This is a genomic window from Actinomadura sp. NTSP31 (genome assembly GCF_041951385.1).
GTDB classification, from domain to species: domain Bacteria; phylum Actinomycetota; class Actinomycetes; order Streptosporangiales; family Streptosporangiaceae; genus Spirillospora; species Spirillospora napierensis.
Map to the genome: position 1 here is coordinate 1 of NZ_JBGNUT010000035.1, position 112964 is coordinate 112964.

General features: G+C 74.1%; 107 protein-coding genes, 1 pseudogene and 1 riboswitch (1 of these 109 running past the window's edge). Of the genes and pseudogenes, 43 read left to right on the top strand and 65 right to left on the bottom strand.

Going from position 1 to position 112964, the window contains the following annotated elements:
• Window positions 1–50 precede the first annotated feature (50 nt).
• The 7 genes from tal (at window position 51) to ACA514_RS40180 (ending at window position 9610) form a co-directional block, all read left to right on the top strand.
• Window positions 51–1160: a transaldolase gene (gene tal, locus ACA514_RS40150; protein WP_375046550.1), complete on the top strand. Its 1110-nt coding sequence runs from the start codon at window positions 51–53 to the stop codon at window positions 1158–1160.
• Complete coding sequence (locus tag ACA514_RS40155) at window positions 1157–2839, top strand: glucose-6-phosphate isomerase (RefSeq protein WP_375046551.1); 1683 nt, start codon at window positions 1157–1159, stop codon at window positions 2837–2839. Before tal ends, ACA514_RS40155 begins: the two co-directional genes overlap by 4 nt.
• Before the next feature lie 94 nt (window positions 2840–2933).
• Window positions 2934–4619, top strand: coding sequence for a phosphoheptose isomerase (locus ACA514_RS40160; RefSeq protein WP_375046552.1), 1686 nt, complete (start codon window positions 2934–2936; stop codon window positions 4617–4619).
• A 201-nt stretch (window positions 4620–4820) separates the two neighbouring features.
• Window positions 4821–6350, top strand: coding sequence for a glucose-6-phosphate dehydrogenase (gene zwf / locus ACA514_RS40165; RefSeq protein WP_375046553.1), 1530 nt, complete (start codon window positions 4821–4823; stop codon window positions 6348–6350).
• Window positions 6350–7441, top strand: a complete 1092-nt coding sequence (locus tag ACA514_RS40170) for a glucose-6-phosphate dehydrogenase assembly protein OpcA (RefSeq protein WP_375046554.1) — start codon at window positions 6350–6352, stop codon at window positions 7439–7441. The genes zwf and ACA514_RS40170 overlap by 1 nt, the downstream gene beginning before the upstream one ends.
• Window positions 7438–8217, top strand: coding sequence for a 6-phosphogluconolactonase (gene pgl, locus ACA514_RS40175; RefSeq protein ID WP_375046555.1), 780 nt, complete (start codon window positions 7438–7440; stop codon window positions 8215–8217). The genes ACA514_RS40170 and pgl overlap by 4 nt, the downstream gene beginning before the upstream one ends.
• A 187-nt stretch (window positions 8218–8404) precedes the next feature.
• Entirely contained in the window at window positions 8405–9610 is a 1206-nt protein-coding gene (locus ACA514_RS40180) for an Ig-like domain-containing protein (protein WP_375046556.1), read from the top strand.
• A 16-nt stretch (window positions 9611–9626) separates the two neighbouring features.
• On the opposite strand, the gene ACA514_RS40185 is transcribed toward ACA514_RS40180, so the two are convergent.
• Window positions 9627–10061: a hypothetical protein gene (locus ACA514_RS40185; RefSeq protein WP_375046557.1), complete on the bottom strand. Its 435-nt coding sequence runs from the start codon at window positions 10059–10061 to the stop codon at window positions 9627–9629.
• A 51-nt stretch (window positions 10062–10112) separates the two neighbouring features.
• Entirely contained in the window at window positions 10113–10745 is a 633-nt protein-coding gene (locus ACA514_RS40190) for a helix-turn-helix transcriptional regulator (protein WP_375046558.1), read from the bottom strand.
• Window positions 10746–10867: 122 nt separating this feature from the next.
• Here ACA514_RS40190 and ACA514_RS40195 point away from each other — a divergent pair, with 122 nt between their 5' ends.
• From ACA514_RS40195 to ACA514_RS40215, 5 genes are all read left to right on the top strand, one after another.
• A complete protein-coding gene (locus ACA514_RS40195; RefSeq protein WP_375046559.1) occupies window positions 10868–11401 on the top strand; it encodes a TetR/AcrR family transcriptional regulator in 534 nt (177 codons plus the stop codon).
• 95 nt (window positions 11402–11496) lie between these two features.
• Window positions 11497–13017, top strand: a complete 1521-nt coding sequence (locus ACA514_RS40200) for a DHA2 family efflux MFS transporter permease subunit (protein WP_375046560.1) — start codon at window positions 11497–11499, stop codon at window positions 13015–13017.
• An 83-nt stretch (window positions 13018–13100) separates the two neighbouring features.
• Window positions 13101–14291, top strand: a complete 1191-nt coding sequence (locus ACA514_RS40205) for a sensor histidine kinase (protein WP_375046561.1) — start codon at window positions 13101–13103, stop codon at window positions 14289–14291.
• Between the two features lie 60 nt (window positions 14292–14351).
• Complete coding sequence (locus ACA514_RS40210) at window positions 14352–14777, top strand: pyridoxamine 5'-phosphate oxidase family protein (RefSeq protein ID WP_375046562.1); 426 nt, start codon at window positions 14352–14354, stop codon at window positions 14775–14777.
• A gap of 29 nt (window positions 14778–14806) precedes the next feature.
• Window positions 14807–15472 carry a response regulator gene (locus tag ACA514_RS40215; RefSeq protein WP_375046563.1) on the top strand — a complete coding sequence of 222 codons (666 nt, stop codon included), beginning with the start codon at window positions 14807–14809 and terminating at the stop codon, window positions 15470–15472.
• A 22-nt stretch (window positions 15473–15494) separates the two neighbouring features.
• On the opposite strand, the gene ACA514_RS40220 is transcribed toward ACA514_RS40215, so the two are convergent.
• Complete coding sequence (locus ACA514_RS40220; protein ID WP_375046564.1) at window positions 15495–16997, bottom strand: MDR family MFS transporter; 1503 nt, start codon at window positions 16995–16997, stop codon at window positions 15495–15497.
• Window positions 16998–17083: 86 nt separating this feature from the next.
• Here ACA514_RS40220 and ACA514_RS40225 point away from each other — a divergent pair, with 86 nt between their 5' ends.
• Complete coding sequence (locus ACA514_RS40225; protein ID WP_375046565.1) at window positions 17084–17539, top strand: MarR family winged helix-turn-helix transcriptional regulator; 456 nt, start codon at window positions 17084–17086, stop codon at window positions 17537–17539.
• A gap of 75 nt (window positions 17540–17614) precedes the next feature.
• A complete protein-coding gene (locus ACA514_RS40230; protein ID WP_375046566.1) occupies window positions 17615–18256 on the top strand; it encodes a TetR/AcrR family transcriptional regulator in 642 nt (213 codons plus the stop codon).
• A gap of 2 nt (window positions 18257–18258) precedes the next feature.
• Here the strand turns inward: ACA514_RS40230 and ACA514_RS40235 are convergent, their stop codons facing one another.
• The 3 genes from ACA514_RS40235 to ACA514_RS40245 form a co-directional block, all read right to left on the bottom strand.
• Window positions 18259–19029, bottom strand: a complete 771-nt coding sequence (locus ACA514_RS40235; protein ID WP_375046567.1) for an SGNH/GDSL hydrolase family protein — start codon at window positions 19027–19029, stop codon at window positions 18259–18261.
• Window positions 19029–19583: a PadR family transcriptional regulator gene (locus tag ACA514_RS40240; protein WP_375046568.1), complete on the bottom strand. Its 555-nt coding sequence runs from the start codon at window positions 19581–19583 to the stop codon at window positions 19029–19031. The genes ACA514_RS40235 and ACA514_RS40240 overlap by 1 nt, the downstream gene beginning before the upstream one ends.
• Before the next feature lie 81 nt (window positions 19584–19664).
• The gene (locus ACA514_RS40245; protein WP_375046569.1) at window positions 19665–20480 is read right to left on the bottom strand and encodes a class I SAM-dependent methyltransferase; all 816 of its coding nucleotides are present in this window, start codon (window positions 20478–20480) and stop codon (window positions 19665–19667) included.
• 63 nt (window positions 20481–20543) lie between these two features.
• Between ACA514_RS40245 and ACA514_RS40250 the strand changes: the two genes are divergently transcribed.
• Window positions 20544–21143 carry a TetR/AcrR family transcriptional regulator gene (locus ACA514_RS40250; RefSeq protein ID WP_375046570.1) on the top strand — a complete coding sequence of 200 codons (600 nt, stop codon included), beginning with the start codon at window positions 20544–20546 and terminating at the stop codon, window positions 21141–21143.
• A 5-nt stretch (window positions 21144–21148) separates the two neighbouring features.
• Here ACA514_RS40250 and ACA514_RS40255 read toward each other — a convergent pair whose 3' ends face one another.
• From ACA514_RS40255 to ACA514_RS40265, 3 genes are read right to left on the bottom strand one after another with little or no spacing between them, the layout of a single operon-like run.
• Window positions 21149–21355 carry a DUF397 domain-containing protein gene (locus ACA514_RS40255; RefSeq protein ID WP_375046571.1) on the bottom strand — a complete coding sequence of 69 codons (207 nt, stop codon included), beginning with the start codon at window positions 21353–21355 and terminating at the stop codon, window positions 21149–21151.
• Window positions 21352–21558, bottom strand: a complete 207-nt coding sequence (locus ACA514_RS40260) for a DUF397 domain-containing protein (protein WP_375046572.1) — start codon at window positions 21556–21558, stop codon at window positions 21352–21354. The genes ACA514_RS40255 and ACA514_RS40260 overlap by 4 nt, the downstream gene beginning before the upstream one ends.
• Entirely contained in the window at window positions 21555–22409 is an 855-nt protein-coding gene (locus ACA514_RS40265) for a Scr1 family TA system antitoxin-like transcriptional regulator (protein WP_375046573.1), read from the bottom strand. Before ACA514_RS40265 ends, ACA514_RS40260 begins: the two co-directional genes overlap by 4 nt.
• A 147-nt stretch (window positions 22410–22556) precedes the next feature.
• Between ACA514_RS40265 and ACA514_RS40270 the strand changes: the two genes are divergently transcribed.
• The gene (locus ACA514_RS40270; protein WP_375046574.1) at window positions 22557–23057 is read left to right on the top strand and encodes an ATP-binding protein; all 501 of its coding nucleotides are present in this window, start codon (window positions 22557–22559) and stop codon (window positions 23055–23057) included.
• 16 nt (window positions 23058–23073) lie between these two features.
• Here ACA514_RS40270 and ACA514_RS40275 read toward each other — a convergent pair whose 3' ends face one another.
• Window positions 23074–24054 (bottom strand): aminoglycoside phosphotransferase family protein, encoded by a 981-nt coding sequence (locus ACA514_RS40275; RefSeq protein ID WP_375046575.1) that lies wholly within the window; start codon window positions 24052–24054, stop codon window positions 23074–23076.
• Between the two features lie 159 nt (window positions 24055–24213).
• Here ACA514_RS40275 and ACA514_RS40280 point away from each other — a divergent pair, with 159 nt between their 5' ends.
• Window positions 24214–25776: a GMC oxidoreductase gene (locus ACA514_RS40280; protein ID WP_375046576.1), complete on the top strand. Its 1563-nt coding sequence runs from the start codon at window positions 24214–24216 to the stop codon at window positions 25774–25776.
• A gap of 55 nt (window positions 25777–25831) precedes the next feature.
• On the opposite strand, the gene bioB is transcribed toward ACA514_RS40280, so the two are convergent.
• From bioB to ACA514_RS40335, 11 genes are all read right to left on the bottom strand, one after another.
• On the bottom strand, window positions 25832–26893 hold the full coding sequence (gene bioB / locus ACA514_RS40285) for a biotin synthase BioB (RefSeq protein ID WP_375046577.1): 1062 nt from the start codon (window positions 26891–26893) through the stop codon (window positions 25832–25834).
• A gap of 100 nt (window positions 26894–26993) precedes the next feature.
• Window positions 26994–27770, bottom strand: coding sequence for an IclR family transcriptional regulator (locus ACA514_RS40290; RefSeq protein WP_375046578.1), 777 nt, complete (start codon window positions 27768–27770; stop codon window positions 26994–26996).
• 19 nt (window positions 27771–27789) lie between these two features.
• The gene (locus tag ACA514_RS40295; protein WP_375046579.1) at window positions 27790–29259 is read right to left on the bottom strand and encodes a dihydroorotase family protein; all 1470 of its coding nucleotides are present in this window, start codon (window positions 29257–29259) and stop codon (window positions 27790–27792) included.
• Between the two features lie 26 nt (window positions 29260–29285).
• Entirely contained in the window at window positions 29286–30653 is a 1368-nt protein-coding gene (locus ACA514_RS40300; protein ID WP_375046580.1) for an FAD-binding protein, read from the bottom strand.
• Window positions 30650–31285, bottom strand: coding sequence for an aspartate/glutamate racemase family protein (locus tag ACA514_RS40305; protein WP_375046581.1), 636 nt, complete (start codon window positions 31283–31285; stop codon window positions 30650–30652). The genes ACA514_RS40300 and ACA514_RS40305 overlap by 4 nt, the downstream gene beginning before the upstream one ends.
• Window positions 31285–32646, bottom strand: a complete 1362-nt coding sequence (locus tag ACA514_RS40310) for an MmgE/PrpD family protein (protein ID WP_375046582.1) — start codon at window positions 32644–32646, stop codon at window positions 31285–31287. The genes ACA514_RS40305 and ACA514_RS40310 overlap by 1 nt, the downstream gene beginning before the upstream one ends.
• Window positions 32643–33344 (bottom strand): ABC transporter ATP-binding protein, encoded by a 702-nt coding sequence (locus tag ACA514_RS40315; protein WP_375046583.1) that lies wholly within the window; start codon window positions 33342–33344, stop codon window positions 32643–32645. The genes ACA514_RS40310 and ACA514_RS40315 overlap by 4 nt, the downstream gene beginning before the upstream one ends.
• The gene (locus ACA514_RS40320) at window positions 33331–34065 is read right to left on the bottom strand and encodes an ABC transporter ATP-binding protein (RefSeq protein WP_375046584.1); all 735 of its coding nucleotides are present in this window, start codon (window positions 34063–34065) and stop codon (window positions 33331–33333) included. Before ACA514_RS40320 ends, ACA514_RS40315 begins: the two co-directional genes overlap by 14 nt.
• Window positions 34062–35120, bottom strand: a complete 1059-nt coding sequence (locus ACA514_RS40325) for a branched-chain amino acid ABC transporter permease (protein ID WP_375046585.1) — start codon at window positions 35118–35120, stop codon at window positions 34062–34064. Before ACA514_RS40325 ends, ACA514_RS40320 begins: the two co-directional genes overlap by 4 nt.
• The gene (locus ACA514_RS40330) at window positions 35117–36100 is read right to left on the bottom strand and encodes a branched-chain amino acid ABC transporter permease (RefSeq protein ID WP_375046586.1); all 984 of its coding nucleotides are present in this window, start codon (window positions 36098–36100) and stop codon (window positions 35117–35119) included. Before ACA514_RS40330 ends, ACA514_RS40325 begins: the two co-directional genes overlap by 4 nt.
• Entirely contained in the window at window positions 36097–37350 is a 1254-nt protein-coding gene (locus tag ACA514_RS40335) for an ABC transporter substrate-binding protein (protein ID WP_375046587.1), read from the bottom strand. The genes ACA514_RS40330 and ACA514_RS40335 overlap by 4 nt, the downstream gene beginning before the upstream one ends.
• Before the next feature lie 238 nt (window positions 37351–37588).
• On the opposite strand from ACA514_RS40335, the gene ACA514_RS40340 reads away from it, so the two are divergent.
• Genes ACA514_RS40340 through ACA514_RS40355 form a run of 4 tightly spaced genes read left to right on the top strand, consistent with a single transcriptional unit; the run spans window position 37589 to window position 41857 of the window.
• Entirely contained in the window at window positions 37589–38776 is a 1188-nt protein-coding gene (locus tag ACA514_RS40340; RefSeq protein ID WP_375046588.1) for a CaiB/BaiF CoA transferase family protein, read from the top strand.
• Window positions 38773–39642 carry an HpcH/HpaI aldolase/citrate lyase family protein gene (locus tag ACA514_RS40345; protein ID WP_375046589.1) on the top strand — a complete coding sequence of 290 codons (870 nt, stop codon included), beginning with the start codon at window positions 38773–38775 and terminating at the stop codon, window positions 39640–39642. The genes ACA514_RS40340 and ACA514_RS40345 overlap by 4 nt, the downstream gene beginning before the upstream one ends.
• Window positions 39639–40457, top strand: coding sequence for a cyclase family protein (locus ACA514_RS40350; RefSeq protein WP_375046590.1), 819 nt, complete (start codon window positions 39639–39641; stop codon window positions 40455–40457). Before ACA514_RS40345 ends, ACA514_RS40350 begins: the two co-directional genes overlap by 4 nt.
• On the top strand, window positions 40454–41857 hold the full coding sequence (locus tag ACA514_RS40355) for an MmgE/PrpD family protein (protein WP_375046591.1): 1404 nt from the start codon (window positions 40454–40456) through the stop codon (window positions 41855–41857). The genes ACA514_RS40350 and ACA514_RS40355 overlap by 4 nt, the downstream gene beginning before the upstream one ends.
• 63 nt (window positions 41858–41920) lie before the next feature.
• Here the strand turns inward: ACA514_RS40355 and ACA514_RS40360 are convergent, their stop codons facing one another.
• The gene (locus ACA514_RS40360) at window positions 41921–42475 is read right to left on the bottom strand and encodes a helix-turn-helix domain-containing protein (RefSeq protein ID WP_375046592.1); all 555 of its coding nucleotides are present in this window, start codon (window positions 42473–42475) and stop codon (window positions 41921–41923) included.
• Between the two features lie 98 nt (window positions 42476–42573).
• On the opposite strand from ACA514_RS40360, the gene ACA514_RS40365 reads away from it, so the two are divergent.
• The 3 genes from ACA514_RS40365 (at window position 42574) to ACA514_RS40375 (ending at window position 45049) form a co-directional block, all read left to right on the top strand.
• Complete coding sequence (locus tag ACA514_RS40365; protein ID WP_375046593.1) at window positions 42574–43305, top strand: aspartate/glutamate racemase family protein; 732 nt, start codon at window positions 42574–42576, stop codon at window positions 43303–43305.
• 119 nt (window positions 43306–43424) lie between these two features.
• Window positions 43425–44270 (top strand): cytochrome P450, encoded by an 846-nt coding sequence (locus ACA514_RS40370; RefSeq protein ID WP_375046594.1) that lies wholly within the window; start codon window positions 43425–43427, stop codon window positions 44268–44270.
• On the top strand, window positions 44267–45049 hold the full coding sequence (locus ACA514_RS40375; RefSeq protein WP_375046595.1) for an isocitrate lyase/phosphoenolpyruvate mutase family protein: 783 nt from the start codon (window positions 44267–44269) through the stop codon (window positions 45047–45049). Before ACA514_RS40370 ends, ACA514_RS40375 begins: the two co-directional genes overlap by 4 nt.
• A gap of 3 nt (window positions 45050–45052) precedes the next feature.
• On the opposite strand, the gene ACA514_RS40380 is transcribed toward ACA514_RS40375, so the two are convergent.
• Genes ACA514_RS40380 through ACA514_RS40390 form a run of 3 tightly spaced genes read right to left on the bottom strand, consistent with a single transcriptional unit; the run spans window position 45053 to window position 47249 of the window.
• Window positions 45053–46489 (bottom strand): NAD(P)/FAD-dependent oxidoreductase, encoded by a 1437-nt coding sequence (locus tag ACA514_RS40380; RefSeq protein ID WP_375046596.1) that lies wholly within the window; start codon window positions 46487–46489, stop codon window positions 45053–45055.
• Window positions 46490–46539: 50 nt separating this feature from the next.
• Window positions 46540–47127 (bottom strand): GNAT family N-acetyltransferase, encoded by a 588-nt coding sequence (locus ACA514_RS40385; RefSeq protein ID WP_375046597.1) that lies wholly within the window; start codon window positions 47125–47127, stop codon window positions 46540–46542.
• Complete coding sequence (locus ACA514_RS40390) at window positions 47124–47249, bottom strand: hypothetical protein (protein ID WP_375046598.1); 126 nt, start codon at window positions 47247–47249, stop codon at window positions 47124–47126. The genes ACA514_RS40385 and ACA514_RS40390 overlap by 4 nt, the downstream gene beginning before the upstream one ends.
• A gap of 183 nt (window positions 47250–47432) precedes the next feature.
• On the opposite strand from ACA514_RS40390, the gene ACA514_RS40395 reads away from it, so the two are divergent.
• Window positions 47433–48500: a GNAT family N-acetyltransferase gene (locus tag ACA514_RS40395; RefSeq protein ID WP_375046599.1), complete on the top strand. Its 1068-nt coding sequence runs from the start codon at window positions 47433–47435 to the stop codon at window positions 48498–48500.
• The gene (locus ACA514_RS40400) at window positions 48484–49326 is read left to right on the top strand and encodes a class I SAM-dependent methyltransferase (RefSeq protein ID WP_375046600.1); all 843 of its coding nucleotides are present in this window, start codon (window positions 48484–48486) and stop codon (window positions 49324–49326) included. Before ACA514_RS40395 ends, ACA514_RS40400 begins: the two co-directional genes overlap by 17 nt.
• Here the strand turns inward: ACA514_RS40400 and glyA are convergent.
• The 3 genes and pseudogenes from glyA to ACA514_RS40415 all read right to left on the bottom strand — a co-directional run bounded on the left by glyA (window position 49293) and on the right by ACA514_RS40415 (window position 52246).
• Complete coding sequence (glyA, locus tag ACA514_RS40405) at window positions 49293–50564, bottom strand: serine hydroxymethyltransferase (protein ID WP_375046601.1); 1272 nt, start codon at window positions 50562–50564, stop codon at window positions 49293–49295. The genes ACA514_RS40400 and glyA overlap by 34 nt on opposite strands.
• Before the next feature lie 56 nt (window positions 50565–50620).
• Window positions 50621–50700, bottom strand: a riboswitch (ZMP/ZTP riboswitch).
• A gap of 126 nt (window positions 50701–50826) precedes the next feature.
• Window positions 50827–51645: pseudogene (locus ACA514_RS40410) on the bottom strand (DMT family transporter); the annotation flags it as partial.
• 109 nt (window positions 51646–51754) lie between these two features.
• On the bottom strand, window positions 51755–52246 hold the full coding sequence (locus tag ACA514_RS40415) for an Lrp/AsnC family transcriptional regulator (protein ID WP_375046602.1): 492 nt from the start codon (window positions 52244–52246) through the stop codon (window positions 51755–51757).
• A gap of 222 nt (window positions 52247–52468) precedes the next feature.
• Here ACA514_RS40415 and ACA514_RS40420 point away from each other — a divergent pair, with 222 nt between their 5' ends.
• Window positions 52469–54145 carry a substrate-binding and VWA domain-containing protein gene (locus tag ACA514_RS40420; RefSeq protein ID WP_375046603.1) on the top strand — a complete coding sequence of 559 codons (1677 nt, stop codon included), beginning with the start codon at window positions 52469–52471 and terminating at the stop codon, window positions 54143–54145.
• A gap of 105 nt (window positions 54146–54250) precedes the next feature.
• Here ACA514_RS40420 and ACA514_RS40425 read toward each other — a convergent pair whose 3' ends face one another.
• From ACA514_RS40425 to gap, 5 genes are all read right to left on the bottom strand, one after another.
• Window positions 54251–54625, bottom strand: coding sequence for an RNA polymerase-binding protein RbpA (locus ACA514_RS40425; protein WP_190856304.1), 375 nt, complete (start codon window positions 54623–54625; stop codon window positions 54251–54253).
• An 82-nt stretch (window positions 54626–54707) separates the two neighbouring features.
• Window positions 54708–54950, bottom strand: a complete 243-nt coding sequence (gene secG / locus ACA514_RS40430) for a preprotein translocase subunit SecG (RefSeq protein WP_151542679.1) — start codon at window positions 54948–54950, stop codon at window positions 54708–54710.
• A gap of 163 nt (window positions 54951–55113) precedes the next feature.
• Complete coding sequence (tpiA, locus tag ACA514_RS40435; protein WP_375046604.1) at window positions 55114–55923, bottom strand: triose-phosphate isomerase; 810 nt, start codon at window positions 55921–55923, stop codon at window positions 55114–55116.
• A 3-nt stretch (window positions 55924–55926) separates the two neighbouring features.
• A complete protein-coding gene (locus ACA514_RS40440) occupies window positions 55927–57114 on the bottom strand; it encodes a phosphoglycerate kinase (RefSeq protein WP_375046605.1) in 1188 nt (395 codons plus the stop codon).
• Between the two features lie 144 nt (window positions 57115–57258).
• Window positions 57259–58266, bottom strand: coding sequence for a type I glyceraldehyde-3-phosphate dehydrogenase (gene gap, locus ACA514_RS40445; RefSeq protein WP_375046606.1), 1008 nt, complete (start codon window positions 58264–58266; stop codon window positions 57259–57261).
• A gap of 206 nt (window positions 58267–58472) precedes the next feature.
• Between gap and ACA514_RS40450 the strand changes: the two genes are divergently transcribed.
• Genes ACA514_RS40450 through ACA514_RS40460 form a run of 3 tightly spaced genes read left to right on the top strand, consistent with a single transcriptional unit; the run spans window position 58473 to window position 61766 of the window.
• A complete protein-coding gene (locus ACA514_RS40450; protein ID WP_375046607.1) occupies window positions 58473–59252 on the top strand; it encodes a hypothetical protein in 780 nt (259 codons plus the stop codon).
• Window positions 59249–60562 carry a hypothetical protein gene (locus ACA514_RS40455; protein WP_375046608.1) on the top strand — a complete coding sequence of 438 codons (1314 nt, stop codon included), beginning with the start codon at window positions 59249–59251 and terminating at the stop codon, window positions 60560–60562. The genes ACA514_RS40450 and ACA514_RS40455 overlap by 4 nt, the downstream gene beginning before the upstream one ends.
• Window positions 60552–61766 (top strand): hypothetical protein, encoded by a 1215-nt coding sequence (locus ACA514_RS40460; protein WP_375046609.1) that lies wholly within the window; start codon window positions 60552–60554, stop codon window positions 61764–61766. Before ACA514_RS40455 ends, ACA514_RS40460 begins: the two co-directional genes overlap by 11 nt.
• A gap of 194 nt (window positions 61767–61960) precedes the next feature.
• On the opposite strand, the gene whiA is transcribed toward ACA514_RS40460, so the two are convergent.
• Genes whiA through uvrC form a run of 4 tightly spaced genes read right to left on the bottom strand, consistent with a single transcriptional unit; the run spans window position 61961 to window position 66982 of the window.
• Entirely contained in the window at window positions 61961–62941 is a 981-nt protein-coding gene (whiA, locus tag ACA514_RS40465) for a DNA-binding protein WhiA (protein WP_375046610.1), read from the bottom strand.
• Between the two features lie 60 nt (window positions 62942–63001).
• The gene (gene yvcK / locus ACA514_RS40470) at window positions 63002–63982 is read right to left on the bottom strand and encodes a uridine diphosphate-N-acetylglucosamine-binding protein YvcK (RefSeq protein WP_375046611.1); all 981 of its coding nucleotides are present in this window, start codon (window positions 63980–63982) and stop codon (window positions 63002–63004) included.
• 46 nt (window positions 63983–64028) lie between these two features.
• On the bottom strand, window positions 64029–64907 hold the full coding sequence (gene rapZ, locus ACA514_RS40475; RefSeq protein WP_344277587.1) for an RNase adapter RapZ: 879 nt from the start codon (window positions 64905–64907) through the stop codon (window positions 64029–64031).
• A complete protein-coding gene (gene uvrC, locus ACA514_RS40480) occupies window positions 64904–66982 on the bottom strand; it encodes an excinuclease ABC subunit UvrC (RefSeq protein ID WP_375046612.1) in 2079 nt (692 codons plus the stop codon). Before uvrC ends, rapZ begins: the two co-directional genes overlap by 4 nt.
• Before the next feature lie 157 nt (window positions 66983–67139).
• Here uvrC and ACA514_RS40485 point away from each other — a divergent pair, with 157 nt between their 5' ends.
• Entirely contained in the window at window positions 67140–68357 is a 1218-nt protein-coding gene (locus tag ACA514_RS40485; RefSeq protein ID WP_375046613.1) for a mechanosensitive ion channel family protein, read from the top strand.
• Here the strand turns inward: ACA514_RS40485 and ACA514_RS40490 are convergent.
• The 4 genes from ACA514_RS40490 to ACA514_RS40505 all read right to left on the bottom strand — a co-directional run bounded on the left by ACA514_RS40490 (window position 68344) and on the right by ACA514_RS40505 (window position 73621).
• Complete coding sequence (locus tag ACA514_RS40490) at window positions 68344–68874, bottom strand: Rieske (2Fe-2S) protein (protein ID WP_375046614.1); 531 nt, start codon at window positions 68872–68874, stop codon at window positions 68344–68346. The genes ACA514_RS40485 and ACA514_RS40490 overlap by 14 nt on opposite strands.
• 109 nt (window positions 68875–68983) lie before the next feature.
• Window positions 68984–69436, bottom strand: a complete 453-nt coding sequence (locus ACA514_RS40495; protein ID WP_375046615.1) for a Rieske (2Fe-2S) protein — start codon at window positions 69434–69436, stop codon at window positions 68984–68986.
• Window positions 69437–69706: 270 nt separating this feature from the next.
• Complete coding sequence (gene uvrA, locus ACA514_RS40500) at window positions 69707–72544, bottom strand: excinuclease ABC subunit UvrA (RefSeq protein ID WP_375046616.1); 2838 nt, start codon at window positions 72542–72544, stop codon at window positions 69707–69709.
• Window positions 72545–72826: 282 nt separating this feature from the next.
• Window positions 72827–73621, bottom strand: a complete 795-nt coding sequence (locus ACA514_RS40505) for an MBL fold metallo-hydrolase (RefSeq protein WP_375046617.1) — start codon at window positions 73619–73621, stop codon at window positions 72827–72829.
• Between the two features lie 207 nt (window positions 73622–73828).
• Between ACA514_RS40505 and ACA514_RS40510 the strand changes: the two genes are divergently transcribed.
• The gene (locus tag ACA514_RS40510; protein ID WP_375046618.1) at window positions 73829–74548 is read left to right on the top strand and encodes a maleylpyruvate isomerase family mycothiol-dependent enzyme; all 720 of its coding nucleotides are present in this window, start codon (window positions 73829–73831) and stop codon (window positions 74546–74548) included.
• 7 nt (window positions 74549–74555) lie between these two features.
• Here the strand turns inward: ACA514_RS40510 and ACA514_RS40515 are convergent, their stop codons facing one another.
• From ACA514_RS40515 to ACA514_RS40525, 3 genes are all read right to left on the bottom strand, one after another.
• Window positions 74556–75248 (bottom strand): Crp/Fnr family transcriptional regulator, encoded by a 693-nt coding sequence (locus tag ACA514_RS40515; protein WP_375046619.1) that lies wholly within the window; start codon window positions 75246–75248, stop codon window positions 74556–74558.
• A gap of 108 nt (window positions 75249–75356) precedes the next feature.
• The gene (locus ACA514_RS40520) at window positions 75357–79292 is read right to left on the bottom strand and encodes a tetratricopeptide repeat protein (RefSeq protein ID WP_375046620.1); all 3936 of its coding nucleotides are present in this window, start codon (window positions 79290–79292) and stop codon (window positions 75357–75359) included.
• 4 nt (window positions 79293–79296) lie between these two features.
• Complete coding sequence (locus tag ACA514_RS40525; RefSeq protein WP_375046621.1) at window positions 79297–79788, bottom strand: hypothetical protein; 492 nt, start codon at window positions 79786–79788, stop codon at window positions 79297–79299.
• Between the two features lie 234 nt (window positions 79789–80022).
• On the opposite strand from ACA514_RS40525, the gene ACA514_RS40530 reads away from it, so the two are divergent.
• Together ACA514_RS40530 and ACA514_RS40535 are read left to right on the top strand one after the other, a co-directional pair.
• Complete coding sequence (locus ACA514_RS40530) at window positions 80023–80688, top strand: MBL fold metallo-hydrolase (protein ID WP_375046622.1); 666 nt, start codon at window positions 80023–80025, stop codon at window positions 80686–80688.
• A gap of 86 nt (window positions 80689–80774) precedes the next feature.
• A complete protein-coding gene (locus ACA514_RS40535; protein ID WP_375046623.1) occupies window positions 80775–81413 on the top strand; it encodes an ATP-binding protein in 639 nt (212 codons plus the stop codon).
• A 43-nt stretch (window positions 81414–81456) separates the two neighbouring features.
• Here ACA514_RS40535 and ACA514_RS40540 read toward each other — a convergent pair whose 3' ends face one another.
• Window positions 81457–82710, bottom strand: coding sequence for an alpha/beta hydrolase family protein (locus ACA514_RS40540; protein WP_375046624.1), 1254 nt, complete (start codon window positions 82708–82710; stop codon window positions 81457–81459).
• Between the two features lie 223 nt (window positions 82711–82933).
• Here ACA514_RS40540 and ACA514_RS40545 point away from each other — a divergent pair, with 223 nt between their 5' ends.
• From ACA514_RS40545 to ACA514_RS40555, 3 genes are all read left to right on the top strand, one after another.
• Window positions 82934–84019: an S-(hydroxymethyl)mycothiol dehydrogenase gene (locus ACA514_RS40545; protein WP_375046625.1), complete on the top strand. Its 1086-nt coding sequence runs from the start codon at window positions 82934–82936 to the stop codon at window positions 84017–84019.
• Window positions 84016–84648, top strand: coding sequence for an MBL fold metallo-hydrolase (locus tag ACA514_RS40550; RefSeq protein WP_375046653.1), 633 nt, complete (start codon window positions 84016–84018; stop codon window positions 84646–84648). Before ACA514_RS40545 ends, ACA514_RS40550 begins: the two co-directional genes overlap by 4 nt.
• A gap of 209 nt (window positions 84649–84857) precedes the next feature.
• Complete coding sequence (locus ACA514_RS40555; protein WP_375046626.1) at window positions 84858–85574, top strand: hypothetical protein; 717 nt, start codon at window positions 84858–84860, stop codon at window positions 85572–85574.
• Here ACA514_RS40555 and ACA514_RS40560 read toward each other — a convergent pair.
• Window positions 85571–87163, bottom strand: coding sequence for an adenylate/guanylate cyclase domain-containing protein (locus ACA514_RS40560; RefSeq protein WP_375046627.1), 1593 nt, complete (start codon window positions 87161–87163; stop codon window positions 85571–85573). The two genes, ACA514_RS40555 and ACA514_RS40560, sit on opposite strands and share 4 nt — an antisense overlap.
• A gap of 102 nt (window positions 87164–87265) precedes the next feature.
• Entirely contained in the window at window positions 87266–87760 is a 495-nt protein-coding gene (locus tag ACA514_RS40565) for a winged helix-turn-helix transcriptional regulator (protein ID WP_375046628.1), read from the bottom strand.
• A 98-nt stretch (window positions 87761–87858) separates the two neighbouring features.
• Between ACA514_RS40565 and ACA514_RS40570 the strand changes: the two genes are divergently transcribed.
• Entirely contained in the window at window positions 87859–89241 is a 1383-nt protein-coding gene (locus ACA514_RS40570; protein WP_375046629.1) for an MFS transporter, read from the top strand.
• Here ACA514_RS40570 and ACA514_RS40575 read toward each other — a convergent pair.
• The 3 genes from ACA514_RS40575 to ACA514_RS40585 are packed head-to-tail and all read right to left on the bottom strand — an operon-like array spanning window position 89238 to window position 92006.
• On the bottom strand, window positions 89238–90635 hold the full coding sequence (locus ACA514_RS40575; protein ID WP_375046630.1) for a VWA domain-containing protein: 1398 nt from the start codon (window positions 90633–90635) through the stop codon (window positions 89238–89240). The genes ACA514_RS40570 and ACA514_RS40575 overlap by 4 nt on opposite strands.
• A gap of 4 nt (window positions 90636–90639) precedes the next feature.
• Window positions 90640–91548, bottom strand: a complete 909-nt coding sequence (locus ACA514_RS40580; protein ID WP_375046631.1) for an AAA family ATPase — start codon at window positions 91546–91548, stop codon at window positions 90640–90642.
• Entirely contained in the window at window positions 91545–92006 is a 462-nt protein-coding gene (locus tag ACA514_RS40585) for a hypothetical protein (RefSeq protein ID WP_375046632.1), read from the bottom strand. Before ACA514_RS40585 ends, ACA514_RS40580 begins: the two co-directional genes overlap by 4 nt.
• Window positions 92007–92146: 140 nt before the next feature.
• Between ACA514_RS40585 and ACA514_RS40590 the strand changes: the two genes are divergently transcribed.
• A complete protein-coding gene (locus ACA514_RS40590) occupies window positions 92147–92494 on the top strand; it encodes a hypothetical protein (RefSeq protein WP_375046633.1) in 348 nt (115 codons plus the stop codon).
• A 58-nt stretch (window positions 92495–92552) separates the two neighbouring features.
• Here the strand turns inward: ACA514_RS40590 and ACA514_RS40595 are convergent, their stop codons facing one another.
• The 11 genes from ACA514_RS40595 to ACA514_RS40645 all read right to left on the bottom strand — a co-directional run bounded on the left by ACA514_RS40595 (window position 92553) and on the right by ACA514_RS40645 (window position 106660).
• The gene (locus tag ACA514_RS40595; protein WP_375046634.1) at window positions 92553–94748 is read right to left on the bottom strand and encodes an acyl-CoA dehydrogenase; all 2196 of its coding nucleotides are present in this window, start codon (window positions 94746–94748) and stop codon (window positions 92553–92555) included.
• 80 nt (window positions 94749–94828) lie between these two features.
• A complete protein-coding gene (locus ACA514_RS40600; RefSeq protein WP_375046635.1) occupies window positions 94829–95845 on the bottom strand; it encodes a TerC family protein in 1017 nt (338 codons plus the stop codon).
• A gap of 234 nt (window positions 95846–96079) precedes the next feature.
• On the bottom strand, window positions 96080–97255 hold the full coding sequence (locus ACA514_RS40605) for a glycosyltransferase family 4 protein (protein WP_375046654.1): 1176 nt from the start codon (window positions 97253–97255) through the stop codon (window positions 96080–96082).
• Between the two features lie 73 nt (window positions 97256–97328).
• Entirely contained in the window at window positions 97329–99086 is a 1758-nt protein-coding gene (gene murJ, locus ACA514_RS40610; protein WP_375046636.1) for a murein biosynthesis integral membrane protein MurJ, read from the bottom strand.
• Between the two features lie 55 nt (window positions 99087–99141).
• Window positions 99142–100128 carry a hypothetical protein gene (locus ACA514_RS40615; protein WP_375046637.1) on the bottom strand — a complete coding sequence of 329 codons (987 nt, stop codon included), beginning with the start codon at window positions 100126–100128 and terminating at the stop codon, window positions 99142–99144.
• A 4-nt stretch (window positions 100129–100132) separates the two neighbouring features.
• The gene (locus tag ACA514_RS40620) at window positions 100133–101089 is read right to left on the bottom strand and encodes a copper transporter (protein ID WP_375046638.1); all 957 of its coding nucleotides are present in this window, start codon (window positions 101087–101089) and stop codon (window positions 100133–100135) included.
• Complete coding sequence (gene steA, locus ACA514_RS40625; RefSeq protein WP_375046639.1) at window positions 101086–102330, bottom strand: putative cytokinetic ring protein SteA; 1245 nt, start codon at window positions 102328–102330, stop codon at window positions 101086–101088. Before steA ends, ACA514_RS40620 begins: the two co-directional genes overlap by 4 nt.
• Before the next feature lie 115 nt (window positions 102331–102445).
• A complete protein-coding gene (gene recN, locus ACA514_RS40630) occupies window positions 102446–104152 on the bottom strand; it encodes a DNA repair protein RecN (RefSeq protein ID WP_375046640.1) in 1707 nt (568 codons plus the stop codon).
• A 58-nt stretch (window positions 104153–104210) separates the two neighbouring features.
• Window positions 104211–105239, bottom strand: coding sequence for an NAD kinase (locus tag ACA514_RS40635; protein WP_375046641.1), 1029 nt, complete (start codon window positions 105237–105239; stop codon window positions 104211–104213).
• 163 nt (window positions 105240–105402) lie between these two features.
• Window positions 105403–106200, bottom strand: a complete 798-nt coding sequence (locus ACA514_RS40640; protein WP_375046642.1) for a TlyA family RNA methyltransferase — start codon at window positions 106198–106200, stop codon at window positions 105403–105405.
• 91 nt (window positions 106201–106291) lie between these two features.
• Window positions 106292–106660: a hypothetical protein gene (locus ACA514_RS40645; protein ID WP_375046643.1), complete on the bottom strand. Its 369-nt coding sequence runs from the start codon at window positions 106658–106660 to the stop codon at window positions 106292–106294.
• A 113-nt stretch (window positions 106661–106773) separates the two neighbouring features.
• On the opposite strand from ACA514_RS40645, the gene ACA514_RS40650 reads away from it, so the two are divergent.
• Window positions 106774–107115 carry an SCP2 sterol-binding domain-containing protein gene (locus ACA514_RS40650; RefSeq protein ID WP_375046644.1) on the top strand — a complete coding sequence of 114 codons (342 nt, stop codon included), beginning with the start codon at window positions 106774–106776 and terminating at the stop codon, window positions 107113–107115.
• A 25-nt stretch (window positions 107116–107140) separates the two neighbouring features.
• Here the strand turns inward: ACA514_RS40650 and ACA514_RS40655 are convergent, their stop codons facing one another.
• Together ACA514_RS40655 and ACA514_RS40660 are read right to left on the bottom strand one after the other, a co-directional pair.
• Window positions 107141–108154, bottom strand: a complete 1014-nt coding sequence (locus ACA514_RS40655; RefSeq protein WP_375046645.1) for an HAD-IIA family hydrolase — start codon at window positions 108152–108154, stop codon at window positions 107141–107143.
• A 69-nt stretch (window positions 108155–108223) separates the two neighbouring features.
• The gene (locus tag ACA514_RS40660) at window positions 108224–108667 is read right to left on the bottom strand and encodes a tetratricopeptide repeat protein (RefSeq protein WP_375046646.1); all 444 of its coding nucleotides are present in this window, start codon (window positions 108665–108667) and stop codon (window positions 108224–108226) included.
• A gap of 72 nt (window positions 108668–108739) precedes the next feature.
• Here ACA514_RS40660 and ACA514_RS40665 point away from each other — a divergent pair, with 72 nt between their 5' ends.
• The 3 genes from ACA514_RS40665 to ACA514_RS40675 are packed head-to-tail and all read left to right on the top strand — an operon-like array spanning window position 108740 to window position 111479.
• Entirely contained in the window at window positions 108740–110083 is a 1344-nt protein-coding gene (locus ACA514_RS40665; protein WP_375046647.1) for a DUF1015 family protein, read from the top strand.
• Entirely contained in the window at window positions 110080–110487 is a 408-nt protein-coding gene (locus tag ACA514_RS40670) for an NUDIX domain-containing protein (protein ID WP_375046648.1), read from the top strand. The genes ACA514_RS40665 and ACA514_RS40670 overlap by 4 nt, the downstream gene beginning before the upstream one ends.
• A gap of 56 nt (window positions 110488–110543) precedes the next feature.
• Window positions 110544–111479, top strand: coding sequence for an MBL fold metallo-hydrolase (locus tag ACA514_RS40675; RefSeq protein ID WP_375046649.1), 936 nt, complete (start codon window positions 110544–110546; stop codon window positions 111477–111479).
• Window positions 111480–111617: 138 nt separating this feature from the next.
• On the opposite strand, the gene ACA514_RS40680 is transcribed toward ACA514_RS40675, so the two are convergent.
• The gene (locus ACA514_RS40680; protein WP_375046650.1) at window positions 111618–112418 is read right to left on the bottom strand and encodes an SAM-dependent methyltransferase; all 801 of its coding nucleotides are present in this window, start codon (window positions 112416–112418) and stop codon (window positions 111618–111620) included.
• Window positions 112419–112551: 133 nt separating this feature from the next.
• Window positions 112552–112964 carry the final stretch of a hypothetical protein gene (locus ACA514_RS40685; RefSeq protein WP_375046651.1) on the bottom strand. It continues 589 nt past the right edge of the window, so 413 of the gene's 1002 nt are visible here — the last part of the coding sequence; its start codon lies beyond the right edge, outside the window; its stop codon occupies window positions 112552–112554.

Sequence of the window (112964 nt, forward strand, 5' to 3'; positions counted from 1 at the left end):
GCGCCCGGCCCGGCCGGCCCCCCCGGAACACAGGCGACGAGGAGAAAGCGATGACTGAGATCCTGAAGGCCCTCTCGGACGAGGGCGTGTCGATCTGGCTGGACGACATCAGCAGGGAGCGGCTGCGCAGCGGGAACCTGGAGCAGCTGGTCAAGGACAAGCACGTCGTCGGCGTCACCTCCAACCCGACGATCTTCGCCAAGGCGCTGAGCAAGGGCGACGCCTACGACGACCAGGTCCGCGACCTGGCCGTGCGCGGCGTGGACGTCGAGGAGGCGTCCCGGGCGATCACCACCTACGACATCCGCTGGGGCTGCGACGTGCTGCGACCGGTCTACGAGCGGACCGACGGGCTGGACGGCCGGGTGTCGATCGAGGTCGACCCGCGGCTGGCCCGGGAGACCGAGAAGACGGTCGCCGAGGCGCGGGCGCTGTGGTGGATGGTGGACCGGCCCAACCTGTTCATCAAGATCCCGGCGACCGAGGAGGGCCTGCCCGCGATCACGGCGGCGCTGGCGGAGGGCATCAGCGTGAACGTGACGCTGATCTTCTCGCTGGAGCGCTACGGCAAGGTCATCGACGCGTTCTTCGAGGGCATGGAGAAGGCCCGCGCGAACGGGCACGACCTGTCGAGGATGGCGTCGGTGGCGTCGTTCTTCGTCAGCCGGGTCGACACCGAGATCGACAAGCGGCTCGACAAGATCGGCACGGAGGACGCCAAGAAGCTGCGGTCCAAGGCGGGCCTGGCGAACGCGCGGCTGGCGTACGCGCTGTACGAGGAGAAGTTCGGCACCGACCGGTGGAAGGCGCTGAAGGACGCGGGCGCCCGCCCGCAGCGTCCGCTGTGGGCCTCGACCGGCGTGAAGGACCCGAACCTCGCCGACACCCTGTACGTGGACGAGCTGGTCGCGCCCGGCACGGTCAACACCATGCCGGAGGCGACGCTGGTGGCGGAGGCCGACCACGGGCAGCTGCGCGGCGACACCGTCCGGGGCGCCTATGACGACGCCCGCGCGCACATGGCGGCGCTGAAGGACGCGGGCGTCGACTACGACGACGTCGTGCGGGTCCTGGAGGAGGAGGGCGTCGAGAAGTTCGAGGCGTCCTGGAAGGAGATGCTCGGCTCCATCAGCGGCGAGCTGAAGGACAAGGGCGCGTGACGTCGGTGGTGACCGCCGGGGGGATCTCGGTCACCATCCGCGGCGCCGTCGTCGACGAGAGCGAGACGGTCCTGGACCGTCTCGCCTCCGACGGCGTGCCGAGCTCGCTGGCGTCCCGCAACGCCAAGCTGTGGGGCCCGGACGCGGCCCCGCTGGCCGCGCGCCGGCTCGGCTGGCTCGGCCTGCCGGAGACGTCCCGCTCGCTGCCGGCCCGGCTCGCCGGCCCGGCGGAGCAGTTCCGCGACGCCGGCCTGGACCGGATCGTGCTCGCGGGCGCGGGCGGTTCCGTCGTCGCCGCGGAGGCGATCCACCGCACCTTCGCCGAGGACGCGGCCCGCACCGGGCCGGGCGCCGAGCTGGTCGTCCTCGACACCACCGATCCGCACGAGGTCTCGGGGGTGCTCGCGGGCGACCTCGGCCGGACGCTGGTGGTCGTCGTCGGCGACGACATCGAGGCGCAGGCGCTGCGCCGCGTCTTCGGGCGGGCGTTCGCCGAGGCGGGGCTCGACCGCGCGGAGCTGGCCCGCCGCTTCGTGGTCGTGGCCGAGCCCGGATCGGCGCCCGAGCGCGCCGCCCGCGAGGTCGGCCACCACTTCGTGGAGGCCGAGACCGACGTCGACGGCCGCTACGGGGCGCTCGGCACGGCCGCGCTGGTGCCCGCCGCGCTCGCCGGGGTGGACGTGCTGGCGCTGCTGGACGACGCGAACCGGCTGGCCGGGGTGCTGCGGCAGCCCTACGACAACCCGGCGCTGGCGTTCGGCGCCGCGCTCGGCTCGTCGGCGCTCGGCGGCCGCGACAAGCTCGTCGTCGCCGACCACGGCTCCGGCCTTCACGGCTTCGCCGGCTGGGCGGAGCAGCTGGTGGCGGGCGCGCTCGGCAAGGACGGCCGGGGCCTGCTGCCGGTCGTGGTGGAGGGCGTGGAGTCCCCCGGGTTCGAGCTGACCGGCGACCTGCGCCGGGTGATCCTCGGCCGCCGCCCGGACGAGCCCGGCCCGGGCCGCGAGGCGGGGGTGAGCGTGACGGGCCCGCTCGGCGCGCAGTTCCTGCTGTGGGAGTACGCGACGGCGGTGGCGGCCCGCGTCATGGGCGTCGACCCGTTCGCCGAGCCGGACGTCGGCGAGTCGCGGGAGAGCACGGCCGCGCTGCTGCGCTCGGAGGAGGGCGCCGCCCCGACGGTGGTGCGCCGCCCGCCCGCGCTGGTGTCGGACGCGGTGGAGGTGCACGCGCCGGAGGAGGCGCTGCGCGGCGCCAAGACGCTGACCGAGGCGCTGGAGGCGGTCGTGGAGGACGTCCCGGACGGCGGTTACCTGGCCGTCCTGGCCTATCTGGACCGCTCGGGGGACGCGTCCGCCGCCGGCCTGCGCCCGCTGCTGGCGGCGCGGAGCGCGAAGCTGCGCAGGCATCCGGCGCCGGTCACCTTCGGCTGGGGGCCGAGGTGCCTGCACGCGACCGGCCAGTATCACAAGGGCGGCCCGCGCAACGGCACGTTCCTGCAGGTCACGGGCGCCGTCACGGCGGACGTCCCGGTGCCCGGACGGCCCTACACGCTCGGCGAGCTGCAGCTGGCGCAGGCGTTCGGGGACCAGCGGGTGCTGCGCTCGCTCGGCCGTCCCGCGTTCCGGCTGCACCTGCGCGACCGCGCCGAAGGCCTCGCTCAACTCGCCGAGGCGCTCGCTTAATCCGCGTCCGGTTCGGCAACGGAACGCAGAAGATCGATGGAGATGGTCGCGGATGCCCTTTCTCTCCTGAAACGATGGGGGGCAGGAGGGAAGCGTGTCCGGATTCGACGTACTGACGCGCGGCGACGTGCTGGACTCGGCGCTGCAGGCGAGGGACTACCTCGTCGGCTGCGGCGTTCCGGGGGCGCTCGCCGCGAAGGACCCTCGGCTGTGGGGACGGCGCGCGGTCGACCACAGCAGGCTGGGCTGGCTCGACCTGCCGTTCGCCTCGCGCGGGCTGCTGCGGCAGATCGACGGGCTGGTCGCCGAGGCGCGCTACTCCGGCCTCGACCACATCGTGCTGATCGGCGTGGGGGCGGAGAGCCTGGCCGCGCAGGCGATCATGGAGGCGCACGCGCCGGCGCTGGCCGGCGGGGGCGGCGCGTCCGGCGGCCCGGCGGCCGGGCTCACCGTGCTGGACGGCAGCGACACCGCCGCGCTGGCGTTCGCGCTGGAGCGGCTCGACCGGACGCTGGTGGTGCTGGCCAGCAAGGCGGGCGTGTCGCTGGAGGGCGACGCCTACCGGCGGATCTTCGCGGGCGCGTTCCGCGAGCGGGGCCTGTCGGAGCGGGAGATCGCGGGCCGGTTCCTGGTGATCACCGACCACGGCAGCCCCCTGCACGACTTCGCCCGCCAGTGCGGGTACCGGATCGGGCTCACCGATCCGTACCTGCCGGGGCATTTCGGCGCGCTGTCCGCGTACGGCCTGGTCCCGTCGGTGCTGGCGGGGGCCGACGCGGAGCGGCTGCTGGAGGAGGCGGCGTCGCTGGCGCCGTCGCTGGCCAAGGACGAGGACAACCCGGGGCTGCTGCTCGGCGCGGTCCTCGGCGGCTGCGCGCAGCAGGGATCGGCCGGCATCACCCGCGACAAGGTGATGATCCGCGAGCCGGGCGGCTCCGGCGCGCTCACCGCCTGGATCTCCCAGCTGCTGGCGGTCGGCACCGGCAAGCGCGGCCGGGGCGTGCTGGCGCTGGAGCCGCCGGGCGGCAAGGGCGGCTTCCCCGACCTGCACGGGATCGCGATCAATCCGCGGTCGGCGGCGCAGGAGGAGGCCGACACCTCGGTGTGGGCGCCGCTCGGCGCGCAGTTCCTGCTGTGGGAGTACGCGACGGCGGTGGCCGGGTGGCTGCTCGGCGTGAACCCTTTCGAGCAGGGCAGCACGGCGGTGCAGGAGGCCGAGGACGACGCGGCGACGCTGCTGCGCTCGGCCGGCGCCGGGCCGCTGCCCGCGGGGCGGCCGGTGTACGTCGAGGACGACATCGAGGTGCACGCCGACTTCGCGTGGCCGCCGGGCGCCGACCTCGGGACGGTGCTGGGCGGCCTGATCGCCTCGGTGCCCGCCGACGGCTACCTGGCGGTGCTGACGTACCTGTCGGGCGACTTCTCGGGCCGCTACCTGGCGCCGTCGCTGTCGCGCGCGGCGGGGCGGCCGGTCGTGTACGGGCCGGGCCCGGCCTATCCGCACGCCACGGGGCCGATCCACAAGGACGGGGCGGGCAACGGCGCGTTCCTGGTGATCACGGGTGATCCGGCGCCGGGCGACGCGCTGGCGGCGCATCCGGTGCCGGGGCGGCCCTACGGGCTGGCGAAGCTGCAGCTGGCGCGGGCGCTCGGGGAGGTCCGGGCGCTGCGGCAGCGCCGGCTGCCGGTGGTGCGGCTGCATCTGCGCAACCCGGTGGAGGGCGCGGGCCGGCTGATCGAGGCGGTGCGGGCGGTGGCGGGAGCCGGACCACGGCCGTGATCATGATTCGATCGTGATCATCATCACCGTCCCGGCGGGCGCCGCCGGGACGGATTCACGATGAAACGGCGTTTTCGGGGAAGCGGCTCTTGAGGAAGGCGACACTGTCATTACACGGGGTCGATGCACACAGGATGCGTGGTCTGATCGGATGCGAGTACAAGTGAGGGTAGGCAAGGTGCGAGAAGAGGGGGCAGCAACGTGACCGACGCAGCCAATCCGCTCCGGGATCCGCGCGACAAGCGCCTGCCGCGGGTGGCGGGGCCGTGCGTGCTCGTGCTGTTCGGCGTCACCGGGGACCTGTCGCGCAAGAAGCTGCTCCCGGCGATCTACGACCTGGCGAACCGGGGGCTGCTGCCGCCGGGCTTCTCGCTGGTCGGTTTCGCCCGCCGCGACTGGGAGAACGAGGACTTCCGCCAGATCGCCTACGAGTCGGTCAAGGCGCACGCGCGGACCCCGTTCCGCGAGGACGTGTGGACGCACCTGTCGGAGGGCATGCACTTCGTCCCCGGCGAGTTCAGCGACCCGGGCGCGTTCGACGCGCTGGCGATGGCGGTCAAGGAGCTGGACGAGAGCCGCGGCACCGGCGGCAACTACGCGTTCTACCTGTCGATCCCGCCGAAGTTCTTCCCGCAGGTCGTCGAGCAGCTGCAGCGCAGCGGGCTGGCGGACGACCGCAAGGAGGGCGCCTGGCGGCGGGTGGTGATCGAGAAGCCGTTCGGCCGGGACCTGAAGACGGCGCTGGAGCTGAACGACACGGTGCACCGCGTCTTCCCCGAGGAGTCGATCTTCCGGATCGACCACTACCTCGGCAAGGAGACGGTGCAGAACATCCTGGCGATGCGGTTCGCCAACACGATGTTCGAGCCGATCTGGAACCGCTCCTACGTCGACCACGTGCAGATCACGATGGCCGAGGACATCGGCATCGGCGGCCGGGCCGGCTACTACGACGGGATCGGCGCTGCCCGCGACGTCATCCAGAACCACCTGCTGCAGCTGCTGGCGCTGACGGCGATGGAGGAGCCGACGTCCTTCAGCGCCCAGTCCGTCCGCACCGAGAAGGCGAAGATCCTGTCGTCGGTGCGGGTGCCGGGCGACCTGACGGTCTCCACCGCGCGCGGCCAGTACGCGGCGGGCTGGCAGGGCGGCGTGAGCGTCAAGGGGTACCTGGAGGAGGAGGGCATCCCGGCCGACTCGCGCACCGAGACCTACGCGGCGGTCAAGCTGGAGATCGACAACCGCCGCTGGGCGGGCGTGCCGTTCTACCTGCGCACCGGCAAGCGGCTCAGCCGCCGGGTGACGGAGGTGGCGATGGTGTTCCAGCAGGCGCCGCACCTGCCGTTCTCGCACACCGACACCGAGGAGCTGGGGCAGAACGCGCTGGTGATGCGGGTGCAGCCGGACGAGGGCATCACGGTCCGGTTCGGCTCGAAGGTGCCCGGCACCTCGATGGAGATCCGGGACGTGAACATGGACTTCGCCTACGGCGAGTCGTTCACCGAGGCGTCGCCGGAGGCCTACGAGCGGCTGCTGCTGGACGTGCTGATCGGCGACCCGCCGCTGTTCCCGCGGCAGGAGGAGGTCGAGCTGTCCTGGCGGATCCTCGACCCGATCGAGGAGTACTGGGCGAGCCGCGGCGGCCTCGACCAGTACACGTCCGGCGGCTACGGGCCCGACAGCGCCGACGAGCTGATGGCGCGCGACGGCCGCGCCTGGAGGAGGCTCTGATGAACATCGACCTCACCGGCACCACCACCCGCAAGATCCAGGACGCGCTGACCCAGTCGCGGCACCTGATGGGCGGGCCCGCCGTCGGCATGGTGCTGACCCTGATCATCGTGACGGACGAGTCGGCGCAGTACGACGCGGTCCGCGCGGCGACGGAGGCGGCCCGCGAGCACCCGTGCCGGGTGCTGACGGTGATCTCCCGCGACCCGCGCGGCAACTCCTCGCGGCTGGACGCCGAGATCCGGATGGGCGAGACCGGCCCGGGCGAGACGGTGCTGCTGCGGATGTACGGGCCGCTGGCCGAGCACGCCGACTCGGTCGTGGTGCCGCTGCTGATGCCCGACACGCCGGTGGTGATCTGGTGGCCGGGCGGCAAGGTGCCGAAGTCGCCGTCCAAGAGCGGGCTCGGCAAGCTCGCGACGCGGCGGATCACCGACGCCTACGCGGCCCGCGACCGGCTCGGCACGCTCGCCCAGCTGGCCGGGAACTACAGCCCGGGCGACACCGACTTCGCCTGGACCCGGCTGACGTCGTGGCGGTCGCTGCTGGCCGCCTCGCTCGACCAGGACCACGAGGAGATCGTCTCCGGCGAGGTGATGGCGGAGCCGGACAGCCCGAGCGCGGAGCTGCTGGCGGCGTGGCTGTCGATCCGGCTCGGCGTCGCGGTGGGGCGGACGGTGTCGGAGGGCCCCGGCATCACCGGCGTCCGGCTGACGACGACCGGCGGCGACATCGTGATCGACCGGCCGGACGGCCGGGTCGCGACGCTGTGCCGTCCCGGCCAGCCGGACCGGCAGGTGGCGCTGATGCGCCGTCCGATGTCGGAGCTGCTCGCCGAGGAGCTGCGCCGGCTGGACCCCGACGAGGTGTACCGGGAGGCCGCGGCGCGCTTCGCCAAGGACCTGGCCGGCGGCGCCTCGGACGAGGGCGTGGCCAGCGAGCCGCTGTCGGGCACGCAGGAGGCCGCCGCGACGGAGAAGGCCGAGAAGGAGGCCGCGAAGGAGGGGCTGCCCGAGGCGCCGGCCTCCTCGGCGGCGAAGCCGTCCGGCGGGAAGCGGTCGTCGCGCGGCAAGTCGTCGGGGGGCGCGTGACTCCCCCGACGGTCCTGGTCCACCGCGATCAGGACCTGCTGGCGAAGGCGGCCGCGGCGCGGCTGGTGACGCGGATCGTGGACGTGCAGGCCGCGCGGGGCTCGGCGTCGGTGGTGCTGACCGGCGGCGGCGTCGGCACGGCGGTGCTGGCGGAGCTGGCCGCGACGGGCGCCCGCGACGCGATCGACTGGCGCCGGCTGGACGTGTGGTGGGGAGACGAGCGGTTCCTGCCGACCGGCGACCCGGAGCGCAACGAGACCGGTGCCCGCGCGGCGCTGCTGGACCACGTGGACCTCGACCCGGCGCGGGTGCATCCGATGCCGGCCTCGGACGGCCCGGACGGTGACGACGTGGAGGCCGCCGCCGAGCGGTACGCCGCCGAGCTGCGCGCGGCCGCCCGTCCCGAGGACCACGGCCCGGTCCCCTCGTTCGACGTGCTGATGCTCGGCGTCGGACCGGACGCGCACGTCGCGTCGCTGTTCCCGGAGATGCCGGCCGTGCGCGACGAGCGGCCGGTGGTGGCGGTGCACGGCGCTCCGAAGCCGCCGCCGACGCGGATCTCGCTGACGTTCCCGTCGCTGTGCGCCGCGCGTGAGGTGTGGGTGCTGGCGTCCGGGGAGTCGAAGGCGAAGGCGGTGCGGCTGGGGCTGTCGAAGGCCGGGCCGGTGCAGGTGCCGTGCGCGGGGGCGCGCGGCCGGCAGAGCACGCTGTTCCTGCTGGACCGTTCCGCGGCTGCGGAGCTTCCGCCCGGGATCGGGCGGATCGCCTCCCCCTGAGGCGTCGATCACGTCGTGGCCGGTGCCGCGCGGTGGGGTTCGCCGCGCGGCACCGGCCTTTCGCGGTTTCCCGGACGTTGCCCTACCTGGGGGAACCCTGTGCAAATCCCCGCATCCGCATACCGGGCCGTCGGCTGCGCATAACCTGACCATGAGGTACCGCTTGTCGAGGGTGAGGAGATCGGTGATGCGCAAGGGGCGTGCCGCTACGGCGGGGACGGCGATCATCGGGGCTTTGGCGATCTCCGTCGCCGGGTGCTCGTCCGGCGGCGGGGGCGACAAGGGCGGTGGTTCCGGTGGCGGCGGTGCCGGGGACGCCGCGAAGCTGGCCATCACCCCGGCGACCGGCACCAAGCAGGTGGCGCCCGACCAGCCCGTCATGGTGAAGGCCGACACCGGCAAGCTGACCGGCGTGACCCTGACCTACGGCAAGAACCAGAAGGCCGACGGCAAGCTGGCTCCGGACGGCAAGTCCTGGAGGTCGGCGTGGAATCTGCGTCCGTCCACCACGTACACGGTCACCGCGCACGGCACCGGCAAGGACGGCAAGCAGGTCACCACGACGTCCACCTTCACCACCCTGACGCCCGCCAAGAAGCTGGAGACCGGCATGTCGCCGCTGGACGGCGAGACGGTCGGTGTGGGGATGCCGGTGCAGCTGCTGCTGTCCAAGGCGGTGAGCACGAAGGCCGGCAAGCAGGCCGTGGAGAAGGCGCTGGAGGTCCGGATGTCCACGCCCGTGCAGGGCGCCTGGTACTGGATCAGCGACCGGGAGGTCGACTTCCGGCCCCGCGACTACTGGCCGTCCGGCGAGAAGGTGAAGGTCGTCGCGCACCTCGCCGGGCTGAAGGCCGGCGAGGGCATGTACGGCATGAAGGACCGCACGCTGAGCTTCACCGTGGGCCCCAAGCACATCACCACGGTCAGCGACGACACCCACCGCGCCAAGGTCACCGAGAACGGCAGGCTGGTGCGGACGATGAAGGTCAGCCTCGGCAAACCGGGGCACGACAGCTACAGCGGCACGATGATCGCGCAGGAGAAGGCGGCGCACATCGTCATGGACTCGGCGACGACCGGCGACCCGGGCGAGTACCGGATCCCGACGAGCTGGAACGTGCGGCTGACCTACAGCGGGACGTTCGTGCACTCCGCGCCGTGGTCGACGGGCGACCAGGGCGTCTCCGACGTCAGCCACGGATGCGTGAACGCCTCCCCCACCGACGCCAAGTGGTTCTACAACTTCACCAACCGGGGCGACGTCGTCAAGGTGACGGGGACGTCGCGGCAGTTGCAGTTCGGCAACGGCCCGACGCCCTGGGTGAAGTCGTGGAACGAGTGGCTGAAGGGCAGCGCGCTCGGCGCCCCGGTCACCGGCGCCCCGATGAGCTGATCCGGCGACCTCCGGGTCAGGCGGCCGCGAGGACGGCGATGCCGAGGGCGACCAGCAGGGCGACCTTCACGCCCTCCAGCGCCACGTAGTAGAGGTGCCCGCGGGAGCGGGGCAGGTCGGTCTCGCCCGCCAGCACCCGGTCCGAGCGCTTGTTCAGGCGGGGCCGGACGGCGCCGAGCTGCACGGCGAGCAGCACGGCCACGACGGCGGTGAGCACGACGATCGCCGCCGGGGGGCTCCCGGCGGCGACGGCCGCGGCGACCGCCACGGCCAGCGCGGTCTCGGCGAGGTTGAGCGCGCGGAAGACGATGCGGCCGATGCCGAGCCCGATCGGGATCGTCACGCCCGGCGCGCGGAACTTCAGGGGCGCCTCGAGGAACGAGATCCCGAGCACCATCCCGAGCCACAGGAAGGTCAGTGCGCCTGCCGTGGCGGCCGCGGTCGAGTTCATGGTCGTCATTCGCCTTTCGCAGGGGGCCGGCCGTCGGCCCGGAGGGGTGGATCAGGTGCGCCGGAGGCGGGCCAGGCAGGCGGCGGGCTCGGCGAACGGTTCGAGCGCCTCGGCCTCGACCGGCGCGTCCAGTTCGGCCAGCGCGCCGCGCATCAGGCCGAGGTGGACGTCGCAGACCAGGGGGCCGTACTCCTCGGCCAGTTCCAGGAACGGGCAGTGCCGCAGCCTGATGACGTCGCCGGCGAGGTCGGGGGCGAAGTCCAGGTCGGCGAGCAGGGCGGTGAGCCGCCCGGCGGCGTCGCCGGCGCTGACCCGCCCGAACGGCGGGGGCCGCTCGACCAGGTAGCGGCCCCACTCGCGGACGGCGCGCTCGGCCTCGCCGCGCGCCTCCGGCCCGGCCGCCGCGAGCCGGCTGAGCAGGATCTGCGCCAGCAGCCGGTAGCCGCGCGAGCCGCCGCGATCCATGCCGGGCCGGGCCGTGTAGACGGTGCGGGGCCGTCCGGGGCCGGCGGGGCGTTGGAGGGTCCGCTCGGCCGCGCCGTCCTCGACCAGGGCGTCCAGGTGGAAGCGCGCGGTGTTGGGGTGGACGCCGAGCCGCTCGGCGACGCCGGCGACGCCGAGCGGGGCGCCCGCCTCGCGCAGGGCGTCCAGGACCTCGCGGCGGCGGGGGCGTTCGGGGGCCACGGCCCTCCTTCCGGAGTTTTTCCAAATAGTACATGTAGTAATCGGCTCGCCCTCCCGCCGCCTGACGGCCCCTGCCGGGGAAGGGGTTGACATATTCTGATTGGCGTATCAATAATGAGGGCATGGCAACGAACCGGACGGGACGCAGGCCCACCGCCGAGGAGCGCCGCGAGCAGGTGCTCGAGGCGGGGATCAGCGTGTTCGCCGAGTTCGGCTACCACGCCGCGAAGACCTCCGACATCGCCAAGCGGGCCGGCATCTCCCAGCCCTACATCTACGCGCTGTTCGAGGACAAGAAGGCGCTCTTCCTCGCCTGCCTCGAGCGCGTCCGCCACCAGATGCGGGACGCGTTCGGCCGGGCCTGGCGGCCGAGCGCCACCCCCGAGGAGTCACTGGCCGCGATGGGCCGCAACTACCGGGCGTTCCTCGCCAACCCCGACTCCCCGCGCTGCCAGCTCCAGGGCTATGCCGCCTCCGCCGACCCCGAGATCCGCGACTTCATGCGCAAGGGCTTCATCGAGTCCGCCGACATGATCACGAAACTGTCCGGGGCCGACCGGGCGGCGGTGGTGCGGTTCATGGCCAGCGGCCATCTGCTCATCATCGGCACCGTCCTGGACCTCCCCGACCCCTACGTCCGGTCCTCGGCCGGCTGATCCCTCCGCGCGTCCCGCGTCCGCCCCGCCCGGGGCGGCCCTCGTCGGCCCACTTATTTATAGGTGTATCAATCAATGACCTGAAGGAGCCCGCAATGCCGTCCCCCCAGACCGCCGCCCCGCGCGGCACCACCGCACCCCCGTCCGCAGCCCCCGCCCCGTACCCGCGCCGCTGGTACACGCTCGGCGTGCTGTGCCTGTCGCTGCTCGTCATCGTCGTCGACACCACGATCGTCAACGTCGCCATCCCGACCCTCGCCTCCGCGCTCGGCGCCGGATCCGGCGCGCTGGCCTGGATCGTCGACTCCTACACCCTGGTCTTCGCGGCCCTGCTGCTGCCCGCCGGCGGCCTCGGCGACCGGTACGGGCGGCACCGCGCCCTCACCGCCGGGATGCTGGTCTTCGGCGCCGGGTCGCTCGGCGCGGCGCTGTCCTCCACCGCCGGGCAGCTGATCGCGGCCCGCGCCGTGATGGGCGTCGGCGCGGCCTTCATCATGCCCGCCACGCTGGCGCTGCTCACCGCCGTCTTCACCGACCCCCGCGAGCGCGCCAAGGCGATCGGCCTGTGGTCGGCCGTCAGCGGGCTCGGCGTCGCGATCGGCCCGACCGCCGGCGGCTGGCTGCTGCAGCGCTTCTCCTGGAGCGCGATCTTCGCGGTGAACGTGCCGATCGTCGCCGTCGCGCTGGTCGCGGGCCTGATCCTCGTCCCCGCCTCGGCCGCCCCGCACCGGCCCAGGATCGACGTGACCGGGGCCGTCCTCGCCGCCGCCGGGCTGGGCTCGCTCACCTACGCGGTCATCCAGGCCGGGGAGAGCGGCTGGGCCTCGTCCGGGACGCTGCTGCGGTTCGCCGCCGCCACCGTCCTGCTGGCCGCCTTCGGAGTCTCCCAGGTCCGCGGCGCGCACCCGATGCTCGACCTGGGCCTGTTCCGGGACGCCCGGTTCACCGCCGCCGCGCTGTCGGTGATGGTGCTGTTCTTCGGGCTGGCCGGCGTCACGTTCGTGCTCACCCAGATCTACCAGTTCGTCCTCGGCTACTCGCCGCTGGAGGCCGGGATCCGGTCGCTGCCCGGCGCGCTCGCGCTGACCGTCGCGTCCCCGCTCGGCACCCGGCTCGCCGCCCGCCACGGCATCCGCACGGCGATCACCGCCGGGATGCTGGCCGCCGCGGCGGGGCTCGCCTTCTTCGCCACCGCGTCCGGCGGCACCGGCTACCCGCACTACATGGCCGCGTCCGTCCTGGTGTGCGCGGGGATCGGGCTGACGATGTCGCCCGCCACCCAGTCGGTCATGTCGGCGCTGCCGCCCGCCAAGACCGGGATCGGCTCGGCGGTCAGCAACACCACCCGCAACCTCGGCACCGTCCTCGGCGTCGCGCTCGTCGGCAGCATCGCCGCGACCGTCTACACCGGCCGGATGCCGGACGGCCCGGCGGGCGAGTCGATCGGCGCCGCCGCCGGCACCGCCCGGCACCTGCCGGCCCCCGCCGCCGCGTCGCTGCGCGACACCGCCGCCGCCGCGTTCGTGCACGGCGCCGACATCGGCGTCCTCGCCACCGCCGCCGTCGTGCTGGTCACCGCCGCGCTGGCCGTCCGGCACCTGCCGGGCCGCCGGTGACCGTCCGCCCGTCGACCAAAGTCGATGCCCGCGCCGACCCTGGGCCACTCCGGGGCCGGCGCGGGCTCGCTAGCGTTGGCGGCATGGATCCCGGCCCCGCCCTCCTCCGCCTCGCGGGCCGGCTCGACCTGCGGCGCTCGCGGCGGGAGTGGCTCGGCGACCTCGGCGTCACCGCGGGGGCGGCGGCGCTGGGCCTGCTGCTCCTTCAGGGGACGATGGACGATCCCACGCCCGGCCAGCGGATCGTGGTCCCGCTGGACCTGTCGATGGGCGCGGCGTCCCTGGTGTTCCTCCTGCTGTTCCGGCGCCGCTTCCCGGTGGCCGTCGCGGTCACGATGATGTTCGTGCAGTGGACGGCCACGTCCACGCTGGGCACGGCCGCCGTCGCCATGTACTCGCTGGCGATGCTGCGCCCCTGGCGGACGCTCCTGCCGATCGCCGGCGCGAACACGGCGCTGATCGTGGGGCTCTTCTGGATCACCTCGCCCGGCGACCAGTTCCGCGCGGGCATCGTCATCTTCGGCCTGATCTACGCGGTGCTGATCACGACCGGGATGCTGGTGCGGTCCCGGCGGCAGCTCATCGCGTCGATGGAGGACCGGGCGCGCGCCGCCGAGGAGGGGCAGCGGCTGCGGGTGGAGGAGGCGCGGCTGCTGGAGCGCGAGCGGATCGCCCGGGAGATGCACGACGTCCTCGCGCACCGCATCTCGCTGCTGGCGGTGCACGCCGGGGCGCTGGAGTTCCGCCCGGACGCGCCCGCCGACCAGCGCGCCGCCGCCGGGATCATCCGGCAGAGCGCCTACGAGGCGATGGAGGACCTGCGCGAGGTGATCGGGGTGCTGCGCGGCGACCCCGGCGGCGCGGAGGCCGACCGCCCGCAGCCCGCGCTCGCCGACGTGCCGGACCTGGTGCGCGAGTCGTCCGCCGCCGGGGCCCGGGTGGACCTGGACGACCGGGTCCCCGACCCGGCGCAGGTCCCGGTCCGGGTCGGCCGGCACGCCTACCGGATCGTCCAGGAGGGGCTGACCAACGCCCGCAAGCACGCGCCCGGCGCGCGGGTCCGGGTGACGCTCGACGCGCCGGGCGGGACGGAGCTCATCATCGAGGTCGTCAACCCGGTCCCGCCGGGCCCGACGGTCCCGGTGCTGCCGGGCGCCGGAGCGGGCCTGGTGGGCCTGGGCGAGCGGGTCGCGCTCCTCGGCGGCACGCTGGAGCACGGCCGGACCGGGGACGGCGGGTTCCGGTTGCGCGCCCGGTTGCCGCTTCCCGGCTGACCTGCCGGGAGGCGTCCCGGCGGGACGCATGGCGGCGGGACTTGCGGGCATGGCCGAGACATGGCATCTGACTCCGCACACCCCGTCCTGGAAGAGCTCGACCGGGAAGAATGCCTGCGGCTCATCGCCCCCGGCGGCATCGGCAGGATCGCCTTCGACGACGGCGAGGGGCCGACGGTCGTCCCGGTGAACTACACCGTCGACGGCGGGTCGGTGGTGTTCCGCACCTCGCTGGAGGGCCGGCTGACCCGCAGCCTGCTGACGGCCGTCCCGGGCGGGCAGGTCCGGGCCGCGTTCGAGGTCGACCGGATCGAGGAGCGCACCCAGGAGGGCTGGAGCGTGCTGCTGCGCGGCGGCGCCCATCCGATGGAGGACGAGGAGAAGGCGAACGCCGCGCGGGTCGATCCGTGGCCCGGCGGGGAGCGGGACGCGTGGTTCAGCCTGACGGCCCAGGAGGTCAGCGGACGCCGCGTCCGGCGGCGGTGACCGGCCGCCGGCGGCTCTAGGGTTGGGGGATGGACTCACCGCCCATCCGCGTGCTGATCGTGGACGATGACGCGCTCGTCCGGTCGGGGTTGTCGATGATGCTGGCGGGCGCCGGCGACCTGCGGGTGGTCGGGGACGTCGCGGACGGCGCCGAGGCGGTGCCCGCGGTCAACGAGCACCGGCCGGACGTGGTGCTGATGGACATCCGGATGCCGCGGATGGACGGGCTGGCCGCGACCGAGCTGCTGCGCGCGCGCCGCGACCCGCCGGAGATCATCCTGCTGACCACGTTCGACACCGACGACCACATCCTGCGCGCGATGCGGGCGGGCGCGAGCGGGTTCCTGCTCAAGCACACCCCGCCGCCGGAGATCATCCAGGCGATCCGGCAGGTCGCGGCCGGGGAGCCGATGCTGTCGCCGGCGGTGCTGCGCAAGATGATGTCGCTGGTCGCCGACGCCGGCGCGGACCCGCGCAAGGCCCGCGCGCGGGAGCTGCTGGAGCGGCTCAGCGAGGGCGAGCGGGCCGTCGCGGTCCGGGTCGGGCAGGGCAAGACCAACAGCGAGATCGGCCGGGAGCTGTCGCTCAGCGTGGCGACGGTGAAGGCGTACGTGTCGCGGCTGCTGGCGAAGCTGGAGCTGAACAACCGGGTGCAGGTCGCGCTGCTGGTCAGCGACGCCGACCTCGGCGGGTAGCCGCCGGGCGCGGGCGGGGCGGTCACTCGCGCGGGCCCAGCGGGACGTGCTTCAGCAGCACCGCCGCCGCCAGGCCGGCCGCGAGCAGCGGCAGCCCGGCGAGGAACAGGTCGGAGAACGCCTGCGCGAACGCCTCGGCGACGCCGCGGCGGACCGGCCCGGGGAGGGTGCCGAGCACCTCGGGCCGGACGGCGTCGCCGAACGCGGGGACCTCTCCCGCCGGGACGCGCCGTCCGATCTCCTCGGCGAACCGGTTGGAGACGATGGCGCCGAACACCGCCATGCCGGCGGCGGTGCCGAGCATCCGGGACGCGAACACCCCGGAGCTGGCCGCGCCGAGGTCGCGGCGGGGCGCGGCGTTCTGCGCGATCAGCATCACGACCTGCTGCGACAGCCCGGCGCCGAAGCCGAGGACGGCCATGTAGGCACCGGCGGTGACGAGGCCGGTGCCCGCGTCCATGGTGGCGAGCAGGGCGACCCCGGCCGCGCTGACCGCCATGCTCGCGGCGGGCAGCCGGTGGTAGCGGCCGGTGCGCGCGATGTGCCGCCCGGCGCCCGTCGACGCCACCAGCAGGCCGATCATCATCGGCAGGAGGAGCAGTCCCGACTCGGTGGCCCCCACTCCCCCGACGACCTGGAAGAACATCGGCAGGTAGGTGGCGAGGCCGAAGCCGGTCGCGCCGCCCACGGCCGCGACCGCGCACGCCACCGCGAACGACCGGTCGCGGAACAGCCGGGGCGGGATGATCGCCTCGGCGGCGCGGCGCTCGGCGAGCACCCAGGCGGCGAGCAGCACCGCCGCCCCGGCCGCGAGCGCGAGGATCTCGGCCGAGTCCCACGCGTACCGGGTCCCGGCCCAGCTGGTGAGCAGGGTGAAGCAGGTGACCGCGGCGCCGAGCAGCACGATGCCGGCGTAGTCGATCCGCGGCCGCCGGTCCGGCTTCGGCAGCCGCAGGAACGCCGCGGTCGTCGCGGTGGCGGCCAGCCCCAGCGGCAGGTTGACGTAGAACACCCAGCGCCAGGACGCGTGGTCGGTGAGGAACCCGCCGGCCAGCGGCCCGGCGATGCTGGACACGGCGAAGACCAGCGCCGAGTAGCCCTGGTAGCGCGCCCGCTCGCGGGGCTCGAACAGGTCCCCGGTCAGCGCGAACATCGAGCTCATCAGGCAGCCGGCCGCCGCGCCCTGGACGACCCGGAACGCGATCAGCGCGTCCATCGACGGCGCCGCCCCGCACGCCGCAGATCCCGCCAGGAACCCGATCAGCCCGGTCAGCAGGACCGGCCTGCGGCCGAACAGGTCGCCGAGCCGTCCCGACAGCGGGACGGTGACGCTGGTCGCCAGCACGTAGGCGGTGGAGACCCAGGCGAGCCGGTCCAGGCCGCCGAGGTCGCCGACGATCGTCGGCAGCGCGGTGCCGAGCACCGTCGCGTCCAGCGAGGACATCAGGCCGGCGAGCATCAGCCCGCCGAACACCAGGACCCGGTGCCGGTGGCTCATGCCCGCCGGCTCCGCTGGGGGGATCATCATGTGCACCTCACATCTATATGCTGAAAGCATTTAAATGCTAAGCACACGTATGTGAGAGTCGCAACCCAACTAGACTGGACGGCATGACCGACGAGGCACTGGACGCCGTCGAGCGGAACATGGTCAAGCTGCGCCGCGGCATGGCCCGGCAGCGGCTCGGCAGGGCGGCGATCCGGGACCACAACCTCCCCGTCGACGTGCAGATCCTGCACGTCGTGGACGTCGTCGACGAGGGCCCCGACGGCCCGGGCCAGGAGATGAGCGTCGGGCTCGTCGCCGCCCGCCTCGGCGTCGACGCCTCGCGCGGCAGCCGCGTCGTCGCCGAGGCCGTCAAGTCCGGGTACGTGCGCCGCGTCGCGTCGCAGGAGGACGGCCGCCGCATCCACCTGGAGCTGACCCCGGCGGGCCGGTCGGTCGTCGAGGCGACCCGCCGCACCCGGCAGGAGCACTTCGCCAAGGCCATGCGCGACTGGACCGACGCCGAGCGCGCCGAGTTCGCCCGCCTCCTCGGCCGGTTCGTCCACGCCTACGAGGGCTGAGCGCGGTGCCCGATTTGGCGCGTCCATGACCTATCCGGACACGGTTCGCTACCCTGCGTGGCTAATGTCGGGAGTATGAGCGCCGACGCCGACGACCTGGACCGGATCATCGACGCCGCCACCCGGCTGTTCGCCGAGCTGGGGTTCGACGGGACCTCGCCGCGGCTGATCGCCGACGCGGCCGGCGTCGACGCCGGTACCGTCAGCCGCCTCACCGGCGGCAGGACCGACCTGTACCGCGAGGTGATGCGGCGGGCCAGCGACGCCGAGAAGGCGGCCGTCGGCGGCGCGGCCGGCGGTTTCACGCCCACCCGGCAGGGCGTCGAGCGGCTGCTGGACGAGTACCTCGACTTCTACGCCGCGCACCCCGAGTACCTCGGGCTGTGGCTGCACCGCCGGACCGGCGACGCCGCCGACACCGCCGACCTGGAGGAGCAGTACGTCCGCCCCCGGCTCGCCGGGATCGTCGAGGCGCTGCGCGCGGCGGTCCCCGCCGACGTCGACCTCGACCTGACGATCTGGACGATCCCCTGGATGATCTCCGGCTTCCTCAGCCAGCGCGCCCTCGGCGCCCGCCGCGAGGAGTTCGCCGACGAGACGGCCGAGACCGACGGGCCCTACCGCAAGATCTCACCGGCCGAGCTGGAGCGCTTCCGCACCTACCTGCACACGCTCCTCGAACGGATGCTCCGCCTGCCCGACGGCCCGGACGGCTGACCTCACGGCCGGACGACCGGCCCGAGCCGCGGCCGCTTCGCGGTGCGGCCGTCCCCCGACGAGCGTCCCCGCAGGCGGCGCACGGCCCACGGCCCCATGAACCCGACCGCCCACACCGCCTCCGCCCCGGCCCGGCGCCACGTCGGGACGGGCGACAGCGGCGGGAGCGGGTCCGTCCAGGACGCGTCGGCGCCGGGCAGGCCGAGCGCATGGGCGGCGGCCGCCGCGATGCGCGCGTGCCCGAGCGGGCTCGCGTGGATGCGGTCGGCGCTCCACAGCCGCGGATCGGTCGTCACGGGATGCGGGAAGGAGTCCACCACGACGGCGCCGTGGCGGCCGGCGACCTCGCGGATGCGCCGGTTGAAGTCGATCACCTTCGGCCGCAGATGCCGCACCAGCGGCGCGATCCGCGCGACGTCGGGGAAGGTGAAGGTGAGCACCCGCGCGCCGGACGCGGTGAACGCCGACAGCATCGCCTCCAGCTCCGCGGTCACGGCGGCCGCGTCGAATCCCGGCCGGACCAGGTCGTTCATGCCGGCCATGACCGTCACCAGGTCCGGTTCGAGGGCGAGCGCGGCCTCGGTCTGCTCCGCCCGCACCCCCGCGGCGATCCGCCCGCGCACCGCGAGGTTGGCGTAGCGGAAGTCCGGCTCCGCCGCCGCGAGCAGCTCGGCCAGGCGGTCGGCCCACCCCCGGTAGCCGCGCAGCTCGTCGCCGTCGTTCAGTCCCTCGGTCTGGCTGTCCCCCACCGCGACGTACCGGAGATATCCCATCAGCCGACCCTCTCCCTCAAGACGGCCAGGACCCGTTCGCCCCACCGCTCGTTCTCGCGCTCGAATTCCAGGCCCCGCAACAGCGTCAGGTAGGGGCCGACGCGGTCGGCGTGCGCGAGGAACTCGTCCTCGGTGCGGCCGTCCAGCAGCCTCGCCTGCAGCCGCTCGAACCGGGCGATCTTCGCCCGCGCCCACTCGACCCGCTCCTCGACCGCGGCCCGCACGCCCTCCGCGTCCCCCGCGTCGACGGCCTGGACCATGACCATCATCTCGTCGCGGATCGCGCCCGGACGCGGCGGTCTCGCGGTGAACTTCCGCAGTTCCCGGCGGCCCGCCTCGGTCAGCGAGAACAGCCGCTTGTTCGGCCGCCGCTCCTGCTGGACGACCCGCGCCTCGACCAGGCCGGCCTCGCGCATCCGGTCGAGCTCCCGGTACAGCTGCTGCGGGGTGGCCATCCAGAAGTTGGCCACCGACGCGTCGAACCCCTTGGCCAGGTCGTATCCGGACGCCTCGCCCTCCAGCAGCGCGGCCATCACCGCGTGACGCAACGACATGATCCGAAGATAGCGCCGACCTCCTACTCAAACTCTTGACTAACCACCGATGTGACTATCACCACGCCCGCCGCGAGGCGTTCATCCGGGCGGGCGGCGGGTGGCGGCGAGGGCGACGGTGGTGTAGGGCATGGTGAACGAACCGCCCAGCGCGTCGATCGCGGACCCGACACCGTCCAGCACCTCCGCCACCTGCTCCGGCGGCAGCCAGGTGAGGGAGCCCTGTGTGGGCATCTGGTCGAGCCACTCGTCGCGGGTGTAGGTGCGCTCCCATTCGAATCGCCAGCGGTCGGGGGCGGTGAAGGCGCCGGTCTCCTGGATGCCGTCGGCGGCCTTGTCGAGGATGGCCCCATAGGGATCCTCGCCCGGTCGCGCCGCCTGCATGTTGAACGGCGAGTCCGGTGCCACGCGCCGGTAGACCGCCGCGAAGGCCTCGGCGACCTCGGCCGGCAGCTGGAACGCGTGCCAGAAGACGGCCAGGCGGCCGGTGGGGCGCAGCACCTGGGCCACCTTGGCGGCGCCGGCGACCGGGTCCACCCAGTGCCAGGCCGTGCCCGCGACGGCCGCGTCGAACGTCCGGCCGGCCGGGTCCCATTCCTCGATCTTCGCCACCTCGACCTCGACGCCGGTGCCGCGCGCGAACGCGGCCATCCGGGCGTCGGGCTCCACGCCGAGGACCCGGCACCCGGCCGCCTGGAACTGCCGCGCCTCGATGCCGGTGCCGCAGCCGATGTCGAGGACGTCGCGTCCGGGGCCGCCCTCCACGATCCGCTCGATGAGGGCGCCGGGGTAGGGCGGGCGGGTGCGGTCGTAGCGCTCGGTGTCGGCGCCGAACGACTCGGCGACGGCCCGGTGCCGGTGAGGGGCGGAGGACCGCTCCGGCGGTATAGTGGTCATGTGCCCACTATAAATGGGCGATCGCCCACTACGTCAACGGGCGAGCGGAAGGAGAGGTGCACCGTGCCGACCGGGGTGGCGCTGCGCGACGCGCGCAGGCAGCTGTTCGACGCCGCCGAACGGGTCCTGCTGCGGGACGGGCCGAACGCCCTGACCAGCCGGGCCGTCACCGACGAGGCGGGCTGCGCCAAGGGGGTCCTGCACCGGCACTTCAGCGACTTCGACACGTTCCTCACCGAACTCGTGCAGGACCGCATCGCCGGGATCGAGGCCCAGCGGGCCGCCCTCGACGCGTCCGCCGGGACCGGTACCGTCGCCGGCAACCTCGCCGGTGCGCTGACCGAGGTGTTCGGCACGGTCGCGGTGGCCGTCGTCGCCCTCATCACCTCGCGGGACGAGCTGCGCGCCCGGCTGCGCGCGACGAGGCCCACCGGCGTCCCGCTGCTGTCCGAGGCGACGGCGATGGTCGCGTCCTACCTCGCCGCCGAACGCGACCTCGGCCGGATCGCCGCCGACGCCGACCTCGACGCCCTGGCCCCCATGCTGATCGGCGCCGGGCACCTGCTCTTCGCCGACCGCACCGGCCCGCCACCGGACGCCGAGGCCGTCCACCGAATCGTCACCGCGACGATCGCCGGAGCCGTCCGCAACCCGAAGCCCTGACGAACTCAGCCGTCGTACACGCCGCGCTTCACGTCCCCGAGGAACGCCGCCCACTCCCCCGACGTGAACGCCAGCACCGGGCCGTCCGGATTCTTCGAGTCCCGCGCGGCAATCTCCTGCCCCCGGCCCGCGATCTCCACGCACTGTGTCGCGTCGCCACCGCTGTGACTGCTCGTCCGCCAACACACCGTGGGCCGCTCGAGCCCTCTCATGCGTCGTACACACCATCCTTGACCTGGCTGACGAACGCTGCCCACTCCTTCGGCTCGAACGCCAGCACCGGGCCGTCCGGATCCTTCGAGTCCCGCGTCACGACCTCTCGCGTCCCGCACCCGACCTCGACGCACTCAGCCGGGTCCTGCGTGCTGTAGCTGCTCTTGCGCCACCGCGTCTGCTCAGAGAAGTGTCCGCTCATAGTTGCGACGCTATCTCTTTGATGAGCTCGCAGGAGTCCCTCTCCGAGAGCGCGCGCGATGTCAGTTCCGCGTGCGCCTGCTCGTACTCGGCGATTCTCGATGGCTCGTCGATGAGCCAACTGCGGGTAAGGCTGTGGGTTGCCACGACCTGGAGAGGAGCCGCCGACCCGACGTCCAATATCGTGAACGAGCCGTCCATGCCCGGGTGCGCTCCCGCGCACGACGGCATCACCCTAAGGTCGTGCCGGCTCTCCTCCGTGATCTTCAGGATTTTCATGAGCTGCCCACCCATCACACTCGGGCCCCCGACGAGCATGCGCAACGCAGCCTCGGCGACGATCCAGGAAACGCACAGCGAAGGCTTGTCGAGAATGCGCTGCCGTCTCAGCCGGAACTCGACTGCCTTCTTCTCGTGCGGCTCGGTTCTGATGGGGTCGTACGCCCCGAACACCGCGGCCGTGTAGGCGGGCGTCTGCAGGAGGCCCGGGACGGCCATGCTCTCGAAGGACCGAATGCGTGAGGCTTCCCCTTCGAGGGACACGAAGTCGACGATGAACGGAGTCTTCGGAACGTCGAAGTCGCGCCACCAGCCGGGTTTGCGCCCCTGCGCGGCGAGATCGAGGAGACCGGCGCGTTCGTGTTCGTCCGTGATGCCGTAGTGGTCGAGGATCTGGCGGAGGTCCCGGGGGCGGATGGCGCGGTGGCCGTTCTCGTAGGCGCTGAGTGACGCCGGGGAGCGCTCGACCAGGCGGGCCGCGGCCTCCTGCGTCAGACCGCGCTCGTCCCGGTATCTGCGCAGCGCATTGCCGATCTTTCGCCGACGATATGAGAACTGATCTCCTGACGACATGTCAGCATGATGTCACCCTACGTGTTCGAGTGGGAGTGGCTTCCCACGACTTCCATACATTCGAAATTAGATACTTCAGCTTTTGCATGTGCCCGCGACAGATGGCCCTCACCTCGCAGGAACGTGTTGATGCAGTGGTGGAGGGCGGTGAGCCTGGCGTTTATCAAAGAGAGGAAGGGCGCGATGACATCCGGTGGGGCTCGGGACGTGTGGACGGCGCGGGAAAACGCCATGGAGCTTCTGGGGGCGCTCACGCTTCCGGGAATTGAGCGTTCCGTCCCTTATGTTCGGCTTTTTCTGCGGGATACGTTCGTTCCCGGGTACGTCGCGCCCGGTGACGAGCTGCTGGCGGACATGGCGCTGGTGGTGGACGAGCTGGCGGCGAACGGGATCCGGCACACCGCGTCCGGCAAGGGCGGGAAGTTCACGATTTCGCTGTGGGCCGGACGGGGCGTGCTGCGCGCCGAGGTGACCGACGATGGCGCGAACGGTGCACGGCCGGTGGTGCGGACGGTGCCGGAGGGCGAGAGCGGCCGGGGCCTCCACATCGTCGGGGCGCTCGCGTCGCGATGGGGGTACCGCCCGGAAGGCGCCGGCACCACCGTGTGGGCCGAGTTCCGGGTCGGAGGCGGCAGGCCGCAGGGCTGACCGCCTCATCGTCGCGCTACTGCCACCCCGTGCGGGCTCTCAGCCATTCGATGGCCGCGGTGCCCTGGGCGGTCTGGAAGTCGCGGAGGGTGGGCAGGCCGGGCGGTGGTGGTTGGCGGCCCTGCCGGATGAGGAAACCCGCCCAGGCGACGAGGGCGGTCGTCACCGCGTCGGGGTCGGCGTCCTGGGTGAGCGGGTGGGCGGCGAAGAGCGGTTCGCAGGGCGGGCCGCCTTGCATGCGCACGCTGGGGAGGAACAGCAGCAGGTCGAACCAGGGCGCGGCCGTGCAGGCCCAGGGCCAGTCGACGACGACCACCCGGTCGGGTGTGAGGAGGAGGTTGTCGGCGCGCAGGTCGGCGTGGGCCAGGGTGGTGCCGTGGACGGCGGCGGGCCAGGCGGGCTCCATGGCCGCCAGTCGCGGCAGGTTCCGGGCCGCCCACGGGTCCAGGCCGGTCAGGTCGTCGTCGCCCTGGCGGTGGGCGTCGGCGAGGAGGCGCCATCCGCGGAACTCGTCGGCGAAGCGGGTCTCGGCGGACGGGGCGCGGACGGGGGCGGGCGTCAGGCTGCGGGCCAGGTCGTCCACGGCGGTCAGGACCCGGTCGAGTTCCGCGCCGATCCAGGGCTGTGCCGGAGGCGCGCCGTCCACGTCCTCGAACAGCAGGACCACCCAGCCTTCGCGGTCGAACGACCCGAGGAACGCGGGCGCGGGCGCGTGGGCGGGCAGCGCGGCGGCGATGGACGCCTCTGATCGGTGGATGTCCGGGCTGTCGGGATTGGGGTGCGGGCCGACGGCCTTGACGAAGGCGCGGCGGCCGTCGGCGAGCCGCAGCCGGGCGGCCACGCCCGGGGAGAACCCGCCGTGCTGGGTGGCCGCCTCGGTGACGCGTCCGCCGAGGGCCTCCTCGACGGCTGTGCGGAGGGCGGTGGGGACGGCCGTCCAGGGCAGGCGTTCACCTGCGGCGGGCGGCGGCGTGGCGGGCGTGGCATCAAGAGACATCTCCGCATGCTGCCGACGGGACCGAGCGGGCGCAACGGATTTCCGATCTGTCAATCGGCTGACAAGGGAGCGCCGCGAAGTTGGTTGTGAGCTTCATTACATGAGCGGCAAGGGTGGGTGACAGTTTCCGGCAACCACCCCAAGGCCGGAGGTCGCCCGATGAGCACGCTCAGTCGCCGATCGTTTCTGCAGGTGTCCGCGGGGAGCGGACTGGCCGTCGCGCTGGGCGGAGCGCTGGGGCGTCCGGCGGTCGCGGAAGGCCGGACGGACTACAAGGCGATCGTGGTCGGCTCCGGTTTCGGCGGGTCGATCAGCGCCTGCCGGCTCGGGCAGGCGGGCGTCGACACGCTCGTTTTGGAACGCGGGCAGGAATGGGTGCCCGACCCGCAGAAGGCCGTGTTCGGATCCCAGCTGAACTACAGCGAGAAGATGTTCTGGTTCCGCACCTACGCGGACTGGCCGATGGTGCTGCCGTTCCCGATGACGCCGTACGCGGGCGTCATGGAGGTCTCGAACGAGAAGAACCTCAACATCGGGTGCGGGTCGGGGCTCGGCGGCGGGTCGCTGGTCTACACGTGCGCGACCGTCGCGCCGCCGCAGAAGTACTTCGAGAAACTGTTCCCGGCCGCCATCACCTACCAGGAGATGACGTCGAAGTGGTATCCGAAGGTGCGGTCGGTCCTGAAGCCGAGCGTGATGCCGGACGATATTTACGGGTCGGCGCCGTTCACGCATTCGCGGGTGTGGGACCAGCACGTCGCGAAGGCCGGATACACCTCCGAGAAGCTGATGTCGATGTTCAACTGGGACGTCATCCGGAAGGAGCTGGCCGGAACGGTGCGGCCGTCGGCCATCGCGGGGGAAACCGACTTCGGGTGCAGTGACGGCGCCAAGAACAGCCTGACGGTGAACTACATCCCGGCGGCGAAGGCCACGGGCAGGGTGCAGTTCCAGACGATGAGCGAGGTGCAGTCCATCGGCGTCGGGACGGACGGCCGGTACCGGCTGGCGGTCCGGCATCTCGACACCGCGGGCAAGACCCTCGACACCGTCGAGTACACCTGCGACATGCTGTTCCTGTGCGCCGGGACGCTCAACACCAACCGGCTGCTCGTCGCGGCGCGGGAGACCGGCGCGCTGCCCGACCTGGACGCCTCGGTGGGCACGGGATTCGGGGACAACGGCGACCAGTACGCGGGCTACAGCTACGCGGGCCCCGCCGGGCCGAGCCAGGGGTCGCCGAGCGCGTCCACGATCTTCGTGGACGGGGAGTTCGACCTGCCGATCCGGGTGGAGAGCTGGCAGCTGATCGAGGCGCAGGGGCTGCCGATCGTGCAGACGCTGGTGATGACCGCCGACCTGGAGAACCGGGCCTCGTTCGTCTACGACAAGGCGAGCAAGAAGGTGCAGCTGACGGACTGGGCGGGCAAGGCGGACGCGGCGGCGAAGTCGGCGTCGGGCTGGGTGGACAAGGTGATGCACGCCAATGCCGACGCGATCCCGATCTCGGTGCGGTGGCCGGCGACGCTGACCGCGCACCCGCTGGGCGGCTGCGTGCTCGGCAGGTCGTCCGACCTGTACGGGCGGGTGAAGGGCTACAAGGGCCTGTACGCGCTGGACGGGTCGATGATCCCGGGCAGCGTCGGCGGCGCCAACCCGTCGTTCACGATCGCGGCCCTTGCCGAGCGCGGCATCGCCGACATCATCGCCAAGTCCGGCTGACGGCCGCCGGGGCGCCCGCGCGGGTACGGGGGCGGGCGCCCGGACGGGCCGGCGGTCAGGCGTTCGGCGGCAGCGCCGTGCCCGCGCCGCGGCGCCGGACGGACACCGTCTCGGCGCGGCGGTGCTCGGGCATGCTGGGCGTGTCGGCGCCCTCCACCTCGAAGCCCAGGTCCTCGATCATCTCCAGGTCGGCCTTGCCGGCCTGGCCCTCGCTGGTCAGGTAGTCGCCCAGGAAGATCGAGTTGACGATCTGCAGGGCGAGCGGCTGCAGGCTGCGCAGGTGGATCTCGCGGCCGCCGGCGAGCCGGACCTCCACGTCCGGGTTGACGAACCGGACCATCGCCAGGATGCGCAGGCAGCGCTGCGGCGTCAGCGTCCACCGCTCGGCGAGCGGGGTGCCGTCGAACGGGATGAGGAAGTTGACGGGGACGGAGTCGACGCCGAGGTCGCGGAGGGCGAACGCGACATCGACGAGGTCCTCGTCGGTCTCCCCCATGCCGGCGATCAGCCCGGAGCACGGGGACAGGCCCGCGTCCTTCGACTTCCGGACGGTGTCCTGGCGGTCGCTGAAGTCGTGCGTGGAGCAGATGTCGGCGTAGACGCCCTCGGAGGTGTTGAGGTTGTGGTTGTAGGCGTGCGCGCCGGCCTCGGCGAGCCGCTCGCCCTGGCCGTCGCGGAGCAGGCCGAGGCAGGCGCAGATCTCCACGTCGCCGCGCTCCTTGATCGCGGCGATGGTGTCGGCGACGCGCTCGACGTCCCGGTCGGTGGGGCCCCGGCCGCTGGCGACCAGGCAGACGCGCTTGGCGCCCGCCGCCATCCCGGCCGCGGCGGCGTCGGCGGCCTCCGCGGGCTTCAGCCAGGTGTACTTGAGGACGTCGGCCTCGGAGCCGAGCCGCTGCGAGCAGTACGAGCAGTCCTCCGGGCACAGTCCGGACTTGAGGTTGACCAGGTAGTTCAGCTTGACCCGGCGGCCGAACCAGTGCCGGCGCACGCGGCCGGCGGCGGCCACCACGTCGAGGATGTCGTCGTCGGACGTCGCCAGCACCGCCAGCGCCTCGTCCCGCGTCGGCGGCTCGCGCCGCAGTCCCTTACCGGCCAGGGTCTCGAGAAGGCTCATGGCAGACGATCCTTTCAGAACCGTTGTGCGGTGCTAATGACCAGGGCCGACAAACCGGGACGATCGCGGTTTGTACGAGGCCCCGCCGGGTGCCGGACGGTCAGCGCTGCGTCGTCCAGTTCCGGGTGACCTCCTCGGCGGCGTCGCGGACGAGCACCCGGTACCGCTCGACCGCCTCCGGGGTGAAGCGGTGCCGGGGCCCGCAGACGCTGATCGAGCCGTGCACCTCGCCGTCCGGGCCGAACAGCGGCGCGGCGACCGACCCGGCGTCGGCCTGCCGCTCGCCGAGCGAGACGCCGACGCCCTCGCGGGCGGTCTCGGCGAGCTGGCCGCGCAGCGCCGCCACGTCGGTGACGGTGCCGGGCGTCAGCGCGGCCAGCGGGCGCGCCAGCAGCGCCTCGCGGCGCTCCGCGGGCAGGAACGCGAGGATCACCTTGCCCGAGGAGCCCGCGTGCAGCGGGAACCGGCGGCCGACCTCGACGGTCATCTTCACCTCGTGCGGGCTCTCGAACTGGTCGAGGTAGACCCGCTCGTCGGCGACCAGCCCGGACAGCGTCGTCGTCTCGCCGGTCTCGTCGCGCAGCCGGCGCAGCACCGGCGCGGCGGCGTTGCGGACGTTGAACCGGCGCAGCGCGCTGACCCCGAGCGCGACGGCGGCGGGCCCGAGCCGGTACCCGCCGGGGTCGGTCTCCAGCATCTCGCGCGACACCAGCGACCGCAGGATGCGGTGCACGACGGCCTTGGAGATGCCGAGCTCGCGGCTGATCGCGCTGACGCCGAGGTACTGCGGCCCTCCGGCGAACAGCAGCAGCACGTCGGCGACCCGCCCGGCCACCTCGGTCCCGGAGGACTGCCGTTCCGCGGTCTCGTTGGTCACCCGATGATCCTAGGAGCCGTCAGCGGCCGCGGCGCAGGTACTTGCCGACCGGGTCGCCGAGCACCTTCCCGTCCGCGTACACGTGGTTGCCGCGCACGAAGGTGTCGGTCACCCGCGCGGTCATCGGGAAGCCCTCGAACGGCGTGTACTCCTGCGCGGACTCGGAGTCGGCGGCGCGGACCGTCCAGGACACGTCCGGGTCGATGAGCGCGATGTCGGCGTCGTAGCCCTCGGCGATGGTGCCCTTGGTGAGCAGGCCGTAGCGGCGGGCCGGGTTCCAGGAGGTCAGCTGCGCGACGCGCTGGAGCGGCAGGCCGCGCTTGAGGCCCTCGCCGACCAGGCCCGGCAGCAGGTACTCGGCACCGCCGAACCCGGACTTGGCCAGGAAGACGTCGTCGCGGTCGGCGCCGAACTTCATCTCGTCGCGGCAGCAGGCGTGGTCGCTGACGATCCAGTCGACCTCGCCGGCCAGGACGTGCCGCCACAGCGCCTCGACGTCCTCGCGCTCGCGCAGCGGCGGGTTGACCTTGCCGCCCAGGCCGTGCGCGGTGTCGACGTCGGCGAGCAGGTGCCCGATGGTGACCTCGCGGCGGAAGTCGATGTGCGGGAACGCCGACGCCATGGTCAGCGCCGCCGACAGCGCCTTCTCCGACGACAGGTGCAGCAGGTTGATGTTGGGCAGGCCCGTCTCGTGCGCCAGGTAGGAGGCGATGGTGACGGCGAGTCCCTCGGAGTGCGGCGGGCGCGACGCGCTGTAGGCGCGCAGCCCGGTCAGCTTGCCCTCCTGCTCGACCAGCTTGGTGTACGCCGTCATGATCTCGGCGGTCTCGCAGTGCAGCGACAGCGAGATGTGGTCGGCGTAGTCCGACAGCTGCTCGCGGGCCTTCTGGATGCCGCGCATGACGAACTCGAAGTGCGCGATGTCGTACCGCTCGTCCGGCGGCGTCATCAGGAACTCGCTCTGGCTGGTGGAGCGGCCGTGCAGCCCGTGGCTGCCGTAGAACATGAAGATCTTGAACGAGGTGACGCCGTGCTCCTCGACGAGGTACGGGATCTCCTCGATGTGCTCGGCCATCATCGGCGCCAGGTGGAACGCGTAGTCGACGTAGGCGTTGCCGTTCGCGGCGCTCAGCACCTCGGGGAAGAACTCGCGGTACGGGCCGCCCTTGTTCAGGTAGTACTGGCCGGTGCGCATGTAGGTCAGCGACGTGGTGACGCCGCCCTGCGCGCTGGCGCGGCTCTCCGAGCGGGTGTCGGTGGCCAGCTCGTTGTAGATGCCCCAGTGCTGGTGCGCGTCCACGACGCCGGGGAACGCCAGCTTGCCGCCGCCGTCGACCACCGTCGCGGCGTCGTCCTCGGGGAGGTCGGGCGCAAGGCGGACGATGGTGCCGTCGTTGACGGCGATGTCGAGGCGCTCGGGCTCGGCGCCCTCGGGTGCGTCGGGACGGACCACCCGCACGTTCTTGAGCAGCAGCTCGGTCGTTGCCATGAGATCTCCTTGATGTCGTGGGGTGGTCAGGGGGTGCGGCGGCGGGCGACGTCGCCGGCCGCCAGGTAGGCGAGCCCGAAGGCGGGCAGCAGGCCGTTGCCGGGCAGGTAGCCGTCGGCGCCGTGGCCGGAGATCCCGGCCGCCGCGCCGCCCGCCGCGTACAGGCCGGGAATGGGGCGGCCGTCGCGGTCGACGACGGCGGCGTCCTCGTTGACGATCAGCCCGCCCTGGGTGTGGAACAGGGCCGGGACGACCCGGACGGCCGCGTACGGCGCGGCGAGCGGGCGCTCCCAGTTGGTGCGGCCGTGCTCGTCGGCGCGCTCGCCGCGCGCGACGGCGGCGGCGGTCTCCAGTTCGGCGGCGAGGGCCCCGGCGGGCAGGCCGGTGGCCTTGGCGAGGCCGTCGGCGTCGTCGGCCCAGACCAGCACGCCGGACTCGACGGTGTCGCGGAAGTCCTTGAACGGCTCGCACTGGTGGAAGATCGTCTCGTCCAGGACGATCCAGCCGGTCGCGCCGGACCGGGCGGCGAGCTCGGCGGCGTACTCGGAGTAGCCGCGGGTCTCGTCGCCGAACCGGCGGCCCTCCAGGTCCACCATGATCGCGCCGTGGATGATCGTCGCCCAGCCGACCAGGGTGCCCGCGCCGGCGGCGACGGCGCCGTGGCCCTGGTAGGCGTCGAGGTAGCCGGTGGCGGCGCCGAGGCCGCCGCCGATCCGCAGCGCGTCGCCGAGCGACTGGTCGCTGCCCTGGTAGAGGGCGTCCGCGATCTCCGGCAGGTGGCGGCGGACGAGGTCCTGGTCGGCGCCGAACCCGTTGGTGGCCAGCAGGACCGCCCGGGTCGGGATCTCCTCCTCCGTCCCGTCGGGATACCGGACGACGGCCGCGCGGACGGCACCGTCCCCGTCCGTCACCACGTTGGTGAGCTTGGCGGGGACGAGCAGGTCGATGTTCGGGTGCGCGCGGGCGCGGCGGGCCAGGTGGTCGATCACGGTGGAGCCGTGCCGCCCGGGGACGGAGTGGCAGCGCGTGACCGAGTGGCCCGGGTAGTTGAAGTCGGTGACCAGATCGAGGGGCAGCTCCACCGCGTCGGCGAGCCACTCCACCAGCGGCGCGCTGACCTGCGCGAGCGTGCGGGCGAGCCGGGCGTCGGCCTTGCCCTTGGTCTTGGCCATGATGTCGTCGACGAACCGGTCCGGCGAGTCGTCCACGCCCTGCTCCGCCTGCCAGCGCGAACCCGCGCCGGGGAACATCGCGGTGGACATCGAGGTGTTGTTCCCGCGCCGGAAATGCTCGCTGGCCTCCACGACGACGACGCTCAGGCCCAGCTCGGCGGCGCGCAGCGCCCCGGCGAGACCGCCGCCGGCGCCCGCCACGACGAGATCGATGTCGGTCACGCGTTCCTCCCGGCGACAAGGACCTCCAGCGCGAGCGCGGTCGGGTCGACGACCTCCGCCTTGAAGCGGCCCTCCTCCACGTCCACGGCGGAGCAGCCGTTGATCACGGCGGCGGCGCCCTGCGCGGCGAGCGCGTCCACGGCCGCGCCGAGCGCGGCGTTCCACGTCTCCCCCTCGGCGACGGCGTCGAACGGCAGTTCCAGCACGGCGATCCCGGCGACGTAGGCGTCCAGCCCGTAGGCCTTGAGGCGGCGGCCCAGCTCCGCGCCGATCGCCTCGTTGCGCACCACGGCACCGAAACGGACATTCTTCGCAGCAAGCGCCATGCTACTCAGCCTCAGCAGCCCGATGACCGGAACGCGCTGGTCAGCGGGCCCGTCCGGGACGGCCGGGTCGAGCACGCAGTCGGGGAACAGGACGTCCCAGCCCTCACCGGCGGCGGCCAGGGCCGCGGCGACCTCGCGCTCGGAGACCCGGATCGACTCCTCGTCGTCCAGCGATCCGGGCGCGCCGGGGCCGACGTCGCGCAGCTCGATCGTCAGGCCGTCCGGGGCGAGCCGGTCGTAGCGGGCCTGCCGCCGGGCGATCTCCTCCGGCGGCAGATGGATCGGGGTCACGGCCAAAGCGCGCATCAACTCAGCTCCTTCTCAACGGTTCCGCCGGCCAGGCCGCGCAGCGCGTCGCCGGCGCGGGGCAGGTCCGGCAGGTCACGGGCGACCTCGGCGGCCCGGTCGACCAGGGCGGCGCGGCCGGGCAGCCACGCCTTGAGCATCCGGACGACGTCCCGCTCGTCCAGCGGCTCGTGGTCGGCGTCGCCGACCGGGTTCGGCTGCTCGCGGGTGAGGGACGTCCCGTCGTCCAGCTCGATCGTGACGCGGGCGGCGCGCTCGGCGGGCAGCCGCGCGGTCAGGTCGTCGGCGGCGGCGAGGCGGACGCGGCGGGCGAGGGCGCGCAGCGCCGGGCCGCCGAGCCGGGCGGCGTCGGAGGCCCGCGGCCCGACCTCGCCGTCCAGCACCGCGGTGGCGACCACGAACGGCGTGGAGAACATCGCCGACAGCCGGTTGTCCCATTCGGGCGACCCGAGCCCGGCGCCGAGCGCGTGGGTCTCGACGAGGATCCCGGTGATCCGGGCCGGGTCGAGGCCCGCGCGCAGCGGCAGCACCGCGTCGGCGGCCGGGTGGGTGAACGAGCAGGAGGCGTGCCGCTTGAAGTAGCCGCGGGTGATGTCCCACCGCTCGCCGAGGCCGTCCGTGAGCTCGCCGGGGTCGAACCCGCCGAGCAGGTCGCCGAGCGAGCCGGCGGCCGTGCCGGTGTCGCGGGCGAGCCCGGCGGCGGCCATCCGCGCCGCGACCAGGCCGGACATGTTGGACGCGCCCATCCACGCGTCGCGCACCGGGTTCCCGTCCGTGGCGGACGAGAAGTGCCCCGCGACCGGCAGCCCGGCGCCGGTGTCGATCGCCGCGGCGGTCGCCTCGGGGCCGAGGCGCAGCAGCCGGGCGCAGCCGGCGGCGGCGCCCGCGACGCCCCAGCTGCCGTGCGGGTGCGCGCCCGGCCGCAGCGAGGTCGCCCGCCCGAACCGGGACGCGACCTCGTAGGCGGCCAGCAGCGCGGCGGCGGTGTCCGGGCCGGTCGCGTCGAGCTCGGACGCCAGCGCCAGCACGGCCGGGAACCCGTGCGCCGCCGGATGCCCCTTGGCGTACTTGTTGCCCTCGTCCAGCTCCAGCGAGACCAGCGCCATCGCGTTCAGCCAGGCGGCCGCGTCGACGGTGACGGAGCGGCCCGCCCCGATCAGCGGGGCCGGGCCGTCCGGAGCGTGCCAAGCCGACCGCAGCGCGGCCTGCTCGTCCAGCGCCGCGCCGAGCGCGGTGACGCCGAGGACGTCCAGCAGGACGAGCGAGAGCCGGTCGAGCACCGGGCGCGGCACTTCCGCGGTGTCCAGACGGGCGGCCCACTCCCCCAGCCGCGCCGTCGCGTCCTTCGCTTCGGTGTTCACAGTCCCAGGTAGGCCTTCCTGACTTCGGCGGATCCGGCCAGCTCGGCGCCGGTCCCGTGCAGCACGGTCGAGCCGCTCTCCATGACGTAGGCGCGGTCGGCGATGCCGAGCGCCTGCTTGGCGTTCTGCTCGACCAGCAGCACCGCGACGCCGGTGTCGCGGATCGCCTTGACCGCGTCGAGCACCGCCCAGGTGAGCTTGGGCGACAGGCCGGTGGACGGCTCGTCCAGCATCAGCAGCTTCGGGCGGGCCATCAGCGCGCGGCCGATCGCGAGCATCTGCTGCTGCCCGCCGGAGAACGTCTGCGCGACCGTGGCGCGGCGCTCGGCGAGGACGGGGAACAGCTCGAAGACCTCGCGCATGGCCTGGTCGATCTCGGCGGCGGGCCGCGTCCAGGCGCCCATCCGCAGGTTCTCCTCGACGGTGAGCGTCCCGAACAGCGCCCGGTCCTCGGGGACGTGCACCAGCCCGTCGCGGACGAGTTGGTCGGGACGGCGGCCGTCGGTGGACGCGCCGCCGAACGTGATCGTGCCGGAGGTCGCGCGCAGCTGCCCGCAGACGGCCCGCAGCGTGGTCGTCTTGCCCGCGCCGTTCGCGCCGACCAGCGCGACGATCTCGCCGGCGCCGACCTCCAGGTCGATCTCGTGCAGGATCTGCATGCGGCCGTAGCCGGCGCAGAGCTTGTCAATCCTCAGCATCGCCGGGCTCCTCTCCGAGGTAGGCCTCGATCACCCGGGGGTCGGAGGTGACGTGCTCGGCGGAGCCGGTGGCCAGCACCTGGCCCTGGTCCAGGACGAGCACCCGGTCCGACAGCCGCATGACGGCGGCCATGATGTGCTCGATGAACAGCAGCGTCGTCCCGTCCTCCTCGCGCAGCGCGGCGAGCAGGTCGAGGACGGGTTCGCGTTCGGCGGGGACGAGGCCGGCGAGCACCTCGTCCAGCAGCAGCACCTTCGGCCGCATCGCCAGGGCGCGGGCCAGTTCGAGGCGCTTGAGGCCGGCGGTCGGCAGCTCCGTCGCCGGGCGGTGCGCCCACGGGCCGAGGCCGACGCGCTCCACCACCTCCATCGCCTCACCGCGCAGCTTGCGCAGCGGCCGGCGGCGGTGCTGGGCGGCCAGGCCGACGTTCTCCAGGACGGTCATGCTCCCGAACGGCCGCATCAGCTGGAACGTGCGGACCATGCCCGCGCGGGCGATCCGGTGCGGCGCGGCGCCGGTGACGTCCTTGCGGCCGAACACGACCCGGCCGGTGTCCGGCGCGATCGCGCCGCTGATCACGTTGAACAGGGTCGTCTTGCCGGCGCCGTTCGGGCCGATGATGCCGAGGATCTCGCCCGGCTCCACCTCGAACCCGACCTCCGACAGGGCGCGCAGGCCCCGGAAGTCCTTGCCGACACCGTCGACGTCCAGCAGTTTCACCGCCGCCACCTCGCTTGGATCGTGCCGACGATGCCCTTCGGCAGCACCCGGACGATCAGGATGAGCAGGACCGCGTACAGCGCGACGTCCAGGCCGCTGCGGCCCTGCAGGAAGTTCAGGAAGTCGGGGGGCGTGCGCAGCAGCGTCGCCGTCAGGTCCGACAGCGACCCGAGGATGATCGCGCCGACGACCGGGCCCCAGATGGTGCCGATCCCGCCGATGACCACGGTCGCGATCGCCTGGATCGACACCGACGAGCCGAACGCCAGGTCCGGGTTCACGAACAGGTAGTACTGCGTGTAGAACGCGCCGGCGACCGCGGTGATCGCCGCCGACAGCGCGACGGTGATCAGCTTGTAGCGCATCACCGGGGTGCCGAGCGCGGCGGCGGCCACCTCGTCGTCGCGGATCGCGGTGACGTAGCGTCCCGTCCGCGAGTGCAGGAACAGGATGCTGACCAGCGCGGCGATCCCGGCGAGGGCGAGCGCGACCCAGAAGTAGGCGTGCGAGTCCGCCGGGAACTGGATCTTCCACAGCGAGGAGCCCTGGATCAGCGGGACGCTGAACCCGACGGCCTTGTTGGTGAAGTCGGTGGTGGTGGCGACCAGCCGCAGCATCTCGGCGAACGCGAACGTCGCGAGGGCGAAGTAGGCGCCGCGCAGCTTGTAGCGGAACGCGAAGTAGCCGATGACCACGGCGACGGCCGCGGCCACCGCCATCCCGGCGAGCATCCCGATCCACGGCGACACGTCGTGCTTCACCAGCAGGTACGCGCTGGTGTAGGCGCCGAGGCCGAAGAACGCGGCGTGCCCGAAGCTGAACATCCCGCCGAACCCGCTCATCACGTTCCAGCCGATCGCCATCAGCAGGAAGATCAGGATGCGCACCGCCACCGCGCCCATCGCGGGCGGCAGCACGAGCGGCAGCGGGATTGCGACGACCAGCAGCACGGCGAGGACGATCAGCTGCCGGTTCTGCGGGCGCAGCGGCGGCGCCTTGACCGGCCCGGCAGCGCGGCCCGTCTCCCGCCCGCCGGCGATGGTGATATCGGTCATGACCTTCTCCCGAACAACCCCTGAGGCCGCAGGAACAGCACGACCAGGAACACGACGAACACCCCGAGCAGCGAGCTCTGCCCGCCCATGTAGATGGTGGTGAGCTGCTCGACCAGCCCGATCAGCAGGCCGCCGACCAGCGCGCCCGCGACGTTGCCCATCCCGCCGAGCACCACCACCACGAACGCGGTGATGTTGAACTGGTCGCCGAGCGTCGGCGTGACGGTCACCAGCGGCGCGGCCAGCACGGCGGCGGCGCCGGCGCAGGCCGTCCCGATCGCGAACGTGAGCGTGTGGACGCGGCGGACGTTCACGCCGACCAGCTCGGCGCCCTGCCCGTTCGCGGCGACCGCGCGGATCGCGGTGCCGAACCGGGTGCGGCGCAGCAGGTAGAACAGCACCGCGCCGATCAGGATCGCGCCGGCGAAGGCGTACAGCCGGCCGCCGGTCACCACCGCGCCGAACAGCGAGAACTGGAAGTCGCCGGGCAGCGCGACGCTCTTGGGCTCGGCGCCGAAGAACATCAGCAGCCCGTTCTCCAGCAGCAGCGACAGCCCGAGGGTGATCAGCAGCTGGTTCTCCAGCGTCGCGCCGCCCGAGCCGCCGAGCAGCCCGCGGTGCACGACCGCGCCGATGAGGAACAGCGCGGGCACCGCGATGACGAGGGTGAGGTAGGGGTGCAGGCCCGTGCCCTGCACCACCCCGAAGGCGATGAACATCGCGACGGCCAGCAGGGCGCCGTGCGCGAAGTTGACGATGTCCAGCACGCCGAAGATCAGCGTGAGGCCCATCGCGATGAGCCCGTACAGCCCGCCGGTCAGCAGGCCGGTGACCACCGACTGCCAGACGACCAGGCCGCTGCCGGACCGGATCAGCGCGACCGCGATGGCGATCGCGACCAGGCCGCCGGTGAGGGCGGCGCGCTTGAGGACGGGGCCGCTGAGGGCCGCCGCTCTGATGTTCGCAGTTGTGTCGCTCATGGCCGCCACGTCACCGAGTAGTTGGGCTGGGATTCGGCCTTGTCCTGGGGATAGACCTGCTTGATCTGCCCGTTCTGCACCTGCATCAGGACGGGCAGCGCGTTCTTGTTGTCGCCGTTGGGCGCGAAGGCGATCGGCCCGGTGCCGACGGTCAGCGGCTGGACCCGCGACGCGGCGATCGCGGCGCGGACCTTCTCCGGGTCGGTGCTCGCCGCCCGCTCCACGCCCTGCGCGATCACCTGGACGGCGTCGTAGGCGAGGACGGCGCCGGTCCGCATCGGCGCGCCGTAGCGCTTCTGGTACTCGGCGCGCAGCTCGGCCGTCGCGGGGTTCTTCGCGTCGTAGTGGTAGTTGGTGCTGAAGTAGCGCTCGCCGAGCGAGCCGACGTCGCTGACGAACTTGGGCTGGTCGAACGCGCCGTCCGACACGCCCCACACCGCGTTCAGGTTCGGCTTGACCGCGTTGATCGCCTTGGCGGCGAGGAGCCCGTCGCGGTAGTAGCCGGCGACGGCCAGCACGTCCGCGCCGGACGCCTTGACCTGGGTGATCTGCGCGGTGAGGTCGGACGCGGTCACCGCGTCGTAGCTGATGTTCGGGCCGACCTGGATGCCGAGTTTCTTCGCCGCCTTGGCGAACGCCTCGGCGGCGCCGCTGCCGAAGTCGGTCTGCTCGTGCAGGAACGCCACCTTCTTGACGGGCTTGCCCGCCTTCTCCGAGACCTCCTTGAGGTAGCGGGCCGCCGCGTCCGCGATCGCCGCGCTGCCCGGCTGCACCCGGAACGAGTACCGGTAGCCGTGCGAGAAGATCGCGTCCGACGCGGTGACGTCCATGACGAACGGGACGCGGTTGCGCTCGGCGACCACGGACACGTTCGTGCTGACGGCGCTCTGGTAGGTGCCGACGAGGCCGACCGCGCCCTCGGAGATGAGGCGCTGCGCCTCGCTCTGGCCGACCTCCGCCTTGCCCTGGGTGTCGCCGGTCTCCAGCTCCACCTTGCGGCCGCCGAGGGACTTGATGCCCCCGGCGGCGTTGAGGGCCTCGACCGCCATCTGCGCGCCGCGCCGCATCTGCTGGCCGTCGACCGCGTTGGCGCCGCTGACCGGGTGCAGGGCGCCGATCCTGACCGGGCCGCTGTCGCGGCCGGCCGCGGCCCCGGCGGCGCCGGACGGCGCCGAGCCGCCGCAGCCGGCGGTCGCGGCCAGCAAGGCCGCGCACGCGCCGAGCCCGGCGACGAGCTTTCGAGCCGACATTCACCTCTCCTGCCTGCCCGGCGCAGGCTCTTCGAGATCGTTCCGCTAAGAGGAACGCCGGGCCACTGATGCGTCATCGTGGCACCCCTCACACGATCGGGTCAATATCTAGGTGAAACTTGACGAAACTCGACAGCCGGTGCCAACTTGAAGGCATCGGGCGCCGTGAGTGCGCGGCACCCTGAAGCCCAATTCGTTCCGCTTAGCGAAACATCCAGACCCGAAGGCGGTACCGCCCATGCCCGACGCCCTGTCCGGAGTCCGCGTGCTCGACGCGGCCACCCTGTTCGCCGGGCCGCTGGCGGCGACGCTGCTCGCCGACTTCGGGGCCGAGGTCGTCAAGATCGAGCACCCGAAGGGCGACCCGGTGCGCAGCCACGGCGCCCGCCGCGACGGCGTCGGGCTGTGGTGGAAGATGCTCGGCCGCAACAAGAAGGCGATCACCCTCTACCTCGGCTCCCCCGAGGGCCAGGAGCTCTTCCGCCGGCTCGCCGCCGACGCCGACGTGGTGATCGAGAACTTCCGGCCCGGCACGCTGGAGCGCTGGGGCCTCGGCTACGACGAGCTGAAGAGGATCAATCCGCGGCTGGTGCTGGCGCGGGTCACCGGGTTCGGGCAGACCGGCCCCTACTCCCGGCGGCCCGGCTTCGGCACGCTCGCCGAGGCGATGAGCGGGTTCGCCGCGATCACCGGCGAGCCGGACGGGCCGCCGACCCTGCCGCCGTTCGGCCTCGCCGACGGGATCGCCGCGCTGACCACCGCGTTCGCGGTGATGACCGCGCTGCGCGCGCGGGAGGCGACCGGCGAGGGCCAGGTCGTCGACCTGGCGATCATCGAGCCGATCCTCACCCTGCTCGGCCCGCAGATCATCACCTACGACCAGCTCGGCGAGCTGCAGGCCCGCACCGGCAACCGCTCGCACAACAACGCGCCGCGCAACACCTACCGGACCCGCGACGGCGGCTGGGTCGCGATCTCCACCAGCGCCCAGTCGATCGCCGAGCGCGTCATGCGGCTGGTCGGCCGGCCCGAGTACATCGACGAGCCGTGGTTCGCCACCGGCGCCGAACGCGCCGAGCACGCCGACGAGCTGGACGAGGCCGTCGGCTCCTGGATCGCGCGACGCGACCGCGACGAGGTCGTGAGGGCGTTCGAGGAGGCCGAGGCCGCCGTCGCCCCGATCTACACCGCCGCCGACGTCATGACCGACCCGCAGTTCGAGGCGCTCGGCACCATCGCCACCGTCCCCGACGACGAGCTCGGCCCGGTGAAGATGCAGAACGTGCTGTTCCGGCTGTCGCGGACGCCGGGGCACATCGACTCCGCCGGGCCGCCGCTCGGCGCGCACACCGCCGAGATCCTCGGCCGCTACGGGGTAGGCGAAGCGGAGCTGGACGAGCTGCGCGCCAAGGGGGTGGTGAAGTGACCGGACCGGAGCATCCGCACCGGACCTGGCTCTACGTCCCCGGCGACCGTCCCGACCGCATCGGCAAGGCCCTCGACTCGGGCGCCGACGCGGTCATCCTCGACCTGGAGGACGCCGTCGCCCCCGACGCCAAGGACACGGCCCGCCGCACCGTCGCCCGCGTCCTGGCCGAGGGCCGGCCCGCCTACGTCCGGACCAACGCGCCCGGCACGCCCGACGGCGACGCCGACATCGGGCTGCTGGCGTCCACGCCCGGCGCGCTCGCCGGGGTGCGGATCCCCAAGTGCGAGGACCCCGGCGTGCTGCGCCGCGTCGCCGACGCGCTCGGCGTGCCGGTGTTCCCCGTCCTGGAGTCGGCGCTCGGCGTGGAGAACGCCCTGGCCATCGCCACCGCGCACCCCCTGGTCGCCGGCATCTCGCTCGGCGAGGCGGACCTGTCGGCCGACCTGCGGGTGTCCGGCGGCGACGCGCTGGCCTGGCCGCGCTCGCGGGTCGTCGTCGCCGCCCGCGCCGCCGGGCTGCCGTCACCGCCGCAGAGCGTGTGGACGGCCGTCCGCGACCTGGACGGCCTGCGCGCCGACACGGCCGCGGGGCACCGGGCCGGGTTCTTCGGCCGCTCGGTGATCCACCCCGCGCAGATCCCCGTCGTGCACGAGGCCTGCGCTCCCGACCCCGCCGACGTCGCCTGGGCGCGCGGCCTCATGGACCAGCTCACCGAGCGCGCCGGCACGGCCGGCGCCGCCGCGTGGATCGACGCCGCCGGCCGGTTCGTGGACAAGGCGGTCGTCGAGCGCGCCTCCTGGATCCTCGCCGTCGCCGCGTCCGCCCACCGCACCGCACCAGACAAGGAAGGCTCCCCTTCATGACCACCCAGGATCCGCTGCTCGCGGCGGTCGCCCGCGGCGTCCGGCTGATCGAGCTGGGCCAGCCGTTCTTCACCGGCATGCCCTGCTCCCCCAACCACCCCGGGTTCCGGATGACGCTGATCCGCCGGCACGGCGACATGGAGCGCCCGGACGGCGGGTCGGCCGCCAACGAGATCATCGTGACCGGCGGCCACGTCGGCACCCACATCGACGCGCTGTCGCACGTCAGCCACGACGGCGAGCTGCACGGCGGGATCGACGCCGCCGAGGCGCAGCGCGGCGGGGCGTTCACCAGCCACGGCGCCGAGAACCTGCCCGGCCTGCTGCGCCGCGGCGTGCTGCTGGACGTCGCCGCCGTGCACGGCGTCGCCACGCTGCCGCCCGGCTACGGGGTGACCGCCGAGGACCTGGACCTGGCCGCGAAGCGGGCCGGCGCCGAGCCCGGCGAGGGCGACGTCGCGCTGGTCCGCACCGGCTGGTCCCGCAACTTCGGCGACACCACCGCCTACCTCGGCAAGGAGACGGGCGTGCCGGGCGCGACGCCGGACGCGGCCCGCTGGCTCGCCGACCGGAGGATCGTCGCGACCGGCGCCGACACCACCGCCTACGAGCAGATCCCGGCGGGCGCGGGCCACGCGGTGCTGCCCGTCCACCGGATCCTGCTGGTCGAGTCGGGGATCTTCATCATGGAGCACCTGAACCTGGAGGCGCTCGCCGAGGCCGGACTGCACGAGTTCGCGTTCCTGCTCGCCCCGCTGCGGATCAAGGGCGGCACCGGCTCCCCCGTCCGCCCGCTCGCGGCGGTGTCGGCATGACGGCCCCCACCCCGGTGCAGCGGCTCGCCGCGCTCGCCGCGTCCGCGCGCGCGGACGGGCTGCCGGCCGATCTGCGCGCCGACGCCGCCCGCCGCGTCCTGGACGCCCTCGGCAACAGCCTCGGCGCGACCGGCGAGGCACCGGCCCGCGCGGTCGGGGAGCTGGTCGCCGAGTGGGGCGGCGCGGGACGGGCCACCGCGATCGGCACCGGTTCCCGGCTCCCCGAGCCCAGCGCCGCGCTGCTGAACGGCACCCTCGCCCACTCGCTCGACTTCGACGACACGCATCTGCCGTCGGTGCTGCACCCGTCCGCGTCGGTCGTGCCCGCGGCGCTCGCGGTCGCCGAGGCGCGGGGCGCCACCGGCGCGGCGCTGCTGGACGCGGTGGGCGTCGGCGTGGAGATCACCGTCCGGCTCGGCATGGCCGGATACGACCGCGAGCTGGGCAACTCGGTGTTCTTCGAGCGCGGCCAGCACGCCACCGCCATCTGCGGCGCCGTCGGCGCCGCCGCGTCCGCCGCGATGCTGTCCGGCCTGGACGCGGGCGGGATCGCGCACGCGATGGGCATCGCCGCCAGCATGGGCTCGGGAATCCTGGAGGCCAACCGGACGGGCGGCACCGTCAAGCGGATCCACTGCGGCTGGGCCGCGCACGCCGCCGTCACCGCCGCCGGCCTCGCCCGCACGGGCATCACCGGCCCGCCGACCGTGTTCGAGGGACGGTTCGGGTTCCTGCAGGCCTGGTGCGGCGACCAGGTCGACCTCGACGCGCTCACCGACCGGCTCGGCGAGCACTGGGAGCTGCCCGGGATCTTCTTCAAGCCGTACCCGTGCAACCACTTCACCCACGCGGGCATCGACGCCGCGCTGCGGCTCCGCGCGCGCGGGCTCGACCCGTCCGACATCGAAAGCATCGAGCTGGGCGCGCCGACCGCCGTGCTGCGGACGATCGGCGAGCCCCGCGAGGACAAGGTCCGGCCCAAGTCGGGGTACCACGCCGCGTTCTCCGGCCCGTACACGGTCGCGGCGGCGCTGCTGGGCGGCGGCGGGCTCGGCGTCTTCCACGAGGACTTCACCAACGAGGCCGCCGCGTCCCCCGACCGGCTCGCGCTCGCCGCGAAGGTCCGGTGCGTGCCGGACGCGCGCTGCGACGAGATCTTCCCGCACCAGTTCCCGGCCGTCCTGCGCGTGACGACCCGCGACGGGGCCGTCCTGGAGGAGCGCGTGGACGCCAACCGCGGCGGCCCCGGCAACCCGCTGTCGGCCGAGGAGCTGGCGACCAAGTTCCGCCTCAACGCCACCCGCCGCGTCACCCCCGACCAGGCGGACGAGATCACCGACCTGACCTACGGCCTCGCCGGCGTCGAGGACCTGGGCCCCCTCACCGCGCTGCTCAGCTGACCGAACGACGTTCACCGCGGCGGGTCGTCACGCTCCTGACGACGGGTCGCCGCGAGTCGACGGTCAGGTGTGCTCCATGACGAAGATCGCCGTGGTGCCGGGGGCGAGGGCGCGGAAGACGTGGGGGGCGTCGCCGGGGTAGGCGACGTAGTCGCCCGGGGCCAGTTCGACGGGGTCGTCCTGCGGGCCCGCGAGCGCGCGGCCGGTGCTCAGGACCACGTGCTCGGTGGTGCCGGGCATGTGCGGGTCGGACAGGTGCGGGTCGTCCGGTTCCGCCGTGACGCGGTAGACGTCGCGGCGGGCGTTCGGCGGGCAGGACGCCAGCAGCGTCGCCACGTACTCCGCCTGCTCGGAGCGGGTGGCGGGGCCTTCCCCCGCGCGGACCACCCGCACGCCCGCCCGCGGCGGGTCGACCAGCCGGCTGAACGGCACGTCGAGCGCCGCGCCGAGCGACCACAGCGTCTCCACGCTCGGGTTCCCGGTGCCCGCCTCCAGCTGGGAGAGCGTCGACTTGGCGAGGCCCGCGCGCCGCGCCAGCTCGGTCTGGGACATCCCGGCGCGCGCCCGCTCCCGGCGGATCGAGGCGGCGATCCGCGCGATCAGGTCCGCATTCCCCATGTGTTCGCTCCAGACGTCCGGATGTTCTGTTTGACGAACGCGACTGCCTGACGTTCACTGTACTGGACGGTCGTTCGCCACACCGGACAGGAGTGAGCATGGAGCATCTCGGGATCCTCGCCCACAGCGCGGAGGGCGCCGCGCTGTGCTTCCGCGCCTTCTGCCAGGAGGGCTTCCGCGAGCTGGGCCCCGACGACCACCCCGACGTCACGCTCGACCTGATCGCGCTGGCCCGCAGCATGCCGGCCTGGGACGCGGGCGACCACGACGCGGTCCGCGCGATCCTGGCCGAGAGCGTCCGGCGGCTCGCCGCCGCCGGGGCGACGTTCTTCGCCTGCCCGGACAACACCGCCCACATGGCGCTGGAGCGGCCCGGCGACGGCCTGGCGCTGCCCGGCCTGCACATCGCCCAGGTCGTCGCCGGGCGCGCCGCCCGCGACGGGCGGCGCCGCGTCGGCGTCCTCGGCACCCGCTACACCATGGACGGCCCCGTCTACCCCCGCGAACTCGCCGCGCGCGGCATCGAGGCGGTGGTGCCGGACGCCGCCGACCGCGCCCGCGTCCACGAGATCATCTTCGCGGAGCTGGTGAACGGCGTCGTCACCGAGGAGTCGCGCCGCGAGTACGTGCGGATCATCGAGCGGCTCGCCGCGCGCGGCTGCGACGCCGTCGCCCTGGTCTGCACCGAGATCCCGCTGCTGGTCACGCCCGAGGCGTCGCCGCTGCCGACGCTGGATTCGACGCGGCTGCTCGCCCGCGCGGCCTTCGAGGCGGCGGCTGGGCGCGCTCCCCTGCCGTCCTGGCGCGGCGGACCGGCCGTCACCGCCTGACCCGACGGGCCAGCGCCCGTCCAGCTCGGCGAACAACGGGTCGAACTTCGTCCAGGTAGCGCCCTGCGCGGCCGATGTTTCGACCGGTGGCGAAGCGAGCCGGCCCTAGATTCGGGGGCATGGCGAACACAGATCTGACCATCGCCCGGCACGCCGAGGTCGGCGCCGTCCTCGCCGAAGAGCGCTTCGCCGTCCCCGTGGTGGAGGGCGGCGCGCCGCGGGGTTCGCTGGCCTGGTTGCGCGGCGCCGTCTGCCGGTTCAGCGAAGGCCCCGACCACGACCGGCGGCTGGGCGTCGTACTGAAGGCGCTGGACCAGCTGGACGCGGCCGACCTGCGGCGGCGCGCCCGCGAACGCGTGCTCGCCGGAGCGGAACCCGGCCTGGCCCCGATCTCGGCCCTGGGCGAGGCGCTCGGCGTCCCCGACCTCGACGCGCTGGCCGCCGCGGTGCCGCCCGCCTCGTCCGGCTACCTCACCGGGGCCGGACGGGACGGCTCGGACGACGCCGTCGCGACCTTGGTCCGGCTGCTCGGACCGGGGCCGGACGAGGAGGTCGCCAACCGCATCGCCGTCTTCACGCAGGCGTGCGACGCGACCGCCGCGCTCGTCGGCAAGGTGCTGCCGCTGTCGCGGCGCCCCGAGGCGCGCGGGTGCCCGATCGAGGCCGTCATCGCCGAGACCCTGCGCTTCGACCCGCCCATCCCCGCCATGCGCCGCGTCGCCCGCGAAGAGGTCGGCTTCCAGGGGCGGCGCATCGCCGAAGGGACGGCCCTGACGCTCGACCTGCGGGCGGCCAACCGCGACCCGGCGGTGTTCACCGAACCGGACCGTTTCGACCCCGCGCGCAGGGAACCTCCCCATCTGACCTTCGGCGCCGGCCGGCGGCCCTGCCCCGGCGCGGACCACGCCGTGCAGCTGACGGCCGGCGTGGTCGAGGCCCTCAACGAACGGGAGGCGGTCCGATGACCCGTCCGGAGACGTTCCACGACCTGCACCGCGGCGACCGGCCGCTGCTCCTGCCGAACGCGTGGGACTTCGCGACCGGCGCCGCGCTGGTGAAGGCCGGGTTCTCGGCGGTCGGGACGACCAGCCTCGGCGTCGCGGCGGCGGCCGGGAAGACCGACGCGACCGGCGACGCGCGCGACGAGACGCTCGCACTGGCGCGGAACCTGTCGCGGCTGCCCGTCCCGGTCACGGTCGACATCGAGGGCGGCTTCTCCACCAGGGTCGCCGACGTCGCCGAGCTCGCGACCGAGCTGGCCTCGTTCGGCATCGCCGGCGTCAACCTGGAGGACGGGCGCGCGGACGGGACGCTCGCGCCGCTCGACCACCAGACGACGACCATCGCGGCGGTGAAGCGGGCCGCGCCGCAGCTGTTCCTGAACGCCCGCACCGACACGTTCTGGCTGGCGGACGGCGAACCCGACCTGAAGGAGACGCTCCGCAGGGTGCGGGCGTTCGCCGAGGCGGGCGCCGACGGCGTCTTCGTCCCCGGCATCGCCGCCGACGATGACGTCCGGGCCGTCGTCGAGGCCGTCGACCTGCCGGTGAACGTGCTGTTCATGCCAGGAAAGACCGATGTCGGGCGGCTCGCCGAGCTGGGCGTCCGGCGGGTGAGCACGGGGTCGCTGCTGTTCCGCAAGGCGCTCCAGGCCGCGGTCGCCGCCGCCCTGGACGTCACCGGCCACGGCGAGGACGCCCCCGCGTTCTCCTACGGCGACATCCAGGACCTGGTCTCGCGCTAGGCGTCAGTGGCCGGTGATCGCGTCGGCGAGGCGGGCGAGCGGGGACGTCCGCGCCGACGCCGTCGCGGACTCGCGGGCGTCCGCCGCCCGGTACAGCGCGTACATCGCGTGGACGCCGAGCCAGCGCAGCGGCTCGGGCTCCCAGCGGCGGACGCGCCGGTCCACCCACGGCAGCGCGGTCAGCTCGGTGTCCTCGCGGAGGACGAGATCGCGCAGCGTGCGGCCCGCGAGGTTCGCTGTGGCGACGCCGTGGCCGGTGTAGCCGCCCGCGTACCCGAGCCCGGCGGCGTGGTCGACCACGACGGTCGAGCACCAGTCGCGGGGCACGCCGAGGACGCCCGACCAGGCGTGCGCGACGCGTCCGTGCTCGGCGGCGGCCGGGAACATCGCGGCCAGCATCGACCACAGCGCGGCGACGGTCGCGGGCTGCGTCCGGCCGCCGTCGTCCACCCGGGAGCCGTAGCGGTACGGCCTGCCCCGGCCGCCGAACGCGATGCGGTCGTCGGCGGTCCGCTGCGCGTACATGTAGTAGTGGGCGAGGTCGCCGAACAGCTCGCGGCGCCGCCAGCCGATCGCGTCCCACACCGCGGCCGGCAGCGGCGTCGTGACGATCATCGAGCTGTTCATCGGCAGCCAGTCGCGGTGGTGGCCGCCGACCCCGGCGGTGAACCCCTCGGTCGCGCGCAGCACGTAGTCGGCGGTGACCGTGCCGTACGGGGTGACGGCGGCGGCCGGGACGGCGCCGCGGCGCGGGTTGATCCGCACCACCGGGGTCCGCTCGTAGACGTCGACGCCGAGGCCGCGGACGGCCGCCGCCAGCCCCTGGACGAGCTTGGCCGGCTGCACGCGGGCGCAGTGCGGGCTCCACGCGGCGCCGGTCGCGCCCTCGACGCGCAGCCGCTCGTCGCGCTCGGCGGCGGGCAGCGGGACCAGGTCCTCCTCCGTCCAGCCCCAGTCGCGCGACTCGGCGACCATCGCGGCGAGCCGGGCGCGCTGGGCGGGGTTGCGCGCGACGTGCAGCACCCCGCTCTTGACCAGGTCGGCGTCGATGCCCTCGCCGGCGGCCACCTGGACGACCTCGTCGACCGCGTCGAACATCGCGTGCTGCAGCGCGACCGCCGCGAACCGGCCGTGCCGGGCGGCGTAGCGCTCCCGCGACCCGGCGATCTCGCCGAGCACCCAGCCGCCGTTGCGGCCGGACGCGCCGAACCCGGCGAACTCGCGCTCCAGCACGACGACGCGCAGATCGGGACGGGCGCGCTTGAGGTAGTAGGCCGTCCAGAGGCCGGTGTAGCCGGCGCCGACGACGCAGACGTCGGCGGCGCGCGGGCCGGGCAGGCGGGGCCCCGGTTCGGGGCGGCCGGTCCCCCGGTACCAGTGGGAGACGCCGCCGTTGGCGAAACCGGGCGCCAGCGGCACCCGCCCGGACGAGGAGCTCATGCGCCCATACTGCTGTATCCGGCAGTCGGTCCGGTAGTGGGCGACGGATTCTAGGGGACGGCGTCGATTCCACGACGGGATCCGAGCCAGCCGGAACGGTCGGCGGCATAGTAGGCGGCGCCGTCGGGTCCGTCCGCCCCGCTGCGCCAGGGCCGCATCCCCAGGCTCGCGGCGACCTCGGCGGACACCGCGCTGCCCGGGTCGATCTCGGCGGTGACGCGGCGCAGCCCGACCACCCCGAACGCGTAGTCCAGCACGGCGCGGGACGCCTCGGCGGCCAGCCCCTGCCCCCACCGGTCCGGCTCCAGGCTGTAGAGGATCTCCACGTCCACCCCCCGGTCGAACGGGCCCTCGTGGCCGCGCAGCCCGGCCACCCCGATCAGCGGCGCGCCCGGCCCCGGCTCGGCCGCCCGCCACCCGCGCGGCAGCGGCCGCAGCGCCCACAGCCCGTAGCCCTCGGTGGCGAAGTCCCGCTCGCTGGTCTCGATGATCTCGGTGACCTGCACGGGCGAGATCGACGCGCCGTCGAACAGGTGCCGGCGGACGACCGGGCCCGTCCAGTGCCTCAGCAGCGCGTGGCGGTCGCGCATCCCGATCGGGTGCAGGGCGAGCCGCGTCGTCCGCAGCGTGTCGCTCATCCGGGGGCCCGTTTCTCGTGGGCCGGCTCGAGCGAGCCGGGCGACGGCAGGGGCGGGCGGGCCGCGAACGGCCCGGCCCGGCGTTGGTCGTTGACGCGCTCACCGGTCACGGGGTCGATCACTTACCGCACGCTAGGCCGTCGCGCCGGGCGCCTCAAGCCCCGGTCCGGAATGTGAAACCGCGCGCTCACGATGACGTAGCGCCGGCGTAACAGCGCTGCGCCAGCCTGGACACGTCCGCACCGAGCACGACCGGACACGGGTCGCACGCGACCGAGCCCCCCGGCCCCGGAAGGGAACGTTCCATGCCGCTGCTCCGCATCCGCACCGAGATCGAGGACCGGCCGGGCCGGCTGGCCCTGCTGACCGCCGCGCTGGCCGGCCGCGGCGCCAACATCCTCGCCCTGTCCGTCCAGATGGACGACGGCGGCGTGGTGGACGAGTTCCTCGTCGACGTCCCCGGCGGGGGCGCCGACGCGCGGGATCTGGCCGAGACGCTCGGCGCGGCCGGCGGCACCCGGACCGCCGTCCGCCCGGCCCGGCCGCGCGAACTGGTGGACGAGCCGACGCGGGCGCTGGTCCTGGCGTCCCGGCTGCGCGCCGAGCCGCACGCGGTGCCGGAGGTGCTCGCCGAACTGCTGCGCGCGGACGAGGCCGGATGGGCGCCGCCCGCCGAGGACGCGGACGACGACGCGTGCGTCCTGACCGTCCCGATGGGGCACGGCCGCGCCGTCCGGCTGCGGCGGTACGGCCTGCCGTTCACCACGACCGAGGCGGCGCGCGCCGACGCGCTCGTCCGCGCGGCGCTGCCCGCCGCGCCGCCGCGCCCGGCGTCCCGCCGCGTGCCGCTGCGCGACGGCACGCACGTGACCGTCCGGCCCATCGAGCCGCGCGACGCCGATGCGGTCCGCGCCCTGCACGAGCGGTGCTCCCTCGACAGCCGCCGGATGCGGTACTTCAGCCCGAAGCCGTACCCGCCGCCGCGCGCGATCGAGGGGTTCTGCGACCCGGCGCGCGGCCTCACCCTCGTCGCCGAGGGCCCGGACGGGTCGCTGCTCGCCCTCGCGCACCTGATCCACGTCATCGACCCGGGCGTCGCGGAACTGGCGTTCCTGGTGGAGGACGGCTGGCAGGGCCGCGGCCTCGGCCGGGCGCTCGCCGAGCTGCTGGTGGCCCAGGCCCGCGAGCGCGGCCTGGTGGAACTGCGCGCGACCGCGCTGAGCGAGAACGCGCGGATGCGGCGGCTGCTGACCTCGCTCGGCGGCCGGACGCGGCGCACCGACGAGCCCCACATCGTGGAGATCAGGCTGCGCGCGGACGGCCGCCCCGACCCGGGCGCGCTGGCAGGATGGCGGGGTGACCGGCATCTATGACGACCCCTGGGCCTACGAGCTGGCCTGCTCGTTCCGCGACGTGGCCGCCGAGACCGGCGTGCTGCTCGGCTGGTGCGCCGAGCACCGCCCGGACGCGGCCGGGCCCGTCCGGACGGCGCTGGAGCTGGCCGCCGGGCCCGCCGAGCACGCCCGCGAGCTGGCCCGCCGGGGCCTCGGCGCGACCGCGCTCGACCTCAGCCCGGCGATGTGCGCGTACGCGGCCCGCGAGGCCCGGCGCGCCGGGGTTCCGGTCGAGGTCGTCCAGGACGACATGACGACATTCGACCTGGGCCGCCGGTTCGACCTCGTGCTGACCATGCTGGACTCCACGTCCCACCTGATGACGCTGGACGCGTTCGTCGCGCACCTGCGCCGGGTCGCCGCGCACCTGGCGCCCGGCGGCCTGTACGTGATCGAGATGTCGCACCCGCGCGACCGGCTGTCCGACGACCCGAGCGTCAGCACCGGCTGGACGGTCGAGCGCGACCGGGTGCACGCGACCGTCCGGTGGGGCGAGCCGACCGACCGGCTCGACCCGGTCACCCAGATCGCCGACGACCACGTGACGATGACGATCGAGGCGGACGGCGCGACCCGCGTCATCGAGGACGTCGTCCCCTACCGGTTCTGGACCGCGACCGAGCTCGACGCCGCGATCCGGCTCGCCGGGGGGCTGGACGTCGCCGCCCGCTACGGCGACTTCGGGACCGGCGCGGACGCCGTGGCCCTCACCGATCCCGAAGCCTGGCGCATGATCACGCTGCTGCGGCCGCGCCGGCCGGCGCCGCCCGGTCAGGGAGCGGTCGCCCAGCCCGGCATCGGGTAGCCGGCCAGCATCTCGCGGACCTCGCCCGCGACCCGCTCGGCCACCGCCTCGTCCTGTCCGGCGGCGGCCCGCACGACCTCATCGATCCAGGCGGCGATCTGCGGCATCCGCGCCTCGTCCAGCCCGCGGGTGGTGATCGCGCCGGTGCCGAGCCGCAGCCCGGACGGGTCGAACGGCTTGCGCGGGTCGAAGGGGACCGCGTTGTAGTTCAGCTCGATCCCGGCGCGGTCGAGGGCCTGCGCGGCGGGCTTGCCGGCGACGCCCTTGTTCGTCAGGTCGATCAGGATGAGGTGGTTGTCGGTGCCGCCGGAGATCAGGTCGTAGCCGCGCTCCAGCAGCGCCGCCGCGAGGGCCTTGGCGTTCGCGACGACCTGGCGGGCGTAGCGGGCGAAGTCCGGCGCCGCCGCCTCCTTCAGCGCGACGGCGATCGCGGCGGTGGTGTGGTTGTGCGGGCCGCCCTGCAGGCCGGGGAACACCGCCTTGTCGATCGCCTTGGCGTGCTCGGCCGTCGACATCACCATCGCGCCGCGCGGGCCGCGCAGCGTCTTGTGCGTGGTCGTGGTGATCACGTCGGCGTGCCCCACCGGGGACGGGTGCGCGCCGCCCGCGACGAGGCCGGCGATGTGCGCGATGTCGGCGGCCAGCACCGCCCCGACCTCGCGGGCGATCTCCGCGAACGCCGGGAAGTCGATGGTGCGGGGCACCGCCGTCCCGCCGCACCAGATCAGCTTCGGCCGCTCCTTGAGCGCCAGGTCGCGGACCTCGTCCATGTCGACGCGGCCGGTGTCGGCGCGCACCTCGTACCGGACGGGGGCGAACCACTTGCCGGTCGCCGACACCGACCAGCCGTGCGTCAGGTGGCCGCCCATCGGCAGCGACAGGCCCATCACCGGGTCGCCGGGGTCCAGGAACGCCAGGTAGACGGCGAGGTTGGCGGGCGAGCCGGAGTACGGCTGGACGTTGGCGTGCTCGACGCCGAACAGCTCCTTGGCCCGGCCGATCGCCGCCAGCTCGATCGGGTCGACGTTCTGCTGGCCCTCGTAGTACCGCTTGCCGGCGTAGCCCTCCGAGTACTTGTTGGTCAGGACGGTGCCGGCGGCCTCCAGCACCGCCGCCGACACGTAGTTCTCCGAGGCGATCAGCCGGATCTTCTCGAACTGGCGGCGGGCCTCCGCCTCGACCAGTCCGGCGATCTCGGGGTCCGCGGCCTGCAGATGGGGAACGGCGGGCTCGTGCACGACTACCTCCGCGCTGCTTCGCGCCGGAACGCGCTCCGGGCGCCCCGGCAAGGGGACCCGTACACCCAGGCGCGCGGTGTGCGGACTAGTTTCGCTCCCCGGTGGTCGACTCCACCTTGACTGCGCCAGTCGCGTTCGCGCCATCATAGCGAGCCGCGTCCCGCGCCCGCCGGGTCCGCGCCCGCCGCGGCCGCGCGGGCACCGACACCACGGCCAGCCCGCCGAACAGCAGCAGCGCCCCGGCCGCACCCTGCACGGACAGCCGTTCCCCGAGGACCGCGACGGCCAGCACCGCCGCCACCAGCGGCTCCGCGAGACTGAGCGTCCCGGCCGTCGCCGCGCTGACCCGGTACAGGCCGCCGACGAAGAACATGTACGCGGCGGCGGTCGCCGCGATCCCGAGCCACGCCACCAGGACCGCCGACCGCGGCGCCGCGAGCGCCGGCAGGTCCGCGAGCGTCCAGGGCAGCAGCACCGACCCGCCCGCCAGCAGCGTCACCGACACCGCCGCCGCCATGCCCGCCTCGCTGTTCCTCAACGAGCCGTGGCCGGTCAGCATCTTCGCCGACACCGTGTAGACGCCGAAGCAGGTCCCGGCGACCAGGCTGAGCGCCACCCCGGGCGGGTCGGCGTGGACGCCCGGCCCCGGCGCCATCAGCAGCGCGACGCCGCCGACCGCGCAGGCCGTGCCCCACCACCACCGCCGGCCCAGCCGCGCCCGCAGCACCAGCCGATCGCACAACCCGGTCGAGACGGGCGCGAGCCCGAACACGACGGCGGTCGCCACCGCGGCGCCCGTCCGGTCGACCGCGCTGAAGAACGACGCCTGGAAGACGCCGGTGGCGACGGACGCGGCGGCCAGCGGCGGCCAGGCGCGCCGCGGCAGTGCCCGGAACGCCTTCCGGTCCTTCGCGAGCACCAGCACGGCGAGGACGAGCCCGCCGGAGAAGATCCGCGCGCCGCCGATCGCCACCGGGCTCGCCGCGGAACCGGCCAGCACCTGCGCCGGCCCCACCGTTCCCCACAGGACGCCGGCAGCCAGCACCAGCAGCGCACCGGACGGGATGTTTCGTCGGTCCATGCCGCCGAAGCTAGGCAGGAATGCGGAACTTCGCGCTGCAAGCCGTCATTCGTTCGACCACAGGGCACCGCTCCGGCAATCCTTCGGTTCGGGCTCGCCGAACATCGCCTCAGGCGTACGGCGTTCGCCCGTCGCGCCGCTCGGCCGACGGAAGTTCGCCCTGCTCCCTCGGCTGGACGTAGTCGTACACCACGGTGGTGCGGACGTCCACGTACTCCTTGCGGCGGGCCAGCCGGTCGAGCACGAAGTCGCGCAGATATGTGGTGCTGGGCACCGCCACATGGACGAGGAGGTCCTCGTTCCCCGTCACGACGAAGACGGCGACGGACTCGGGCATGGCGGCCATGCTGTCGCGCGCCGACTCGATCGCCTCCCGCGACTGCGGCCGGATCCGGATCGAGATCAGCGCCTGCACGCCGCGGCCGAGCCGCTCGAAGTCGACCGCCGCGTGGAAACCGGTGACGATCCCGCGCGAGCGCAGCGCCCGCGTCCGCTCCAGAGCCGTCGACGGGGCGATCCCCACCGCCTCGGCCAGTTCCCGGTTGGTCTGCCGCCCGTCCCGCTGCAACCGCCGCAGGATCGCCTGGTCGACCGCGTCCATGGGTCCCCCTCCCGACCTCGCCGCCGCGTCCCGAACTCCCGCACCCGGACATGCGCCGGAACCGGCAGCTCTCCGAAGAATATTCGGCCACCTCCCCTCAGACCAAAAGGGGACTGCGGAGGCTGGTGATTTCACCGATGCCCGCGGGACGGCAGGGCGCCGACAATTGGCGGCTCACACGGACCGGCGGGGCCGACCGCCGAACGGGGAGTCGAGGTCATCGTGAGCGGGGCGCATCGGGAGACGGGACGGCGCGCGCGGCGGCGGACACGGCGCGGGCGCCGGACCGTGGCGGTCGTGTGCATGGCGATCGCGGCGGTGCTCGGCACGTCGGTGTACGCGCTGTCGGCGATCACGTCGTGCTCCGGCGGCGTGACGACCCTCGACGCGGCCGTCGCCCCGGAACTGGCGCCCGCCGTGTCCGCGGTGGCCGGCGACTTCAACGGCGCCGACCACCGCGAGGGCGGGAAATGCGTGCGGGTCACCGTGCGCGCGGCCGGCCCGGCGGGGGTCACGGCGCTGCTGTCCGGGCAGATCCCCCAGGGCTCGGGCGTGCGCCGCCCGGACGTCTGGGTGCCGGACTCGTCTCTGTGGCTGCGGCTGCTGGCGAAGCCGCCGCGTGTGGCGGGCGGGCCGCTGGCCCGCTCGCCCCTCGTCGCCGCGGTCCCGGCTGCGCGGGCCGCCCGGACGCCCGGCTCGTGGAAGGACCTGCTGAGCGCGGCGGAACCCGGCGAGCGGAGCTCCCGGGCGGTCGGGCTCGTCCTGGCCGACCCGGCCCGGACCGGCGCCGGGCTCGCCGCGCTGCTGGTCGCGCGGGCACGCGACGGCGACGCGGCGTTCGCGGCGTTCGCGCGGTCGGTGCGAGAGAGCACCGCACCGGACGCGGCCCGGGCGCTCGGCGCGCTCACCGGGGCCTCGGCGCGGCCCGAGCCCGTCCTGGCCGTCCCGGAGCAGGCCGTGTGGGAGCACGACCGGCGCGAGCCGTCGGAGCCCGTCCAGGCCGTCTACCCGCGCGACGGGACCCTGTCCCTGGACTATCCGGTCGCGATCCTCGCCGACCGTCCCGGCGCGCGGCTGTTCGAGCGGACGCTGCGCGGCGGAACCGCCCGCGAGCGCCTCCGCGCGGCGGGCTTTCGCGACCCCGCCGGGCGGGCGCCGGCCGCGTTCGGCCGCACGCCCGGCCTGGCCGCGGCCAGGCCCGCCGTCCTCGCCGACCCCGACCCCGGCCTGGTCCGGCGCACGGCGCAGGAATGGGCGCGGCTGACGCTCGGCTCCCGGATGCTGTCGGTGATCGACGTCTCCGGATCGATGGCGCGGCCGGTGCCCGGCACCCGGCTGACCCGGCTGCAGGCGATCGCGCAGGCCTCCCAGGAGGGCCTCGGGCTGCAGCCCGACGACACCGAACTCGGCCAGTGGATCTTCTCCACGCGGCTGGACGGCGACCGGGACTGGCGGCGGACCGTCCCGATGGGCCCGCTCGGCGGGCGGATCGGCTCGGTCACCCGCCGGCAGCGCATCCTCAGCACGCTGGCGGCGCTGCGCCCGGAACCGGACGGCGCGACCGGCCTGTACGACACCGTGCTCGCCGCCGTCCGGTACATGCGCCGCACCTACCGGCCGGAGATGGTCAACACGGTGCTGCTGTTCACCGACGGCCGCAACGACGACCCCGGCGGCCCCTCCCTGGACCGCACGGTCGCCGCGCTGCGCGCCGGGCGGGAGGCGACCCGCCCGGTGCAGATCATCGTCATCGGCTTCGGCCCGGACGTCGACACCGCCGAACTGCGGCGGCTCGCCGGCGCCACCGGCGGCAGCGTCTACACCGCCCGCGTCCCGCAGGACATCATGCGGATCTTCGGCGAGGCCACCGCCCGCCGCCTCTGCGCGCCCTCCTGCTGAGCCGCGGGACGGCCCCACCGAGCCCGGAGACGGCGAAGGCCCGATCCCCGTGCGGGGACCGGGCCGGGAACACCGGTGCGCGGCCGTCGCCGTGCGGACGGAGCGTCAGCTCCGGCCCGCGGCCTCCAGGGCCCTCTTGACGGCGGCCCGCTTCTCGCGCAGCTTGGCGAGCGCCTCCTCGAGGATGGCCTCGCCGTCCTCGTCGCTGCGCCGCTCCTTCACGTACGCCAGATGCGTCTTGTAGGGCTCGGTCTTCGGCGGTGCCGGCGGGTTCTCCGCGTCCTGACCGGCCGGGAACCCGCAGCGCGGGCAGTCCCACGTCTCGGGGACCGCGACGTCCGTCGCGAAACTGGGGCGCGTCTCGTGCCGGTTGGCGCAGTAGAAGGTCACCCAGACGCGGGGGGCGGCGTCGCCGCGCTCCGCCTCCCCCATTGGACCGGCCCCGACGCGGCTGCCCCGAATCGCGTTGCCACTACCCACGGACTACTCCTCGCTTTGTGCGCCGCCGCCGCCAGGGGACCTCCGAGGACGGCACGGCATTCGAACGTGTTGGACGGGCGGCTCAGCCGACGCCCTTGTGCTTGAACAGCAGCCCGAGCACGATGATCGAGGCGAACCAGACCACCCCGACGCCGATCGTCAGCCGGTCCAGGTTGCGCTCCACCACCGACGAGCCGCCGAGCGACGACGAGATGCCGCCGCCGAACATGTCGGACAGTCCCCCGCCCTTGCCCTTGTGCATCAGGACGAGGACCACCATCAGCAGACTCGTGACGATGAGCACGATGGACGATGCGATGATCACAGTTCTTCAGCGCCTTCTCTGGCAGGCCCCGCGGGAGACGGGGCCTCGTCTGTAGGGACGGAGGATCGAGCCGGGCGGTTTACCCGTGCAGTACGAAGGGTACGACGAACAACCGCCTGGTTCGGCAAGAACCCCCATGTCACGCGGAATTGATCAGATGTGATCAGGCCGGGAGCTCCCGGTACCGGCAGATCTTGACGAATTCGCCCGGGTCGAGGCTGGCACCACCGACCAACGCGCCGTCCACGTCGTCCTGCGCCATCAGCTTGGCGATGTTGTCGCCCTTCACCGAGCCGCCGTACAGGACGCGCACCTGGTCGGCGAGCCCGCCGTCGTACAGCTCGGCGAGCCGGGTCCGGATCGCGGCGCAGACCTCCTGCGCGTCCTGCGGCGTGGCGACCTCGCCGGTGCCGATCGCCCAGACCGGCTCGTAGGCGATCACGCTGCGCCGCACCTGCTCGGCGGGGATCTTCTCCAGCGCGCCGTCCAGCTGCGACAGGCAGTGCGCGACGTGCCCGCCGGCCTTGCGCACCTCGAGGCCCTCGCCGATGCAGATGATCGGGATCATCTCGGCGCCCAGCACCGCCTTGGCCTTGGCGTTGACGAGCGCGTCGTCCTCGCCGTGGTACTCGCGCCGCTCGGAGTGCCCCACGATCACGTAGGAGCAGCCCAGCTTCGCCAGCATGGACGCGGCGATCTCGCCGGTGTAGGCGCCGGAGGCGTGCTGCGAGACGTCCTGCGCGCCGTACTGGATGGCGTACCGGTCGGCCTCGATCACCGTCTGCACCGACCGCAGGTCGGTGAACGGCGGGCACACGACGACGTCGACGGCCTCGAAGTCGGGCTCCTTCAGCGCGAACGCCATCTTCTGGACGAGCAGGATCGCGTCCAGGTGGTTCTTGTTCATCTTCCAGTTGCCGGCCATCAGCGGCTTGCGGCCGGTCTGCTTTCCGGAAGGGCTCGCGGGGGCCATCGGTCAGTCCTCCAGTGCTTGCAGGCCGGGCAGCGCCTTGCCCTCGAGGTATTCGAGGCTGGCGCCGCCGCCGGTCGAGATGTGCGAGAAGGCGCCCTCGTCGAAGCCGAGCCGCCGGACGGCCGCGGCGGAGTCGCCGCCGCCGACCACGGTGAACGCGCCGGAGTCGATCAGGCCCTGCGCGACGGCGCGGGTGCCGTGCGCGTACGGCTCCATCTCGAACACGCCCATCGGGCCGTTCCAGAACACCGTCCTCGCGCCGGCCAGGCGCGCGGCGAACAGCTTGCCGGACTCGGGGCCGATGTCCAGGCCGAGCCGGTCGGCGGGGATCGCGTCGGCCGCGACGACCTCGTGGTCGGCGTCCGCGGCGAACGCGGTCGCGGCGACAACGTCCACCGGGAGCACGAACTCCACGCCGCTCTCCTCGGCGCGCCGCAGGTACTCGCGGACGGTGCCGAGCTGGTCCTCCTCCAGCAGGCTCTCGCCGACCTCGTGGCCCTGCGCCTTGAGGAAGGTGAAGACCATGCCGCCGCCGATCAGGATGCGGTCGGCCTTGCCGAGCAGGTTGTCGATCACGCCGAGCTTGTCGGAGACCTTGGAGCCGCCGAGCACGACCGCGTAGGGCCGCTCGACCTGCTCGGTGAGCTTCTCCAGCACCGACACCTCGGTGGCGATCAGGTCGCCCGCCGCGTGCGGGAGCCGCTTCGGCACGTCGTAGACGGAGGCGTGCTTGCGGTGCACCGCGCCGAACCCGTCGCCGACGTAGACGTCGGCGAGGGCGGCGAGCTTGTCGGCGAACGCGCCGCGCTCGGCGTCGTCCTTGCTGGTCTCGCCCGGCTCGAAGCGCAGGTTCTCCAGCAGCGCGACATCGCCGTCGCCGAGCCCGGAGACGGCCGCGTGGGCGGACGCGCCGGTGACGTCGTCGGCGAACACCACCCGGACGCCGAGCAGCTCGCCGAGCCGGATCGCCACCGGGCCGAGTGAGAACTCGGACTTCACCTCGCCCTTCGGGCGGCCGAGGTGGGCGCAGACGACCACCTTCGCGCCCTTGTCGCGCAGCGTCTCGATCGTGGGCAGGCTGGCCCGGATCCGGCCGTCGTCGGTGATCCGGCCGTCCTGCAGCGGGACGTTCAGGTCCGCGCGGACCAGCACCTTCCGCCCGGCGACGTCCAGATCGTCAATGGTGCGCATCGGGATGCGGATTCCTTCCGGATACGGCCCCGGTGTGGGCGCGGGCGGGGCGCGGCCACGGCGGGAACGGGACTTCCAGTCCTGGGGCGGTACTACCCGAGGGGGGACGACCCCCCACACCCCCCGTGCCGACTTCGTCGGGATTCAGAGCTGCGAGCCGACGAGCTTCACGAGGTCGACGAGGCGGTTGGAGTAGCCCCACTCGTTGTCGTACCAGCCGACGACCTTGACCTGGTCGCCGATGACCTTGGTCAGCCCGGAGTCGAAGATGCACGACGACGGGTCGGTGACGATGTCGCTGGAGACGATCGGGTCCTCGGTGTAGGTGAGGTAGCCCTTGAGCGCGCCCTCCTCGGCGGCCTTCTTGAACGCCTCGTTGACCTCCTCGGCGGTGACCTCGCGCGACAGGGTCGCGGTGAGGTCGGTGGCCGAGCCGGTCGGCACCGGGACGCGCAGCGCGTAGCCGTCCAGCTTGCCGTTCAGCTCCGGCAGCACCAGGCCGATGGCCTTGGCGGCGCCGGTGGAGGTCGGCACCACGTTCAGCGCGGCGGCGCGGGCGCGGCGCAGGTCCTTGTGCGGCGCGTCCTGGAGGTTCTGGTCCTGCGTGTAGGCGTGGATCGTCGTCATCAGGCCCTTCTCGATGACGAAGTTGTCGTGCAGGACCTTCGCCAGCGGGGCCAGGCAGTTGGTGGTGCAGGAGGCGTTGGAGATCACCGTGTGGTTCGCCGGGTCGTACTTGTCCTCGTTGACGCCGAGGACGACGGTGAGGTCCTCGTTCTTGGCCGGGGCCGAGATGATGACCTTCTTGGCGCCGTTGTCGGCGTGCACCTTGGCCTTGGTGGCGTCGGTGAAGAAGCCGGTGGACTCGACGACGATGTCGGCGCCGACGTCGCTCCACTTGAGGTTCGCGGGGTCGCGCTCCTCGAACGCCTTGATCGACTTGCCGCCGACGACGATCTCGTCGGCGGTGGCGCGCACGTCCTCGGGGAAGCGGCCGAGGATGCTGTCGTACTTGAGCAGCTGGGCGAGCGTGGCGTTGTCGGTCAGGTCGTTGACCGCCACGATCTCGATGTCGGCTCCGCTGGCCTTGACGGCGCGGTAGAAGTTGCGGCCGATCCGGCCGAACCCGTTGATGCCTACTCGGATGGTCACGGAACGGCTCTCCTCGTACGTCGTGTCGCCCGGTGGCACCAGGCTGTCAACTGCGGTCTCCCGGGGTCTCCCCCGCTCTCGACCCTATCCAATGACCCGCGGGTAGCCCGACACCGGCGGCGGTGGATTCGCGGGTGACGCCCCCTCCCCCGGCCGGGGGAGGCGCCGGCGCCGCCCGATTTGACGATCTTCACTAGACTCCCGCCATGCGGCGCGGGTGGTTCGTCCTAGTCATCGGGGGTTTGATCGCCTGCTGCCCGACGGCAACGGCGTCGGCCGCGGAGCCGCCCGCCCCGCAGACGCGCATCGCCTCCATCACGGCCCAGCTGAAGCGCGATCCCGTCTACGTCACCGACCAGGTGCCCCGGCGGCTGCCCCCCGGGACGGCCGGGAAGATCAAAGCGCTGGTCGGCCGGCTCGGCGTCCCGACCTACGTCGTGGTGACGCTGCCCTCCCGCGTCCGGGACGACGGCACCGAGGCCCCGTCCGACCTGGAGTCCCTGGTGCCCGTGCTGCACGACCGGCTCGGCAAGGACGGCGTCTACCTCGTCGTCGATCCCAGCGGCGCCCTCGGCGAGGTGCAGCAGTTCGGCGGGGCGCGGCGGATCGACGTCGAGCACGCCTACCAGGCCGCCACGTCGGAGCTGCCCTACGAGTCGGGCCTGCTGAGCGTCCTCGGCCGGTTCGTGGAGATCGCCCTCTCCGGCCACGCCGAGGAGCGGGCCCGCCACCCGTCGCCCCGGCCCGAGTCCGCGACCCGGCGGGAGCTGGACGCCTACGACCGCGGCAACCACCGGGCCGCCGTCAGGAACAACACCGCGTTCGGTGCCGGCGCCGGGCTCGGCGGGCTGATCGTCCTGGGTCTGCTGGTGGGACGCCGGATACGCCGCGGCAGGCGGCGGCCGGCCGCCGGAAGGAAAACGGTCCGCAAGCAGCCGGTCCGCAAGCAGCCGAAGCGGCCCGCCGGGCAGGGAGGGAAGCGATGAGGCGCGCCGCGCCGGCCGTCCTCGGCGTCACGGCGGCGGCCCTCGCGATGTGGCCCGCCCCCGCCTCGGCCGCTCCCGACCCGCGCTACTCCGGCCACCGCCTCGACCGCGTGGCCGCCGCGCTCGCCAAGGACCCGCTCTTCGTCGACCCGGATGTGGACGTCGCGCTCGGCGCCGCCGACCGCGCCCGCGTCGACACGGCGATCCGGGCCGCCGCCAGGCGCGTCACGGTCCCGATCCTGGTCGTGGTGGCCCCCAACCCGACCGACTCGGAGTCGCAGGGCAAGGACGACGCCTTCCTGTCCGCGCTGCACGGTGTCACGCACCGCGACGGCCTCTACCTGATGGTGGGCGAGGACGGCTACATGCTCGGCCAGGGCTGGAACGTGCCGCGCGACATCGACCTGGACGTGGTGGCGCAGGACGACCTCCCCGACTACGAGCCGCCCGACATCCACCGCCCGTTCGACGGCCTCGCAGACCGGCTGATCAAGCGCGTGAACACCTGGGCCGCCGCGCCCGCCGCACCGCCCACGTCGTCCCCCGCGCTCCTCAGCCCCCCGGTCCCCTTCGGGCAGGAGGACGATCATCCGCTGACGCCGGACGAGCCCGCGGTCAAGAGCCACTTCCTGCGCGGGTTCCTCCTCGCCGGCCCGCTGTCGGCGGTCGCGCTGTACTGGGCCGGGATCGGCTCGGCCGCCGCCGGCCGCCGCTGGTTCCGCCGCGGCGGGTCCCGGGCCGCCGTCGCGGGACCGGCGGCGCAGGCCGAGGCGCACCCCGGCGCGCCGGCCAAGCCCTCGGACCGGTGGCTGCGGCGCACCGCGTCCGCCGAGCTGGACCGGCTGCGCGACCGGCTGCCCGACGCGTCCGGCAACCGCGGCCGGGCCTTCGCCCTCGCCGCCTTCGACGCCGCGCAGATCCTCCACGACGACGTCGAGGAGGACCCCGGCCGCGCCCTCGACCTCGTCGGCGTGATCGTCCTGGCCCGGCAGGGACGGCGCGCCCTCGCCGGGCAGATGACCGCCCCTCCGCCGCCGTGCCTCGTGAACCCGCTGCACGGCGACTCCACCCGCCGCAAGACCGTCCCGCTGCCCGGCGACCCCGACCGCGGCAAGCCCCGCCGGCAGCCGGTGTGCGCGGCCTGCTTCGGCGCGCCCGGCAAGGAGATCGCGGACCGGGTCCTGCGCGTCCAGGGCCCGGACGGCCTCGCGCCCCACTACGCGATCCCCGGCGTGTGGCGGGACGCGGCGTGGGGGTCCCGCGGAAACGACCTCGTCAAACGCGTGATGGAGTACCTCGGTGTCGAGTAAGCCCTCCCCCGGCGCGCGGATCGCCGCCGCGCTGCGCCGCTCCCCCATCTACGTCGACCCGTCGTACGCGTCGGCGCTGCCCGCCGCGGACCGGCGTCGCCTCGCGGCCCGGCTGAAGAAGATGCCGGCGCCGACCTACATCGTGCTGGTCCCGCTCGTCCAGGGCGGCACCTGGAACGACGACAAGCAGCTCGCGACGGTCGTGCACAGCCGCCTGGGCCGGGACGGGATCTTCGTCACCTTCCACGAGTCCACCGACGAGCTGATGGGGCACGAGTGGGGCGGCGACCACGCCGCGGACGACGCCGCGTGGGCCGTCAACTGGGACGACTCGCTGGACGGCGCGTCCCTCGCGGCGCGGCTCACCCGCTTCACCGACCTGATCGTCTCGGGCACCGCCACGAAGGCCTACAAGCAGGAGTCCGCGGAGATCGACCGCAACTACCAGGCGCATCTGAAGTCGTCGGCGCCCAAGGCGGCGAAGAAGGACGGCGGCACCGACCTCGCGCTTCCGCTCGCCGCGGGCGGCGCCGGCGTCGCGGTCGCCGCCGTCGCGGGCGTCCTGCTGTGGCGGCGGCGCCGCATGGCCGCCGTCCGCCGCCAGGCCGGCGACGGCCTGCTCCTGCCGCGCACCGTGTTCGCCACCGCCGGCAAGGCGAGCGAGGACCAGCTGCGCGAGCAGGCGTCCCACGAGGTCATCGCCTTCGGCGAGCTGCTGGACGGCTCGACGGCGCCCGGTGGCGAGCGCGCCGGCGCCCTCATGACGCGCGCCCTCGACGCCTACCAGGCCGCGGCGAAGACCCTGGACGCGGCGCGGGGCATCCCCGACCTCGCCGGGGTCCTCGTCCTGCTCGACCAGGGACGCGACGCCCTCGCCTCGGCCCATGCGCTCGCCGAGGGGAAGCCCGAGGTGCCGCCGAGCCCGCTGTGCTTCTTCAACCCGCTGCACGGCGACGGCCCCGTCGAGCTGGACTGGCGGCCGCTCGGCTCCCGCCGCCGCCTCCACGTGCACGCCTGCCGCGCCTGCGCCCGCGCGGCACGCGCCCGCGAGACCCCCGACATGCTCATGGACCGCCGCGACGGCCGGGACGTCCCCTACTTCGAGGCCGACCCGGCCCGCAGCGTCTGGGCCGAGACCGGCTACGGCCAGCTCCGCGACGACCTGATCCACCGCGTCCTCAGAGGCGACCTCCGCAAAAACTGAACGCCGACATCGGCTGCGTACGGCCGACACCGGACAGCCTCCGTTCGGTTTCGCCGCCGGACGTTCACCAGCTCTTCACCACACGCAGTCAGCCGGACGGCGGCGTCCGCGTCGAGGCGGCGTTCTCCCGTCGCGCCCTCGTCTTCGAGGCGGCCCCCGACGGCGCGCTCCGCCGCATCCGCTGCCCCGGTCGGTTACGGCGCCAGCATGTCCGCCGTGAGGTTGGCCTCGGTGCCGGGGATGCCCTGGTCGCCGGCGCGCTTGTCGGCCATGGCGAGCAGACGCCTTATACGGCCGGCGATGGCGTCCTTGGTGAGGGGCGGGTCGGCGAGCTGGCCGAGCTCCTCCAGGGAGGCCTGCTTGTGCTCGAGGCGGAGCCGGCCGGCGTTGACGAGGTGGTCGGGGGCGTCGTCGCCGAGGATCTCCAGGGCGCGGGCGACCCGGGCGCCGGCGGCGACCGCGGCGCGGGCGGAGCGGCGCAGGTTGGCGTCGTCGAAGTTGGCGAGCCGGTTGGCGGTGGCGCGGACCTCGCGGCGCATCCGGCGCTCCTCCCAGGCCATGACGGCGCCGTGCGCGCCGAGCCGGGTGAGCAGGGCGCTGATGGCGTCGCCGTCGCGGACGACGACGCGGTCGACGCCGCGGACCTCGCGGGCCTTGGCGTGGATCTTCAGCCGGCGGGCGGCGCCGACGAGGGCGAGCGCGGCCTCGGGGCCGGGGCAGGTCACCTCCAGCGACATCGACCGGCCGGGCTCGGTGAGCGAGCCGTGCGCGAGGAACGCGCCGCGCCAGGCGGACTCGGCGTCGCAGGCGGCACCGGCGACGACGTGCCGGGGCAGGCCGCGGACGGGGCGCCCGTTGTTGTCGATGAGGCCGGTCTGGCGGGCCAGGGACTCGCCGTCCCGGAACACGCGGACGACGTAGCGGTTGCCCTTGCGCAGGCCGCTGGGCGCGAGCACGACGACCTCGGAGGTGTGCCCGAACACCTCCGAGATGTCCTTGATGAGGCGCCGCGCCGCCACGTTGGTGTCGATCTCCGCCTCGATCACGATGCGCCCGCCGACCAGGTGCAGACCCCCCGCGAAGCGCAGCAGCGTCGAGACCTCCGCCTTTCGGCAGCACGGCTTCATGACCGTGAGCCTGCTCAGCTCGTCCTTGACCAGACCGGTCATCGCCATAGATGAACCCTCCCCCTATCGGACTTCCAGCAGTCTGGCCGATCGCGGCCCGCCGGGTCGTCAGTCACTGAATATCTGTACGAAGGCTTGGGCCAGGCGGGCGGGTTCATGACGCGGCGAGCCGTCGTCGGCGGCGACCCGCTCGAGCACGAGCCGGCCGCCGAGCCGCTGGACGGCCTTGTCGAGCGCGTCCGGATCGTCGACCACGCCGGCGTCGGCGAGGACGACGTCGACCCGCAGGTCGGGGGCGTGCGCCTGGAGGACCTCGAGATGGGTCTGCGGGGAGAAGTCGTCGGTCTCGCCGGGCTGCGGGGCGAGGTTCAGCGCGACGGCGCGGCGGGCGCGCGTGGAGGTGAGCGCGCGGGCGAGCGCGGGGACCTTCAGGTGCGGCAGGACGCTGGTGAACCAGGACCCGGGGCCGAACACGACCCAGTCGGCGTCCTCGACGGCGGCGAGCGCCTCCGGGCAGGCGGGCGGGTCGGCCGGGACGAGCGAGACGCCGAGCACGGACCCGGGCGTGCTCGCGCACGCGACCTGCCCCTTGACGTGGGTGATCTCGTCGGGGCGGGCCGGGTCGGCGCCGCGCACCTCGGCGACGATGTCCATCGGGACGGCCGCCATCGGCAGGACGCGGCCGTGCGCGCCGAGCAGCCGGCCGACCCAGTCGAGCCCCGCGACGGTCGAGCCGGGGCCGGGGCCGCCTGGGCCCGCGCCGTCGCCGAACAGCTCCCACAGCGCGACGATCAGCAGGTTGCCGACCGCGTGCCCCTGCAGGTCGCCCTCGCTGCGGAACCGGTGCTGGACGACGTCCCGCCAGGTCTGGCCCCACTCGTCGTCGCCGCACAGCGCGGCGAGCGCCATCCGCAGGTCGCCGGGCGGCAGCACGCCGAGCTCGCGGCGGAGCCGGCCGCTGGAGCCGCCGTCGTCGGCGACGGTGACGACGGCGGTGAGCCGGTCGGTGACGCGCCGCAGCGCCGACAGCGAGGCGTACAGACCGTGGCCGCCGCCGAGCGCGACGACCTTCGGGCCGGGAGGCTTCACCGGGTTCGTTTCTCTCTCCGTCCGGGACCCGGCAGCGCGGCGGGTCTCACTCGCGGCCGAGGTCACGATGGGCGACCTGCACCTCGATGCCCTCGTCCCGCAGCCGGGCGGCGATCTGTTCCGCCATGGCCACACTACGGTGTTTGCCGCCGGTACATCCCACGGCGAGCGTGACGTAGTGCTTGCCCTCGCGCTCGTACCCGTCGGCGAGCAGCCGGAGCACCTCGGCGTAGGCGTCGAGGAACTCCTTGGCGCCGTGCTGGCCGAGCACGTAGTCGCGGACGGCGGCGTCGCGGCCGGTCTTGGGGCGCAGTTCGGGCACCCAGTGCGGGTTCGGCAGGAACCGGCAGTCGACGACGAGGTCGGCGTCGACGGGCAGCCCGTACTTGTAGCCGAACGACACGACGGTGGCGCGGAGGCTGGACTCGCCGGTGTCGTTGCCGAAGAAGCCGATGATCTTGTTGCGCAGCTCGTGCACGTTCAGCCCGCTGGTGTCGATCACCAGGTCGGCCTCGGCGCGGACCTCCCGGACCAGCTCGCGCTCGCGGGCGATGCCGTCGACGACCCGGCCGTCGCCCTGCAGCGGGTGCGGGCGGCGGACGCTCTCGAAGCGGCGCACCAGGTCGGCGTCGCTGGCCTCCAGGAACACCACGCGGGGGTGGACCCCGCGCGCCTCCAGCTCGGCGATCGAGGAGTGCAGGTCGTCGGTGAACGCGCGGCTGCGCACGTCGACCACGACGGCGATGCGGGGCACCGCGTCCTTCACCCGGCCGCCGAGGTCGGCCATGGTGGCCAGCAGCCCGGGCGGGAGGTTGTCGACCACGTACCAGTCGAGGTCCTCCAGGGACTTGGCCGCGGTGCTGCGGCCCGCCCCCGACATCCCGGTGACGATGACGATGTCCGGAATCTTCGACTCGCTGGTCATGTCTGCTTCCCCCTGTGTTCCCCGTCGGCCCCGCGTTCCCCGCCGGCCTCGTGTTCCCCACCGGCCCCGTTCCCCTGGGCGGCGCCCTCCCCGCGGGCCCCGCGCTCCCCGCCGCCGGCGCCCCCCGCGCCGCGGGCCGGCACGGACGCGCCGTGCAGCGCCGCGACGATGCCCTCCGCACTGCGCGGCCCGATGCCGGGGACCTCCGCGACCTGCTCGGGCGTCGCCTCCTTCAGCCGCTTCACCGAACCGAAGTGCTTCAGCAGCGCCGCGCGCCGCGACGGGCCCAGACCCGGCACACTATCGAGTTCGCTCACCGTCATGGCCTTGGAACGCCGCTGCCGGTGGAAGGTGATGGCGAAGCGGTGCGCCTCGTCGCGGACCCGCTGGACCAGGAACATGCCCTCGCTGTTGCGCGGCAGGATCACCGGGTCGTCCTCGCCGGGCAGCCACAGCTCCTCCAGCCGCTTGGCGATCCCGCAGACGGCGATGTCGTCGACGCCCAGCTCGTCCAGCGCCCGCTGCGCCGCCGCGACCTGCGGCGGGCCGCCGTCGACGATCACCAGCTGCGGCGGGTAGGCGAACTTGCGCGGCCGGCCGGTCTCGGGGTCGATCGGCTGGTGCGCGCCCTCCTCCGCGCCGTCCTCCGGATCGCCCAGCGTGTCGAGCTCGCCCATCTTCTCACTCTCGGCGAGGTAGCGCTTGAACCGGCGGTTGATCACCTCGTGGATGGAGCGGACGTCGTCCTGCCCCTCGACCGCCCTGATCGTGAACCGGCGGTACTCGCTCTTGCGGGCCAGCCCGTCCTCGAACACGACCATGGACGCCACCACGTTGGTGCCCTGCAGGTTGGACACGTCGTAGCACTCGATCCGCAGCGGCGCCTCGTCCAGCTCCAGGGCCTCCTGGATCTCCTGCAGCGCGCGGCTGCGGGTCGTGAGGTCGGACGCGCGGCGCGTCTTGTGCTGCTTGAGCGCCTCGTGGGCGTTGCGGGCGACCGTCTCCAGCAGGGTCTTCTTGTCACCCCGCTGCGGGACGCGCAGGTGGACGGGCCCGCCGCGCTGCTCGGCGAGCAGCTCGGTCATCGCCTCGGCGTCCGGCGGCAGCGCCGGGACGAGCACCTCGCGGGGCACCGACTCGCTCTCGCCGTAGATCTGGATCAGGAAGTTCTCGACGAGGTCGGCGGTGGTGACCTCCTCGACCTTGTCGACCACCCAGCCGCGCTGCCCGCGGATCCTGCCGCCGCGCACGTAGAAGACCTGGACGGCGGCCTCCAGCTCGTCCTCGGCGAAGGCGATCATGTCGCAGTCGGTGGTGTCGGCGAGCACGACCGCCTGCTTCTCCAGCGCCCGCTCCAGCGCGCGGATGTCGTCGCGGAGCCGGGCCGCGCGCTCGTACTCCTGGGACGCGGCGGCCTCGCGCATGTCGCGTTCGAGGCGCCTGGTGAACCGGGAGGTGTTGCCCGCCATGAAGTCGCAGAAGTCCTCGGCGAGCAGCCGGTGCTCCTCCGGCGAGACGCGCGCGACGCAGGGCGCCGAGCACTTGCCGATGTAGCCGAGCAGGCAGGGCCGGTCGAGCTGGTGCTGGCGCTTGAACACCCCGGCGCTGCAGGTGCGGACGGGGAACACGCGCAGCAGCTGGTCGACCGTCTCCCGGATCGCCCACGCGTGGGAGTACGGCCCGAAGTAGCGCACGCCCTTGCGTTTGGCGCCCCGCATCACCATCACCCTCGGGAACTCCTCGTTGAGGGTGACCGCCAGATACGGATAGGACTTGTCGTCGCGGTAGCGGACGTTGAACCGGGGGTCGAACTCCTTGATCCAGGAGTACTCCAGCTGGAGGGCCTCGACCTCGGTGCCGACGACGGTCCAGTCGACGCGGGCCGCGGTCTGCACCATCGTCTGCGTGCGCGGGTGCAGCGCGGAGAAGTCGGCGAAGTAGGAGTTCAGCCGGGAGCGCAGGCTCTTCGCCTTGCCCACGTAGATGACCCGGCCGTGCTCGTCGCGGAATCGGTACACCCCGGGGGATTCCGGAATGGAGCCCGGTGCGGGTCGGTAGGTCGCCGGATCTGCCACGTCCTGAAGCCTAGTGGGCGCCACCGACACGCGACGCGGCCGTGGCCGCTGGCCTGGGGTGATGGAGATCTCCCTGCTTCGTGTGGATTTTCGTAACGGGAGTGGAAAGGGAGGTTCGGTCGGATTTTTCGCACACTCGGAGGGGGTCGTACCGCAGGTGTCCGCGCTGTGGGCCTGGATCACGCTCGCCGTCGTCGTCGGCGTTTCCGTCGTCATCGTGGAAGGAGGCCGGCGGCTGCTGGCCGGCCGGCTGGCACGGCACTGGCCCGGAGTCGGACGGGTCGCCCGGCGCTGCGCCGCCCCCGCGTTCGCGTTCGCGGCGGTCGTCAGCGCGAGCACCGCCATGCCCTACGGGCACATGAGCGGGCACGCCGGCGGGCTCGCCGGGCACCTGCTGCACATCGCGGTGATCGGCGTCACGACCTGGCTGGTGCTGCGCATCACCTACGCGCTCACCGACCCGCCGCTGGCCCGGCTGATGCGGATCGAGGGCGAGCGCAACCGGCGGGCCAGGCGCGCCCGCACCCAGATGATGCTGCTGCGCCGCATCGCCGCCATGGTCGTCGTCATCCTCGCGGTCGGCGCCGCGCTGTTCACGTTCCCGGCCGTGCGGGCGGTCGGCGCGGGGGTGCTGGCGTCCGCCGGGGTCGCCGGGCTGGTGGTCGGCATCGCGGCCCGCCCCACGCTGGGCAACCTGCTGGCCGGCCTGCAGATCGCGTTCAGCGACGCGCTGCGGCTGGACGACGTGGTGGTCGTCCAGGGCCAGTGGGGGCGCGTCGAGGAGCTGACCCTGTCCTACGTCGTGGTCCGGCTCTGGGACGACCGGCGGCTCATCCTGCCCGTCTCCTACTTCACCGAGCAGCCGTTCGAGAACTGGACCCGGCACACCAGCCGGGTGATCGGCTCGGTGGAACTGCACGTCGACTGGACCGTTCCGATCGAGGAGCTGCGCACCGAGCTTTACGCGATGCTCCAGGAGAACCCGCTGTGGGACCGCCGCGAATGGGTGCTGCAGGCCGTGGACGTCCGGCCGAACGGCCTGGTCACGATGCGCGCGCTGATGAGCGCCGCCGACTCGGCAAGCGCCTGGGACCTGCGCTGCGACGTGCGCGAGCACCTCATCGCCTACATCCGCGAGCACCACCCCGAGGCGCTCCCCCGGTTCCGCACCGACCCCGGCGGCCCGGAGGACGCCGGCACGGGCACCCGCGCCGGCCCGGACGGCGGGGACGCCGGCGTCACCGCGGCCGACCCCGGCGCGCGGCGGCGCGAGATGCGCGGCGGCGAGGTCGACGACCACGTCCGGGCCGCCGCCGGGAACGGCGGCGGCCCGGAGCGGACCGGGTCCGGCGCCGGGTCGTTCAGGCGAGGCTGATCTTCCCGCCCTGCACGCTGATCTTCTTCTCCGCCAGCGGCTTGTCGGCCGGCGGGTTCGCCACCGACCCGTCCGAGATCTTGAACTTGCTGCCGTGGCAGGGGCAGTTGATCGTCCCGCCGGACACCGACCCGACGGTGCAGCCGCGGTGGGTGCAGGTCGCCGAGAAGGCCTTGAACTCGCCCTGGGCCGGCTGGGTCACCACGACCTTCTCCGACTCGAAGACCTTGCCGCCGCCCACCGGGATGTCACCGGCGGAGGCGAGCACCGCGCCGGCACCGCCACCGCCACCGCCACCGCCCCCGTCGCCGCCGCCACCGCTGCCGTCGTCGTCGGACGACCCGCCGCACGCCGCCGCCAGCCCGGCGACGCCCGCGAGCCCGGCTCCGATGAGCAGGCCGCGTCGGGTCCCGCCCTCCCCGCTCCGGGGCGCCGCGTCGCCCCCGGGCGCGCCGGCCGGGGGCTCCCCGGCCGGCCGCTCGGTCGCGTCCGCCCGCGTCTCGGACTCCTGTGGCATCGTCTCCGCCCTCCGCTGAAACTCGGTTCCTGAACTCCCTGCGTCACCGGGGAGTACGCAGCGGAGGCGACAACGGTTCAAATCCGAACCAAAAAGCCGATCTTCGCGATCAGCTGATCACGATCCCGCCGTTCCGCACCTGCGCCGGGTACTCCTTGAGCGGCTTGGACGCCGGCCCCTGCGCCACGGAGCCATCGGTGATCTTGAACTCGCTGCCGTGGCACGGGCACCTGATCACCCCGTTGGAGACCCGGTTGACCACGCAACCCTGGTGCGTGCAGATCGCGGTGAACACCTTGAACGCGCCCTGCTGCGGCTGCGTCACGACCACCTTGCTGTCGGCGAAGGCCTTGCCGCCGCCGACCGGGATGTCGGAGGTCTTCGCCACCTGCTTGCCGCTGAGGTCCTTCGGCTCCTTGTTCTGGTCGGTCGCGCACCCCGCCGCGATCAGCGCCGCCCCCGCGGCGCCCGCGCCGCACAGCACCGTCCGGCGGGCGAGCCCCCCTGCCCCGGCGGACCCCGCGTCGTCGCGCGGGGCTCCGGGCGTCACTTCGTTGGTCATGCCCCCATGATCCTGGACGGCCCGCCGCGCCCCGCACCGACCCACCGGGCGGCAGTCGTCCCGGCCGCGGCCCCCCGCCGGCCGCGGCCGGGACGCCCTGCCTCCGGGGCGGCCCCGGACACCCCGCCCGCCGGGACGGCCCCGGATGCCCCGCCCCCTTGACCGGACGGGGCATCGGGGTGTGGGCCCCACCCTTGGCACGCGCACGCCCCGCCCCATGGTTCAAAGGGGCGGGGCGGTTCGGCGGGCGCCGGGCTCGGCGGCCGCGTGTCAGCCGAGGATCTTGGCGAGGAACTGGCCGGTGTGGCTGCCCTCCACCTTCGCCACGTCCTCCGGGGTGCCGGTGGCGACGACGGTGCCGCCGCGCGAGCCGCCCTCGGGGCCCATGTCGATGATCCAGTCCGCGGTCTTGATCACATCCAGGTTGTGCTCGATCACGATCACCGTGTTGCCCTTGTCGACCAGGCCGTTCAGCACGCCGAGGAGCTTGCGGATGTCCTCGAAGTGCAGGCCGGTGGTCGGCTCGTCCAGCACGTAGATCGTCCGGCCGGTGGAGCGCTTCTGTAGCTCGGAGGCCAGCTTGACGCGCTGCGCCTCGCCGCCCGACAGCGTCGGCGCGGGCTGGCCGAGCCGGACGTAGCCGAGGCCCACCTCGTTCAGCGTGTGCAGGTGCCGGTGGATCGCCTTGATCGGCTCGAAGAAGGCGGTGGCCTCCTCGATCGGCATGTCGAGGACCTCGGAGATCGTCTTGCCCTTGTAGTGGACCTCGAGCGTCTCCCGGTTGTAGCGGGCGCCGTGGCACACCTCGCACGGGACGTAGACGTCCGGCAGGAAGTTCATCTCGATCTTGATGGTGCCGTCGCCGGAGCAGTTCTCGCAGCGGCCGCCCTTGACGTTGAAGGAGAACCGGCCCGGCTGGTAGCCGCGCACCTTCGCCTCGGTGGTCTGCGCGAACAGCTTGCGGATGTGGTCGAACACCCCGGTGTAGGTCGCCGGGTTGGAGCGCGGCGTGCGCCCGATCGGCGACTGGTCGACGTGCACGACCTTGTCGAGCTGGTCGACGCCGTTGACCCGCTTGTGCTTGCCGGGGACGGTCTTGGCCCCGTTCAGCTGCTTGGCCAGCGAGTTGTACAGGATGTCGTTGACCAGCGTCGACTTGCCGGAGCCGGACACGCCCGTCACCGCGGTGAGCACGCCGAGCGGGAACGCCACGTCCACGCCCCGCAGGTTGTTCTGCTGGGCACCCTTCACCGTGACCTCGCGGCCCCTGGCGCGGGGCCGGCGGATCTCCGGGACGGCGATCTCCCGGCGCCCCGACAGGTACGCGCCGGTCAGCGAACGCTCCGACTTGAGCAGATCATCCACCGTGCCGGACACGACGATCTCGCCGCCGTGCTCGCCGGCGCGCGGGCCGATGTCGACGACCCAGTCGGCTGCGGCGATGGTGTCCTCGTCGTGCTCCACGACGATCAGGGTGTTGCCCATGTCGCGCAGCCGGATCAGCGTCTCCAGCAGGCGGTGGTTGTCGCGCTGGTGCAGGCCGATCGACGGCTCGTCCAGCACGTACAGCACGCCGACCAGGCCGGACCCGATCTGCGTCGCCAGCCGGATGCGCTGCGCCTCGCCGCCCGCCAGCGTCGCGGACGCACGGTCGAGCGTCAGGTAGTCGAGCCCGACGTCGAGCAGGAACCCGAGCCGGGCGTTGATCTCCTTCAGCACCCGCTCGGCGATGTGCTTCTCGCGCTCGTTCAGCTCCATCGCCAGCAGGAACTTCGCGGCCTCGCCGATCGGCATCGACGCGACCTCGGCGATCGACATCCCGCCCATGGTGACCGCCAGCACCACCGGCTTGAGCCGGGCGCCCTCGCAGGTCGGGCACGGGATCTCCCGCATGTAGCCCTCGAACCGCTCCCGGCTGGAGTCGCTCTCGGACTCGGCGTGCCGCCGCTGGATGTAGGGGATCACGCCCTCGTAGGCGGTGTAGTACGACCTCGTCCGGCCGTACCGGTTCTTGTACCGGACGTGGACCTGCGTCTCGTGCCCGTTGAGGATCGCCTTGCGCGCCTTGGCGGGCAGCTTCTCCCACGGAGTGTTCAGGTCGAAGCCCATGGCGTCGCCCAGCGCGGACAGCAGGCGCAGGAAGTAGTCGCTCACGTGCCCGCCCGACCACGGCTGGATGGCGCCCTCGCCGAGCGTCAGCTCGCCGTCCGGGACGACCAGCTCCGGGTCGACCTCCATGCGGGTGCCGAGACCGGTGCAGTCGGGGCAGGCGCCGTAGGGCGAGTTGAACGAGAACGACCGCGGCTCCAACTCCTCGAACGACAGGTCGTCGTACGGGCAGTACAGGTGCTCGGAGTACATCCGGGTGCGGTACTCGTCGTCCTCGGGCAGGTCGACGAAGTCGAGGACGATCGTCCCGCCGGCGAGGCCGAGCGCGGTCTCCACCGAGTCGGCGAGCCGCTGCCGCGCGGTGTCCTTCACCGACAGCCGGTCGACCACGACGGAGATGTCGTGCTTCTCCTGCTTCTTCAGCTTCGGCGGCTCGTCCAGGCGGACCATCGCGCCGTCGACCAGCGCCCGCGAGTAACCCTTGGACTGCAGCTCGCGGAACAGCTCCAGGTACTCGCCCTTGCGGCCGCGGATCACCGGCGCCAGCACCTGGAACCGGGTGCCCTCCTCCAGCTCGAGCACCCGGTCGACGATCTGCTGCGGCGCCTGCCGGCTGATCGGCCGCCCGCACTCGGGACAGTGCGGGTGCCCGATCCGGGCGTACAGCAGCCGCAGGTAGTCGTAGACCTCGGTGATCGTCCCGACCGTCGATCGGGGGTTCTTGCTGGTCGACTTCTGGTCGATCGACACCGCCGGGGAGAGCCCCTCGATGAAGTCGACGTCGGGCTTGTCCATCTGCCCGAGGAACTGGCGGGCGTACGCCGACAGCGACTCCACGTACCGGCGCTGCCCCTCGGCGAAGATCGTGTCGAACGCCAGGCTCGACTTCCCGGACCCCGACAGACCGGTGAACACGATCATGGCGTCCCGCGGCAGGTCGAGCGAGACGTCCTTCAGGTTGTGCTCGCGTGCTCCACGCACGATGAGTCGGTCATGCACGGCGTACTTCCGGTTCCTCTTCTGGGCGCGGTGATGGGGAGAGACAGAACGCTCTCCAGGCTAACCAGGGGGTCCGACAGAATCCCCCGAGTCCATAACAGCGGCCGTCGCCGCCGCATTTCATGCCGCGCCCCGCCCGTCCCCGGACGGCCCCGGCGGCACCCTCGCACCGTACACGTGTTCGAACACCGCCCGCCACCGCAACCCGCTCACCGGGGGCACAGGGCGTCCCTGACCAGGGCGATCACGCGGTGGCGCAGGTCACCGGACCAGCCGGGTGAGCTACTCGTCGTCCAGCGCGTGGGCCAGGTAGCGGTCGGCGGAGCGGCGCACGGCGTCCTTGCCGTCGGTGTAGACGATCTTCTGCCACCAGGCGCCGTACACGCGGTCGAACTCGTAGGGCTCCAGCAGCCGCAGCGCGCGCCGGATGGTGCGGGGGCGCTCCGGGATGAAGTTCGGGTAGCTGTACATGAAGCTGACCCAGTCCCGGTCGTTGGCGACCTGGACGATGTCGCCGGAGAACAGCGCGCGGGCGTCCCGCCAGTGCAGGACCTGGCCGCCGTCGAAGTGCACGCCCGCGTTGATCAGCGTGAGGCCGTCGGCGATCTCGTGGGTGTCGCCCTCCCAGAAGACGACCGCGTCGTCGGGGCGGGCGACCCAGCGGCGGTCGGCCTCGTGGATGTAGACGGGCGCGTCGAACGCGTGCGCCCACTCGATCATCGTGCCGTAGTAGTGCGGGTGGCTGATCGCGATCGCGGTGATGCCGCCCAGGTCGTCGACCTGGCGGATCAGCTCGTCGTCGATGTGGGTGACCATGTCCCACAGGACGTTGCCCGAGGGGGCGCGCAGCAGCAGGGCGCGCTGGCCGATGGCGATGGACGGCTCGGTGCCGATGCCGACGACGTCCAGGCCCTCCTCCTCGACGTGGCCGCGGTGCCCGGCGGCGCGCAGCTCCTCCAGGGTCGTCCAGCGCTGGCCGGCCCAGCCGACGTACTGGCGCTCGTCCTCGCAGATCGGGCAGTCGGGACGGGGCTCGCCGTACTGGACGCCGCAGGTGACGCAGATCGGATGTTCCATGATCCACATTGTGGAGCGGAACGGGACCGGAGGTAAGGGGAAACGCGCGGCGCGGTGGCCGCGGGCCGTCTGGCGCGGGCGGGGCGGCTGCGTCAGGATGGAGCCTCCGACGAGAGATCTGGGGGGGCTCCGGTGGAGACCACTACGGGGTTGCCGGGGGGCCTGGGAGGTCGTCCCCCCGGGGCGATACGGCCGGCGATCGACGAGGTGGACGCGGGCGCGGAGCGGCTGGCCGCGGCCGTCGCCGGGCTGACCGGCCAGGAGCTGCGGGCGCCGTCGGCGCTGCCCGGCTGGACCCGCGGCCACGTCGCGACGCACGTCGCCCGCAACGCCGACTCGCTGTGGAACCTGCTCGAGTCCGCGCGGACGGGCGTGCCGATCCCGCAGTACCCGAGCCTGGAGCAGCGCAACGCCGACATCGAGGCGGGCGCGGGACGCGGGGCCGCCGAGCTTGCCGAGGACGTGCGCGCCACCGCGGCGCGGTTCGCCGAGCAGGTCCGGGCGATGCCGGACGACGCGTGGAACGCTCCGGTCACGGCGATGGCGGGATGGCCGCACCCGGCCTGGTACACGGTGCTGCGCCGCTGGCACGAGGTGGAGGCGCACCATGTCGACCTCGCCGCCGGGTACGGGCCGGCCGACTGGCCCGAGCCGTACGTGCGGTGGGCGCTGACCAGCACGCTCACGGACCTGGCGGCCCTGCCCGGCGACCTGCGCGGCGAGCTGGCCGGGTACCGGATCACCGCGACCGACTCCGGGGAGTCCGCCGACCTCGGGTGGGCGGCGGGCGGGCCGGAGGCGTCCGGGTCCGGGCGGGCGCTGCTCGGCTGGCTGAGCGGCCGCACGGACGGCGCGGGCGTGACGGTGCGTCCGGAGGGGCCGCCGCCGGTCCCGCCGCCGTGGCCGCACGACCCGTCCGGCTTCTAGGTCCGGGCTAGCCGGGGTCGTCACCGTCCGCGAGGCGGCGCAGCGCCGCCATCGAGCGGACGACGATCGTGCCGCGGGCGACGGCGAGGGCGCCGCCCAGCGGGTCGGCGGCGAGAAGCTGCGCCACCTTGCGCCTCCCCATCCCGGCCCACCGGCCGAGGTCCTGCTGGGTGACGGGCACCTCGACCTGGACGGCGTCGGCGCCGGCGCCCTCCGCCTTCAGCGGCGTCCCGAACCGGGCGGCCAGGCGCAGCAGCCGGCTCGCCAGCCGGCGTCCGGCGTCGTCGGGGAAGTGCGCGATGCGCAGTTCGTTGGCGTCGCGGAGCCGTCCGGCCAGGACGGCGGCGACCGCCCACGCCGATCCGGGATGGGCGTCCAGCACGCCCCGGAACCGGTCGGCGGGCAGCACGAGCGCCTCCACCCGGGTGAGCGCCTCGACGTTGGCGTGCCGGACGCCGCCGTCGGCCGCCTCCAGTTCCCCGACGAGGTCGCCGGGCCCGAGGACGTCGAGGATCGCGATCTCGCCGTCCCGGTTCACCCACACCTTGGCCGCTCCGGCGCGCAGCACGAACACCTGCGACGCCCGGGTGTGCTCGCGGGTCAGGAACGCCCCGGGGCGGATCACGGCGGGCACGCCCGCCCGCCGCAGCGCGTCCCGCGCCGCCTGCGGCAGCGCGTCCCAGAACGGGGTGGGTCCCATCACGCCTCCTCGCGGACCGGGCGGGGCACCTGAAGGCGCGTGGTCGCGCCGCACGGGGCGCCCCGTCTCCAGTGAACGCGGCGGTACGTCGATGGACCGCGTAGTTCGTCACATGTCGAGCGACCTGTCCGAGGCGAGCCACTTGTCCAGCGCCCGGACGCGCCGGGCGCAGTCGGCCGCGCCGGCCCGGTCGCCGAGCGCCGCCCGGGACCGCCCGAGCAGGTCCAGCGCGGCCCGCCGCCCACCATGATCGTCCATGTCGCGGCGGATCGCGATCTCGGCCTCGAAATGCTCGCAGGCGCGCGCGTGCTCGCCGAGCAGCAGGCACGCGCGGGCCATGGTGTGCAGGGCGTACGCCTGCTCGCGGGCGTCGCCGACCTCGGTGGCGGCGCGCAGGGCGCGCGCGCCCGCCGCGCCGGCCTCCGCGGCGGCGCCGAGGTCCAGGTGGATGGAGGCGAGGTGCACCAGCGCGGTCGCCTCGCTGTGCCGGTCGCCGACCTCGCCGAGGACGCGGAGCGCCTCCAGCTCCATCTCCAGCGCCTCGTGCGGCCGTCCGCTGCGGCGCAGGACGGCGGCGAAGGTGTCCATGCCGACGCCCATCCCGTACCAGTCGCCGACGGCCCGCCGGATCCGCAGCGCCTGCGCGGCGGCGCGCTCGGCGTCCTCGTGCAGGCCGAGGCGCAGGTAGGTGCGGGCGAGGCTGCCGAGGGTGCCGGCCAGGCCGCCCTGGGCGCCGAGCCCGTACCACAGGTCGAGGGCCTCCAGGCCGAGCACGAACGCCTCCTGCGGACGGCCGAGGCGGCGCATGACCACCGACAGGTGCTCCAGGTCGTGGGCCTCGCCGTGCTGGTCGCCGATCTCGCGGCGGATCTCCAGCGCGCGCAGCAGGTGCTCGCGGGCCTCCCGGTAGCGGCCGAGGCGCCAGTGGACGACGCCGATCTGCGCGATCGCCTCGGCCTCGCCGTGCCGGTCGCCGGTGTCGCGGTGCAGGCGGAGGGCCTGCCCGCAGTGGGTGAACGCCTCGGGGTAGCGGGCGGCGTCGCACATCAGCATGCCGAGGGTGGTCAGCGCGCGCGCCTCCCCGTGCCGGGCGCCGAGCGCCTGGTAGGTCCGCAGGGCCTGCCCGGCGTCCCGCAACGCCATCTCGCGCAGCCCGAGCGAGGCGTTCATCCGGGCCAGTTCGGTCAGCGCCTGCGCCGCGCCGTGCCCGTCCGCCATCTCCTGGCGGATGTAGAGGGCCTCCAACGCGTGCGACACGGCCTCGTGGACGTTGCCGAGGCGGCGGTGCACCTGCGCCAGGGTGAGCAGCGTCTCCGCGACGCCGGGCTGGTCGCCGATCCGACGGCGCACCTTCAGCGCCTCTCCGGCGTGGTTCAGCGCCGTCTCGTAGTCGCCGATGCCCAGGCGCGCGCGGGCGAGGGTGTCGTGGTCCTTCGCCAGGCCGCCGAGGTCGTCCAGGTCCCGGTGGACGTCCAGGGAGCGCCGCGCGTGCTCGATCGCGGTGAGGTACCGGCCGAGCGCCACGTGCAGGTCGGCGAGGGTGGCGAGGGTGGCGGCCTCGCCGTACCGGTCGGGCGGCTCGACGGTCCGGAAGGCGCGCCGGGCGTCCTCCCCGTACCCGATGGCCTGGACGGAGCCGCCCGCCTCGAAGTGCGCCACCGCCAGGTTGTGCAGCATGACGGCGGCGGCGGCCCAGTCCTCCTCGGTGCGGGCGGCGTGCAGGCCCGCCTGGTGGACGGCGATGTTGTCCTCGCCGTAGCGGCGGAACTCCTGGAAGTCGAACAGCGCGTCGGCCAGCTCCCAGCAGGTGCGGTGCAGGCCGAGGCGGGCGGCCTGGTGGACGGCGGCGACCAGGTTTCGCCGCTCGGCCTCGAACCACGCCAGCGCCACCGCCCGTTCGGCGCCGGCGTCGTCGCCGGCGGACGGGCGCCCCCGCGCCCCGTCCGCCTGGCGGCCCTGGTGGACGACGGGACGGCGCCGTCCTGCCAGGGCGTTCCCCGCCGCGCGCGCGTCGGCGAGGTACGCGGCGAGCAGCCGGCGCTGCGCCGCGAGGCGGTCGCTGTCGGCGTCCTCGGCCAGGCCCCGGTCCCGGGCGAAGTCGCGCAGCAGGTCGTGCATCCGGTACCGGCCGGGCGCCACGTCGTGCACCAGGTACGCCTGCCGCAGCCCCTCCAGGCATTCGCGCGCCTCGTCGACCGTCCGGTCCTGCAGCGCGGCGAGCGCGGTGGGGGTGACGTCGGGGCCCGCGACGAGCCCCAGCACCCGGAACGCCTCCCGGTGGTCGCGGCGCAGGCTGCGGTAGGCGACGTCGAACGTGGGGCTGAGCACGCCGCGCAGCCCCGGCGCGGACGCGCCGTGCCCGGCGCCGTCGTGCAACTCGATGCCCGCCGGTCCGATGCCGCCGAGCCCGGCGCCGGCCGGCGTCCCCGTCGCGCGCCGCTCGGCCGCGTCCAGTGGCGGCTCGTGCAGGACGCCGGGCACGGCCGTCTCGTAGGACGGAGCGGCGTGCGCGTCGCTGGCGGCCAGTTCCCGGACGGTCCCGGCAATGGACTCGCCGGGGTTCTCCGCCAGCCGGCCCGCCATCACCGCGAGCGCGAGCGGGAGGTGGCCGCACTCGCGGGCGAGCCGGACGACCGCCCTGCGCTCCTCGCGGACGCGGCCGTCCGCCGGGCCGAGCACGTTGGCGATGAGGTCGACGGCCTCCTGCGTGACCATCTCGCGCAGTTCGAGCGTGCGGACGTCGGCGCCTTCGAGCAGCGACGGCAGCCGGCGCCGGCTGGTCACCACGGCCAGCCCGGACGCCATCGCGCCCACCAGCGGCCTGATCTGCTCCGGCCGCGCGGCGTTGTCGAGGATCAGCAGCATCCGCCGGTCGGCGAGCAGCGAGCGGCACTGCGCGGCCAGTTCCGCCTCGGTGCTGCGCAGCTGGTCGCCGGGGACGCCGGCGGCGCGCAGCACCTGGCCCATCGCCTCCGCCGGCGTGACCGGGCTGCGGGTGGTGCCGCGCAGGTCGGCGAACACGACCCCGTCGGGGAACCGGTCGACGACCCGGTGCGCCCAGTGCAGCGCGAGCGTCGTCTTGCCCACCCCCGCCATCCCCTGGACGATCACGGCGCGCGGCCACTCGGCCTGGGCGACGAGCATGTCGAGCTTGCCGAGGCTGATCGTCCGCCCGGCGAAGAACGGGTTGTCGGCGGGGAGCCGCACCGGCGGCTCCCCGCCGCCCGCGTCCAGGCGCACCGGGGCGCGGGCGGCCAGGCCGCCGGGCGCGTCCGGTTCCGGACGGGCCGCAGGGATCTCGGCGGGGGCGTCCGGCTCCGCCTCGATCGCCGGCCATTCGTCCCCCCACGGGCTGGCGGCGCGGCGGAGCTTCTCCGCGTCGAGGATGGTCAGCGGCCTCGGCCTGCGGTCGAGGATGCCCTTCTGCCGCCACAGCCGGAACCAGCGCACCAGCGTCTCGCGGGAGATCCCGGCCCAGTTCGCCAGTTCGGCCTGGCTGAGCCGCAGCGGGATCTCCGTCCCGCGCGCGGACCGCACGCCGAACCGGTGCGCCAGCTCCAGCAGGTGGTAGGCGAGGCGTTGCGGATGCTCGGCGGCGCGCACCGCGTGGCGGCGGCCGCCGTAGCCGACGCTCTCCGAGACCGCGTGCATCATCGCCTCGGCGACGCGCGGGTTCGCGGCGAGCAGGCCGCGGAAGTTGCGGCGGTCCACCCGCAGCGCCTCGACGTGGTCGAGGGCCGCGATGGTGCCGCGCTGCGGATGCCCCCACGCCCCGAGCATGCCGACCAGGTCGCCGGACCCGAACAGGTCGATGATCGACTCGTCGCCCTCGCTGGAGTCGACGAACTCCTTGGCCACGGCGTTGCTCGCCGCGTGCGGCGCCGCCTTGAACACCACGTACACGGCCGGGGCGGTCACCCCCTGGTGGCACAGCGTCCCGCCGGGCGGGATGTGGGCGCGCCGGCCCATCGCCCGCAGCGCCTGCCGGTCGTCCGGGCCGAGCCGTTCCCAGAAGCTGCCGGACCGGACGTCGTGGTCGATCACCCGCTCACCCGCCCGTCACCGCCGTCGCCAGCCACCAGAACAGGAACAGCACGCCGGTCGCCGCCGACCAGGCGACCGCGAGCCAGGACAGCTCGCCGCAGCGGTGCGCCGCCGCCAGCAGCCGCCGCAGCTCGGTGTCGCGGACCCGCGCGTCGAGGATGGCGGCCGCGCCGAACGGCGTCCACGGCACGCCCGGGTCGACCGGCGCGCCGGTGCGGCCGCGCACCTCGCCGAGCACCGACACCAGCGTCCGCCGGGACCGCACGGCGTACCCGGCGGAGACGGCGAACGAGCCGGCCAGCACCGGCAGCAGCGCCAGCGCGACGACGCCGGGGAGCCCGGCCGCCAGCCGGCTCACGGTCCCGACCAGCACCAGCGCGAGGAACACGGCGGCGACCGCGGAGTCGCGGCCGCAGAGCCGGACCAGCGCGCAGGCGTGGCCGAGCAGCTCCTCCGGCCGTTCCCGGTCCGGTCCGGGACGGAATGCGGTGATCAACGCGGCACCGTCCTCACGGGTCGTTACCGATCTTCCAATGACCATGGTGGGACGGCAAGGCGGAAACGTCCGCCGCCGGATGCACGGTACGGCTGAGTCCCGTGACTCATTCCGCCCGGTCGCCCGCGGCGGCGGGCGATGGTGGAGGATGGTCCCCGCGCACCACTGACGGGGGCGCACCACTGACGGGGACGCACCACCGACGGCGCGTACTGCCGATGGGAGGACTCGCCCATGACCTACACGGGGAACGTCGAGGCCGGCGGCCGGCCCGACGTCCGGGAACTACCGGGCCTGACGGTCACCAAGGTGGCGGTCGGGCCGTACGACAACAACGCCTACATCCTGCGCTGCACCGCGACCGGCGAGCAGCTGCTCGTCGACGCGGCCAACGAGGGGCCGCGGCTGCTGGAGCTGATCGGCGACGGGCCGCTCGCGCGGATCGTCACCACGCACCGCCACCAGGACCACTGGATGGCGCTGACCGAGGTCGCCCGGGCCACCGGCGCGCCGGTCGTCGCGCACCCGCACGACGCCGAGCCGCTGCCCGAGCCGGTCGCCGAGCCCGTCGAGCACGGCGACACCGTCCGCGTCGGGCGCGCGACGCTTGAAGTCATCCACCTGCGCGGCCACACGCCCGGCTCGATCGCGCTGCTGTACGACGCGGGCGGCGAGCTGGCCGACCGCCCGCACCTGTTCACCGGCGACAGCCTGTTCCCGGGCGGCGTCGGCAACACCTGGGGCGACCCGACGCTGTTCAAGCAGCTGTTCGCGGACGTGGAGGAGCGGGTCTTCGGCCGGCTCCCGGACGCCACCTGGTTCTACCCGGGCCACGGCAAGGACTCCACGCTCGGCCGGGAGCGCCCCTCGCTGCCGGAATGGCGCTCGCGGGGCTGGTGACCGGGCCCGCCCGACGCCCGCCCGACGCCCGCCGATCGTCCGCTGTGCCGCCCGGTGCTCCGGCCCGCCGGAACCAGCGGTGCGGAGTGTTCGTTTTGACGACCACATCCGCACCGACTCGGGGCCGAGACCAGGAGCGCATCATCGACGACACCGACCCGGGGCCCGCCCTGCGCTACCCGCCGGGGTCGCTGGTCCTGCTCGCCGGACTGCCGGGGGCGGGCAAGAGCACCCTGCTGAACCGGCTGTACGGGCTGAGCGGCGAGGAGACCGCGCCAGTGCCCGTCGGCGACGTCCGGATCATCGACTCGCGGCAGTCCCGCAACTGGTGGGCGCGCTTCCTGCGCCCGCTGCCGGTGCGGCTGCGCACCCCGCTCGTCCACGTCACCCACGTGTGGCGGATCGGGCGCGCGATCCTGGCGGGGCACGGGGTCGTGGCCCACACGCGCGGGACGTGGCCGCACATCCTGCACTGCTTCGCCTGGCTGGCGCGCCGCCGGGGCGGGCGGCTGCACCTGATCCTCATCGACGTGGACCCGGCCACCGCCCGCGCCGGGCAGTTCGCGCGCGGCCGGGCCGTCACCGGCGTCACGTTCGCCCGGCACTGCCGCCGCTGGGCGCCGCTCATCGAACGCGCCCGCGGCGGCGCCCTCCCGCCGGCCGACGGGGTCACGGTGCTGGACCGGGAGGCCGCCGACAAGCTCACGACGATCCGCTTCGATTAGCGCGGCCGTCCGAAGGGCGCTGCCGTCCAGAGAGCGCGCCCGGTCAGCGCAGGCCCGCGAACCATCGGACGACCATGGCCGTGCCCGCCAGGTTCGACCCCAGGTGCCGGGAACCGCCGTAGGTCTGGTCGCCGACGTCGATGACCGGAGCGTCGACGCCGCGCGCGCGGAACGCGGCGGCGCAATGGTCGGTGTTCGCGGTCACCGCCTGGTCGTCATTGGTGATCTTGTAGAGCCGGAGCGGGACGCGCGGCGTCCAGGCCGTGCAGACCTCCCCGTCCACGCGCAGGGCCTCGGCGAACGTGCCGGACGGGTGGCGCAGCACCGCGAAACCGCGCGGGGTGAGGAGTTCGTTCAGAGTGCCGGGCAGGCCCTTCAGCATGACCTCGCCGGGTGTGGTGCCGTCGAAGTACTTCTCGACATGGCTCGCGTACGGTTCCCGGAACAGCTCGGACGGCTCCTCGTAGATGCCCCCGTGGATGCGGTTCCAGGAGGTGAGCAGGTACGAGACGTAGGCGACCGACATCTTCGGGTCGATCCCACCGTCCAGCAGGGCGGGCAGTTCCGCGCCGCGGAAGTCGTACCCGCCGCTGATCGGGGCGACCGCACGGAGGCGGAAATGCGGGTCGGCGCCTTCCTGCAGGGCTCGGGCGAGCCCCAGCGCGGACGAGGCCCCCTGCGAGAACCCGGTGACGAGCACCTGACCGTCCAACGCCCGGTGCTCGCGCAGAGCGAACTGCCGGGCTGCGCGGAGCATGTCCAGCGACGCGGACGTCTCGGTCGGCACGTCCTTCCACGGGTGCACGCCCGGCCCCTCGCCGAGGCCGAGGTAGTCGGGCGCCACGGCGGCGAATCCGGCGGAACCGTAGGTGACGGCCGGGCCGGGGCCCCACACGTCCTGCGCCATCGAGGGCGCATCGGCCTTGTAGCTGGTGGTGCCGTGCGTGTACGACACCGTGCGGAGCTGACGGGCGCCGTTGCGCGGGAGCACGAACAGGCCGCTGGCGACCGTCGCCCGGCCGCGCGCGTCGACCGTCCGGTAGACGAGACGGTACGAGTCGACGCCGTAGCGGACGGAGGAGGCGTCGAAGCCCTCGGTCGCCAGCCAGGCGCGCACCTCGCCGGCGGACTTCGCGCCCAGGTGGCGCACGGAGACCAGCTGCCCGCGGGCGGCGTGCTCGTGCGCCGCCGCCGGGCGGTCCCTCATCCCCTCGCCGGCCAGGGCGGGGGCGGCGCCGGCGGCGATGATCGCGGCACCGGCGGCTCCGGCCGCGGCGATCTTCAGGCGGCGTGTCATGGGCGTCCTCTTTCGGTCGGTGGCGGACGCCCCCAGCCTCCGGCCGGCGCACCCGGGCGGGCATCGCGCCGGATGGTGATCTGGAATCCGGTACCTCAGGGGGCGGCGACCTCCCCCGCGAGAGGGCGCCCCGGATCTTCCGGCCGGCAGAAGCCATGGGGGGAGGCCGTGGCCGCGGTCTATAGGGTCGGATCAAGGACGGAACACGACGAGAGGCGGCAGCATGGCGCAGCAGGTACGCGGGGTCGTCGCACCCGGCCGGGGCGAGCCGGTGCGGATCGAGACGATCATCGTTCCCGATCCGGGTCCGGGTGAGGCGGTTGTGCAGGTGCAGGCGTGCGGGGTGTGTCATACCGATCTGCATTACCGCGAGGGTGGGATCAATGATGAGTTCCCGTTCCTGCTCGGGCATGAGGCCGCGGGTGTGGTGGAGTCGGTCGGTGAGGGTGTCACCGAGGTGGCGCCGGGCGATTTCGTGGTGTTGAACTGGCGTGCGGTGTGCGGGCAGTGCCGGGCGTGTCTGCGCGGCCGTCCGTGGTACTGCTTCAACACCCACAACGCCGCCCAGAAGATGACCCTGGCCGACGGCACCGAACTGTCGCCGGCGTTGGGCATCGGGGCGTTCGCCGACAAGACCCTGGTGGCGGCCGGGCAGTGCACCAAGGTCGACCCGGCCGCCAAGCCGGAAGTCGCGGGGCTGCTGGGCTGCGGCGTGATGGCGGGTCTGGGCGCGGCGATCAACACCGGGAATGTGGGGCGCGGTGACTCGGTGGCGGTGATCGGCTGCGGCGGGGTCGGCGCGGCGGCGGTGCTGGGCGCGCGGCTGGCGGGCGCGGCGAAGATCATCGCGATCGACCTGGACGAGCGCAAGCTGGCCACCGCGTCCTCGCTCGGCGCGACTCACACCATCCACGCCAAGGGCGCTGATGTGGTGGCGGCGGTGCAGGAGCTGACCGGCGGGTTCGGCGCGGACGTGGTGATCGACGCGGTCGGCCGCCCGGAGACCTACCAGCAGGCCTTCTACGCCCGCGACCTGGCCGGCACCGTCGTGCTGGTCGGCGTCCCGACCCCGGAGATGACGCTGGAGCTGCCGCTGCTGGACGTCTTCGGGCGCGGCGGGTCGCTCAAGTCGTCCTGGTACGGCGACTGCCTGCCCTCCCGCGACTTCCCCATGCTCATCGACCTGTACCTGCAAGACCGCCTCGACCTGGACGCCTTCGTATCCGAGACCATCGAACTGGACGCCGTCGAAGCCGCCTTCGACAAGATGCACCACGGCGACGTCCTGCGCTCGGTGGTGGTCTTCTGATGGCGGCCCGGATCGACCACATCGTCACCTCCGGGACGTTCTCCCTGGACGGCGGGACGTGGGAGGTCGACAACAACGTCTGGATCGTCGGCGACGACACCGAGGCGATCGTCATCGACGCCGCGCACGACGCCGACGCGATCGCGGCGGCCGTCGGCGACCGGCGGCTGGTGGCGATCGTGTCCACGCACGGCCACGACGACCACATCGACGCTGCCCCCGCCCTCGCCGCCCGCACCGGCGCGCCCGTCCTGCTGCACCCGGACGACCTGATGCTGTGGAAGCAGAAGCACCCGGGCAAAGACCCGGACGGCGAGCTGTCGGACGGCCAGGTCATCACTGTCGCGGGCACCGGCCTGACCGTCCTGCACACGCCGGGCCACAGTCCCGGCGCCGTCTGCCTGCACGCGCCGGACCTCGGCACCGTCTTCTCCGGCGACACGCTGTTCAACGGCGGCCCGGGCGCGACCGGCCGGTCGTTCTCCGACTTCCCGACGATCATCGCCTCGATCCGCGAGCGGCTGCTGACGCTCCCGCCGGACACGGTCGTCCGCACCGGCCACGGCGACTCCACCTCCGTCGGGGCCGAGGCCCCGCACCTCGACGAATGGATCGCCCGAGGCCACTGATCCCGCCCACGGCCAAGCCGGCGCCCCCACAACGGGAGCGCCGGCCGGTGCGTTAGGGACGGCGTTCTGGAAGACGGTGGCCGCGGCGGGCGTCCTGCTCCCGGCCGGATTCTCGCTGCCGGGCCGCCCGGCGGCCGGCGCCGAGGTAGTGTCCCCGTGGCGGACGAACCGGAGCGCACCGGCGCGGACCGGACCTGAGGAGGGCGCCGATGCGGCCGAGGGCATCGCTCGCCGTCGCACTGGCGCTGTGCGGCGCCGTGGCCGGCTGCGGCCGGGCCGCCGGGAGCCCGGCGGGCGCGCTGGACGTCCCGCCGCCGACGGCGGCCGCGTCCTCCCTCGCCGCCTCGCCGCAGGCCGACAAGGTCCGGCCGCTCGGCAGACCCGGCGCCTGGCGGATCACCACGTACTACACGGCGGTCGAAAGCCTGCACGGCGGCAAGCGGAAGGCGGTCAAGGGCTGCCCCCGGCTGCACTGCTCGCACGGGAGGACACCACTCGGCTCCTATCCGGAGGAGTTCCTCGCGATCATTCAGGAGGAGGGCGGCGGGCGCATCACCTCCGGACCGCAACGCGGCCGCTACCTGAACTGGTCGCACAGCGTCGGGTACTGGCTGGACGACACGACCCGCGATTCGGCGGGCCGCCCGCTGCGGCCCTGGACGTCCGCCGCGGCCGACCGGTCGGTGCTGGCGCGCGGGCAGCGGTTCGCGATCGTCGACTGCGGCCGGGACGGCAACGGCCACCGCATCGAGGCGAAGGTGTGCGCGGCGTTCCGGAAGGCGCGCTGGACCGTCACCGACCTGTTCCGTCCCGGCTACGGCGGCCAGAACCACGCCGACGTCTACATCGGCGAGGAGACCGGGACCGGGTTCGCCGACTCGCCGTTCTACACGACGCTGAGCGGCGCCACGCTGGGGCCGTCCTAGCCCGGCTCGCCATCGAGGTGGCGCGGCGCGGCGAGCCGAGTCGCCCGGGTGCGGCCCCGCAGCGTGATCTCCTCGCCGAGCTCCCATTGCGCCGCCTCGTCGGGATCCGCCATGGCGACCAGGGAGCCGGACGCGAGGACGCGCTCCTCGGTGGTCTTGGCGAGGTCGGTCAGCCGGGCCGCCTCGTTCACCGGGTCGCCGATCACGGTGTACTCGAACCGCTCCTCGGCGCCGATGTGCCCGGCGACGGCCTCGCCCGCGGACACCCCGACACCCGCGCTCAGCTCCGGCACCTCGTCGCGGAGCCGCCGGGCCAGCTCGCGGGCGGCGGCCAGGGCGCGGCCGGGCGCGCCGTCCAGCGCGAGCGGGGCGCCGAAGACGGCGAGCGCGGCGTCCCCCTCGAACTTGTTGATCCAGCCGCCGTGCGCGCCGACCACCTTCACCACCACGGCGAAGAACTCGTTCAGCAGCCGGACGACATCGGCGGGCGGCCGGTCGGCGGCGAGCCGGGTGGAGCCGACGATGTCCACGAAGATCACCGCGACCTCGCGGGTCTCGCCGCCGAGGTCGATGCCGCGCTCCAGCGCGACGCGCGCGACGTCCTCGCCGACCTGCCGGCCGAACAGGTCCTGCAGCCGGGCGTGCTCGCGCAGCCCGGCCGCCATGTGGTTGAACCCGGCCTGCAGCAGCCCGACCTCGCTGGCGTCGTAGACGGGGACCTCGACGTCCAGGTCGCCGCGCTCGACCCGGGCCAGCCCGAGCCGCACCGACTCGACCGGGTCGGCGATCGCGCGGGCCGCGCCGTAGGTGACGGCGAGGCCGATGACCAGCGCGGTGCCGCCGAGCGCGAGGACCGCCAGCGCGAAGTCCCGCACGGTGATCTTCGCGATCACGAACGAGCCGACCGCCAGGGTGATCAGGCCGAGGATCGGCACCGCCGTGCCGAACCCCCAGGCCAGCACCGAGCGGGCCACCACGCCGGGCAGCCCGGTGCGGCGCGGCACCTGGCTGCGCAGCGCGGTCGTCACCGCCCGCCGCAGCAGCCGCTCGGTCAGCAGGTAGACGATGGTGCAGGTGGTCAGGCCGCCGAGCAGGCTGGTGAGGCCGAGCTTGACGGCCAGCAGCACGGAGAACGGGGCGTTGATCACCACCCAGCCGACGGTGCCGATCCCCCACAGCGTCAGGTGCAGCGCCATCAGCCGCAGCGGCCCGTACAGCAGCAGCGACCGCTCGTGCCGGTCCGGCTCGTCGTGCCGCTCGGCCAGCCGCCGGACGCGCCGGAAGAACCGCTCGCCGAGGACGAGCCCGACGGGCACCGCCGCGACGACGTAGGCGGTGAACACCGCGAGGTTGATCGTCCGCAGCCGGTCGGAGACGTTCCCGACCGGGTCGGGCACCACGACCGCGAAGGCCAGCACGACCAGCGCGCCGCCGAGGTTGGCGAGGCCGGTGGCGATCGTGACGAGGATCCTGGCGCGGCGCGCGATGACGGCGCGCGAGTCGCCCGGCCGTCCGTCGATCAGCCGCCACAGGGGGCCGAGCAGGGCACGCCTGGCCCGCGGGGCCGGGCTCGCCACATCGGTCTCCATGAGCGTGCAGGGTATCCGCTGCGGGCGACCTCGCTCTCCGCCCCCGTCCGCGTCACTTCGCGGGGGCCCTGCTCACTCCGGTACGGAAAATCGACCGGGTGGTCACGGCCTGATTGGCTCCAGAAGCCGGTGGGGGGTGCGGAGCAGGCGGCTGACGGGGTCGTCGCGGTGGCGGGCGCCGGGGCCGGCGTGCATCTCCACGTCCTCCAGCGGGATCCGGCGGTCGCAGGCGGCGCAGGTGCCGTCGATGCCGAAGCGGCCGCCGCAGCCCGCGTGCACGAACAGCCGGCACGGTTCGGCCGACAGGTGCTCCTCGCCCCAGCGGGCCAGCGTGTGCACGACGGGCCACAGCTCCTTGCCCATGTCCGTCAGCACGTAGTCGTGGCCGTCCTTGGCGAGGACGCCGGACTCGACGAGCGACTGGAGGCGCGCGGACAGCACCGCGCGCGGGACGTCCAGATGGGCGAGGAAGTCGCTGAACCGGCGGACGCCGTAGAAGGCGTCCCGGACGATCAGCAGCGTCCACCGCTCGCCGACGACCTCCAGCGCGCGGGCCAGCGAGCAGTCCTGGGCCGCGTAGTCCTTGCCGAGTGCCATGGCCCCACAGTAGCGCCCCGCCGGTTCACTGAACGAACCGTACGTGCTACCGTCTCCCCATTCGAGTTCATTGACTGAACTTCTGAGGAGAAGGCCGCATGACGACTCTGGCGACACCGCGTGCGGGGCGGCTCCCGGCGGGCTCCGCCGCCGCGCTGGCGCTGCCGGCCGCCGCGACGCTGCTGGCACTGATGAACTACACCGCGCCGATGGCGACGCTCACCGAGACGGCGCGCGGCCTGGAGGCGGGCGCGACGGCGCGGATCTGGCTGATGTCGTCGATCAGCCTGGGGCTGGCCGCGGCGCTGCTGGTGACCGGGAGCCTGGCCGACGACCACGGCCGCCGCAGGATGTTCGCCATCGGCGCGGCCGTCCTCACCGCGTCCAGCGCGGCCTGCGCGGTCGCGCCGACGACCGGGGTCTTCGTCGCGGGCCGGATCGTGCAGGGCGCGGCGAGCGCCGCGCTGCTGGCGACGGGACTCGGGATCATCGCGGCGGCGTTCCCGCCGGGCCCGCGCCGCGCCCACGCGACCGGCGTGTGGGGCGCGATGCTCGGCCTCGGCATCGCCCTCGGGCCGATCGCGGCGGCCGAGCTGACGTCGGTGGCCGGCTGGCGGGCGTGGTACTGGGTCGCGGCCGTCGCGTCGGCCGTGCTCGGCGCGGTCGCCGTGCGGGTGCTCGGCGAGTCCCGGGCGGACCGTCCGCGCGGCCTGGACGTGCCCGGGCTGGTCACCCTGGGCCTGGGCGTGGCGGCGCTGGTCGCGGCGATCACGTGGGGGCGCGCCGGCTGGACGCGTCCGGGCGTGCTGATGCTGTTCGGCGCGGCGGCCGTGCTGCTGGCCGCGTTCGCCGCGGTCGAGGCGCGGCGCCGCGAGCCGATGCTCGACCTCGCGCTGTTCCGGCGCCCCGCGTTCCTGCTGTCGATCTCCGGGGCGCTGGTCACCGGCCTCGCCGTGATCGGGATCATGAGCTACCTGGCGACGGTGATGACGCTGGTGCTCGGGCTGTCGCCGGTGGCGTCCGCGCTGGTGCTGGCGATCTGGTCGGGGCTGTCGTTCGTGTCGGCGTTGCAGGCGCGGCGGCTCCCGGCCCGCCTGCCCGCAGGGCGGCTGCTCGGCGCCGGGCTGGCGCTCAGCGCCGTAGGCGAGTTCGCGATGCTCGGGCTGGCGCCGGACGCGCACTGGTGGCGGCTCGTCCCCGGCCTCGCCGTGTCGGGGATCGGCAGCGGGCTGGCGAACGCGATGCTCGCGCGGCTGGCCGTGGAGAGCGTGCCCGCCGACCGGGCGAGCATGGGCTCGGGCGCCAACAACACGGCCCGCTACATCGGCGCGTCCATCGGGGTCGCGGTCGTCGGCGCGATCGCCACGGGCTCCGGCGAGGGCCCGGCCGCCCTCGCCCACGGCACGGACATCGCGATGCTCGTCTCCGCCGGCGTCGCGCTCGCCGGCGCCGTTCTGGCCCTCGCCATCCGTGAGCGTTAGGCGAGTTCCTCGATGAAGGCGGCGAGCTGGGTCAGGTTGCGGCACTCGAACATCGGGACGAGGTCGCCGTAGCGGGACGCGGCGGAGTCGCCGGTGTCCCACAGGCGGCGCGGCTCGGGGTTCAGCCAGTAGGCGTGCCGGGCCCGGTCGGCCATGGACCGCAGGATCGGCAGCGACAGCTCGCCGTAGTTGGAGCGGGCGTCGCCGAGGATCAGCAGCGACGTCTTGGGCGTGATGGCGTCGCCGTACCTGTCGTCGAAGACCTTGATCGCGTGGCCGTAGTTGGAGCGGCCGGTGATCCAGACGAGGTCGGCCTCGGCGGCCATCCGCGTCATCGCGTCGGTGACGTCCGCGCCGGGCGCGAAGTACTTGGTGATCTCGTCGGTGGCGTCGATGAACGCGAACGCGCGGACCTTGCTGAACTGCTCGCGCAGCGCGAACGTCAGCAGCAGCGTGAAGTGCGCGAACGCCGACACCGAGTCGCTGGCGTCGCACAGCACGACCAGCTCGGGCTTGTGCGGGCGGCGCGGCCGGTAGTGGGTGGTCAGCGGCACTCCCCCGCTGGCCAGCGACGCCCGGACCGTCCGGCGGAAGTCGAGCCGGCCGCGCTTGCCGTGCCGCTGCTTCTGGACGAGCCTGGACGCGAGCTTGCGCGCCAGCGGGTACACCTCGCGGCGCAGCGCCGCCAGGTCGGCGCGGTTCGCGCTGGCGAAGTCGAGTCGCTCCAGCGGCGGCCGGACGGCGAGGCGCGCGGTCCGCTGGACGCCGGTGTCCTCGGCGATGCGGCGGCGCACCTCGCTCGCGACGAGGTCCTCGAACCGGGCGATCCGGTCGCGGAACGTGCGGCGCGCGACGCGCTCGGCCATCCCGCCGCGCTCCTGCCCGGTGAGCACGGCGTTGAGCAGCCCGGCCATCAGCGTCTCTGGCGACAGCGCGCGCAGGACGCCGGACGAGAACCACGACTCCTGGCCGGGGGTGCGCCCGTACTCGGCGACGGCCGTCCGGGCGAACTGCCGCAGCGCCGCGTCGTCACCGGAAAGGAACAGCTCCATCAGCTCCTCGCGCCGCCGCTGCACCTCGGGATCGAGGGCGGGCGGGACGGGGTTGCCGTCGGCGCCGAGCGTCCGCGCGGGACGGTCCCGCCCGGCCGGGGCCCCGGCGCCGTCGCCGATCGCGGCGGGAAACCACAGGTCGAAGAGCGTGTCGAAGGTCGGGCGGTGCTGCGGCCGCTTCACCACCGTGGCCGCGTACGCGGCGCGCAGCGAGTCGCGGTCCAGCAGGTCGACGACCTGCATCGCGCGGACCGCGTCCAGGCCCTCGGCGACCGACACCGGCAGCCCGGCCTCCCGCAGCGCGGCGACGAACCCGGTGTGCCGGTCGACGAGCGAGGCCACCCGATCAGCCCCTCAGGCCCAGTTCCTTGACGGCGCGCTCCTGGTCGGAGGCGTGCTTGAGGACGACGCCGAGCGTGCGCGCGACGGCCGCCTCGTCCAGCGCGTCCAGGCCGAGCGCGAGCAGGGTGCGGGCCCAGTCGACGGTCTCGGCGATCGACGGCGCCTTCTTGATCTCCAGCGCGCGCAGCGTCCCGACCGTCCGGACGAGCTGCTCGGCCAGCTCCGCCTCCACGCCCGGCACCTGGGCGAGGACGATGTCACGTTCCCGTTCCGGCGCCGGGTAGTCCAGGTGCAGGTAGAGGCAGCGGCGCTTGAGCGCCTCCGACAGCTCCCGCGCCGCGTTCGAGGTGATCAGCACGAACGGGCGGCGGACGGCGCTGACGGTGCCGAGCTCGGGGATCGTGACCTGGAAGTCCGAGAGGATCTCCAGCAGCATGCCCTCGACCTCGACGTCGGCCTTGTCCGCCTCGTCGATCAGCAGGACGGTCGGGGTGCTCCGCCGGATCGCCGCCAGCAGCGGCCGCTCCAACAGGAACTCCTCGGAGAAGATGTCGTCGTGGGTCTCCTGCCATGCCCGGTCCGACGGGGCGGCCTGGATGGCGAGGAGCTGCTTCTTGTAGTTGAACTCGTAGAGCGCGCGGGCCTCGTCCAGGCCCTCGTAGCACTGCAGCCGGATCAGTTCGGCGTCCGTGGCGGCGGCGACGGCCTTGGCCAGCTCCGTCTTGCCGACCCCGGCCGGTCCCTCGACGAGCAGCGGCTTGCCGAGCGCCTGGGCGAGGAACACCGTCGTGGCGATCGCCTCGTCGGCGAGGTAGCGGGCCTCGCCCAGCCTGCGCTCGACGTCGGCGGGCGAGGCGAACGCGCCGTCCCCCGCGCTCTCCGGACTCCCGGCGTTCTCGATGGTCTCGGTCATCCCTTGCCCTCGTGTCCGGCGGTCTTGCCCTTCTGCGCGGCCGCCTTGGTGTACTTCTGGCTCGTCCCGGCGAAGACGAGCTCGGTGCTCTTCCCGGTCAGGGACACGCCCCAGTAGGACGCGGCCTTCGGATCGCCGCCCTGCCAGGAGAACCGGTACGCACCGCCGCCCTCGGGGATCGCCGTCCCGCTCCACAGCCTCTTCCCGTTCTTCACCCACACACCGGTGCCGTCCGCCTTGAACTGGAAGTAGTCCGCGGCGGGGCCGACCCAGCGGCCGACGAGCGGCTTGACGTCCGCGGTCTTGATCGCGGGGATCGGCTCCAGCGGCGGGGACGCGCTCGGGGCGGCGCTCGCCCCCGCGTCGCCCGTCTCCGTCCCGCCCCCGCACCCGGCGAGGACGAGCGCGGTGGCGGCGGCACCGGCCGCCAGGACGGTCGAGCGGGCCCGCACGGTCACAGGAACCTCCGACGATTCGCGGACGAAACCGGCAGTTTACCGGCGCGTGCGCCCCCGCCCCCGCTCATCCCTGCGGGGTACCCGCCGGTTGGCACCGAGGGGTGAGGCGGCACGGGCGCCGGCACGCCTATAACCGAACCATGACGACCCGACGACTGCCGCGCGAGGACCTCACCGCGGCACTTGCGGCCCGCCGCGAGCTCGGCCCCGACTACGACGCGGCCTTCATCGAGACGGTCGTGGACCGCATCGAGGAGGTCCTCGACGCGGGCGCCGCCGCGTCCCCGGCCCCGCGGCGCCGCCCCAGGGCGCCCCGCACGAGCGAGGCCGGCGACCACAGCCTGCTGCTGGCGGTGCTGTCGCTGCTGGCCGCCATCCCGCTCAGCGCGATCGCGGTCGTGAACGCCGGCGGCCTCGGGCTGTCGCTCGCGTGGGCGGGGATCGTCATGATCAACGTCGCCTACGGCCTGCGGTCCCGCCGGCCGTGACCGTCCCGCCGCGAGCGGGCGGACGGCCGGATGGCCGCCCGCCCTCCTCAGCACGTCCTCACTTGCCCGGCTCGGGGTCGCGGGGCAGGCCGAGCAGCCGCTCGCCGATGATGTTCAGCTGCACCTCGGTGGTGCCGCCGTAGATCGTCATCGCGCGGCTGAACAGCATGGCCCGGGCGATGATCCCGCTCTCGGCCATCGGCGTCTCGGTCGCGGCCGCCTCGCCCTGCGCCGCCCAGCAGTAGTCGGCGACGTCCTGGTTGAACTGCACGCCGAGCAGCTTGCGGACGCTGGCCTCGGCGCCCGGCTCCACGCCGTTCAGCTGCTTGAGCGTGGTGCGCAGCCCCAGCAGGTCGATCGACTGGCCCTGCGCGACGAGCTTGCCGACCTCGGCGGCGGCGACCGCGTCCAGCGTCCGGCCCTTGAAGAAGTTCAGCAGCTCGGGCACGCCCATGCCGAGCCCGCCGCCGGTCGACAGCGACACCCGCTCGTTGGACAGGGTGTTACGGGCGACCTGCCACCCCTTGTTGACCTCGCCGACCACGCAGTCGTCCGGGACGAACACCCCGTCGAGGAACACCTCGTTGAACAGCGCGTCACCGGTCAGCTCCCGCAGCGGACGCACGTCCACGCCCGGCGCCTTCATGTCGACCAGGAAGTAGGTGATGCCGTCGTGCTTGGGGGCGTCCGGGTCGGTGCGGGCGATGCAGAAGCCCCACTGCGCGTGCTGCGCCACCGACGTCCAGATCTTCTGGCCGGTGAGCTTCCAGCCGCCCTCGACGCGCTCGGCCTTCATCGACAGCGACGCCAGGTCCGAACCGGCGCCCGGCTCGGAGAACAGCTGGCACCACACCATCTGGCCGCGCAGCGTCGGCCGCAGGAACCGCTCCTTCTGCTCCTCGGACCCGTAGCGGACCAGGGACGGGACCAGCCAGGCACCGATCACCAGGTTCGGCGCCTTGACCTTGGCGGCGCGCAGCTCCTGCTGGATGATGATCTGCTCGACCGGGCCGGCGCCGCGTCCCCAGGGCTTGGGGAAGTGCGGCACGGTCCAGCCCTCGTCGCCCATCTTCGCCTTGAGCGCGTCCTTGTCCTCGACGGCGGCCAGCTCGGCCACCTCGGCGCGGATCCGCTCGCGCAGCGGCTGGGCGCTCTCGTCCAGCTCCAGCTCCACCTCGCGGCGCCCGCCCGCCAGGGCCAGGTCGGCGACCTTGGCGGCCCAGTCCTTGGCCGGACCGAGCAGCGCCCGCAGGGTCAGCGCGCGGCGCAGGTAGATGTGCGCGTCGTGCTCCCAGGTGAACCCGATGCCGCCGAGCATCTGGATCGCGTCCCGGGCGGTCTGCACACCCGCGTCGCCCGCGATCACCGCGGCGACGGCGGCGGCGAACCCGGCTTCCTCGGTGCCCTCGTCCAGCGCCCGCGCGGCGTCCCACGCGGCGGCGCGGGCCTGCTCCAGCGCGATCAGCGCCCGGGCGGCCTTGTGCTTGACGCCCTGGAACTGCCCGATCGGACGGCCGAACTGCTCGCGCACCTTGGCGTACTCGGCGGCCGTGCCGACCAGCCAGCCCGCCAGTCCGGCCGCCTCGGCGCCGAACAGCGTCGCGGCCAGGTCGCGGACGCGGCCGGCGGTGAGGCCGTCCAGCACCCGGTCGGCCGCCACGGTCACGCCGTCGGCCTCGACCGCGGCGACCCGGCGGACCCGGTCCAGGCTCGCCACCGCGGTGACCTTCAGGTCGGCGGCGTCGACCGCGACCCACTGCTCCTCGTCCCCCGCCGTGACCGGCAGGACGACCACGTCGGCGAGCAGCGCGCCCAGCACCGTCGCCGCCGAGCCGGAAACCGTGAGCGCGTCGCCGTCGCGGGTGCCCGTCAGGCCCCCGGACAGGGCGACCGCGCCGGTCCTCGTCCCGTCGGCCAGGCCCGGCAGCAGCTCGGCGCGCAGCTTGGCGTTGCTGGACGCGTCGATCACCGCGCTCGCCAGCACCGTCGGCAGGAACGGGCCGGGCGCCGCGGCCCGGCCCAGCTCCTCCAGCACCACCGAGAGCTCCAGCAGGCCGTAGCCCTGCCCGCCGTGCTCCTCGTCCAGATGCAGGCCCAGCAGCCCCTGCTCGGCCAGGGCCGGCCAGAACCCGGGCCGGGTCTCCTCGTCCGCGTCCAGCGCGGCGCGGACCGCCGTCGCCGGGATGTTGCGCTCGGCGAAACCGCGCACCGAATCGGCGAGCGCCTCGTGCTCCTCGGTCAGCCCGATGGCCATGTGTCGAAACCCTCTCTCAGAACGCTGTCGACAGCGATTCTAGAACAGGATTCGGGTCCGGTGCGAAAGTGATTCCGCTCTCACCGGCCGGAGGACTCCCGGGCCTGCGGATCCTCGCCCGCGACCGCCCCCGCCGGCTCGTCCCGGCCGGCCCCGCCCTTGGGCCGCGCCCCGACCGTGAGGCTGGCGACGGTGGTGGCCGCCAGGGTGCCGGCGATCACGGCCAGCGACAGCCAGATCGGCACGTCCGGCGCCCAGGCGACACCGTACTCGTGCATCGCGTGCAGGATCAGCTTGACCCCGATGAAGCCGAGGATGAACGCCAGCCCGTGCCCGAGGTACACCAGCCGGTCGGTCAGCCCGCCCAGCAGGAAGTACAGCTGGACGAGGCCCATCAGCGCGAACGCGTTGGCGGTGAACACCAGGTACGGCTCGGTGGTCAGCCCGAAGATCGCCGGAATGGAGTCCAGCGCGAACAGCACGTCGGTGGAGCCGATCGCGATCATCACGATCATCAGCGGGGTGACCATGCGGCGGCCGCCGCGCCTGGTGAGGAACCGGTTGCCGTCGTACTCGTCGGAGGTCGGGATGACGCGCTTGGCCCAGCGCAGGACCCCGTTCTCCTTGAACTCGTCGTCGTCACCGCCGCGCACGAGCCCGTAGGCCGTCCACAGCAGGAACGCGCCGAAGATGAAGAAGACCCACGTGAAGGTGGAGATGGCGGCGGCGCCGACCGCGATGAACGCGCCGCGCAGCACCAGCGCGATGACGATGCCCGCCATCAGCACGGTGTGCTGGGCGTGCCGGGGCACCGCGAACCGCGTCAGGATCACCATGAACACGAAGAGGTTGTCGACGCTGAGGCTCTTCTCGGTGACGAAGCCGCCGAAGTACTGCGCGGCGTGCTGCCCTCCGGAGAAGACCCAGACGCCGAGCCCGAACAGGACGGCGAGGCCGATGTAGACGACCGACCAGAAGGCGGCCCTGCGGGTGGTGAACTCCCGCGTGTCGTTGCGGTGGATGACCAGCAGGTCGGCGGCGATGACGGCGAGAATCCCGGAGAGCGTCAGGATCCACACCCAGGGTGCGACGGACAACGTGAAACCTCCGGCGGACGTAGTAGAGCGCCGGAGGTCTCTCCCGCCCTCACCTCGAGGGCCACGGGCACCGGGCCGGTGCGGACCGGCCGTGCTGACGACACCCGTGCGCGGGGATACTCCCCTCCACCTGTTCTGTTGAACGCGGGGGCATGGCCCCTGGTTCCCGGTTCGCGAGATTTCTCGATCTTCCCGCGAACCCGGCCGCCGGACGCGGCATCTAACGCGCCGCGATCAGCTCCCGGTCGCGATCAGCTCCCGGTAGACGGCGGCGAGCTGGTCGACGGCGTCGTCCTCGCGGGGCAGCCGCGCGGCGCGCTGCGCGGCCGCCGCGCCGAGCCGCACCGCGAGCGCCGGGTCGTCCAGGATCCGGCCGACGGCGCGGGCGAGCGCGTCGGCGTCGCCGGACGGGACCAGCAGCGCCGCCTCGCTCTCCGGACCCTGCAGCAGCGCCCCGCCCCCCGCCGGGCGGCCGCCGGCGCCGACCATGCCGGGGATCCCGCCGACGCGGGCGGCGACCAGCGGGCGCCCGGCCCGCAGGATCTCCTGCACGATCAGCGGCTGCCCCTCCCACACGCTCGGCACCACCGCGACGTCGGCGGCGGCCAGCAGCGCGGGCACGTCGGAGCGCCGGCCCAGCAGCCGGACGGGCAGGTCCTCGGCCTCGATCCGGGCGCGCAGCTCCTCCTCCAGCGGGCCGTCCCCGGCGATCGCGACCAGCGGCGGCGGGGTCCGGCCGGTCCAGCCGCGCGCCGCGTCCAGCAGCGTCGGCAGGCCCTTCTGCTCGGCGAGCCGGGCGACGGTGAGGATCAGCGGCCGCTCCCCCACGCCCAGCTCCGCCCGCAGGTCGGCGCGGACGGCCGGGCCCGGCTGCGCGCGCGGCGCGGGCGCCGGGACGAGCGCGTGCCCCACCGAGCGGGCGCCGAGCGAGCGCATCCGCTCCTCCAGGTCCGGCGACACGCCCAGGACCTGCGCCGCGCCGCGCGCGACCACCCTTTCCAGCGCCCCGTAGATCGCGGCGGTCCGGCCGCCGGCGATCACCGCGTTGTGCAGCGTGACGACCAGCGGCGGCCCGCCGCGCGAGAGGCGGAGCGGGCCCGGCGCGACCCGCGCGCAGGCGGCGACGGCGAGGGCGCCGGCCCGCAGCCCGTGCGCGTGCACGACGTCGGCGCCGCGCAGCAGCCTCCGCAGCCGGGCGACGGCCCGGGCGTCGCTCACCGGGCGAGGCCGGTCGGCCAGGTCCACCTCCTCGAAGCGGACGCCGGCCGCGCCGAACCCGAACAGCTCCTCGGTCGCGGCGGGCCCGCAGACCAGCACGCGGGCGCCGCGACCCGCCAGGCCCGCGGCGAGCGACCGGACGTGCCGCCCGACGCCGCCCGCGCTGGTGCCGAGGACGAGCGCGACGCGCACCCCGTCCAGGCGGGGGCCGGCGGGCGCCGGCGGCGCGCCGGTCGCGGCGGGCTTCTCGGAACTGCTCGTCTCTTCAGGCACGGCGGGCGACCTTCCGGGTGAGGACGGCCCGCAGGTCCCGGCCGTCGACGACGAACGCGATGATCAGGAACACGGCGGCGGCGACCAGCGCGGCCAGCGCCCCCGTGCCGATGTTGCGGAGCTGCCCGGACAGGCCGGGCGCGCCGACGCCGAGGAGCGCGGCCGTCGCGTAGCCGGCGGCGGCGCCCGCGCAGGCGCCGAGCACCCCCGCGGCCAGCACGCGCCCGAGCCCGTGCACGGCGCCGGCGCCCCGGGCGCGCAGCAGCGTGCCGACCAGCAGGGCCCCCGCCACGGTCATGCCGGCGGCGTTGCCCGCGCCGAGGCCCGCCACCACCCACTTCGGATCGAGGACCCACAGCACGAGCACGATGTCGGCCACCGCCACCACGACCCAGCCCGCGACGACCGCGATCGCGCCCATCCGGCCGCGGTGGCAGGCGTACAGGACGCGGCCGAGGTGCGCGACCAGCCCGTACCCGAGCAGGCCGGGGGCGAAGGCGAGCACCGCGCGCGCCAGCACGTCCTGCTGGTCGGGGTGGCCGGGGTTGAACACCACCGACACCGGCACGGCGACCGCCGCCAGGACGGCGGCCCCGGCGCACGACACCAGGATCACCGCGCGGGTGGTGGCGGCGGTGACCTGGTCGAACCGGGCGTGCTCCCCGGCGCTCATCCGCGCCGACAGCGTCGGGAACGCGCTGGTGGCGATCGGCACCGCCAGGATCGCCCAGGGCAGCAGGTAGATCGCCCAGGCGTACTGGTAGTTGGCGAGCGCGCCGCGGGTGCCGCGCGAGCTGAGCCGGACGATCAGCAGCGTCGACAGCTGCTGCGCCGCGACGGTCGCGATCCCCGCCAGCGCCAGCCGCCGCACGCGCCGCGCCACCCCGTCCGGGAACCGCAGCGTCGGACGCAGCCGCAGGCGCAGCCGCCACGCGGCGACCCCGGCGGTCGCGGCCATCGCGACGCCGCCGAGCGCCGTGCCGACCGACAGCGTCAGCTCGGCGGTCCGCGGCAGCCCGGTCAGGTCGTTCTCGAAGCCCTTGCCGAGCGGCGCGTAGGCGACGTACGCGCCGATCACCACCAGGCTGGACACCAGCGGCGCCAGCGCGGGCGCCACGAACCGGCGGTGCGACTGCAGCAGCCCGTACAGCACGACGGCCGCCCCGTACATCACCATCTGCACGGACTGGATCGCCAGCATGTCGCCGCCGACGCGGACGACGTCGTCGCGCGAGCACCCCTGCAGGTGATCGGACACCGCCAGGTCCATGAGCGGATGGGACAGCCCCGCCATCAGCGCCGCCAGCGGCAGCATCAGCAGCACGACCCAGGTCAACAGCGCCGACCCGATCCGGCGGACCTCCGCGCGGTCGCCGCGCTCGGCTGGCCCGGCCAGCACCGGGACGACCATGCTCGCCAGCGCGCCGCCCGCCACGATCTCGTAGATGCTGCTGGGCAGCTGCGTCGCGCTGAAGTACGCCTGGCTCAGGCAGGAGGTGGTGACCGTCTGGGAGAAGGAGTACGTCCGGCCGAACCCGGCGAGCCGCGCCAGCACGGTGATCACGCCGATGACGACCGCCGCGCCGGCGAGCCCGCCGGTCAGCCGGCGCAGCGCGGACGCGCGGGACGGCGGCGTCACGGCGCCGCCCTCGCTCTCATCGCGGTCATCGCTCGCATCGCGGTCATCGCGGTGGCCGCCGCCGGCCGGCGGGTCGCTCGGCGGGGTGCGGGGCGGGGTGTTGGCGGGCATCGGCGAGGGGCACGTGTCCAGAGGCTGCCGGGTCGGCCGGGGGGCCGGCGCGGTCCTAGGCGGGGTCCGCCGCGACGCCGTCGCCGGCCGGGCCGGACTGCGAGGGGACCCGCGGCCGGAACGCGTCCTCCATGTCCGGCTCGCCGGCGGTGGCGGGCGCCGGGACGGCGACGGGGCGGCGGCCCAGCATGTCGATCCGGTTCAGCACCGGGTTGCCGGCGATGACCTTGGTGAAGCTGACGAACTCGCTGGCCGCGTTCAGCGCGACGAGCCCGGACAGCACGGCCAGCCGGGAGCGCCGGCCGAGCCGCGTCGCGGCCAGGCCGAGCAGCGCGCCGAGCGCGTTGGAGCCGGTGTCGCCGAGCATCGCCCGCTCGGCGAGGTCCTCGGGCAGCAGCGCGGCGGCGGCGCCGAGCGGCGCGGCCACCACGGCGGACGACGGCCGGGCCAGCGCCAGCGGCGTCCCGGTGATGACGCCGACCTTGATGGCGCGCCCGGGCCGCAGGTCGAACAGGTTCATGAGGTTGGCGCTCCCCGCCACGATCGCGCCGTTCACGACGGTGTCGAACGCGCGGCCGCGCCGCGTCGGCGCCGGCGAGCCGGCGATCGCGGCGGCGGCCAGGCCGGTCGCGCCGATGCCGAGGATCTTCACCGCGCCGCTGGTCACCTCGCCGCGGGCGAGCGCCCCGAGGTGCCCCTTGAAGCCGCGGGAGGACGCCGAGCCCGCCAGGTCGTCGTAGCCGCCGAGGATCCCGGACGCGGCGCCGGCCAGTAGCGCGGCGGCACGGGTCCGGCCGGTGGCGCCGGGCGCCAGCAGCCCGGCCGCGGCGGCGCCCGCGACGAACGCGGGCCCTTCCAGCAGCGTGACCGGCTCGCCGCGGTGGTTGGTGCGGTCCCACACCTCCTCGCCCGGCAGGCCGTTGAGGCCCGGCGGACGCCGCGTCAGCGCGACGTACGCGGCGCGCGCCGCGACGGCGCCGAGGCCCGCCCCGGCCAGCAGCCGCGCGCCCCTCGCCGAACCCGAGGCGATGCGTCGGTTCATCAGGTCACCCGCTCTTCCCCGCCGTGGGCGCGGGCGAGGGCAGGTAGCCGCTCGCGCCGGCGCCCGTCCCGTACTGTCCGGACTTGCCGTTCAGCTCGTTCTGCAGCGCCAGGATCGTCACGACCTGCCCGGACGAGGTGTCCACCGCGTCGACGGCGGAGACCGAGTCGCCGGCGTCGGAGTCACGCAGCGCCGCGATCAGCCCGCCCTCCTGCGCGGAGGTCAGCGGGCCACCGACGACGGTACCGCGACCGGCGCCGTCGAGTGCGGAGGCCAGCGAGATCAGTGCCTTGTTGTCCTGGTCGCCGCCGTCGTAGGCGTACGGGTTGGCCGGCGCGACCAGGACGGCGAGGGTGGCGTGCTGGCCGGGCTTGCCGCTGGTGGTGATGTAGCCCGCCTGCTTGAAGCCGCTGAGCACCGCGCCGCCGGCGGCGTCCTCGCGGCCGGCCTTCGCCGGGTCCCGGGTGAGCAGCGCGTCGGCCAGCACCGCGCCCGCCTTGCCGTAGGGGGTCGCGTCCGACGGGAACGTCACCCCGTCGCTCTTCAGCTGGGTGGCCAGCTCGTCCAGCGTGCTCTGCTGGTCGTCGTCAAGCAGCTTGTTCTGGATCGTGACCCGGCCGGTGACGGCGGCGCCCGCGTCCTTGGCCAGCTCGCTGACCTGGTCGATGCCGTCCTTGCCCGCGCCCGGCGTCTCGATCATGACGACGGACTGGCCCTTGAGCCGGTCCGCCACGATCTGCGGCGACAGCGCGTGGCCGAACTGCTCCTCCCCCTTCAGCTGGGTCTGCAGCCGGCGCTGGGCGACCCGGGCCTCCTGGGCGCTCTTGGCCGCCGAGTTGGCCTGCTTGCGCAGGGTGTCGCCGACCGAGTTCGACAGGGTGGTGGAGCCCAGCACGATGCCGAGCGCCAGCGCGAGGAAGATCGCGACGATGGAGACGAGGTGATAGCGGAAATCGATCACGTGAAGAGTCCGGTCAGCCAGAAGACGAAGGCGTGCCAGCGGTCGGCCAGCAGGGGACTGATGACGTCCCCCGCCGGGGACATGGCGACGGCGGTGACGATGGCGACGAACGCGCCGAGGACGAGGAACAGCAGCGACCAGGTGGAGATCCGGCTGCGGTACAGCCGGGAGACGCCCTTGGCGTCGACGAGCTTGCTGCCCACCCGCAGCCGGGTGAGGAACGTGCTGGCCATGCCGGCGCGGCCCTTGTCGAGGAACTCCACCATGTTGGCGTGCGTGCCGACGGCGACGATCAGGGTCGCGCCCTTGTCGTCGGCGAGCAGCATCGCGATGTCCTCGCTGGTGGCGGTGGCGGGGAACACCACCGCCTCCTGGCCGAGCTCGTGGACGCGCTTCAGGCCGGGCGCGCGGCCGTCCCGGTAGGCGTGCACGACGATCTCCGCGCCGCAGGTCAGCGCGTCGTCGGAGACCGAGTCCATGTCGCCGACGATCATGTCGGGGCGGTAGCCGGCCTCCAGCAGCGCGTCGGCGCCGCCGTCCACCCCGATCAGCACCGGCCGGTACTCGCGGATGTAGGGCCGCAGGGTCGCGATGTCCTCGCGGTAGTGGTAGCCGCGGACGACGATCAGCGCGTGCCGGCCGTTGATCTTCGTGGCGATCTCGGGCACGCCGACGCCGTCGATGAGCAGGTCGCGCTCGCGCTTGACGTACTCCATCGTGTTGGCGACGAACGCCTCGAGCTGGCTGGCGAGGCCCGCCTTGGCCTCGGTGAGCGCCGTCTCGACGGTCTCGGCGGTCTGCTCGGTGCCCTTGGCGACGACGTCCTCGCCGTGGTAGACCGACGGGCCCTCGACCCGGACCTGGTCGCCCTCGTGCAGCTTGCCGAAGATCTCCGGGCCGACGTCGTCGACGAGCGGGACGCCGGCGTCCACCAGGATCTGCGGGCCGAGGTTCGGGTACCGCCCGGAGATGCTCGGCGCGACGTTCACCACGGCGCCGACCTGGCACGACACCAGCGCCTCGGCGCTGACCCGGTCGAGGTCGACATGGTCGATGACGGCGACCTCGCCGGGCTGCAGCCGCTTGGTCAGGTCCTTGGTGCGGCGGTCCAGCCGGACGGTCGCGCTGACCCCGGGCCGGCCGTCGTCCCGGCCGCGGCCGAGCGCCAGCACGCGGCGCGGCAGCGTCAGCCGCTGCGTCAGCCGGGCGCGCCGCTCGGTGGTGGGAGCCGGTTCGTTCATCGCCTGCCATCCTGCCAGAGCACGGGAGTAAAGAGCCGCAGGGACGATCGACGGGGCGTGTCCGCACCGTCGCCCACCGTGTTCACTTGTCCGTTCCCCCTGTTCGCGGACGCGTCTAGCGTTCCTCGGCGGCCATGGCCAGCAGTTCCTCGGCGTGCGCCCGGCCGAGCTCGGAGTCCTCCAGCCCGGCGAGCATCCGGGACAGCTCCCGGATCCGGCCCTCCCGGTCCAGCGCGGTGACGCCGCTGCGGGTCACGGTGCCGTCGTCGGACTTCTCCACCAGCAGGTGCTGGTCGGCGAACGCGGCGACCTGCGGCAGGTGCGTGACGACGATCACCTGCGCGTTGCGGGCCAGCCGCGCCAGCCGGCGGCCGATCTCCACCGCCGCCTTGCCGCCGACGCCCGCGTCGACCTCGTCGAACACGAACGTGGGGACGGGGTCGGCGCCGGCGAACACCACCTCGATCGCCAGCATCACCCGGGACAGCTCGCCGCCCGAGGCGCCCTTGTGCAGCGGCAGCGGCGGCGCGCCGGGGTGCGGGGCGAGCCGCACCTCCACCTCGTCGACGCCGTGCGGGCCGTAGTCGCCGGTCGGCGCGACCGTCACCACGACGCGGGCGTGCGGCATCGCCAGCGCGGTCAGCTCCGCGGTGACGGCCTCGGAGAACCGCTCGGCGGCGCGGGTGCGGACGGCGGTCAGCTCCGCCGCCTCGGCGGCGAGCCGCTCGGCCAGCTCGGCGTGCTCGGCGCGCAGCTCCTCGATGCGGTCGTCGTCGCCCTCCAGCTCGGTGAGCCGTGCGGCCGACCGGCGCGCCCACTCCAGCACCGCCGCGGCCGTCCCCTCCTCGCCGCCGTACTTGCGGACCAGCGAGGTCAGCTCGGCGCGCCGCTCCTGGACGACCGCGAGCCGGGTCGGGTCGGCGTCCACGGACTCGGCGTAGGACGCCAGGTCGGTGCCGACGTCGGAGACCAGGTAGCCGGCCTCGGCGAGCCGGTCGGCGAGCGCCGCGAGCTCCGCGTCGTGCCCGCGGACGGCCTCCAGCGCGTTGCGGGCCCGGCCCAGCAGGCTCGTCACGTTCGCGGCCTCCAGCGCGTCGGCCGCGTCGCCGAGCAGCGCCTCGTGCGCGGTGTCGGCGGCGCCGCGCAGCGCGTCGGCGTGCCCGAGCCGCTCCTCCTCGGCGGCGAGGTCGGCGTCCTCACCGTCCTTGGGGTCGACCTTCTCGATCTCCTCCAGGCCGAAGCGGAGCACGTCCGCCTCCTGCGCCCGCTCCCGCGACCGCGTGGTCAGCTCGTCCAGCAGCGCGCTGACCTGCCGGTGCCGCTGGTAGGCCTTGGTGTAGGCGCGCATCGGCTTGGTGAGCGCGGCGCCCGCGTACCGGTCCAGCGCGCCGCGCTGCCGCCCGGACTGCAGCAGCCGCTGCTGGTCGGACTGGCCGTGCACGGCGACCAGGTCGTCGGCGAGGTTGATCAGCACGCTCACCGGGACGGAGCGGCCGCCGAGGAACGCCCGCGAGCGCCCCTCCGCCGACACCGACCGGGTCACGATCAGCGCGCCCTCGTCCAGCTCGCCGCCGGCCTCCTCGACGCGCTCGACGACCCGGCCGCCCGGGTCGACCACGATCCGCCCCTCCACGGTGGCGCGGCCGGCACCCGGGCGGACCCGCTGCGGGTCGGCGCGGCCGCCGAACAGCAGCCCCAGGCTGGTCACCACCATGGTCTTGCCGGCCCCGGTCTCACCGGTCACCACGTTGAACCCCGGCGACAGATCGAGCACGGCCTCGTCGATCACACCGAGGCCCTGGATCCGCACCTCATCGACCATCGGACGCACCAGCGTCACAACCCTCCGCAAACAGATCCCCGATCAGCGCCTGTGGAGATTATCCCCTCTGCCCGCCGGACGCTCCCCCGTCGGTGTCGGCGAGATCGCCCGCCCGCGGCGCGATCCCGGTGCCGCCGCCGATGGTCTCGACCCCGGTGACCTGCGGAGCCTCCTCGGCCGGGGACGGCGTCGCGGGCTGCCGGACCCGGCCGCGCCAGCCGGTCACCGGAAGCCCGAACTTGGTGACGAGCCGGTCGGTGAACGGGGTGAGGTGCAGCCGGGCCAGCCGCACCGGCTCGGCGCCGCGGCGCACCTCGACCCGCGCGCCGGGCGGCAGGTCGAGCGTCCGCTGCCCGTCGCACCACAGCACCGCCCGCGGGGTGTCCGCGAGCACCTCCACGGCCACCAGCGAGCGCGGCGACACCACCAGCGGGCGGGCGAACAGCGAGTGCGCGCTGATCGGCACCACCAGCATCGCCTCGACCTCCGGCCACACGACCGGCCCGCCGGCGGAGAACGCGTAGGCCGTCGACCCGGTCGGCGTGGCGCACACGACGCCGTCGCAGCCCCAGTTCGACAGCGGCCGCCCGTCGATCTCGGCGACCACCTCCAGCATCCGCTCCCGCTCGGCCTTCTCGATGCTGGCCTCGTTCAGCGCCCACGTCGCTCCCATCAGGGTGCCGTTGCGGCGGACGGTGACGTCGATCGTCATCCGCTCCTCGACGTCGTAGCGGCGGGTCACCACCCGGTCGACGGTGGCCGCGAGGTCGTCCCGCTCGGCCTCGGCGAGGAACCCGACGTGCCCGAGGTTCACCCCGAGCAGCGCCGTCCCGGACGCGCGGGTGAGGTCGGCGGCGCGCAGCAGCGTCCCGTCGCCGCCGAGCACCATCACCACCTCGGCGCCCTCGGCGGCGGCCGCCGTGCTCGGCATCACGTCGACGCCGGCGCAGCCGATGTCCTCGGCCTCGCGGTCCAGCACCCGGACGCAGATCCCGGCCGCGCTGAGGCGCTCGATGACCAGCTGGGCGCTGCGGACCGCCTCCGGCCGCCCGGTGTGCGCCACGACCAGCACCGACCTCTTGCTCATACCCTCGCCCCACTCCCCGGCCCGACCCGGCGGACCGACGTCCTGTCGACGAACGCCCGGTGTGCGGACGTTCCCGGAGCGCACGGCCTCTTCCGGGCGGTCGTGTTCTCGGACGCCCTCTGTACGGCGGCGCCCATCTGTACGGCCGTGCCCACCCGCGCGATCACTGCGGGCCCTCCGTGATCGCCCTCTCCAGGTCGGCGTCGTCCAGCGGCGGCGCGCCGGCGCGCAACCACAGGAAGTACTCCACGTTCCCCGACGGCCCGGGCAGCGGGCTCGCGGTCACGCCGCGCACGCCGAGCCCGAGCGCCGCGGCGTGCCCGGCGACACCGCGGACCGCCTCGGCGCGCAGCTCCGGCTCGCGGACGACGCCGCCGGCGCCGACCCGGTCCCTGCCGACCTCGAACTGCGGCTTCACCATGAGCGCGTAGTCGGCGTCCGGGGCGGCGCACCCCTGGACGGGGCCGAGGACCAGCTTCAGCGAGATGAACGACAGGTCGCCCACCACCAGCCCGGGCCGCGCGCCGCCGAGCATGCCGGGCTCCAGGTCGCGGATGTTGACCCGCTCCATCACCGTCACCCGCTCGTCCGTCCGCAGCGACCATGCGATCTGCCCGTACCCGACGTCGACCGCGTACACGTGCGCGGCGCCCGCGCGCAGCAGCACGTCGGTGAAGCCGCCGGTCGAGGCGCCCGCGTCCAGGCACACGCGGCCCTTCGCCTCCAGGCCCTCGAACGCCTTCAGCGCGCCGGCGAGCTTGTGCCCGCCGCGCGAGACGTACTCCGGGCCGGCCCCGGCCTCGTCGACGACGATCGCCGCGCCCGTCTCCACCTGCGTGGCCGGTTTGGCGGCCCGCTGCCCGCCGACCCGGACGCGCCCGTCGGCGATCAGCGTGCTCGCGTGCTCGCGCGACCGGGCGAGCTTGCGCCGCACCAGTTCGGCGTCCAGCCGCCGCCTCATCGCCCCGCCCCCAGAGGCAGGCGCGACCCGCCGCCCCGCGGCAGGTTTCGCAGGGCGGTGCCGTTCACGATCGGGCTTCTCGGTAGTGGGCTCACGGGCGGGGACGCAGGGTGTCGGGGAAGACGGGGCGGCGCGGCGCGGGCGGCCCCGGCGGGCCGGACGAGCCAGACGAGCCGGACGGGCCGGACGGGCCTTCCGCGCGTTCGGCACCGGCCAGCAGGTCCTGCAGCCGCTGGTGGACGTCCTCGAAGATCTCCACATGCTCGGGGACGGGCCGCCCGGCCAGCTCGCCGAGGCGCGCGACGACCTCGTCGACCCGCGGGTCGCCGGTGGGCTCGGGCGGCGGCGCGGACGGGAGATCCGGCCGCGCGCCGGGACCCGCGCCGGCCGACGAGACAGGCGCCCAGACGGGCGCCCGGGCCGGCGCCGGCTCCGGCGTCGCCGCGGGCTCGTCGGACATCACGTGTACCTCCCTGGACTCCCCTGGGCGGGCGGCGAGTCGCCGCAGCCCCACCGCGAACGCTACCGTCCCAGGACGACATCCTTGCCGACCGAACGGGGAACTGCCTGACCATGGCGAACGAGGACGACTGCCGGACGGCGCTCGACCGCATCGCGGCGCGGCTGGCGGAGGTGGACGCCGACCGGCTCGCCGAGCACGTCGTCGAGCGCACGATCAGCTGCCGCATCCCCGACCTCGGGGTGGCCTACCGCACCCGGCTGCACGTGGGCGGGCTGGACCCGTTCGAGCCCGCCGCCGACCCCGCCGCCGCGCAGGTCCGCCTCACCGTGGACAGCGACGACCTCGTCGCCCTGGCGCACGACGAGCTGAACCCGGCCACGGCGTGGGCGGCCGGCCGCCTCAGGGTCGAGGCGAGCGTCTTCGACCTGCTGCGGCTGCGCCGGCTGCTGTGAGCGGCCGCGCGGAAGGCGGCGCCCGTCAGCGCAGGCGGGGCAGCCCCAGGGCGTCCAGGGCGCCGCTGAGCGCCTCCGCCGCCGGCGGGGCCGCGTCCTCCCAGGCGGCGGACGCCAGGGCGCGCAGGCCGTCGTAGGGCTCGCCGCCGCCGGTGGTCTCGAACCGGTCGCCGTCCCGCCGCACCGTCCAGCCGCCGCACGAGTGCCGGCCGCCGTCCCGCGCCACCTCGGGATGCGGGACGAGCAGGCCGGTCAGGTCGTGCGCCAGGTAGGCGGGGCGGTGGTTCGGGGGCGCGGTGAGGGCCTGCAGGTGGTCGGTCACGCCGGTGAAGACGAGCAGGCTGTCGGCGCCGCCGTTGTGGGCGCCCTCGATGTCGGTGTCGAGCCGGTCGCCGACGACCAGGGGCCGCTCCGCCCCCGTCCGTATGATCGACTCCCGGTGCAGCGGCCGCTCGGGCTTGCCCGTGACGATCGGCTCGACGCCGGTGGACGAGCTGATCACGCGCAGCAGCGCGCCGTTGCCGGGGTGCAGCGGCCCGCCGCCGCCCGGGATCGTCAGGTCGCGGTTGGAGCCGACGAAGAGGGCGCCCATGGCGACCGCCTGGGCGCCCTCCGACAGCTCCCCGTACGACAGCCGCGGGTCGTAGCCCTGCACCACGGCGGCGGGACGCGCGGACGCGACCGACACCGGGCGCAGGCCCCGCGCGTACAGGGCGTGCCGCAGCCCCATCCCGCCGACCACCAGCACCTCCGACCCCGCGGGCAGGCGCTCGGCCAGCAGCCGAGCGGCGGCCTGCGCGGAGGTCACCACGTCGTCGGCCCGTGCAGGCACGCCGACGTCGTTGAGGAGCGCGGCCACCGCCGACGGCGTCCGCGACGCGTTGTTGGTCACGAACGCCAGCCGCTGCCCCGCCGCGCGGGCCTTGGCGAGCGATTCGGCCGCCGCGGGGACGGGCCGCCGCCCGGTGTACACGACGCCGTCGAGGTCCAGCAGGGCGACGTCGTACGCCTCGCTCAGGGGACGGTCACTGCCCTTCATCGCACGCTCCTCGAAATCGGGGGGCACAGCCTTATCAGGGGGGGACAGCCTTGTTCGGGGGGCCGGGGGTCACCTGCGGAACGCGAGGGTCGCCCGGGCGTGCCGCAGCGCCCGCGCGTAGTCCTGGTTCTCCGGACGCATGGCCGCCGCGAGCGCGAGATGCTCGACCGCGCCCTCGAAGTCGCCCATCCGGCTGAGCGACAACCCTAACCCGAAGCGCGCGTAGTCCTCCGCGGGCTCCTCCTCGACGATGCTCTGGAAGCTCGCGGCCGCCGCGCCGAACTGCCGCGCCCCGAACTGCGCCCGGGCGAGCGCCTCCCGGATGCTGTGCGAGCCCGGCTCGGCCTCCGCCGCCCGCGCCAGCAGCTGCAGGGCGGCCGCCGCGCTGCCGGAGCGGAGCAGTTCCAGGCCCCGGGTGTACCACTCGTACACTCCGCCGCCCGGGGCGGCGGGATGCTCGCCCGGTTCGTCGCCCTGGGAATCGTCCGGACGCCCCGGTCCTTCAACACTCATGTGGACCTCCCAACGGACCTCGATCGCCACGACGGTACCCGGCCGGCGCGCGGGGGCCCGTCGCTGATTACCATGCCCACAGTGGACGACGACCTCCCCTCCGGGCTCGGACCGGAACAGTTCAGCGCCCGGATCTTCGGGTCCGCGGGGCCCGCGACGGGCGGCGGGCTGGAGCTGGCGCCGTTCCGCGGCGTCCGCTTCGTCCCGGAGGTGGCGGGTGACCTGGCCGCCGTCACCACGCCGCCCTACGACCTGGTGGACGACGCGGAGGTCGGCCGGCTGCTGTCGGGCGGCGGGCACAACATCGTCCGGCTGAACATGCCGCGCGCCGCCGGGGAGAGCTACCGGGAGGCGGGCGAGACGCTGCGCCGCTGGCTCGCCGAGGGCGTGCTCGCCACCGACCGCGAGCCGGCCCTGTACGTCTACGAGGCGGCCAAGGGCGGCACGGTCCTGCAGCGGGGCCTGATCGGCGCGCTCGGGCTGCGCGCGGAGGCCGACCGGGTCGTGCTGCCGCACGAGAACGTGTTCCCCGGCCCGGTCCGCGACCGGCTCGCACTGATGGCGGCGGCCCGCGCGAACCTCGAACCGATCTTCCTGGTGTACGAGGGCGGCGGCGACGCGGCCCGGATCATCGACGGCGCGGTGCGGGAGGCGCCGCTGCTGGGCTTCCACGCCGACGACGGCCTCACGCACCGGCTGTGGCGCATCACCGACCCGGCCCTCCACGCCCGCATCGCCGCCGACCTGCGCGGCAAGCAGGCGCTGATCGCCGACGGCCACCACCGCTACGCCACCTACCGCGCGCTGCAGGCGCGCCACCACGCCGCCGGGGACGGCCCGGGCCCGTGGGACCGGGGAATGGCGCTGCTCGTCGACTCCACGCGCTTCCCGCCGCATCTCGGCGCGATCCACCGGGTCCTGCCGGGCCTGGCTCCCGCCGCCGCCGTCGAGCGCGCGCGGGGGGCGTTCACCGTCACCGCCTTCGACAACGAGAGCCGGGCCGTGCGGGCGCTGGGCGACGCGCGGGGCCCGGCGTTCCTGCTGGGGGGCGGCGACGGGCTGCACCTGCTCACCGACCCCGATCCCGCCGCGCTCGCCCGCGTGATGCCGTCCGGGCACTCGCCGCGCTGGCGCGGCCTGGACACCGCGATCCTCGACCACCTCCTCATCGCGAGCCTGTGGAACGTCCCCGAGAACGAGAACGCCATCGAGGTCGTCCACGACGACCCGTCCGCCGCCCTCGACCGCGCCCGCCGCGCGGGCGGCACCGCCGTCGTGCTCAACCCGCTGGAGGTCGAGGACGTCCTGGCCGTCGCCAACGGCGGCGAGCGGGTGCCGCGCAAGTCCACCTCGTTCGGCCCGAAGCCCCGCACGGGCCTCGTGCTGCGCCTCCTCGACCCGGAAAGGCAGCGATGACCGACCGACGCCTGATCGACAAGATCGCCTGGATCCTGCTGGACGACGGCCGCGTCCTCAGCACGCGCTCGCGCGGCAAGGACGTCCACTACCTGCCCGGCGGCAAGCGCGAGCCCGGCGAGTCCGACGCGCAGACCCTCGCCCGCGAGATCAAGGAGGAGCTGACCGTCGACGTGCTGCCGGAGACGGCCGCCCACCTCGGCACCTGGGAGGCGCAGGCGCACGGGCACGCGGGCGGCGTCACCGTACGGATGACCTGCTACACCGCCGATTACACCGGCACGCCGGCGGCCAGCAGCGAGATCGAGGAGATCGCCTGGCTCGGATACGCCGACCGCGACCGGGTGTCGCCCGTCGACCAACTGATCTTCGACGACCTGCACGCCGCCGGCCGCCTGCGCTGACCCGTCCCTACCGCCCCGGGTGGCCCGGGCGGGCCGCCGGGCGCGATGATCTGCCCATGGACTCCTCCAACATCACGCCGCTCGGCGGAGACGTCTACGAGATCGACACCATGCTGGCGGGGCACTCCGGCATCACCGCCGCGTACCTGATCCGCTCCGACCGGCCGTGCCTGATCGAACCGGGGACCGCGGGCTCGGCGCCCGTCGTGCGGCAGGCGCTGACCGAACTCGGCGTCGGCGCGGACGACCTCGCGAGCGTGGTGGTCACCCACATCCACCTGGACCACGCGGGCGGCGTCGGCGACATCGCCGGGCTGTACCCGCAGGCGGAGATCGTGGTGCACGAGAAGGGCGCCCGGCACCTCGCCGACCCGTCCCGCCTCATGCGCAGCGCCCGCATGGTCTGGGGCGACGCCCTCGACACCCTGTTCGGCGAGCTGAAGCCGACCGACGCCGCGCGCATCCGCGCCGTCGAGGACACCGGCGTCATCGACCTCGGCGGCGGCCGCCGGCTGGAGTCGCACTACTCCCCCGGCCACGCCAAGCACCACGTCGGCCTGGTCGACTCCGGCACCGGCGACCTGTACGTGGGCGACGCCGCCGGCATCTACATCCCCGAGACCGCCGACGTCCGGCCCGCCACCCCGCCGCCCGACTTCGACCTCGACACGGCGCTGGCGTCGCTCGGCAAGTTCCGCGACCTCGGGCCGCAGCGGCTGCTGTTCGCGCACTACGGACCCGTGACCGAGGTCGAGAGCACGCTGGAGCGCTCCGCCGAGGAGTTGCGCGTGTGGGTCGACGCCGTCCGCGCCGCCAAGGACCAGGGCCTCGAACTCGACCACGCCGTCGCGATGGTGGTGGAGCGCACCAAGGACCGCTACGCCATCAACAACGCCGATCTCGACCCGGAACTGGCCGCCAAATACGACGTGCTGAACAGCCCCGCCAACAACGTCGCAGGCATCATGCACGCCTTGGACCGGCACGCGTGACATCGCCGGGCCGCTGAATCCGGGCACGGACCTGTCCCTACGCGGGCAGGTCCGCATCGCCGCCCGGACGCCCTGCGGGCTACGGCTCGCCCCCCGCCCGCTCCGCATCGAGTGCCTTCAGGCGCCGCCTTGGGGCGGTCACGGCTTGCGCGCGACGCCGCCCCACATGCCCGTCGTCGCGGTCGGGAGGGCGTCCGGGGCCGGACGCCAGTCCTGGAGCGGCACGACGCCAGGGTCGAGAAGGTCGAGTCCCGAGAAGAACGCGCTGACTCCCTCATGGGTGCGGAAGGTCACCCGGAAGCCCATCGCCTTGGTGAGGGCGTCCTCCGCGGCCGCCATCTGCTCGGGCAGCTGGTCGATCCCGGGATGGGTGATGGCGAGGAAGCTGCCGGGGGCCAGGGCGTCCAGGAGCGTGCGGACGATGCCGCGCGGATCGTCGTCGTCCGGGACGCAGTGCAGCACCGCGATCAGCAGCAGCCCGACGGGGCGGTCGAAGTCGAGCAGGCGCGCGGCCTCCTCCAGGATCCGGCCGGTGTCGCGCAGGTCGGCGTCCACGAACGACGTGGGCGCGGTGACGCCGGACAGCAGCGCCCTAGCGTGGACGAGCACGATCGGATCGTTGTCGACGTAGACGACCCGGCTCTTGGGATCGGCGTCCTGCGCCACCATGTGCGTGTTGTTCGCGGTGGGGATGCCCGTGCCGATGTCGAGGAACTGGGCGACGCCCTCCCCGACCATGTGCCGCACGGCCCGGCTCAGGAAGGCCCGGTTCGCGGTGACGCCCGGCTTGATCGTCGGGGTCGCGAGCATCACCTGCTCCGCGGCCGCCCGGTCGGAGGCGAAGTTGTCCTTGCCGCCGAGCCAATAGTCGTAGATCCGCGCGATGTGCGGGGTCGCGACGTCGATCCCCTGGGGCGCGATCTCTTCCTCGCCGGTCATGCGGCACAGCCTAACCGCGCACCTCGGAGAAAGATCGTTTTTCCGGCATTTCGGCCGGTTCTGGCTGCAAGCGCCTGCGCGTTGGGTTTCCGAACGGACTACGGCGGTCGGTCCGGAAACCCAACGCGGGAGGTCACTCGCCGGCCGGCGGCTCCTCGTCGTCCTGGTCCCCCGCGGGGCGCCCGGGCTCGACGGGGTGCTCGGGCCCGACGGTCTTCGGCTCCAGGAACACCGCGGGAGCCTCGGGGGCCTGCTCCGGCGACGGCTCCAGGATCTCCGGGTCCGCGGGCTTGAACTGGAAGTCCGTCGCGGTGACGATCTCCGGCACTTCTGGTGCTTCTGGCGCTTCCGGCTCCTCGGGCTCCTCGGGCTCGTCCACGGGCTCGTCCGGCGCCTGCAGCTCGTCCGGCTCCTCCGCAGGCACCTCCACGGCCAGCTCCTCAGGTGCCGGCACGCCGTCCGGGGCCCGATCGACGTCCACCGCGGGCTCCTCGGCCTCCTCTGGCGCGGCGGCGTCCTCGGCGCTCTCCTCCCCGCCCTCCTCGG

Bases quoted from the DNA above. Each gene is read 5' to 3' on its own strand.
- tal (WP_375046550.1), top strand. From the start codon at position 51: ATGACTGAGATCCTGAAGGCCCTCTCGGACGAGGGCGTGTCGATCTGG.
- ACA514_RS40170 (WP_375046554.1), top strand. From the start codon at position 6,350: ATGAACATCGACCTCACCGGCACCACCACCCGCAAGATCCAGGACGCG.
- ACA514_RS40180 (WP_375046556.1), top strand. From the start codon at position 8,405: ATGCGCAAGGGGCGTGCCGCTACGGCGGGGACGGCGATCATCGGGGCT.
- ACA514_RS40185 (WP_375046557.1), bottom strand. From the start codon at position 10,061: ATGAACTCGACCGCGGCCGCCACGGCAGGCGCACTGACCTTCCTGTGG.
- ACA514_RS40195 (WP_375046559.1), top strand. From the start codon at position 10,868: ATGGCAACGAACCGGACGGGACGCAGGCCCACCGCCGAGGAGCGCCGC.
- ACA514_RS40200 (WP_375046560.1), top strand. From the start codon at position 11,497: ATGCCGTCCCCCCAGACCGCCGCCCCGCGCGGCACCACCGCACCCCCG.
- ACA514_RS40205 (WP_375046561.1), top strand. From the start codon at position 13,101: ATGGATCCCGGCCCCGCCCTCCTCCGCCTCGCGGGCCGGCTCGACCTG.
- ACA514_RS40210 (WP_375046562.1), top strand. From the start codon at position 14,352: ATGGCATCTGACTCCGCACACCCCGTCCTGGAAGAGCTCGACCGGGAA.
- ACA514_RS40215 (WP_375046563.1), top strand. From the start codon at position 14,807: ATGGACTCACCGCCCATCCGCGTGCTGATCGTGGACGATGACGCGCTC.
- ACA514_RS40220 (WP_375046564.1), bottom strand. From the start codon at position 16,997: ATGATCCCCCCAGCGGAGCCGGCGGGCATGAGCCACCGGCACCGGGTC.
- ACA514_RS40225 (WP_375046565.1), top strand. From the start codon at position 17,084: ATGACCGACGAGGCACTGGACGCCGTCGAGCGGAACATGGTCAAGCTG.
- ACA514_RS40230 (WP_375046566.1), top strand. From the start codon at position 17,615: ATGAGCGCCGACGCCGACGACCTGGACCGGATCATCGACGCCGCCACC.
- ACA514_RS40235 (WP_375046567.1), bottom strand. From the start codon at position 19,029: ATGGGATATCTCCGGTACGTCGCGGTGGGGGACAGCCAGACCGAGGGA.
- ACA514_RS40240 (WP_375046568.1), bottom strand. From the start codon at position 19,583: ATGTCGTTGCGTCACGCGGTGATGGCCGCGCTGCTGGAGGGCGAGGCG.
- ACA514_RS40245 (WP_375046569.1), bottom strand. From the start codon at position 20,480: ATGACCACTATACCGCCGGAGCGGTCCTCCGCCCCTCACCGGCACCGG.
- ACA514_RS40255 (WP_375046571.1), bottom strand. From the start codon at position 21,355: ATGAGAGGGCTCGAGCGGCCCACGGTGTGTTGGCGGACGAGCAGTCAC.
- ACA514_RS40260 (WP_375046572.1), bottom strand. From the start codon at position 21,558: ATGAGCGGACACTTCTCTGAGCAGACGCGGTGGCGCAAGAGCAGCTAC.
- ACA514_RS40265 (WP_375046573.1), bottom strand. From the start codon at position 22,409: ATGTCGTCAGGAGATCAGTTCTCATATCGTCGGCGAAAGATCGGCAAT.
- ACA514_RS40275 (WP_375046575.1), bottom strand. From the start codon at position 24,054: ATGTCTCTTGATGCCACGCCCGCCACGCCGCCGCCCGCCGCAGGTGAA.
- ACA514_RS40280 (WP_375046576.1), top strand. From the start codon at position 24,214: ATGAGCACGCTCAGTCGCCGATCGTTTCTGCAGGTGTCCGCGGGGAGC.
- bioB (WP_375046577.1), bottom strand. From the start codon at position 26,893: ATGAGCCTTCTCGAGACCCTGGCCGGTAAGGGACTGCGGCGCGAGCCG.
- ACA514_RS40295 (WP_375046579.1), bottom strand. From the start codon at position 29,259: ATGGCAACGACCGAGCTGCTGCTCAAGAACGTGCGGGTGGTCCGTCCC.
- ACA514_RS40305 (WP_375046581.1), bottom strand. From the start codon at position 31,285: ATGCGCGCTTTGGCCGTGACCCCGATCCATCTGCCGCCGGAGGAGATC.
- ACA514_RS40315 (WP_375046583.1), bottom strand. From the start codon at position 33,344: ATGCTGAGGATTGACAAGCTCTGCGCCGGCTACGGCCGCATGCAGATC.
- ACA514_RS40325 (WP_375046585.1), bottom strand. From the start codon at position 35,120: ATGACCGATATCACCATCGCCGGCGGGCGGGAGACGGGCCGCGCTGCC.
- ACA514_RS40330 (WP_375046586.1), bottom strand. From the start codon at position 36,100: ATGAGCGACACAACTGCGAACATCAGAGCGGCGGCCCTCAGCGGCCCC.
- ACA514_RS40335 (WP_375046587.1), bottom strand. From the start codon at position 37,350: ATGTCGGCTCGAAAGCTCGTCGCCGGGCTCGGCGCGTGCGCGGCCTTG.
- ACA514_RS40340 (WP_375046588.1), top strand. From the start codon at position 37,589: ATGCCCGACGCCCTGTCCGGAGTCCGCGTGCTCGACGCGGCCACCCTG.
- ACA514_RS40350 (WP_375046590.1), top strand. From the start codon at position 39,639: ATGACCACCCAGGATCCGCTGCTCGCGGCGGTCGCCCGCGGCGTCCGG.
- ACA514_RS40355 (WP_375046591.1), top strand. From the start codon at position 40,454: ATGACGGCCCCCACCCCGGTGCAGCGGCTCGCCGCGCTCGCCGCGTCC.
- ACA514_RS40360 (WP_375046592.1), bottom strand. From the start codon at position 42,475: ATGGGGAATGCGGACCTGATCGCGCGGATCGCCGCCTCGATCCGCCGG.
- ACA514_RS40365 (WP_375046593.1), top strand. From the start codon at position 42,574: ATGGAGCATCTCGGGATCCTCGCCCACAGCGCGGAGGGCGCCGCGCTG.
- ACA514_RS40370 (WP_375046594.1), top strand. From the start codon at position 43,425: ATGGCGAACACAGATCTGACCATCGCCCGGCACGCCGAGGTCGGCGCC.
- ACA514_RS40375 (WP_375046595.1), top strand. From the start codon at position 44,267: ATGACCCGTCCGGAGACGTTCCACGACCTGCACCGCGGCGACCGGCCG.
- ACA514_RS40380 (WP_375046596.1), bottom strand. From the start codon at position 46,489: ATGAGCTCCTCGTCCGGGCGGGTGCCGCTGGCGCCCGGTTTCGCCAAC.
- ACA514_RS40385 (WP_375046597.1), bottom strand. From the start codon at position 47,127: ATGAGCGACACGCTGCGGACGACGCGGCTCGCCCTGCACCCGATCGGG.
- ACA514_RS40395 (WP_375046599.1), top strand. From the start codon at position 47,433: ATGCCGCTGCTCCGCATCCGCACCGAGATCGAGGACCGGCCGGGCCGG.
- ACA514_RS40415 (WP_375046602.1), bottom strand. From the start codon at position 52,246: ATGGACGCGGTCGACCAGGCGATCCTGCGGCGGTTGCAGCGGGACGGG.
- tpiA (WP_375046604.1), bottom strand. From the start codon at position 55,923: ATGGCCCCCGCGAGCCCTTCCGGAAAGCAGACCGGCCGCAAGCCGCTG.
- ACA514_RS40440 (WP_375046605.1), bottom strand. From the start codon at position 57,114: ATGCGCACCATTGACGATCTGGACGTCGCCGGGCGGAAGGTGCTGGTC.
- ACA514_RS40450 (WP_375046607.1), top strand. From the start codon at position 58,473: ATGCGGCGCGGGTGGTTCGTCCTAGTCATCGGGGGTTTGATCGCCTGC.
- ACA514_RS40455 (WP_375046608.1), top strand. From the start codon at position 59,249: ATGAGGCGCGCCGCGCCGGCCGTCCTCGGCGTCACGGCGGCGGCCCTC.
- whiA (WP_375046610.1), bottom strand. From the start codon at position 62,941: ATGGCGATGACCGGTCTGGTCAAGGACGAGCTGAGCAGGCTCACGGTC.
- rapZ (WP_344277587.1), bottom strand. From the start codon at position 64,907: ATGACCAGCGAGTCGAAGATTCCGGACATCGTCATCGTCACCGGGATG.
- ACA514_RS40490 (WP_375046614.1), bottom strand. From the start codon at position 68,874: ATGCCACAGGAGTCCGAGACGCGGGCGGACGCGACCGAGCGGCCGGCC.
- ACA514_RS40495 (WP_375046615.1), bottom strand. From the start codon at position 69,436: ATGACCAACGAAGTGACGCCCGGAGCCCCGCGCGACGACGCGGGGTCC.
- ACA514_RS40505 (WP_375046617.1), bottom strand. From the start codon at position 73,621: ATGGAACATCCGATCTGCGTCACCTGCGGCGTCCAGTACGGCGAGCCC.
- ACA514_RS40515 (WP_375046619.1), bottom strand. From the start codon at position 75,248: ATGGGACCCACCCCGTTCTGGGACGCGCTGCCGCAGGCGGCGCGGGAC.
- ACA514_RS40530 (WP_375046622.1), top strand. From the start codon at position 80,023: ATGACCTACACGGGGAACGTCGAGGCCGGCGGCCGGCCCGACGTCCGG.
- ACA514_RS40540 (WP_375046624.1), bottom strand. From the start codon at position 82,710: ATGACACGCCGCCTGAAGATCGCCGCGGCCGGAGCCGCCGGTGCCGCG.
- ACA514_RS40545 (WP_375046625.1), top strand. From the start codon at position 82,934: ATGGCGCAGCAGGTACGCGGGGTCGTCGCACCCGGCCGGGGCGAGCCG.
- ACA514_RS40555 (WP_375046626.1), top strand. From the start codon at position 84,858: ATGCGGCCGAGGGCATCGCTCGCCGTCGCACTGGCGCTGTGCGGCGCC.
- ACA514_RS40560 (WP_375046627.1), bottom strand. From the start codon at position 87,163: ATGGAGACCGATGTGGCGAGCCCGGCCCCGCGGGCCAGGCGTGCCCTG.
- ACA514_RS40565 (WP_375046628.1), bottom strand. From the start codon at position 87,760: ATGGCACTCGGCAAGGACTACGCGGCCCAGGACTGCTCGCTGGCCCGC.
- ACA514_RS40570 (WP_375046629.1), top strand. From the start codon at position 87,859: ATGACGACTCTGGCGACACCGCGTGCGGGGCGGCTCCCGGCGGGCTCC.
- ACA514_RS40580 (WP_375046631.1), bottom strand. From the start codon at position 91,548: ATGACCGAGACCATCGAGAACGCCGGGAGTCCGGAGAGCGCGGGGGAC.
- ACA514_RS40590 (WP_375046633.1), top strand. From the start codon at position 92,147: ATGACGACCCGACGACTGCCGCGCGAGGACCTCACCGCGGCACTTGCG.
- ACA514_RS40595 (WP_375046634.1), bottom strand. From the start codon at position 94,748: ATGGCCATCGGGCTGACCGAGGAGCACGAGGCGCTCGCCGATTCGGTG.
- murJ (WP_375046636.1), bottom strand. From the start codon at position 99,086: ATGCCCGCCAACACCCCGCCCCGCACCCCGCCGAGCGACCCGCCGGCC.
- ACA514_RS40615 (WP_375046637.1), bottom strand. From the start codon at position 100,128: ATGAACCGACGCATCGCCTCGGGTTCGGCGAGGGGCGCGCGGCTGCTG.
- steA (WP_375046639.1), bottom strand. From the start codon at position 102,330: ATGAACGAACCGGCTCCCACCACCGAGCGGCGCGCCCGGCTGACGCAG.
- recN (WP_375046640.1), bottom strand. From the start codon at position 104,152: ATGGTCGATGAGGTGCGGATCCAGGGCCTCGGTGTGATCGACGAGGCC.
- ACA514_RS40635 (WP_375046641.1), bottom strand. From the start codon at position 105,239: ATGAGCAAGAGGTCGGTGCTGGTCGTGGCGCACACCGGGCGGCCGGAG.
- ACA514_RS40640 (WP_375046642.1), bottom strand. From the start codon at position 106,200: ATGAGGCGGCGGCTGGACGCCGAACTGGTGCGGCGCAAGCTCGCCCGG.
- ACA514_RS40645 (WP_375046643.1), bottom strand. From the start codon at position 106,660: ATGTCCGACGAGCCCGCGGCGACGCCGGAGCCGGCGCCGGCCCGGGCG.
- ACA514_RS40650 (WP_375046644.1), top strand. From the start codon at position 106,774: ATGGCGAACGAGGACGACTGCCGGACGGCGCTCGACCGCATCGCGGCG.
- ACA514_RS40655 (WP_375046645.1), bottom strand. From the start codon at position 108,154: ATGAAGGGCAGTGACCGTCCCCTGAGCGAGGCGTACGACGTCGCCCTG.
- ACA514_RS40660 (WP_375046646.1), bottom strand. From the start codon at position 108,667: ATGAGTGTTGAAGGACCGGGGCGTCCGGACGATTCCCAGGGCGACGAA.
- ACA514_RS40665 (WP_375046647.1), top strand. From the start codon at position 108,740: ATGCCCACAGTGGACGACGACCTCCCCTCCGGGCTCGGACCGGAACAG.
- ACA514_RS40670 (WP_375046648.1), top strand. From the start codon at position 110,080: ATGACCGACCGACGCCTGATCGACAAGATCGCCTGGATCCTGCTGGAC.
- ACA514_RS40675 (WP_375046649.1), top strand. From the start codon at position 110,544: ATGGACTCCTCCAACATCACGCCGCTCGGCGGAGACGTCTACGAGATC.
- ACA514_RS40680 (WP_375046650.1), bottom strand. From the start codon at position 112,418: ATGACCGGCGAGGAAGAGATCGCGCCCCAGGGGATCGACGTCGCGACC.